Origin of the sequence: Sporosarcina sp. ACRSL, from assembly GCF_022346605.1 — a bacterium.
Lineage (GTDB): Bacteria > Bacillota > Bacilli > Bacillales_A > Planococcaceae > Sporosarcina.
The window spans coordinates 1-115,343 of the sequence record NZ_JAKRNT010000009.1; the positions used below are offsets into that span (position 1 = coordinate 1).

A 115,343-nucleotide genomic window follows, 5' to 3' on the forward strand; every position below is an offset into this window, starting at 1 on the left:
GGAATCCATCGCACATCGAATGCGCATGTGATTCAAATTGTCGAAGAATACATTACTTATTATAACAATATCCGCATTCAAACGAAATTAAACAGCCAATCGCCGGTACAATTCCGACAACCGGCTGCATAATAAGGTGTTTTTTGACTGTCTCAAAAAAGATAGTCAGTGCCCCTCCTGATTTAGGAGGTTTTTTTGTGTCACGTCCGCTTTTGTTATTCAAATAAATGTTCGTACGGTGTAATGTCAATTTCCATCGAATCTAATTTCCTTCGTAAAAATTTATGATCGCGCTTCGGGGTAGCGAGTATATAACCGCGGATAATATGATCGAAGCTAATCGTTTTAGCACGATCCTCTAACGCAATCTGACCGATTTTAGCGCCGATTTTCTGTTTGGCGACGTCACGGAATAATTCCGGAACGGGGCTGACAAGTTCATTCAATAGATCTTTCGCTTCCTCATTCCAGAGATGAAGGGATTCATTCACATAATGTTCTTCCCAATCAAGCGTCGATTTGCCGTCTGCCTTCGGAAAGACTTTCAGGAATTTGCGGAACATGAAAAATCCCCCGACTCCGAAAAGCCCGATCAAGACGACACACCAAAAAATGATGAACCACATAAACAAGTCTTGCAACTGACTTCACCTCTTCCATTCTACTCCCCATTATAAGAGTATTTGTAAAAAAATTCACGGACAAAGTATCCTTTTTCCTTTTTACAGTCTATATAACGTGTGAAAGGAGGGGAAAGCAATGGCGACAATCGAATTTAGACATGCAGTTGGAAGAGTGTATTTCGACGGCGGTATGACAGAAGATGGGAAAATGATTCGCAAAACAAAAACCTATCGCAATCTAGCAGAAGGGGCAACTGCAGAAAATCTGTACAACGCCCTTTCACAATTGGCACAGCTCTCTGAATATCCGTTTATCGGAGCAGAGAAAGTGGAAACTGCAGACATTATGAATTAATGGAAAAGGGGGAGTAACAAATGGCAAAAACATTACAATTGAGCTTTACAACAGCCGAAGGGAAGCAGACATCACTGACGGTGGATGAACCGAAGGATGGATTGACACCTGTTGAAGTGGAAGCGGCTATGCAGCAGATCATCAGTTCAGGTGTATTTGAAGTGGATGGTTCACCGCTTGAAACAGTGAAAGGCGCCAGAATCATCGAGCGGACTGTCACTGAACTTGTAAACGAATAATTTGCACTATACTCCCAGTCCCGCGCTGGGAGTCTTTTTAAATTCAAATTCAAGAGAGGGGGTTTCAAAATGGATCAATGGCTGGAACTTATACAACAGATCGGATTCCCGATTTTTGTATCATTTTATCTATTGCACCGGCTTGAAACGAAGCTCGAAGCAATTCATAAAGCGCTCATTTCGTTAAATGTGAAGTGAACTTCATCAAAACGTCAATGAATTGACAAGATCGTTTGACCCGCTAGGTTGTTTGAAAATGCACTATCCACTATGATAAACTAAGAATGAAAGTGGAGGAGTCTGCATATGCGTAAAAGAATTTTTTTATCATCCGTCCTCATACTCATGCTATTAGTAAGTGCATGTTCGATGGGCGGATTCAAAGCGGATCATTCTTACAAGATCGAACCGTTTGAATTCACGAATCAAAATCATGAGCAAGTCTCGCTCGACGATTTGAAGGGGACCGTCTGGATCGCCCAATTCGTCTTTACGAACTGTGAAACCGTCTGCCTACCGATGATGGCAAATATGGCAGACCTGCAACAACAGCTGCATGACGAAGGTGTCGAAGATTATAAAATTGTATCATTCACTGTAGATCCAAAAAATGATACGCCCGAAGCGATGCAAGAATACTTGGATGCATTCGATCCTGTCGATCCAAGCAAATGGGAAATGTTGACCGGCTATAGCCAAGAAACGATTGAAAACTTGGCCATCGGATCTTTCAAGACATTCGTTAGTAAAACACCAGGGGTGGACCAAGTCACACACGGTGTTGCATTCAGCTTGGTCAACAAAGACGGTGTATCGGTGAAATCGTATAATGGTGTAGAAAATGTTCCTTACGAGGACATTGTAAAAGATATGAAAGCGCTCATTAAAGAAGAGCCTAAATCCTAACGAGTTATGAAATGAAAAGGGTGGTGCAGTGAAGAAGAAGAAAAAGGGATTATCGATCAAAACCAAAGTTTTCATGATCGTTTTGCTTATCCCCGTGGCTGTAACCACCTTCACTTTATCAACGATCATTTGGACAGGCATCCAGAATCCAGAACTCATCAAGAAATCGGCAAACACAATACTGGAATTTCAAGATCGACATACGGCATTGGTTATTCCGGAAGAGTATATCCCGATTTATAAAGCGGCAGCAGAAGAGTATAGTATTCCTTGGACGCTTCTCGCCGCACACCATCGGATTGAAACCCGCTTTTCAACGATGAATCCGCTATTGTCCCCTGCAGGTGCGGAAGGGCATATGCAATTCATGCCTTGCACATTTGTAGGTTGGGGGTATCCTGGGTGCGAAGGGCTAGGGAAAGGGAATATACCAGATAGGGATAAGACCGATCCTGCAGTCATTCAAAAATATGGTGGATATGGCGTTGACGCCAACGGAGATGGAATTGCAGATCCATTTGATATTGAAGATGCGATCTTCAGCGCTGCACATTATTTATCCAAAAGTGGAGCAGCCGACGGGGAAATTGAAAAGGCAATATTCCATTATAACCACAGCGACAAGTATGTCGAAGATGTCTTATGGTTCTTCAACGAATTTGAGTCCCAAAGACTCGAAAGTGAACAATAAAAAGCGTCAAGAGAAAATCTCTTGACGCTCTTTTTTCGTCTAGACTTCGGGCAGCTAAACGAGCTTCCTTCGCTTTTGTGCTAATTATGATGCTCTACGCATCGATTTCATAATCAAGCTCACAATAAACACGAGGATGATTGCACCGAGTAACGCAGGAAGGATGTAGAAATCCGATACTCTTGGACCCCAATCACCAAGCAGCATGCCTCCGATCCAAGCACCGATGATACCTGCAATAATATTCCCGATGATTCCTCCAGGGATGTCTTTTCCTAAAATAAGGCCCGCAAGCCAACCGATTACTCCACCGATAATTAAAAACCAAATAAAGCTCATCTGATCCATCTCCTTTTTAGTGATTTCATAATTGCTTATGTAGTATTTGAATATCCGTAAATTACATACATTAAACATCTACGCAATTGAAATCACTAAAAAATCATCAATGGATAACTTTTGCTCCTAACGATTTCTCAAAATGACGAAGCGCCCATTCATGTCCAGCAGAATCAAAGCTGGCAACGCCTTTTTCATGAATCACAAGGTCAAATCCGCGATTATACGCATCAACGGAAGTGTGAAGGATACAGATGTCCGTACAAACACCAACTAAATGTAGTTCCGTAATGCCACGGGCACGCAGCTGCAATTCAAGATCAGTTCCAGCAAACGCACTGTAACGTGTTTTATCCATCCAAATGATCCGATCCTTGTTTTCCTCATACAAATTGTGAAGCGCACCATATGGATTACGTCCTGAAGTACCTTTTAAATTATGAGGTGGAAACAACTTTGTTTCTGGATGATACGGGTCATTTTGTTCGTGAAGATCGACAGGCATAATGACAAGTTCGCCTTCATTCAAAAACCCTTTCGTCAAATCAACGATATACGTCTCCAATTCGATGCCGGGTTGACCACATGTCAACGCTCCATCTTCGGCAACGAAATCATATGTGTAATCGACTACTAACAATGCTCTTTTCAACGTTTCCACTCCCTTTTCATATCTTACTTTTCATCATGCCACATATATAGAAAAAATTCAGTAGAATTCTATCATATGAATCTAAAACTTTGCATAAACAAGTTTTTCAGAATATACTTGACAGTGAGCTGTTTCTTTATGCCCTCATACATATGGTCATTATATTTTCTTATGTAAGACTATAATTTTTATGTATTTTACTTATGAGTTTAGCTGTACTATGATGGAGTAGAGAAACGCTTACACAACCTTTTCAATAGATAAAGGAGGAATACCAATGGCAAAAAGCAATTTGCATAACAGCCGCCAATCTTTCGAATTGAATGGCAAGACGTATAACTATTATCGTCTAAAAGCCCTCGAAGAAGCAGGCATTGCGAACATTACAAGACTGCCTTACTCTGTAAAAGTACTACTAGAGTCCGTTTTGCGCCAACATGACGGGTATGTGATCAAAGACGAACACGTTGAAAACTTGGCAAAATGGGGCAAGGATGCAGATAAGGACGCAGAAGTTCCTTTCAAACCTTCCCGTGTAATTCTACAAGACTTCACTGGAGTTCCAGTTGTCGTTGACCTTGCATCCCTTCGTTCAGCTATGGCTGAAATGGGCGGAGATCCGAACAAAATCAATCCGGAAATCCCGGTTGACCTTGTCATCGACCACTCCGTACAAGTTGACCGCTACGGTTCTGCGGACGCACTCCGTCTTAACATGGAACTTGAATTCGAACGAAACGCTGAGCGTTATCAATTCCTAAGCTGGGCTCAAAAAGCATACGACAACTATCGTGCTGTGCCTCCTGCAACAGGTATCGTTCACCAAGTGAACCTTGAGTACCTTGCAAGCGTTGTCCATGAAGTGGAAAACGAAGATGGCACTTTCGAAACATATCCGGATACACTAGTCGGTACAGACTCCCATACGACGATGATCAACGGGATCGGTGTCCTCGGGTGGGGCGTTGGTGGTATCGAAGCTGAAGCGGGAATGCTTGGACAACCTTCGTACTTCCCAATTCCAGAAGTAATCGGTGTAAAACTAGTTGGCGAACTTCCGAATGGTACAACTGCTACTGACCTTGCACTTAAAGTGACACAAACACTTCGTGCTCATGGCGTAGTAGGTAAATTCGTAGAGTTCTTCGGTCCTGGTGTCTCCAAACTACCACTAGCAGACCGCGCAACTATTGCAAACATGGCACCTGAATACGGTGCAACTTGCGGATTCTTCCCAGTCGATGAAGAATCACTAGATTACATGCGTTTGACAGGCCGTGAAGAAGAGCATATCCAAGTCGTCAAGAAATATCTTGAAGTAAACGACATGTTCTTCACTCCGGATAAAGAAGACCCAACCTATACAGAAGTAATTGAAATCGACCTAACAAAAATCGAAGCGAACCTTGCAGGACCAAAACGTCCACAAGACTTAATTCCGCTTTCCGGATTACAACGTTCTTTCAGGGACTCCGTAGTAGCTCCAGAAGGGAACCAAGGATTCGGTTTAACACCAAAAGAATTCGAAAAGCAAGCAACTGTCGAGTTCGAAGATGGCCGCACAGTCGGAATGAAAACAGGTGACCTTGCGATTGCTGCAATCACTTCTTGTACAAACACTTCCAACCCTTACGTTATGTTAGGTGCTGGTCTTGTTGCGAAGAAGGCTGTTGAAAAAGGTCTTACACCTCCTGCATATGTGAAAACTTCACTAGCGCCAGGTTCAAAAGTTGTTACAGGCTATCTAGAAGACTCTGGTCTTTCAAAGTACTTAGATCAAATCGGATTCAATACAGTCGGTTACGGATGTACGACATGTATCGGAAACTCAGGTCCACTACTTCCTGAAATCGAAAAAACGATTACAGAAAACGATCTATTAGTTTCTTCCGTACTTTCCGGTAACCGTAACTTCGAAGGACGTATCCATCCACTCGTCAAAGCAAACTACTTGGCTTCACCACCACTAGTTGTTGCTTACGCATTAGCAGGAACAGTCGATATTGACTTTGAAAAAGATCCGATCGGTAAAGCGAAAGATGGAACAGATGTATACTTCAAAGATATTTGGCCAACATCGGAAGAAGTGAAGGAAGTTGTAAAAGCGACAGTAACACCTGATCTATTCCGTAAAGAATATGCTCGAGTCTTCACTGAAAACGAAGCTTGGAACGCTATCGAGACGACTGATGATTCCTTGTACGATTTCGATGAAAAATCGACATATATCCAAAACCCGCCATTCTTCGAAGGTCTATCCAAAGAGCCTGCTGATATCCAAGCTCTTTCCGGACTTCGTGTTATCGGTAAATTTGGTGATTCCATCACAACGGACCATATTTCACCTGCAGGTGCAATCGGTAAAGATACACCAGCTGGTAAATACTTGCGTGAGCGCGGCGTAGAGCCACGTTACTTCAACTCATACGGTTCCCGCCGTGGTAACCATGAAGTTATGATGCGTGGTACATTCGCGAATATCCGTATCCGTAACCAAATTGCAAAAGGTACAGAAGGCGGCTTCACAACTTACTGGCCAACAAAAGAAATCTGCCCGATCTATGACGCTGCTATGCGTTATCAGGAAGATGGAACTGGCCTTGTGATCCTAGCTGGTAAAGATTACGGTATGGGCTCTTCACGTGACTGGGCTGCTAAAGGTACTTCACTACTAGGCATCAAAACAGTCATCGCTGAAAGCTATGAGCGTATCCACCGTTCAAACCTTGTCATGATGGGTGTTCTTCCTCTTCAATTTATGAATGGGGAAAGCGCTGAAACTCTTGGCCTTACGGGCGAAGAAGAAATTAGCGTAAATATCGCGGAAGGCGTAAAACCACGCGATATCCTGAAAGTGACAGCAACTGCAAAAGACGGCTCCGTTAAAGAGTTCGATGTGTTAGCACGTTTCGACTCAGACGTAGAAGTAGACTACTACCGTCACGGCGGAATCCTTCAAATGGTTCTTCGTGATAAAATGAAAAACAACTAATAAGTGTTATTGCAAAGGCGCCCGTTAAATCGGGCGCCTTTTCTGTGTTTCATTCCATCTTAAAAAAAATGGACTGAAGATGCATCTTCTCCAAAAGTCAATCATATAATATAAGGTTGCTAACAAACGCACATAGAAATGTAACTTAGGAGGGTTATTTTGGCGAAAGTTAAAAAACTAGGTATGATTGTCACCTCTTCTGTTTTGTCCTTCAGTATGTTTTCGTCGATTGCTAATGCTACAACTTCAGATAATGGACAACCAGAAAAAGTCCGGATTCAAGTCGCTGCCACTGATACTGTTATTACGAAAGAGGAATTGATCAAGAAATTTCGGAAGATGTTCCCCAATCAGTTTGACTTCTTGACGAATAGTGACTTTCAAGTGAGCAGCTCGCATATTTTTCCGGATGATGAAACGATTCGGCATGATCTATATTTCACCAAAACCATCAATGGGAAACGGGTGTATGGGAATATAGGTTTTGTCGGGGAGGATCTGGATATCGAATACTTTTCTTATCAGCCTTCTACTATCACGGATGCTCTATTCCCTGCGAAAGTATCAAAAGAACAAGCAAGAAAAATAGCAGAAGAATTCATGACAAGATTTCTCGATGGAAAAGAGTATCGATTCGAAACGGATACATTCAACTATTATCCGCAGCAAATTTTAACAGAGCCGATACGATACTCATTTTCATTCGCTCGTACCAAAAATCAGGTTTCCATTGCTGACCAAAGAATGGAAGTATCCGTTCTAGGAAATGGGGAAATCGTTGGTTTTTATAAGATGTTTCCAGGTACAACATCATCCACCTTTGATGACGTCACTCAAATAAAAGATAAGAATGCGATGTTAGAAAAAGTTAAAGAAAATCTTTCTGTCGACATAAATTATCAAATTAACTACGACTACCAAACGAGTGACCGCAGTGTGGAGCTCGTCTATCGTCCAACAGCTAAATTGCAAGGAATTGAAGCGGCAACAGGGAAATGGATGACTGCAAAAGGCTACACATCAGAACTCCCCGGTAAGGCAAAAATTGAAAAAATAACGGCAAATCCGCTACCGGTAAAACAGAATCAAATTACTGTAGAAGAAGCGAAAAAGATAGCCGAACAATTTCTTGCGATTAATTCTGATAAAATTACATTAAAGATTGAATCCATTCATGAAATGGAGAACTATAATGGAGTGCCCGTCATATATGTCCAATATATGTATCAGCATAAAACTGGCGGATCAGGATCAAGTCTAGAAATTAATAAAAATACAGGTGAAATTATTCACTACTACAATATGAAAGACCATCTACTGACAGAAATCGGGGAGAATCCTAAAACAGAGAAAGCATTGTCCGAACAGGAAGCACTCGCTAAAGCTGTGAAGTATATAAAAGAATGGATCCCTTCCTATCTTCACAACTATGCAATGCCTGTTGAGGAAGCTTTTTATGATGATAGATTAGGCTCTTATTTCTTCACATTCCCAAGAATTATGAACGATATTGTCGTGATGGGAGATCAAATCAGTGTAGGGATAGCAGCTGACGGTTCGTTAAACAGTTTAAATGTCAACTTTCAGGAAATTGAAAACTGGCCATCAAGCGACAATGTAATTTCGGAACAAGAGGCAAAAACGATTTTGGAACAGGCGCTTACATTAAAGCTCACATATATGAAACATGTAAAAAATGAGAAGGAAAATCATTATGATCTCGTCTATTTGCCTATATTTAACGGGGAACCGTATAGTTATATAGATGCTTATACAGGTGAATGGAATAACTTGTTTAATGGCAAAGATTCGATAACCGTTTCGCATCCTTGGGCAGAACAAGAGCTCAATTATCTCATTAACGCCAAGGTGTTGGATGTGAAAGATGCCACTTCTTTTAACGGGGATGCTTCAATTACAAAAGGAGAAGCATTGAAAGTGCTCATGAATTCAATTACCTATTTCTATTACGGCGGTTATTATCCAGGACAGGAAGACCCGAACCAAACGTTCGATAACATCGACCCTAAACATCCTTTATATCGGGAGATTGAACGTGCTGTAGAAGCGGGCATCATCATAGCGGACAGCCGAAACTTCGATGTAGATTCACCGATTACAAGAGAAGAACTTTCCGTTTGGATGATCCGCGTATTAGGACTCGAGCAGGCAGCAAAGGATAGCAGTATTTATAAACTTGACTTTGCTGATGCCGGTAAAGTGCATTCTGCGAACGCAGGTTATGTAGCGATGGCAAACTCGATAGGATTAATAAAAGCAGAGCAAAACCGCTTCAACCCTGATCGTGAAGTTACGTATGCTGAGTTGGCAGCATCGACAATTCGCCTGGCGCATGCCATTGCTGAAAGCGGAAGAGGGCTGAGGTAATAATCAATAGCTATCAGAATTAGGTTGGCAGCACTGTCGCATACTTCCCTACATTAGGGAGGCATGCGGCTTTTTTATTGTCTTCATAAAATACAAAATTTTACTTTACTTACTAGAACTAAACATATACAATATACATAATTATTAAATATTTAATATTTTTGTAATTAAAAGAACAACTTAGACATCACAAATAGAGGAAATGAGGGGGACACTACTAAATTTTAGGAGGGGTATTTTGTCGAGATACAAAAAAGCAGGATTACTTTTTACTTCATCTATTTTGTCTTTGAGCATGTTTTCATCGATTGCGAGTGCTTCAACTATGGTAAATGGACAACCTGAAAAAGTACGAATCCAAGTTGCTTCCACTGACATTGTTGTCACGAAAGAAGAATTGATCAAGAAATTCCGGGAGATGTTCCCTAATCAGTTTGACTTTTTAACGAATAGTGATTTTCATGTGAGAAGTCCACATATGTATCCGGAAGATGAAACAATACGGCATGATCTATCTTTTACAAAGACGATTAATGGGAATCAGATATACGGGAATGTAGGTTTTGTTGGAGAAGAACTCGAAATTGGGTATTTTTCCTATCAACCACATAGTGTGCCTGATGCTTTGTTCCCCCCAAAAGTTTCAAAAGAAGAAGCAAAGAAAATAGCAGTTGATTTCATGAAGAATTTTCTTGACGAAAAAGACTATCAATTAGAAACGAACACTTTCAACTATTATCCTCAACAGATCTTAACAGAGCCAATTCGTTATTCATTTACTTTTGCTCGTACAGAAAATCAGGTCCCGATTGCAGACCAAATAGTACAAGTATCTGTTCTAGGGAATGGGGATGTCGTAGGTTTTAACAAGATGTCTCAATCGTCTACATCTTCCACCTTTGACGATATCACACAAATAAAAGATAAAAATGAGTTGTTAAAGGAAGTAAAAGAAAATCTTTCTGTAGACTTGAATTATCAAATTAACTACGATTATCAAACGAGCGACCGCACTGTAGAGCTTGTCTACCGACCTGCAGCAAAATTGCAAGGTATTGAAGCGACAACAGGGAAGTGGATGACTGCAAACGGCTATACATCAGAATTTCCAGGCAAGACAAAAATTGAAAAGATTTCAGCAAATCAACTCCCATCAAAACAGGATGGAATAACAGTAGAAGAAGCGAAGAAGTTTGCCGAACAATTTCTTGCCATTGAATCTGATCAAATAAAACTAAATATCGATTCGATTCAGGAAATGGACAACTATAATGGAGTGCCAGTTATTTCTGTCCACTATATGTATATGCATAGAAATGGCGGAAGTGGATCAAGTTTAGAATTCAATAAAAATACAGGTGAAATTATCCGCTATCACAATATGAAGGATCACCTCTTGTTTGATCTTACGGAGAAAGCTAAAAAAGAGAATCACCTGTCCCAACAGGAGGCACTTAGCCAAGCTGTAAAATTTATAAAAGAATGGGTTCCTTCCTATTTGAATAACTATGCAATGCCTGTAGAAGAACCTTATGTTGACGAACGACTAGGTTCGTACCACTTCACATTCCCAAGAATCGTAAATGGGATTCTCGTCAATGGTGATCAGATCGGTGTAGGGATATCGGCTGACGGTTCTTTAAACAGCTTGAATGTCGATTATCAAGAAATCGAAAACTGGTCGTCGAGCGATGAGGTGATATCCGAACAAGAGGCAAAAACAATTTTGGAAGAGGCGCTTAGCCTAAAGCTTACGTATATGAAGCATGCTAAAAATGTAAAGGAAAATCATTATGATCTCGTCTATTTACCTGTATTTAACGAGGAATCACATAGTTATGTGAATGCTCGTACAGGAGAATGGAATAACTTGTTTACTGGCAAAGATTCAATAACCGTTTCACATCCTTGGGCGGAAGAGGAGCTCAATTATCTTATTAACGCCAAGGTGTTGAACTTGAAAGGTGATAAGAGCTTTAACCCTGATGCTGCCATTTCAAAGGGTGAAGCATTGAAAGTGCTTATAAACTCAATCACCTATTTCTATCGTGGCGGTTATTTCGGACAGGAAAACATGAACCAAACGTTCGAAAATATAGATACAAAACACCCGTTATATCAGCAAATCGAGCGTGCGGTTGAATTGGGCATCATTAAAGCGGATAATCCTAACTTTGATGTCGATTCGCCGATTACAAGAGAAGAGCTATCGATTTGGATGATTCGAGTATTAGGCCTAGAGCAGGCTGCGAAGGATAGCAGTATCTTTACATTAGGCTTTGATGATGCTGATAAGGTGCAATCTGCGAATGCAGGTTATATAGCGATAGCAAATTCATTGGGCTTGGTAAAAGCGGAGCAAAACCAGTTCAATCCTTCTCGTGAAGTCACGTATGCGGAATTGGCAGTGTCAACGATTCGCCTGGCCCATGCAATCGCTGAAAGCGGAAGAGGGCTGAGGTATTAATTATTCCCTATTGACACAGTCAAAATGGTCACATATAATACAATTAATTATCTATAAATAAGCGTTGAGAAGGACATGATTCATTTCGGAAACTTTACCAGAGAATAGGGCCATGGCTGGAAGTCCTGTAGCGGAAGAAATGATTTACCGCCTTTGAGCTATCGTAGAGGATTGCATGAAGCAAAAAACTATGATCGGGAGACCGTTATCGATTGAGCACCACGTTTTTTAAACATGGTGAAATCAGGGTGGCACCACGACCGCATTCGTCCCTTTATTGGGGAAGAATGCGGTCTTTTTGTTTTTGTCTAAACGTGTTTCATTAGATTTCAATTAAATATTTAGCGTTGAGAAGGACATGAATCATTTCGAAAGCTTCGCCAGAGAACAGGATCTTGGCTGGAAGTCCTGTAGCGGAAGAAATGATTTACCGCCTTTGAGCTAAAGTAGAGGACTGCATTTTGCAGGAAACTATGATCGGGAGACCGTTATCATTTGAGCGCCTTGTTTTTATGCATGGCGGAATCAGGGTGGCACCACGACCGCATTCGTCCCTTTACTAGGGAGGAATGCGGTTTTTTATTTATAAATCACTAGGAGGAATTGAAATGTCAGTACAAATGGATATTGAAAAAAGGAATCATCGAAAATTAGGGCAGGAACTTGAACTGTTCATGTCGTCTGAGGAAGCGCCGGGCATGCCGTTTTATTTGCCAAAAGGGATGATTGTACGCAATGAGTTGGAGCAGTTTTGGAAGCAAAAGCATCAGGAGGCAGGCTATGAGGAGATCAAGACACCGATTATGATGAAACAGGAGCTTTGGGAGCAATCCGGCCATTGGGATCACTATCACGAAAATATGTATTTTTCCGATGTGGATGAACAACATTATGCTTTGAAACCGATGAATTGCCCGGGGGCCATGCTCATTTTCAATCATAAACGGAGAAGTTACCGCGAATTGCCAATCCGTTATGCGGAATTAGGATTGGTTCATCGCCATGAATTATCTGGCTCGTTGAACGGGCTCTTGCGGGTTAGGGCATTTACACAGGATGATGCGCATCTATTCGTTCGAAAGGATCAAATTGAACAAGAAATTGATCGCGTGTTGGATTTAATCGATGATATCTATTCAGAATTTGGTTTCAGTTATGAAGTTGAATTATCGACAAGGCCAGAGAATTACATGGGGTCCATCGACTTATGGAACGAGGCAGAACAATCATTGGAGGCAGTATTGAAACAACGGGGAATGGCTTATCGGATCAATGAAGGAGATGGAGCTTTTTACGGACCAAAAATTGATTTTCACATTTTGGATTCGTTAGAACGGAGCTGGCAATGCGGAACTGTCCAATTGGATTTCCAAATGCCAGAGAAGTTTAATTGCCGCTATATTAATGAACAAAATGAACTCGAATTCCCGATCATCATCCATCGAGCCATTTTTGGTTCTGTCGAAAGATTCCTTGCCATTCTTGTTGAGCACTATGCAGGGGAATTTCCGTTATGGCTAGCGCCTGAACAAGTAAGAATCATCCCGATAGCCGATAAGCATCTGACTTATGCAAATGAAGTGAAAAAACAGCTTGCTTCAAATGGGTTCCGTGTGGAAGTAGATCACCGTTCTGAGAAAATGGGGTTGAAAATTAGGGAGTCTGTGAAGCAGAAAGTCCCTTATATGCTCGTTGTAGGTGATCAGGAAGTTGAAAATCAAAAGGTTTCCGTACGGAAGCGGAAAGAAGGAGACATCGGACAATTAAGTTTTGAGGAATTGTTATCTGTACTGAACTCTTCAAAGCGTTTGACTGTATCCAGCAAGGGCTAAGCTAAGCGCTTAGTCCTAACGATGTTTCTTTTCAAAATTAATGGAGCTATAATTGACTATAGCTAGAAAATTTTGAAATGTGGGGGGCTTTGATATGTGGGTACAACGTTTTGTTGATACGGCGCGAGGGACTTTCGAGGTTTTTGAAAAAGGGGAGGGCGATCCATTAGCCGTTACTCATCTATACAGCGAATACGACGAACGAGGAAATGCGTTCGCAAATCCGTTTACGGAGCATTATCATGTCTATCTTATCAACTTACGTGGAGCAGGGAAATCGGAAGTTGCGCAATCCGAAGAGCAATATAGCATGAAAGAATCCGTATTGGATTTGGAAGCGATCCGGGAAGCGCTTCATCTACCGAAATGGGGATTTGCAGGCCATTCGACGGGAGGTATGTTAGCTCTTATGTATGCTGTGATGAGGGAAGATTCATTAACAAAAATTGTCGCTGGTGGCGCTGCGGCAAGCATCGAGTATAGTGCAGATCCAGGTAGTATTTATTGCAGGGAGAACCCGAATTTCGAACGTATTGTAGAAATCATGAATCGAATGGATACACCAGATGTGTCATTGGAGGAAAGGCGAGCTTTAGGCAGAGAATGGAATTTGATGTCTTTTCATTATGAGGAGAAAATGGACGTGGCTTTTCAAAAGCCGAATAGCGGTAAGACCGTAGGAGATCGGTTGACATATTTCAGAAAAGTGGACTGCAAGACGTATGACGTCAGGGATGAGTTGAAGCGGGTTGACTTACCTGCATATATATACGCAGGTAAATACGATGCACAATGCCCGCATAAATTCGGTATAGAAATTGCGGAATGCCTACCTAACGCCAAATTCACTTCCTTCACACATAGCAACCATTATCCTTTTTTTGAGGAAGAGGAAGAATTTGATATGTTTGTACGGAGTACATTGAATAGTGAGGGAGTTACTGCATCCAGGCAGACAGGGGTTATATATGAAAAATAATGAACTAGTTGCCTACCATATCGTCACGAATAAAAAAATGCAAATTGGACAGATCATCAACTTTGACGACGAGCAACCTAATACGTTATATCGCTTCTTCTTTGAGAAGGAACAATTGAATTCTAAAGGAGAAGACTCTATACAGATTTTACATGGCCAGTATACTAGTGATGGCTTGAATTTGAATAAGGAAGATGCCGAAGTGGTAAGCAGGTATATGGGGCAAACCATTAGAGCTATTAGAGAAGTCATAACAGAAATGGTGAGATTACAAGAGTACCCTGATTATCCTTCCAGATTGTCGTGCTTATACGCTGCAAAAACATATGATGACGCATTAAAGTGGAAAGAGTTGTTTGATTCCTATAATCGAAAGGTTTTACAGATTGTGAAATTACGAGTAAATGGTCGTTGTTTTGAGGGAGATGCTAACCTTCTGCCAAAAGAAGATGGTATCTCTTTTGCAGCAAAAATTAACCAAGCTAAAGAATACTGGAAGGGTAATGTGAAAAATGAGCTACCTGAGCTATTAATTAATGGGGAAATCGAGGTTGTTGAAATCATTGATGAATTTTCATAAGTAACCTTGGAATCTATCATGATTTTTTTCATTTTATAAAATGCACGCTTGGTAATTAAGCATACTCTAGGAATGATTAGAATGGACGTGAAAACTAGATGAAGAAAATGGGCTGCCCAATTTTGATATTGATATTTCTTTTCATCTTAACTGCCTGCAATGCAAATGATCTGATTGATATGGATGGGGCCCACGCAACAAGTGAGGATATTATCAAACCGTCTGTGAAGTATGTAAAAGACGTTGACGTCGTAAATACCCACGGAAGTATTAAAGGGTTAGAGAGTATGCAGAACTTCTACGATAATTTGCAGAATGGTATTTCATCTGACTTGCGAATTGTCCATTACACAATTGAAGGGGATCCAATCGTTACAGATCTGAAGTATAAGGAAGATACTGTAAAAGTTACCTATGATTCAACACGTGACAAATTCGGAAATGGTGAAATAAAGACATTTACTTGCACTGATTTGTTGGAGGAAATTAACCCAACGAATACGAACTATATTGCAACCGGTTGCTCAGATGGACTTTCGGGAATGGTACAGATTTTAGCTATTGAGTATGATTTGCAACGACAGGATCTTTTCGAAATCGAATTGAAATACGGTAAAAACCTAGAAAATGAAGTGAATACAAAAACAAAAGAAGCTACAGAAGTCATTAACTCAAAAGAAGCTAGGTCAACTAGTGATTTTCAACTGTCTTCAAAAGTAAAACAAGAAGTCTATAAACTGTTAATTACTGCAAATTATTTAGGTGATATCGAATTAAATAGCAACTGCCATTCAGAAGAGTTCAAGGAATATTATCTAAAGGTCTATATTAACGGCGGCGAGCGTGAATTTCACTGGTCCAGCTGTGATCAAAGCTCGGACAGTGCGAAGTTTACTGAGATTGCTGAATATATTATTACGCAATCTGAAATGAAGCAAGATGAAAATCCTGAAACTGTCATCCAAGGGTATATACTTCAAGTAAACGATGAAACGTTGTTAATCGGAGTGGATTTGAATATTATTCAATACGAATGGCTCAAAGATGAAATACAGAATATAGATTTTGGCTCATACGTATTTGACTTTATTAGCTTGGAAGGTGCTAATACCAATGAGTTCAAGATTGGAGATAAAGTAGAAGCAATTATAAAGGGAACTATAACAGGTTCAACCCCAGGAAGAGCGTACGTGAAAGATATTAAGAAAATTTATATAACAAAATAATGAAAAAGTCATTTGATTGAAAATAATTACAAGTAGTTAGAAGCACCGTTGATTGAAGCGAAGGCGGCGACTCCTGCGAAAGCCGTCACGAAGAACGGCTTTTGCGAGCACAAGCGCAGCGTTGCGAGCAGGATATGGAAGGCTGCCTTAATTTCTGCAAAGAACGCAGAAATTAAGGCAAATCGAACCCTTCGCCGTTCGATTGGAAAGCGTCCGCCTGGAGCGGAAATCAACATTATTCTCATACGTATTCTAAACAAGTTACACAAACAGCAATATGCCGATCTCTTTTGTATAATAGACAAGAGAGGTGATGACAGTAGTGTTTGTCAGTGAAAAAGAAGTGGAAATCCGCTATGCGGAAACGGATCAGATGGGGGTCGTCTACCATGCCAATTATTTGGTATGGATGGAAATTGGCCGAACGAGCCTTATTAAGGACCTGGGATTTACATATGCCGGTCTTGAAGCAGAAGGGTATTTGTCGCCTGTTATCGATTTATCCATTCAATATAAAGCTGCGATGAGATACGGACAGACTGCTACTGTACGTACATGGGTCGAATCTCATCATAAACTTCGTACAGTGTATGGATACGAAATCCTTCATGAAGATGGGACAGTTGCGGCAACCGCCACTTCTGAACATATTTTAGTGAAACGGGACAACTTCCGACCGGTTGCATTACGGAAAATCGATCCGGAATGGGATGCGAAGTATATGGAAATTAGAAGGGTGACCGACTGATGGCGTTTGGCATTAATCGGGAGGAATTAAAAGCTTGGAAAGAAAAGGTTCGCGCGGGAGAAGTCGCTTTTTTGACCCACTATTGGCTGGACGATCGTTTTCCTGATTGTAAAACTGTTACGAAAGCTGGATGCGCGGACATCGATAAATTGATTGAGTGGGGTAAGAAGTACGGTTTACAACCCGAATGGATTGATTATCGTGAGGATTATCCTCATTTCGACCTTTTTGGTAAAGCTGAAGTACAAGCGTTATTGGACGCCGGTTTGGAAGATCAAGTAAATCGATTTAATCTACTAAATAAGCATGAGGGATAACTCTTCATGCTTATTTATTTTGCCTAAGCTTGCAAGGCGTATCCGCATACAATTGAGAGAGAGGAATTGTCTTCATGGAAGGATGGAGAGATGAGGGCAATTGTGTTTATTGGATCGGCAACGACAGGTTCAAGTAGGGAGGCAATGGATGCTGCAGCGCGGCTAGGTTACACAGTCATACTACTGACGAATCGGAAGGCTTTTTTGCAAAGGATTCCTCAAGACGCTCTTATCAAATATATGGAATACATGGACGAAGTAAGCGTTAGAAAAAAAATCATTCAATTGCTACAAATAGACTATGATATCCGGGCGGTCATCAGTTTTATCGATCCGTACGTCTCCATGGCTGCAAGACTTTCAAATGAATTTTGTAGTACCACCATTTCATACGAAGCATTGAAATTAATGGAAAATAAAATAAAGACACGAATGGCACTGCGTCACAATGAGGCAACTTGCGAATTTGAAATAATAACTTCAGATAAACCCCAGTCTTCTACCATCAACTATCCCTTCATTCTTAAAAATCCCAATTCGAACGGTTCGAAGGATGTCTATTTCATTGAAGATGAAACGGAATTTGAAATCGCAAAAAAGAAAATTACGAAACAAAATTCTGGAAAGCAGATTCTCATAGAAGAATTCATCGATGGACCCCAATACGTAATTGAGGTTATTGTCAATGAGTCAATCCCGATTATTGTAGCAATCATTCAGCAGGAGATTACTCAAGATTATACATTTATTGTCACTGCTTACGATGCTGTTTTGAAGATGGATGAATCAGTTTACCTAAGCCTATGGCATGCAGTCACATCCATCATTCAGAAAATTGGCCTTCATCATGGCTCTTGCCATTTTGAAATGCGCCATACCTCAAATGGATGGAAACTGATCGAACTGAATCCTCGCATTTCTGGAGGAACGATGAACCGAATGATTGAAGAAGCTTTCGGCATCAATCTTGTCCAGGAAACAATCAAGCTTTACGTTGGGGAAGAACCTGATTTAATTCGTAAGAAACACCTGGCAGTGCATACTTCCTATATTACAGTCAATAGCACTGGATATTTACTGGCGATTGATGGGCTTGACCAAGCTGCAGCATGCACGGGAGTAGTTGACGTAAAAGTCAAACCGTCTATCGGTAGGACAATGATGCCACCGTTATCGATGGGACATCGATATGGTTATGTCATGGCTGTCGGTGAGTCTTCGGATGAGGCAAGGGAGCGAGCTGAAGATGCCATCAAGTTGATTAAATTCTACTTGGAACCACTATAAAAAATCATTACTAAAAGCTGAAGGGACGTGGGGAAAATGAAAATGTACAGCCTATGCGAAGAGATTAAAGAATTATGGAAGGAGCAGCAATTGCTTGCGGAATTCGGAAAAGGATTTCGTTTCATACATGTGCCTCAGCAAGACACCATCCCCTTCATGCTGCTGACCGCAGATCACCTAACCCCTTTCACCGCAATTATCGAAGGAGATTCTACTCCTTACTTCAGAGTGGAACATGTCTACGAGGGAAGCTATTTTGTACAATTGTCACTTCTTAAGCCTATCGACTTAAAAGGGCAGCATGCTCATTCAGAGCGAGATCTTTTTTCTCTCAAAAAGACGACCCAAAATATCGTCATCAACATTAGCAAATTTAGCACAATCAATCCTCTATCCCACGATCTCGTTGGCCGCCCGTTACCGATCATAGAGTCAAAAACATAGAAATAGAAAACGATATCTTTCGTTTGATAAACTCTTGTCATTATCATTTCGAATGAACATGAATGAACTAGAGAGAATCGTTAAATTGAGTAAAGGAGAATGTTCATGACTATCATAGGCATGTTGCATCATCGCAAAGATCCGGAAACGGTCATGAAAGCATATGCATTTGCAGCGGTAGCCCAAGCGGAAGGAGCAAAGTTTTTCTACTTTTCACCCGGTGAAGTGAACTTTTTAAATCGTACGATCAAGGGACAAGTGTATGAAAAAGGCAAATGGCAGACGAAAATTATGCCATTTCCTAATGTCATCTATAATGCCGGCAGCCCGGAGAAACTGTCGAAGTCGAAAGAGACGATCGATAAGTTGAAAAAAGAAATTCCTTTTACAACCTATTCAATCGGCAATAAATGGAGTGTGAGCCGCCGACTGAAAGAAGCGAAGGAATTCGCGAGTTATATAATTCCTACAGAAGTTGTCAAAAATGCAGATCATTTCTTCAAATTCCTTTCAGCTTTTGAAAAAGTGGTCTTCAAACCGATTGATGGACGAAAAGGGAAAGGGATATATTTCATTGTGCAGGAAGGCGAGAACTTTTTGCTCAAAGGAGAAGGGATGAACAAAACATTTGGAACTTCTCAATTGAATGGATTTATTCAACAGAAATTGTCGAAAGAGACGTTCATCGTCCAGCCGTATATCCAATCTGTCACGAAAACAGGGCAAGTATTTGATTTCAGGCTTCATGTGCAAAAAAATGGGGAGGGCAAGTGGGTCATTACGACGATTTATCCAAGGATTGCCCCACAGGGATCAATCATTGCCAATATTAATAGTGGTGGCTATACGAACTATTTAGATCCTTTTTTGGAACAGGAATTCAAAGATGAAGCATTTAATATTCGAAAAAAATTAGAGTTCTTTTCATTATCACTTGCCAACCATTTGGATGAACTGCAAATGGAAAAATTCGGTGAAGTGATCGATGAAATTGGCATTGATATCGGAATGGATGAACAACGAAAACTATGGATCTATGAAGTGAATTGGCGTCCAGGTTGCCCGCCGGCATTCTATCTTGAATTGGATGTCGTCAAAAATACGATTCAATATGCCATGTATATTGCGAAAAACCAAAAAGCGATCCAATCAAAAATCCAGGAAATTAAGCGTAAAAGATCGAGAGAAAAGCAAGCGACACCGATTATCGCCATTACTGGCAGCGCGGGAAAAACAACGACGAAAGCTTTTCTCTCATCCATTCTCTCAAAAAAATGGAATGTGTTTGAATCGAAGGATTACTGGAATACAACGGAACATACGAAAAAACATGCCGCGGATATCAATTCATCTCACCAAGCCGTTGTCCTCGAATATGGAATGGCCTATCCTGGAGTCATCACCGAGCATTGCCGAATTATCCAGCCCAATATGTCAATCGTGACGAATGTCGGACTCGCGCATGTAGGCAACTTTGCCGGTGATCCGAGGGGGGTGGCGAAAGCCAAGTCCGAATTGATTCACGGGATGGATCAATATGGAGTGCTTTGTTTAAATAAAGATAACGACAATTCGCGATTTTTGGAAACACAAGATTTCAAAGGGAAGATCATTACGGTAGGGATTCATAACCCTGCGGATTATCGTGCATATGACGTCCAATACAGTGATCAAGGAATGAATTTTAAAATGAAGCTTGAAAACGAAGAAATCGATTTGTTTATACCGATCTTCGGCGAGCATCATGTGTATAACGCATTGTCCGCGATTGCGATTGCTGATCAGCTTGGTTTTTCTCCGATGGAAATCAAGGCGGGCCTCCTATTTAAGAAGCCGCCAAGGCGACTGACAATCTATAATTGCAAAGACAACATTACATTGATCGATGATACGGTCCATTCACATCCGGAAGGCGTCCGAGCGGCAATCGATGTGCTTGTTAATTTGGCAAAGCACCGTAAAATCGCGATTATCGGACAAATGAGGGAACTTGGGGATCTGCGTGAAATAGAATATCGAAAAGTAGGAGACTATGTTCAGGAGCAAGGGATTGACCTGTTGATTACTTACGGATTTAGGACCGAGGAAATTGGGGCTCAGGCGATGAAAAGAGGGATGGCAGCGGACAAAATCTACCATTTTACAGATCGAGAGAAATTGCATACATTACTGGCGAAGTTGATTGAAAAGGACGACACAATCCTTATTAAAGGTGCAAGCAAAACGAATATGTTTGAAACTGTTAAATTTATCGATGAAAATTATAGTTGATTAAAAGAGAGGACTCCTAAAAATTGGAGCCCTCTCTTTTATTCTTTCAAGTGAAATTGAATTTCTTGGGCGCCCTTTTTAGCTAATCCTTTTGCTGTCTCAAGCGTCTCTCCTTGGGCGATGACATACGCATACCGGTGACCCATTGATAGTGGCGGCATTAGCTGCGTTCCTTTTTTCGGCTTGACATACACTTCAACGACACCTGGTGATTTCCTAGCCCTATTCTTACCGGTCACTTTTTCTAGAATTCCTTTTTTATCGACAATGACATATTGGGTGTAGACGTAATTTTGATGTTTTGGGGTTAAGGTTGGTTTTTTACCTAAGTATAATTTCAATGTTTCTTCGACTAAGTCAAAGCCAAATGCAGCTTTCAGCATATTATTCATTGCACCGCCTGATATCCTTGGATTGATTTCAATAAGTTTCCATCCATGATCCGTCAATCGCATTTCGACATGCAATGCTCCGTTACGGATATCAAATTTCTCGACGATCGATTCAAGCACTTTCATGATACTGTCATTTAATTGTCTTGGTACAAATCCGAGCACTCCGTATCCAGTAATGATAAACCGCTTGCCATATGTGATTTCTTGTTCGACGACACCTGCGATTTGAATTTGTTTGTCATGGACAATCGCTTCCACCAAATATTGTTCCCCTTCGATGAACTCTTCAATAATGATGGATTCATCCGGATTTTTTTCGTTCAATTTCAGAATATGACGATTCAACTGCTCCAAATCAGTTGCGCGCAACACATCCTTTGATCCGGTGGATGAAGCAGATTTGACAATAAGGGGGAATTTGGGCAATGCATCTACTGTAGTTGACGTAAGCAATGCATTCGAGGGGACGGTTATATATTTCGGGGAAAAAGGAAGACCATCTAATAATGACCTTGTCCCTGCTTTGTTTTCCATAATATCTACGGCATATGATGATGTGCCGTTTGGGCAGAATTCCTCACATAGTCGTAATGCCCGCCCAACATTAGAGTCGACAAAACTTGTAATCGTCATAATTTCATTTCCCTTTGAAATTAATGAACGGATCTCTCTCTGCATTGCTGGAAGATCTGTCGTGTCGACGAACAACATTTCGTGGACATCTACATATTCTTTCCGCTGTTTGATCTGCTTTTCATTATTTGTAAATAACACAGTGAAATACCCGAGTCTTTCCGCAGCTCTTATAGCTTCCCGACTTGAGCCCGATTTATTTGTTCCGATGAAAATGATCGTTTTCAACAAGTCCACTCCTTCATTTCAGACCACATTTCTGACAACTCTATATAGGTTATGAAGGATTCAATTTTCGACATGGTTATACATCATAGAGGACAATAACTATCACTCATTTCCTCAATACGGGATTTTCGTACAGGCTAGTCGGAAAGGCGGGGCATACGATAAGAAAGGGGGAAGGGAGTGAACGAATGAAACCTCTAACGACAGGATATATCCGGAAAATCATATGCGGAAAACTGGTTCACGGAACTGACAATTTACTTATACAACATGGCGCTTATCGACTTAAACAAGTAAGGCAACCGAATACCATATTATTTTTACAGAGGAAAATTATCAAATGGGAACGGCTAAAGCCTTATTTTCCATTAGCGATCGTAACAGATCGGGAATTGACAATAAATGAACAAAGCGAGAACTTAACAGTAATCAAAGTTGATGATTTACAGGAGTCTTACTGGAAATTTATTAACAACTATCGATCATCGTTCAATATCCCTGTAATCGCTGTCACTGGCACTTCCGGTAAAACAACGACAAAAGAGATGATTCGTCATCTTTTATCGGTCAATTGGAAAGTCGCGTATACGAACAGTACAAATAATTCAAGAACTGCACATTTGACATATTTGCTCGCGATCGATGAAGCGACGGATGTAGCGGTGTTTGAAACAGCAGTGGGAGCGCCTGGAGATATTTCAAAAGCAGCTGCCTACTTGAAACCGACAATCGGTATTATCACGAATATCGGTGAACATCATCTTAATTATTGCAAGTCACTGGAAGGTTATATCGCTGCGAAAGGGGAAATGCGTGACGCTCTTCAACCGGATGGTGTATTGATTATCAATATAGATGATCAGAACACGAGAAAATTAGATTTAACAGATTTTTCCGGAACGATTATAACAATAGGCATCCATTCGAACTGTGATTACAGAGCAAGCGACATCGATTATTCAACCGAAGGAATGTATATGACTGTCGAACATCGACAAAAGAAATACCGAATACTCGTTCCGGGTATCGGAGAACATCAAGTATACAATGGATTGGCGGCAATTGCTGCAGTACATCATCTCGGCATGTCACTAGCCGATATTGCTGTCCATTTCAGGACTTTTAAACCGCTTAATAAGCAACTACAAAAAGTAATCGGGGTAAATGGTTCAACAGTTATTGATGATACTTGGAGTATAACGACGACTTCACTCCGTGCAGCATTGAAAGTACTTGAGCGAATCGGCGAAAATCAAAAAAAAATTGCGGTCATTGGGACGATAACCGATCTAGGTTCTTGGGGTTATACAATTCATGAAATGGCAGGCGACATCATTGCAGAAAGTAATATCCATGTTCTCCTCACAATTGGAAAGCATGCAAAAATAATGGCGGACACTGTTTCTAACAAAGGGGCACCTATTGAAGTGCATTCATTCAATAATCATATATTAGCGTTTGAATTGCTGAAAAAAATTACAACAGAGGATTCTGTCGTTCTCATCAAGGGGGATATGTTCAGCGAGGCAATTAAAAAACTAGCAACCTTATTGAGGAAAACGGAGAAAGACTGAAAGGACGCCGAACATGTTTTGGCCAGAATAATTATCTTAGAAATTTTTAAAAGTGCAAGATTAGGACAAACACCAAGCCGCTCCCTGATCTTTACCAATATAGTAGAGTAGTTTAAAAAGAAAGGAGGGGTTCATTATGGGTATGGAATGTCCTTGTGGTGTATTAGTCAATGCGGTATCTAGAAGAAACAATGTCCGCTTTTCTGGACAAATGGGAACCGTTAGAGGTGACTTGAGGTACATGGCAAATGTATGTGCCACGACTTTGGATGCATCATCATTATCTCTGCAATTTACAGATACGGAGACAACTGGTGCTGAAAACAGTTTTGTATTCGTGGCAAATTCGATCACTTCAGTAGTTTGTAGGAGAGAAGGTCAAAATTGTGAAGTGACTGTCAGAGGCACCGGTCTTGTAAACGGTGTTCAGTTTCCATTCGAAGCGGTCTTCAGAGACCAGATCGAATCGGCAAATGTGGATATTGTACAAAGCTTTGTTATTACTGGTTTCTTCAACCAAACTGGTGCAGCGCCGGTTGCACAAGGTGCTATCACTGCACTCGGCTGTAACGGTGATTGACGGTTGATGACTCCCGGCCTCTGGTCGGGGGTTCTAGTTAACAATTGAAGGAGGGTAGTCTGTGAAGGCCATCAGGGGGCGATTTGGACAATATAAGATTTTGGAGAAGGATCCCAGCTTATCCAAGCATCTATTGGAGACAAAACTTTTCTCAGAAACATCGTTCTTTAGTTTTCTGGAAAAATACAATTGTATGATCATCAAACCGTTAGTGGGCCCTAAAGAAGTACGTATTACAGTTAATGATGAGGCATTTGAATTGGCCACCGAAATTCAAGTCCTTCATTTTACAAGCAAAGAAGAAACATACAAGTATTTGATAGAGCAAGTTTGCACGAGAAAGTCTTATGTCATACAAGCTGTCCCAACAAATCTAGCTAATCGCCATTATCTTTTTACCCTTCACAGAAAATCCCCTAAAGCAATCTGGAAGATCGTCCATTGCACATCTATAGATAAAAACAACATTCGAAGTAAGAATCGATTCCACGGGTGGAAGTTGAATAATTTCTTGATAACAGTAGCAAAGAGGCTTGGTTCTGCTTTTCCGGAATGTCATACAGTCGTCATGGACATTGCCAAAGTTGGAGCCAGGAAGTTTTGGCTCACCGACACGGTTTTACATGAACGGAATAGTAAATGGAGCCAATACCATTCACTTCATCAGAAAAGGTCGTTGCGACAATTCTTGCCGACTACAGATTTATGTACAAAAGAGACATTGTTTGCATTTTTGAACACCTATCCAGAGGTGATCATCAAGCCATGCGTAGGGCAGCAAGGAAGGGGAATTGTAAAAATATCGATGACAAGTGAAGTGAATTTCGAGATCCATGAAAAACAATCTAAAACGGATAAAAACGACTTTGAAGAATTATACAACTATATCTTTGAAAAATATTTATCAACTAAAGACTATATTGTTCAACAGCGCATTTCACTTCTCGAAATTAATAAGAGTCCATTTGATGCCCGAGTGATCACTCAGCTCGATGAAGATCGGTGGATTAGTACCGGGATGGTCGTAAAAGTTGCCGCGAAAAATTACTTTGTTTCAAACCGGGCAAGTAAGCTACTTACGCTGGATGATGCACTGTTGCATACGGAAAATGGGATGTCCAATGAGAATTGTGCGAAGACGTTTGAAGTTGTTTGCCAGAAAGCTGCAAAAAGACTCCAAAAAAACGTCAGGAACATTTCGATTATAGGATTTGACATAGGAATAGATCGAAACGGAGCGGTATGGATAATTGAAGGGAATTATGCACCATCCCTCTCCATGTTTTACATGTTTAGAGATAACGAAATTCATGAACGGATTACTTACTATTTGGTGAAAAACAAAAAGAGGGACTGATCGAAGTTCGATGGAAGGGAGGAAATGCAAGTGAAACCGATAGCTGTCAATGAGATTAGGAAAGTGGTTGGAGGAACAATCATCGCCGGACCGGTCAATTGGAAAGTGGCTGATGCCATCTATTACACACGACATGATCATACAAAACGTAATACCCTTTTATTTGTAAATAGGGGGGATACGATTAATTGGGTAGCCATCGATAAAAAAGGCCCTTCGCTTGTCATCACCGATAAGCCCTCGATTGATAAAAATGAAATTTTGCCGAATACAACAGTCTTGCAAGTGACGAGCCTTGTCCAAAGCTATTGGAAGTTCATTAATTACTACCGGAATTTGTTTCAGATACCCGTCGTAACCATTACAGGGACTTGTGGGAAGACGACAACGAAAGATATGATCAAACATATGCTTTCTGCCATTTGGAATGTTCATGCATCCATTAGTAGTAAAAATGAACCTAGACGTTCATTTCCATATTTGATGGGAATCAATGAGCAGACGAAAGCGGCTGTATTTGAACATGGGCTTGGCAATTCGGGAAATATTAAACACCAGTGTATGATTTACCAGCCTACAATTGGTATTATCACGAATATCGGGGTCCACCATTTGGACGGGTGTGTAAATTTAGAAGGATATATAAGAGCGAAAGAGGAAATCATCGGCGGTATAAGGGAAGGCGGCACTCTCATTTTAAATGCCGATGACAAGAACAGTAAAAAACTGAGGACCCATGGATTCAAAGGGAAGATCATTTATTTCGGAATGGGTGAAAGAGCGGATTTCAGAGCTTCCCAAATCACTTTTGGTGAGGGCGGAATGGATTTTATCCTCCATATCGATCATAAAGAATATAATGCTTTTGTTCCTGGTTACGGTGAGCACCAAGTAAGCAATGCACTTGCAGCATTTGCTGCAATACACGAGATGGGAATGGATATACAATCAGCGATTCAACGTTTGAAAACGTATCAAAATATGGACCGCCATTTGGAATTCTCGAAAGGTAAAAACGGCAGCACGATTATTGATGATACGTGGACGAACAACCCGACATCAGTCGAAGCTGCCTTAAACGTACTCGATACGGTGGGCAAAGGAAAAAAAGTCATCCTTATTTTAGGTGATATTAATAGGCTAGGGGATTTTGAAAAAAAATATCATCGGGAAATCGGGAGCATGGTAGCCGAACGAGATATCCATGCACTTATTACAATTGGAAAAAAGGCAGAAGAAATTGCGAGGCAAGCGATTCGCGACGGAAGCAACGCAACTATACGGATATTCGAAAAAGTACATGAAATCGGTAATGAATTGGATTATTTATTTGATGATCAGGCTCTAGTACTTATTAAAGGGCCAATGTCCAGTCGGGGTATGATAGATTTTGCAAAATCATTAAAGCGGTAATTGAAAAAGAAGCACCTAACGTCATGACGTTAAGATGCTTCTTTTCATTTGTTAAAGGACACGTTGTGCTTTAACAAAGTTTTGAGTTGCCCATTTCGAGGATAGGCTTTGTTTCACGACTTTTCCAGAAGTTGAAAGGCTTATAAATTGATTGTCGCCGATATAAATACCTGTCTGTTTAATAAGTGTCGCTTTATTATCCAATGAGAAGAAGAGGAGATCCCCTTTTTTCAGATTGGATTTTGAAACAGTAGAACCAATTTCGGATTGCTGGCTAGCCAGCTTGCTTTTCAAATCGATTCCGTTCTCTTTATATACATAATAAGTGAAACCTGCACCTGTGAACGTCAATGTATTTACATTATACTCATAACCGAATTTCGCTTTGTCCATCAGGCTGTTTGCGAAATTGACAAGCTTGTCCGCAGATGTAGCATCATTTGAGTTGGACGGCTTAGATTCAGAAGTAGCAGTCTTTGTGTTAGAAGACTCGGACTTAGATGATGCAGTGGCTGTGCTAGTCGGCTTTGACTCGGATGGTTCAGTCTTTGTAGTAGAAGGCTTGGAAACTGTCGTTGTTCCCTTAACGTCTTTGATAACCCTCTTTGCCGTAATATAATTGTCGTTGTAGTAATCTACTAGCAGGACCCTTGTTTTGACACCGCCAGAAAGCGGGAGGATCAATCGATGATCTCCACCATAAATGGCTACTAGGCTCGGAGTTTTAGACCCTTTCTTACTGCTGAAGAAAACAAGGTCACCTTTTTTCAAGTCGGAGCGGGAAACTGTTGTACCCTTGCTTTGGAGCTCTTTTAGGTTAGAAGCATCTAATGTAACTCCATTTTTTTTGTACACATGTTTGACGAAGCCTGTGCTCGTAAACTTTTTAGAACTTTCATTGTTGACAGAGCCAATCGTCGCTTCATCTTTTAAATCATAAGCAAGGCTGACGATATTGTCACCTTTCGTTGCAGGATCGGATGACATCAAACTAGGAAGAACACGAGTTGCACCGACATATTTTTCCGTATAATACGGTTTGCTATTCAAGTCGGAAATGACGATATTCTGTTTTGGATCTGCCATATGGATGACTTTGTTATCACCGATATACATTGCGACATGATCTGGATCTGTCCCTGTCGTTTTACTTTTGAAGAAGAGAAGGTCGCCCTTTTGCCACTTACCTTTAGCGACAGGTGTTCCTTGTTGCATCATAAAGTTTTCATTGTATGTTGCAAGGTCTACGCCATGTTTCTCGAAAATGTACATGAGGAACGTGGCACAAGAGAACTTATATGGATATGTAGGCTTGTATTCTGCCGTACTGTATGTTGATTTTCCTATCAAGCTTTTCGCTGTTTGAATCAACTGATCCGCCTTAGCTTCGACAGCCTGTTGCGATGCTAGTGAAGAGACCGTAGCGGCAGAGACTGTTTGAGTTTGATCGAAAGTAGGAACAGCCAATGAACTGACACTGACACAAGTGATTAATGCTGCTGAAAGAATTTTACGTTTCATAATTTGCCTCCTGAAAATAGTATTGTCTTACCTGAGACCGATAGTAGCATGGAATAAGGGCTTGATTTACAGGGAATATTCACCAGAGAAAATGATGAAATGCGAAATTGCATGATATGAAAAGACTTGTCGGACTTTTTTACAAATACATTACAGACTGTAATAGGAATGATATGGAACAAAAGCGCCCGGAGTCCAGACGACAAAAAAACGTGAGGCTAGAAGCCATCACGCTTTTTCATACGAATAAACAAGTTCATTCATTTTTGGATTAACATTTACATGGAGGTCATGTTCATCAAAAAACCAGTAATCTCTTTGTTCAATATAATAGTGTATACCGGCCATTACTGTCTCGACAGCCAATTTGTCAGGCTGTTCTTTCATAATTCCAAGTGAAAATCCATCATGTAATGGACTGGAGCCACCATACCGGGCAAAAAACTTAATATAATCTCCTGTTGCAGCTTCCATCTCTTCTGTAAACCATTGCAGTGCATCATCCGATAAAACGATTTTCATTATATCCCGCCTTTCGGTTGCTTCTTCAATTGTATTATAACCATTTCACTTTTGGCTCGGTTCCGGCTTTAATTCTAGAGATATTCGCCCGGTGTCGATAAAAGATGAACGCTCCCATGAGCCCAACGATGATCATTAAATAGATGTCTCCAGACCATACATAATAGAAAATACAATAAATGAAGCCGACAATCGATACGATCATAGATGAAAGAGATACCATTTTCGTGAGTTTCAATGCAAGAAGGAACACGAGCATGACAATGATGAAAATCGGCCAGTTATATCCAAGCAATACACCGCCAGACGTGGCAACCGCTTTGCCACCTTTAAATTTCGCAAAGACAGGGAAGATATGTCCGATTACAGCGCAAACGCCGAGGAAAAGTGGATGAATCCCTGCGGAATTGAAAAAAGGCAAAAGGGGAAGCAACACTGCAGCGGTCCCTTTCAAAATATCAAGAATAGTGACGATCAAGCCCGCCGTTTTTCCTAGGACTCTGAAAGTATTCGTCGCACCAAGATTTCCACTGCCATGCTGTCGGACATCCGTACCATAAAACAATTTGCCGATCCATAATGCCGATGGGATGGAGCCGAGTACATACGCGATAAGTATAAGAATGATAATTTCCATAACGTTCCCCTTTAATGATTAATGTGTATGTGATTCAAGTTTAGCAGAACAGATGAATACCGACAATGGAATGTGTCAAGTAATAGGACAAGTTGATTGTATAGATTTTCCTCATCTCATTGCAATCCATCAGTTTCTTCTATACAATTAATTGAGCAAGCTTCCTGAAACGTTGATTTGACAAGCTTTACAGGAAGCGATACGATAGTATACAAAGACAAAGAGAACATTCGTTTGATGGGGGTTGCGATTTGACGAAGAAGGAAGAAATTTACACATATGATGATGATTCGATTCAAGTACTAGAAGGCCTCGATGCAGTCCGGAAACGCCCAGGCATGTATATTGGGTCCACGGATTCACGAGGACTTCATCATCTTGTTTACGAAATCGTTGATAACGCAGTTGACGAAGCGCTTGCAGGATACGGTTCTGAAATTGACGTTACGATACACAAAGACGGCAGTATTGGTGTACGCGATTACGGCCGAGGAATGCCCACTGGAATGCATAAGACAGGTAAACCGACAACGGAAGTCATTTTGACCGTCCTTCACGCCGGGGGAAAGTTTGGACAAGGGGGTTATAAGACAAGTGGAGGACTGCATGGTGTAGGTGCATCAGTCGTCAATGCCCTTTCCGAGTGGTTGGAAGTGACGATTTTTCGTGATGGAAAGAAATTCAGACAGCGGTTTGAAAATGGCGGTAAACCGGTCACTACTTTAGAAGAAATCGGAACGACACGTGAAAAAGGGACATTGATCCATTTCAAGCCAGATCCTGCGATATTTTCAACAATTAAATATCAATATGAATTACTGTCAGAGCGTTTGCGTGAATCGGCATTCCTCCTAAAAGGCTTAAAAATAGACTTGAAAGAAGAAGGAACTGAAAAGCATGACGTTTTCCATTACGAAACCGGCATCGAAGCATTCATTTCCTATTTGAATGAAGAGAAGGATGTCCTTCACGATGTAGCCTACCTTGAAGGGGTGGCGGAAGGGATTGAAGTCGAATTCGCGTTCCAATTCAGCGATGGCTATTCCGAAACAATTCTTTCCTTCGTGAACAATGTGAGGACGAAAGATGGAGGCACACATGAAACCGGTGCCAAAACAGCCATGACACGCGTATTCAATGAGTATGCTAGGAAAACCGGCATCTTGAAGGAGAAAGATAAAAACCTCGATGGCTCCGATATCCGAGAAGGTATTTCTGCAATCGTCTCGGTCCGTATTCCTGAAGAAATTCTTCAATTCGAAGGACAAACAAAAGGGAAATTAGGGACGAGTGAAGCGAGGACGGCAACTGATGCCATCATTTCTCAACAGCTTCTTTACTTTTTAGAGGAAAATGCAGAGCTAAGCGGAAACTTGATCAGAAAAGCAATCCGTGCGCAACAAGCGAGGGAAGCAGCTCGCAAGGCGCGAGAAGATGCACGTTCCGGGAAAAAACGACGCCGTTCGGATACGCTACTAACCGGAAAACTGACACCTGCACAGTCAAGGAATGCTGCAAAAAATGAATTATACCTTGTCGAAGGGGATTCTGCCGGTGGTTCTGCTAAACAAGGTCGAGATAGGACATTCCAAGCGATCTTGCCTCTACGCGGTAAAGTGATCAATACCGAAAAGGCTAAATTAGAAGATATTATGAAAAATGAGGAGATCAATACGATCATCCACGCGATTGGCGGAGGGGTCGGTGCCGATTTTCAAATCGAAGATATCGCTTACGACAAAGTGATTATTATGACTGACGCGGATACTGACGGAGCGCATATCCAAGTGCTTCTCCTGACGTTCTTTTATCGATATATGAAACCATTGATCGAGGCGGGAAAGGTATTTATTGCACTCCCTCCACTGTATAAAGTTTCTAAAGGAACAGGCAAGAACGAAAAAGTCGAATATGCTTGGACGGAAGCCAATCTGGATGAGGCAATAAAAAAAATCGGTCGCGGCTATATGCTGCAGCGGTATAAAGGTCTCGGTGAAATGAATGCCGATCAATTATGGGAAACGACGATGAATCCAGAGACTCGGACACTCATCCGTGTGACGATTGAAGATGGTGCGCAATCGGAACGACGTGTTACGACACTTATGGGGGATAAAGTCGAGCCCCGTAGGAAATGGATTGAAACAAACGTCGATTTCGGCACTGAGGACCATAATATTTTGGAAAATGAATTTTTGCATGTTGAGGGGGACTTTGAATGACTTCAACTGAGCGATACCAAGACTTGCCATTAGAAGAAGTGATTGGCGACCGTTTCGGACGTTATAGTAAATATATCATTCAGGACAGGGCTCTTCCGGACGCTAGAGATGGATTGAAACCCGTTCAAAGAAGAATTCTGTACGCAATGTTCCATGAGGGGAATACCCATGATAAAGCATTTAGAAAATCCGCGAAAACAGTAGGGAATGTCATTGGGAACTATCATCCCCATGGAGATACATCTGTATATGATGCCATGGTACGGATGAGCCAAGAATGGAAACTTCGTCACCTTATGATTGAAATGCACGGAAACAATGGTTCTGTCGATGGAGATCCAGCAGCCGCAATGCGGTACACAGAAGCGAGACTATCCGCTATTGCTGCGGAAATGCTCCGTGATATCGGAAAAAACACGGTCGAGTTCATTCCGAACTTCGATGATACGGAGCCGGAACCAACTGTCTTACCTTCACGTTTTCCTAATTTGCTCGTAAATGGCTCAACTGGAATCTCTGCCGGCTATGCGACAGATATCCCACCACACGCATTACATGAAGTGATTGACGCAGTACTCATGAGAATGGACAACCCCAACGTGTCAGTAGACGAATTGATGACTGTCATAAAGGGGCCAGATTTTCCTACCGGCGCGATCATTCAAGGGGCGGAAGGGATTAAGACAGCATATGAGACGGGAAGAGGCCGTATTGTCATCCGTGCAAAATCGGATATTGAGCCGTTGAAAGCCGGAAAATCTCAAATTGTTATTACTGAAATTCCGTATGATGTGAACAAGGCGAATTTGGTTAAGAAAATCGATGAACTTCGGTTGGATCGAAAGCTCGATGGAATTGCGGATGTCCGAGATGAATCAGATCGTTCGGGCCTTCGAATTGTGGTCGAACTGAAGAAGGATATAGATGGCAATGCGATTTTGCAATATTTGTTGAAAAACACCGATCTTCAAGTGACGTATAATTTTAATATGGTGGCAATATCCAATAGAAGACCGACGCTAATGTCACTGTCGATGTTATTGGATGCTTATATCGAACACCAAAAAGACGTCGTAACGAGACGTTCCGAATACGATATCCAAAAAGCGAAAGATCGACTGCATATCGTTGAAGGCTTGATGAAAGCATTATCTATCTTGGATGAAGTAATCAAAACGATCAGGGCATCGAAAGATAAGCGTGATGCGAAAAATAATATCATTGCAAAATTCGGATTTACTGAAGTTCAAGCAGAGGCAATTGTATCTCTCCAACTATACAGATTGACGAATACAGATATAACCGAACTGAAAAAAGAAGATACAGAGCTTAGAAAGTTAATTGATACGCTGGATGCTATTTTAAAAAGCGATAAAAAACTTTCAGCTGTTATCAAAAAGGAATTGCTCGAAATCCGTAAACAGTTCGCAGAACAGAGAAGGTCTGTTATTGAAGAAAAGATCGAAAATATTAAAGTGGATCTTGATATTCTAGTACCGAGTGAGGATGTTGTCGTCTCTGTTACAAAAGATGGCTACGTGAAGCGGACGAGCATACGTTCGTTTAGTGCCTCTAACGGTACGGGACAAGAAATGAAGGAATCCGACTACAGTCTGCTGGAAGCTGTCATGAATACGCAACATCATCTACTTTTGTTCACATCACACGGCAATTATTTGTATCAGCCTGTGCATGAATTGCCAGATATTCGTTGGAAAGATCTTGGCCAACATATATCAAGCATCGTGTCTTTGGAACCGAATGAGCAAGTGATTGCTGCGATCGGCATTGAAAGCTTCGATGACGAAACGTCTGTTTTAACGGTTGCAGATAACGGAAACATCAAAATTTCTAAGCTTGCAGACTTCCAAGTACAGCGCTATTCTCGTACATTCAAGGCGATGAACTTGAAAAAAGGGGATTTGATGGTAGATGCGCAGCTTGTAACGGGTGAGGAAGACGTCATTCTCTTCACCGAACAAGCTTATGCTTTACGATTTTCTCTCACCGAGTTGTCGGTAACAGGTGTAAGAACAGCAGGAGTACGGGGCATTAATGTCAAGTCAGATGACAAGCTTGCTTCCATACTAGTCGTACGAGACGAAACGGAATCGATATTGATCGCGACACACCGAGGTTCGGTTAAGAGGATGGCATTGAAGGAACTGGACGTCGCTTCAAGAGCACAACGTGGTGTTGTTGTATTGAAAGAGTTGAAAACGAATCCTCATCGTATTGTGGGGACGCAGTTTGTAAAACCTAGTGACACTGTCACCTTGACGACGAGCAAAGATAGTAAAGTGTCAATAGACGCCGGATCATTACGACTCGTTGATCGCTATTCGAATGGAAGTTCGTTAGTGGATGAAAGTAAAGAGGGCAAAGTGACTGCTGTTTACAAAGAAGTTAAAGCCGAAACGAAAGCATAATTCAAAGAGCATGTCAACAACATAGTAACGTGTTGACATGCTCTTTATATGTTGTTTTATCGAGTCGAAAAGATTTTAGTGACATAAAATTAAAGTTGACGTATAATAATTCGAAAGTCGAAATAAATTCAGGGGAATGATGAACGGTATGTGGAAAAACCGTAATGTTTGGATTATCCTATCCGGCGAAATGATTGCCGGGCTTGGGTTATGGACGGGGATTATCGGAAATCTTGAGTTTATGCAGGAAAAAATCCCATCCGATTTCGTGAAGGCACTGATCATGTCTATCGGTTTGTTGGCTGGTATCATTGCCGGTCCGACAGCAGGGCGGATTATTGATCAATCAAGGAAAAAGACCGTATTGTTAGTAGCAGGGCTCGGAAGGCTAGTCAGTGTTGTCTTTATGTTACTCGCCATATCGACGGGCTCGGTATGGTGGATGGTTGCATTTATTATTTCAATCCAATTGTCGGCAACCTTCTATTTCCCGGCACTGCAATCGGCTATTCCTCTAGTCGTGAAAGATGACGATCTGTTGACGATGAACGGTATGCATATGAATGTCGCTACGATCGCCCGTGTCGTCGGAACTGCTCTGGCGGGTGTCATGCTTGTCTACTGGTCGTTGGCATCGTTATATTGGGTTTCCATGCTTGCATATGCCGCTCTATTAGGCTTTACGATGATGCTAAAAATTGATGAAGAGAAGGGGAGTGCGCGCTCTAGCAGAAAGGATAGCGACAGAGGAGGCTTCATGGAAGTTTTTCCTGTCTTAAAAGCATATCCTGCAGTTGGCATGACGTTAGTCATGACGATGATCCCTTTATTGTTTCTCGGTTCATTCAATCTAATTGTCATTAATATAAGTGAAATACAGGACGTAGCGTCGATTAAAGGGTTGATTTATACCGCAGAAGGGATTGCATTCATGGTTGGTTCATTTGCGGTAAAATTCATTACTCGAAAATGGAAGACAACGGTCATTTTATTTTTCTTTGCAACGATGGTAGCAGTTGCCGAATTCATGCTGTATTTTGCGCATCATATCGTTTTGACACTTAGTGCGTTTGCTGTATTGGGCTTTGCGTTAGGTTGTTTTTTTCCAACAGCAATGGTTGTTTTTCAGAAACAAATGCCAAAAGCATACCACGGACGTTTTTTCTCGTTCCGCAACATGTTGGAGCGTGTCATGTTCCAGGTCGTTTTATTAAGCGCTGGGGCATTCTTGGATATTGTAGGTCTACAAACGATGGTTATTATTTTCGGGATGATCAGCTTAGGTATGACATTGCTGTTTTTCATTCAAATGAAACGAAGAAATATCATTTTGGAACAGCCAAAAACAGAACCAGCAGCGGAAGTCATTTTATGATTTCGCTGCTGGTTTTTTATTTACTGTGAAAATCGATTTTGTCTCACTGTTTCAAGTATACTTTAAAGTGATATTTAACTACCGCTAATATATATTATGACGGGGGCGTTTTACGAAGAATAAATTGTTTACTTCTCTATTCGATATCTATAGCTCCTGCTCTTACTTTCCTCTACATTTATGAACTGCACGCTATATTCAATAAGATCGTTGATGAATATATTGTGTTTCTTTGCCATCTTCTTTATTTCGGCCAATAGCTCTTTGTCATATGTTGTTTTGTATTGCACACGATCTTTTGGTCGTAAGTCTTTATTGTACGAAATTACGTCTTGTTTCATTACATTCAGTAAACCATTTTCCAATAAATAATTCGTATGAGTATCATTTTCCTCAGCCAGCTTATTTAAATCGTTTAAAATCGTTTTACTAATATTTGTTCTAAACTTTACTCGATCTGTATCCGAAGTTTGTTGCAGCTTACCATTAATTAATTTCCACATGTTATTCACTCCAATTCTAAAATCATCTGTTCCGGTTTAACGGCGTGCTGAACCATTCTGTTCTTTTTATTCTCGTTGAACAGTTTGCCAGCTCCATCGTATATGATATTAGCCAGTTTTGGAAGGTCTCGTTTTCCCTTGACCCAAATACGATAGATTTTTTTCTCCGATTGTGTAAGTTCGGTAGTTATTTCGGTTCTCAAATCCCACTTTTGAAATACAGCAAATAGTCCATTTGCAAATTGCTCGCTTGCTGTAGTGACATTCATAACATAGCCGCGATCTTGTACCCATCCATCTCCATCAATAACCCCTCTAATAAATGACGGTAAATATTCTTCCGGTACTTCCGGAAAAGGAACCGAATAAGATTTGTTCGGCGTAATGCCCAGCAGTTCTAGGTCCTGTTTTATGATTTTCGAGTTAATGATCAGCATTGGTGTTACTCTTGTACCAATTCCAGTTTTAATAGTTGGACTTGCACCCATTAAATGGGCAACTTTTCTCAAAATCGATTCATCTTTTTGTGATAAATAAACAGCGTGGACTCTTTTATTCACATGACCATCTGTTATGAATAATCCCAATACCCAAGCCATTTCGTGAGACCACGTTTTAAAGAAGTTTTCGTTTACTTGATGAATACGCGGACGCCCTAATGGATTCAACTCGATTCCGTGCTTATATAGTACATTCCGTATTGCTCGATTGGATAAACCGATTATGCTGCAAAGTTTATCGTATGATAACCCGCTCTTATACAATTCTATAATCTTTTCGTCAGTCATTCCCGGATTTCGTGCCAACTCCCCCATCCCCCTTCAAATCAATCCTTTCCTAAATCAATTATACAAACAAGTGTTCTATTTCGCAACTAATTAACTGAAAATACTTACTTCCATAAAAAATGGACCACTTGCCATAGCTAAAGTGGTCCACTCCTTATCTTTTTACATAACGCACTCTGTCACTCGCTTGCAGTTCGGCCAATGTTGATGCACCGACACCGAACATAGCCATGCGGAGCTCAAGTTCTTTCGTTTCCATGACTCTCATGACGTCTTCTGGAGACTGTGTAGCTTCTTTTAAGATGGATCTGCCAAAGCCGACAATGTCAGCGCCTAATGCTATCGTTTTCGCAGCATCTAGCCCTGTAGACATGCCGCCACTAGCAACAATTGATTGTTCACCGATCTTTTCACGTACCGAAACGACACAATCGACTGTCGGAATTCCCCAAACGCTGAACGTTTCGGCGGCAGCTTGTTTCACTGGATCAGTCGAACGGTATTTTTCCACTTGGCTCCACGATGTCCCTCCTGCACCCGCTACGTCGATAAATGTTATACCGATATCACATAGCTTTTTGGCCGTATCACCGTCGATTCCCCAACCGACTTCTTTTACTCCGATTGGAATTTCCAAAACGTTCGTCAGTTCTTCGATTTTTACTAATAAATCCTTGAAGTTCAAATCTCCGTTCGGTTGAATGACTTCCTGCAAACTGTTCAAATGAAGCACCAATGCATCAGCATTCGTCATTTCAATTATTTGCCGGCATTGATCAACACCAAATCCGTAATTCAATTGCACAGCACCTAAATTCGCAATGATTGGAACTGTTGGGGCGTACTGTCTTACTTGGAAGGATGCACGGTGTTCCTCGCTTTCAATTAGTGCACGCATTGACCCTAAAGCTAAGATCCAACCTTTTTCCTCTGCGGCCAGTGCCAAGTTACGGTTAATCGTTTCGGCGAAAGCAGCGCCTCCTGTCATGGAGCTGATCATGAAAGGTGTTGGACGCGATTGGCCGACAAAATTGCTTTCGATAGAGATTTCATTAAAGTCGATTTCGGGTAAGGCGTTATGAATGAAGTGAACCCTTTCGAGTCCAGTTGTTATCTGGTTACCCGTCACTTTTTCGTTTAATGTGATTTCAATATGCTCTGCTTTTCGTTGATGAATTGAACCAGTCATTTGCCAACATCTCTCTTCCCTAGCACGAGATACCATTCGCCGAGTCGGCTAGATCCAATGGTTAGATTCTTGCTCAATCCTCATTTCGCGCTTTCTTTCCATTTCATTATAGGTTACCTAAACTATAATTTCAGCAATTTCATTTTTATTTCATGACAAAGCACCAAATAATGCTAATTATGCACCGCTCTTTTAGGTTATAGTGCAGGAATATGGCAACTGTTGCTGAAATGTGTTAAATTTGAGTCGGTCAATTCAAAACGACTCTTCGGGGCAAGGTGAAATTCCTTACCGGCGGTGATCAAGCGCAATGCTTGTCAGTCCGTGACCCGTTCTTCCTTGTGAAGACGGTGGAGCTGGTGAAACTCCGGCACCGACAGTGAAAGTCTGGATGGGAGAAGTTGCTCGTGTTTGAAGACTATGCCCAATACTATCCGCCCTTTCCAAAAAAGAAAGGGGGAAATCGATGGATCACGCCGATCAGTTAGCTGTACATATTGAAAATTCGTTCGTTTGCACAGATACAACGATTGCTATCGGCATTCTCCGTGTTTTCAACGTGTCCAAAGAACCGAATCCTTCCGTATATGGAGTAAAGATTGGGCTTCTTTCAGATGCCGAATTTGAAGTGTTGCCTAGTTTATGTAAAAAAGAGGCGGATGTTAGCAACCTGGGCGTTTACTCAATACTTAATAACCTACGTTATCATCTTCAAAATAACCCTTTCCTCACCACCCGTTTGCCCCATGGTGGAAAGAACCCAATACAAATTACGTTGCATAGGCATCCTAGGACGCCGCTCAAAACTGAATCAGTCATACCGTATCCAGCTGTGGAAACAAGCAACAACTTCATCATTAAATTGCAAACCTTCCCTTCTATCGATCAGACAGATTCGATTCCTAAAATGATCGGAGGTGTATGCTAATTGTTTACAGGAATTGTAGAAGAAATAGGAACCATTCACTCGATAAAGCAAGGTTCTTCATCGTTGCAGTTATACATTACATGCAGTCATGTACTCTCTGATGTAAAAAAGGGAGATAGCATTTCTGTCAACGGAGTATGTTTAACTGTAGCGGATTATTCAAAAACGCATTTTACAGCTGACGTCATGCCTGAAACCTTCAAAGCAACGACGCTATTCATGTTGAAACATGGCAGCCCTGTGAATCTGGAACGTGCCATGGCAGCGAACGGACGTTTCGGGGGCCATTTTGTGTCAGGTCATGTCGATTGTGTCGGAGAAATTATTGCAATGCGCCCCGTAGAAAATGCGATTTATGTTGACATTAAAATAGACCCGGCATTCCACTCGCACATCGTTCAGAAAGGTTCAATAACAGTAGACGGCACCTCCTTGACGGTTTTCGGCATTTTTGAGCAAGGGTTTACCATATCCCTTATTCCAGTCACACAAGCTGACTCCATTATCGCTCGAAAACGTGTCAGGGACTTTGTGAATGTGGAGTGCGACATCCTTGCAAAATACTTGGAGCGAATTGTCTCCAAGAAAGAAACTGGACCGATCGGCGGGTTAACAATGGACACACTTGCCAAGAGCGGATTTTTGGATTGAGAGGTAGTCATACATGTTTAATACGGTAGAAAACGCGATTAAGGAATTGAAAAAAGGTAGACCCATCATTGTTGTAGATGATGAAAGCCGTGAAAATGAAGGTGATTTTGTCTCACTAGCTGAATTTGCAACACCGGAGATGATCAATTTCATGGCAACGGAAGGTCGTGGCTTGATTTGTGTCCCAATTGAACAACAACTTGCGGACAACCTTGACTTGCCGCCAATGACAACTACAAATACAGATGCTCATGGGACTGCTTTTACAGTTAGTATTGATCATGCATCAACCCATACAGGGATTTCCGCATTTGAACGTTCCGAAACAATCTTGAAGATGATCGATGCCAAATCGAAGCCTTCGGATTTTAAAAGACCTGGACATATATTCCCTTTGGTCTCAAAACCTGGCGGCGTCTTGGAACGACCAGGGCACACTGAAGCAGCAGTTGATCTGGCACGTCTAGCAGGATCTACTCCAGCTGGCGTCATTTGCGAGATTATGAATCAAGATGGAACGATGGCTCGGGTAAAAGAGCTTATAGAAATTGCAAAGCGGCACGACCTTATTATCTTGACAATTGAGGAATTGATTGATTATCGGAAGAGAACAGAACAACGTTAAAAATCTACTTCCATATTAGAAACGATCAAATAGAAGTTATTTTATTGAAAATCTGAGGAGGAAAAATAATGAGTTTGACATATGAAGGACATTTAATTGGCACAGGACTTAAAATCGGCATCGTTGTATCCCGATTCAATGAATTTATATCAGGTAAGCTTCTAAGTGGTGCTGAAGATGCTTTGCGCCGCCACGGAGTTGACGCAAACGACGTCGAAATTGCTTGGGTCCCAGGTGCTTTTGAAATCCCGGTCATCGCAAAACGGATGGCAACTTCAAAGAAATATGATGCTGTTATTACGTTAGGCACCGTCATCAGAGGGTCGACTCCCCACTTCGACTTTGTATGTAATGAAGTGGCTAAAGGTGTTTCCTCTATCAATTTGACAGAAGGAATTCCAGTTATTTTTGGTGTATTGACGACCGACTCAATCGAACAAGCGATTGAACGCGCCGGGACGAAAGCAGGAAATAAAGGATGGGACGTAGCCATCTCCGCGATTGAAATGGCAAATCTCATGAAACAATTATAAGAAAAGCAAAAAGCAAGTCCCTTCTAATCGGGGCTTGCTTTTTGCTGTTAAAAATATGATTATATACCCATTTTCCGACTCGATTGTGTTACTTTCTTAGATTGTTGGCTCTTCATTTTTGGCGTTTGTTGGATTGGATTTCCCTTCACTTTAGTTGCGTGTGTCTTATTCTTTTTAGCCTCAAGCTGTTGCTTGACTACATCTTTCAAACTGACTTTTGCTTTCTCCCCGTTTGGTTTGTTCGGTTCCATTGCCGTCCTCTCCCTCCCGTTGTTGTCGGTTAGTAAATTTTAGCACTCTCCATGACCGGTGTCTATATAGAAAATATTCTGACTAGGTATATTTAGCGTACTCTATTTCTCCCCTTATTACGTAATAAAAGCCAAATGACCGTAAATATAAGGAATGCCACCATTTCGAGTGATAGTAAATACCATGGATAAGGACCGAGGAAGTCTAGTATGCTGCCATTCTCTGGTTTCATCCGTAAAAACATATAATTCCCATCAAAGAGCCAGTTTACAACTAAAATAAACGGTAAGATTGCATTGAGGATCAGCATCGTTTTTAATACACCTTTGAACGTTGGTTCATATCCTTTCACCCATACGTAGTAAAGCCCCGTCAAAATAATCCCCGCATGTGTATAGAAAAAATGAAAGAAGCGGAAATGAGGGTAATCCATATCGAGAACAGGTGTTGCCAATGCTTGAAGAGCGCCGCCAATACCGGCGAAGATGACAAAATCGACTAAATAACGATTCCCCGTCAATAGCAGTACGATGGAGACGAGTAGAGAGATGCTGCATAATTCGAGCGGCAATGCGTCTTCCAACCTCCACCGGTCCGAAACAATGAGCCAAATATGATACGCAATGTCCATTGCTAATAATGAGATCGCAAATAAACGCTCCGCCACTTTCAGACTTGCGACATTCTCTCGCATTCTCTTCCGATTAGTAAAAAGAAGCACAATGATGAGAGCGATGATAAAAAGAACAAAAAAATGAGTAAAAGAGAACATAACAAACCAATGATTCGCCCCATTTCCACTGCCCATATTCATCCCCTCTTCCCCACTCCCCATTTAGTGATTACCCAAATTATAGCATCTTCTTCAAGTATAAAAAGGGCAGTTTGTTTAACCTATTTTCAATACACACATACTATGACCAATTAGACGAAAGGGGAATAACAGGATGTCCAGCTCCGCCAACTTTAAATGCCTTGCATTCATCATGAGAATGCAAGGCATTGATAATTATTTTGTACGTTCTTCTATGATCTTTCCTTGCTCAAGAAATAAAATACGATCTCCTAGCTTTTCAGCTTCTTCCATGTCATGCGTCACGATAATGAACGGAATCTTCCATATTACATGCAAGCGGAGCAGTTCATTTTGACATTCGATACGCGTTTGTTTATCCAAAGCAGATAGTGGCTCATCCAATAAGAGGATTGAAGGCTCTACTGCCAATGCACGCGCTAGGGCTGTACGCTGTTTCTCCCCACCGGATATTTGATGGGGGTATTTGGACAACAGCTGTTGGATCCCGAGAACTTGAAGTAGCTGTTCAACGACAATTGAACGTTCTCCCGTTTTCCGTTTCATGCCGTATCGGATATTCTGCTCGACAGTTTTATGCGGAAACAAAGCATAGTCTTGGAACACTACACCAACATTCCGGTCTTGTACAGATACGGAACTGCCTTGACCTGTGAAAAAAGGTTTATCCCTAAGTTTGATGAATCCTTCGTCCGGCTGTGTCAAACCAGCAATGGTATGCAATATGGTTGTTTTTCCCGACCCGGATGGACCGAACAGAACGAGAATCTCATCTCCCATGCTGAAATTGACTTCCAAGTCATAATGGGCTAACTGTTTTTTAATATTCACTTCAAGCATGGAATCACCTACTTCGATTTTGATCGGTAAAGCGTCTCATATTCCGACGGCTCCACCAATTAAGCCACATGATTGTGCTAAAACCTAGAGCCACTATAATGACGACCCAAAACGTTGCTTTCTCCATTTGACCAGATTCAACTGCGAAGTAGATGGCCATCGGAATTGTATCGGTCTTTCCCGGTATATAGCCTGCAATCATGAGCGTGGCGCCAAACTCTCCAAGTCCCCTTGCAAATGATAGAACGAGACCGGCAAGCAGGCCTGGCCAAGCAAGTGGAAAGGCAATCGTCCAAAACACACGCCATTCTGATGCTCCTAACGTTCGGGCGGCATTTTCAAGCCGATCGTCGAGGCTGTCAAATGCGGCAGCCGCACTTTGATACATCAAAGGGAATGAAACGACAATGGATGCGATGACAGCACCAATCCAATTAAAAACGATTTGGACACCGAACCACTCCATCAGCCAACTGCCTATCCAGCCATTTTTCCCAAACAATATGAGAAGAGCAAAGCCGACTACGGTCGGTGGTAAGACGAGGGGCAGCATGAAAACAGACTCGATGACCGTTTTGCCGAAAAACTGCCTCCTGGCAAAGAGCCGCGCAAAATAAACGCCGGAGATGAATACGATAGTTGTGGAAATAGCAGCAACTTTTAAAGATAGTAATAAAGGTGAATAATCAATGCCAACCATGCCTCGTCCTCCTATTACTCCTCATTTGAAACCATGCTTCTTCAGAACAGCTCTTCCTTCTTCACTCGCCACAAATTTCAAGAAATTCTCTGCTTCCTGTGGATGTTCAGTATCTTTCACAACCGCTCCCGGATAGACGATCGGAGAATGCATAGCAGAATCTGCTTCTGTCACGACAGTTACCTTGTCCGACACGAAGGCATCACTCGCATAAACGATTCCGTAATCGGCATTTCCCATTTCAACATGTGTCAACACTTGCCGTACGTCAGATCCCATGACAAGTTTGCTTTGCAAAGGCATCCACATTTGCAGATTCTCCAATACTTCTTTCGTATATCTTCCTGCAGGCACAGTTTCAGGCTCCCCGATGGAAAGGTGATCGAACCCATTAGCATCAAGCTGTTCGAAAGAGGATACAGGTTCCGGATATGATTTGTTGGTGATTAATACAAGGGAATTCCCCGTGAAATTCACGATGGAGGACTCGATCACAAGACCATTCTCCTTCATTCTTGTCATATCTTCCGTGCTTGCTGACAGAAAAACATCCGCAGGAGCACCTTGTTCAATTTGAGTTGCAAGCTTTCTGGAACTTCCAAAATTCAAATTGATGAATACGCCATCATTTTCCTTTTCATATGTATATTTCAATTCGGTCAATGCATCGGTTAAACTGGCGGCAGCTGCAATCGCCAACTCCGTCCCTGCCCCATCCTCTTTGTTGTTTGAACAGCCGAAAAATAAGATCGTAACTAGGAGAAGGAAACTCCATTGCAAGAACCGTTTCATCATGATTCCACCTTCTTATCTTTTAGTTCTTATTATAAGTATATATATCATATTACATCTAAACATATCTAGTTATAACCAAGTATAACTTCATAGTATTATTTATAATTTGTTATATCTGAATATATTGCATTTACTTTCCTAGTAAGCGAGAATAGAAGTAGGACAGAAACAGGAGGTTACTTATGACTAATCATCAGGCAGCTTCGTATACGACAGAAGAGATTGCAGATCTGTTGAAAGTGTCCAAACTAACGGTCTATGATCTCATTAAAAAAGGAGAGCTCCGTGCATACAGGGTCGGACGACAGATGCGTGTCGATGCAGAGGATCTTGAAGCTTATAAGGACAAATCAAAAAGCGGCGGCATGATTGTTAAAAGCGAAAAAATGATTTCTGAAACGCCCGAGCAGCCGATTACTAGGACCGACACGCCCCCTCCTCCCTATCATTACCAGCCTGCATCATCGGAGAAGCTTATCATAAGTGGACAGGATATCAGCCTCGATTTACTAGCAAATGCCATTGCAAAAAGTGGTGCGGTCAATCGTCCGTTGCGGTCATATACCGGTAGTCTGAACAGCTTGATTGCAATGTATGAAGGTGAAGCTGACATTGTCAGCACACATTTGTTTGATGGAGACACAGGAACATATAATATCCCATATATAAAAAGGATTCTTTCAGGTCGTGAATACATCGTGGTCAATCTATTGTCGAGGCCAGCTGGGTTGTTCGTCCAAAAGAACAATCCGAAAAATATCCGGACTTGGGCAGATTTGAACAATTCCTCTGTAAAAATGGTCAATCGAGAAATAGGGTCAGGAGCGAGGGTGCTGCTCGATGAGAAATTACGGCTGGAAGGCATAAACCCCCGTACTATCGATGGCTATCATTTTGAGGAAATGAATCATATCGCCGTTGCTAGTAAAGTGGCATCCGGTGCTGCGGATGTCGGAGTCGGTATCGAGAAAGCTGCTGCATTGGTAGGGGTAGATTTTATTCCTCTCATTCATGAGCGTTATGACCTTGTCATGTATAAGACACCTGAGAATAAATTTCTACGCGACTCTATTTTATCCATCCTTCGCTCCAAGGCGTTTCAAAATGAAATCGGTGCAATAGGTGGATACGACCTCTCATTAACAGGAACGATTATGTACGAGACGGAATAGGAAAAGGGCTTCGATATTGAATCGCAGCCCTTTTTTACATTTGTTGTTTCATGTTTCATAACATTAGTACTTAACCAAATGAAGTTTACATAATAAAATTATGAGATCGAATATAAAAAAACGTCCGTGTAGGACGTTTATTTATGTGGTTCTTTTACGTCTTCATAATGATACATCTGATTCGGCTCATAATTGTTGTACCGGATCTTCAGCAGTTTAAACAAATGTGTGAATAACACTTTTAGAAGCGCATAACCAGGGATTCCAAGGACAACACCGGCTACACCGAATAAAGAACCCGATGTCAACAGGACGAAAATGATGGTGATTGGATGAATCTTCAATGATTTCCCCATAATTTGCGGGGATATGAATTTTCCATCAATCAATTGAACAATCGTCCAAACGACAGCCAGTTTCACGAGCATGAATGGTGAACTGACAATGGCAATTATAACTGCAGGCGTTATTGCAATGAGCGGTCCCAAATATGGGACGACGCTTGTGACCATCGCTAATGCACCTAATAGCGGTGCGTATTCCATTCCGATAATATAGAATCCGATCGTGACCATAATACCAATGCTAATGGCAACAAGAATTTGACCTTGGATATAAGCCCCTATTTGGCGATCGGCATCTTTGAGAATGGAATCGGCTTCATTTCGAAGACGTGGCGGCAACATTTTTTTGATCATCTGCGGAAGCTTTTCCCCATCCTTCAATAAATAAAAGAGGATAAAAGGAACAGTAACGATTGCGAGAATCAAACCGGTCAACGCAGAAATGAAAGATGTAATTCCTGAAGCGATACCACCTACAGTATCTGTAAATAGTTTACCAATGTTCCCCAATCCGCTATCCAAAATACTCGTAATATTAATATCCATTTCCTTGTAATACGTGGAAACGATTGATGTCCTCAAGAACGTGTCAATGTTAATGAGCATTTGTTTAAAATATGTAGGAAACTCTTCAATTAAGTTGGCAAATTGACCTTTCAAGAATGGATACACAAGAAAAACCAAAGATGTGATTACACCGATCAGCCCGACGAAGATGATGAGTATCCCCCATATTCTCGGGATTCTTAAGCTTTCCAAACCGCGGAGAATGGGGCGCAGTAAATAATAGGCGATTGTTGCCAAAATAATCGGCAACACGACAGTTGAAAAGAAGACTTTAATTGGATAAAAAACGAATGAAACTTTGCTGAACACTAAGATAATCAAGCCGATCAACAGAATGGAGAGGAGCACGAACATCGTTGCTCGTCCTCCTAAAAAACGAATGATCCGCGGTGTCCCGTCATTCCATTCACTTTTACTCTCTGTTGATTGCATCCCTTTATTTTCCATCGACTCCCCTACTTCCCCTACTCAAGTTTCATGTCTAGAAAGGCAGCAAGCGCCTCTTTATTTTTTTCAATATCAAGCTCAATGACCGATCCTGCATGTGAATACGAGTTGAACCGGTATGTTCCTTCAACAGGGATTGTCATCGTTTCGAGATTCGCCATGCCATTCATCAAAAGAGTGATCGCTTTTGTAATTTCGTCTTTGGATGTTAAGTCGGTCTCAATGAATCCCGATAAGGCACCCGCTAATTTAGGAACATTTAAAAGCATTCCTGGTCTCGTTGCTTCCTCTTTGACAGCGCTCATAACCTCCTGCTGCCGGGCTACTCTGCCAAAATCTCCTTCCGCATCAGCTCGATACCGTGCGTACCCGAGTAGTTCCTTTCCGTTCAGGCGCTGTTCGCCCGGCATGAGCGTTACACCTATTTTTTCAGACATTTCTTTCTTGACGTCAATAGTGATGCCTTCTGGAAATGCGATATCAATAATTGACTCGAAATTTTCAAAGTCCACGATCGCATAATGGTGAATCGGGATGTCGAACATGCCGGTAATTGTATCCTTGGCAGTTTGAACCCCGTTCAAATAATACGCAGTGTTCAGTTTATATGACTTGTAACCCGGAATATCTGCATAAATATCCCGCATGAAGGAAACGAGTCGTAACGATCCTTCTTTTTTATTCCAAGAAAGAACCATCATCGTGTCGGTGCGTGACCTGCCACCGTCGTCATTATCAATACCTAAAAGTAAATAGTTTTCAACGGACGGATTTAGGGGATCAATCATATCGCCTTGGAAAAGACCGGGATCAATTTCATTCCCTTTGGCCAATGATTTACCTTCTTTATATTGAAAATATGAAAAGAGGCCCGCTAAAATGAAAACGATGAACAGAAACGTAAAGAATAATCTGCCGACCCGCAGTTTTCTTTTCCTTCTTCTTCTTGGCACCGGGCCCTCGTACTGATCTCCGTTCAAAGTCGATTCCTCCAAATTGTAATGTCATCATTAGGACGATTGATGAATGCTGTTGGTTCCAATATGTATATGGATAGTATATCATGCCAGAAGCCATTACATAATGACCCGAAACTGGACGATTTCCCCATGCACCGATCGACACGATGCATAATCTATAATTAAAGGTGGTGGTATAAATGGGAGGCGTATACGGGAAAGGATACGGCTTTTCCTTTGCTTTATTAGTTGTGCTATTCATCCTGTTAATTATTATTGGTGCTAGCTTTATCTATTAATTGAAAAAAAATAAGCACAACCACTCATTGACACTTCGGGGGAAAGGTTGCACTTCGGTCTAAGACTAGGCCGTAGGCAACCTTTCTTTCGTGTGCTACAATTTGTATGATGAAATGGAGAGGAGTTGTTGAAGATGACCAATGGAAGAATTGAAAAAGCTGCCTTTGCCGGTGGGTGCTTCTGGTGCATGGTAAAGCCTTTTAAAGAATGGGATGGAATTGTCGATGTCGTGTCTGGTTATATGGGTGGTCATGTTGACAATCCGACATATGAAGATGTAAAAAAAGGAGATTCAGGACATTTGGAAGTTGTCGAAATTACATTTGATCCTTCCGTCTTTACATATGAGCAATTACTCGAGGTATATTGGCAGCAAATTGATCCGACTGACGCGGGTGGACAGTTCCATGATCGCGGCCATTCGTATTCGACCGCCATCTTTTATTATAATGATGAACAACGTGTGGCTGCAGAACGCTCGAAAGAGGAACTTGCAAAGAGCGGGAAATTTTCAAAGCCTATTGTAACTGTCATTCGGCCTTCTGAAACGTTTTACCGCGCCGAAGAATATCACCAGGACTATTACTTAAAAGAGCAAGCGCATTACGAAGAAGACCGCGCCAAATCAGGACGCGACGAGTTCATAAAAGATTATTGGAAATAAATTTATAGTAAATCTATAAATAAAGACCGGCATTGGAAGTATCCATAACCGGTCTTTAAATTATTTATTAGTATTTTACTCTTGCGTTTCCCGCTCCCCAATCATAAACGTTAGAACAATCATTGCAACGAACAATCCCATAAAAATCAACAATGTGTAATGATGATCACCCGTCCAGTCGTATATCAATGCAATTACTAACGGCAAAAATCCAGCCATCAGATAGCCGCCAGTCTGCATCATAGCTGTCCAAGCATTCGTGTCTTCAGGGGTTTCCGTTGCGTCCAATGGAAATAACAATGAAATCGGAAATAAGCCAGCAAGCGGTATCGCCAATAAAACTGAGCTTGCCCACATAAGTGTACTCTCCCCTGTCCAAAGCATGCTGAATCCAATCAATCCCATTATTAAAAACAGGAGCAACCAGAACCTCCGTCTCGGAAAACGTTCATATAGAAGCGGAAATATAAGATTTAATACAATCTGTAGCGTCATCATCAAAGATAAGAGCATACTCGCTTGCACAAGAGACATTCCCGCGTCTGTTACGACCGGTACAATCCAAGTTATGACACAAAAGAAACTAGCTGCCTGGAAACCGAAAAAGAGTAAGTACAGCCAAGCTTTCTTCTTGCGCCAAGGAGACACTGTATCGGCCTTTCTCTTATCAATGATGTCACTTCCCTCTTGCTGAACTCTCATATCCCCTTTGACCGAAATCATCCAAAGGATTATGCCCGCAACGGCTAAAACAGCCCATATGCCGAGTGCAAATGGATAGGAACCTGTCGACTCGAATAATATAGCTGTAAGGCCTGCCCCTAATGAGGAACCTACCCCCATCCCAAATGAATAGACACCGATGACACTGGTCGACCGTTCAGGAAAACTTTGTTTAATCATTGCAGATAGAAGTGGTCCCATGACAGCTATCGCAATTCCTATAATAATCGCCGAAATGAGTAAAGAAGTATAGTTCGCATAAAACCCTCGCAGCATCGTCATGAAGCCGATCAAAATAAGCATAAGATACATGGAGCGAGTCAATCCTAATTTACGATTCAAATAGGGAGATAAAGATGCGAAGAGTCCCATGCAAAACACTGGCAATGCTGTCAGCAGGCTCACTTGTGCATTCGTCAGTGATAGATCGTGTCTTATAATATCAAGCATCGGTCCGATTGATGTGATGGCTGGTCTCATATTTACAGACACGGCAAAAATTGTAATGATGAGTAAAGTGGCGTTTTGTTTTGAAATACGTTGTGACATTCATAATCTCCTTTTATATATATCGGGAACTTGTGTTCTTTCCCAATTTCAATTATACTAATCTTGAAAGGAAAGATTAGTATGAAGCTCCTCCATTGGGAATATACACGGAAGTACCAAGTAAAATGTATATTTGATGAGTTCCCCAAGACGGTTTTTCTTTTCCGGAAAGTGAAGGACTATTATTTTTTGTTTTCCATGTCCGGATTGGATAAGCATGCGATTCCGACTAAAAAAGATTATGTACGGATGGAATATTTGCTAAACAAAGAATTATGCTTATTGGACGCCTACCGGCAACGGAGCGTTTTCAAATGTTGATCCCCCAAAAGGGGATTTTTTTGTGGAAACAAATTGGAAGAGTGAATAGAAATAACAATATGCGAAGTTTCCTTTACAATCATACACGAGATGAGCGAAAAAGTGCTGAAATTGAATCGAACGCGTACCACTCATTATGGAATCCATGTTATAATAGGAGCATTGTGAATTTAGGAGGATTTTTTATGATAGCAGTCAGTAATGTAAGTCTTCAATTCGGTGACCGCAAACTGTTTGAAGATGTGAATATACAGTTCAACCCAGGCCATTGCTATGGTTTGATCGGTGCAAATGGTGCCGGAAAATCGACATTCCTTAAAATTTTATCCGGTGAATTAGAACCTCAAACAGGACACGTCATCATGAACAAAGATGAACGATTGGCAGTCTTGAAACAGAACCACTTCGAATATGAAGAAAACGAAGTGCTCGATACGGTCATTCGAGGGCACCAACGGCTCTATGATATTATGACCGAAAAAAATGCCATCTATATGAAAGAGGATTTCTCGGATGAAGATGGTATGCGAGCAGCGGAACTCGAAGGCGAATTCGCTGAATTGAATGGATGGGAAGCAGAATCAGAAGCTGCGATCCTCCTTCAAGGATTGGGAATTCCAGAAAGTTTACACCATGTGAAAATGTCCGAGTTAAGCGGATCTGAAAAAGTAAAAGTGCTCCTTGCACAGGCACTATTCGGAAAACCCGACGTCTTGCTTCTAGATGAGCCGACGAACCACTTAGACTTAAAAGCGATTCAATGGCTGGAAGAATTCCTTATCGAGTTCGAAAATACAGTTATCGTCGTATCACATGACCGTCACTTCTTAAACAAGGTTTGTACACAAATCGCGGATCTTGACTTCTCGAAGATTCAGCTCTACCCAGGAAACTATGATTTCTGGTACGAATCTAGCCAATTGGCACTGAAGATGGCGCAAGACCAAAACAAGAAAAAAGAAGAGAAAATCAAAGAATTGCAAGCTTTCGTTGCCCGTTTCAGCGCAAATGCTTCGAAATCAAAACAAGCGACATCTCGTAAAAAAGCACTTGAAAAGATTGAATTGGATGATATTAAGCCTTCTTCCCGCCGCTATCCGTTCGTTAACTTCCAAATCGGCCGCGAAATCGGGAATGACGTGCTAAGCGTAAAAGATCTTTCCAAAACTCAAGATGGAAAAGTGATGCTGAAAGATGTTACATTCACGATGAATAAGGAAGATAAAATTATTCTATTAGGTAATCCACTTGCAAAAACGGCGCTTTTGGAAATCCTTGCTGAAGAGGCACAACCTGATGCAGGAACATTCAAATGGGGCGTCACGACTACCCGTTCCTATTTCCCTCTTGATAATAGCGAGTATTTTGAGGGGTCTGAAACATCATTGGTTGAATGGCTTCGCCAATATTCACCAGAAGATCAAACCGAAACGTTTTTACGTGGCTTCCTAGGTCGTATGCTCTTCTCCGGCGAAGAAGTTAAAAAGAAACCTTCTGTGCTATCTGGTGGAGAAAAGGTTCGTTGCATGCTTTCTAAAATGATGTTGACGAATGCCAACGTCCTCTTGCTTGACGAACCGATGAACCACTTGGATTTGGAGTCAATTCAAGCACTGAACAATGGATTGATCGCGTTCAAAGGTGCAATGATTTTCACTTCACATGACCAACAGTTCATTCAGACAGTCGCCAACAGGATCATTGAAATCCGTGAAGACGGTACTATCTTCGACAAAATGATGCAATATGACGAATATCTCGAATGGAAAGAGCAACAAGCCATTTCCAACTAATGAGTTTCAACCGTTTCCTTTAAGTAGGGAACGGTTTTTATTTGGCAAAATAGTTATGGAAATCAAGAAGGATAGTCTTCACCTTATCGGCAATACTATAAGAAAGGAGTGTGTTTATAAATGAGAGGGAAAATCATATTCATACAAGTCTTATTTATCGCCTTGATCGCTTCCGGTTGTACAAACAAAACAACGAGCTTGAACAATTCAGGTAATAGCGGTGAAACGACAAATCCAAAAGGACAAACAGAAAATAATGAAGTACAGACCGAAAAAGCGAATCCAAATGATCGAACATTAGTTGACTTCTTCCTTCCTGCAGGGTCGACTGCCCGTTTTAGAGGGGAAGGAAATGAATTTGCGAAATTGGATATAGATTTTGCCCATCCCTACGAGAATTATGTAATTCTTCATGAAAATAATGGTGGCACAGTCATAAGGAAAATTTATAAAATTGAACCGAATCAAATTACTACATTGGAACAACGGCCTGTTGATTTACATGAAGACTTCCCTTCCCTTGAGGAAATCGAAAAAATGGAGCCGATCGGCATCTATTTAAAAAAACCCTTTGAAGTTGGTACAACATTTGACGATTGGGAAATTATCGAGACAGATGTGAAAGTCGATACACCATTTCAGAAATTCGATCATGCATTGATCATTGAACAAAAGGGTGAAGGGTTCGTAAATCGAACCTATTTGGTCGAAGGATTTGGCGAAGTAAAGCGGGAGTCCATTATGGACACGGTCGATCCAGACGAAAAATACATCGTTACGTCAACTTTAGAGTCCGTCACAAAACCGGAATAGGTGCGGTTGGCAAGCGACTTCCACTTTTGTATCGTCTAACTTCCTCCACATTTGTATAAAAAAAGAGGCACCTGTTAAGGAGCCTCTTTTGTCTGACGAATTATAGTTTCACTACGTTAGCAGCTTGAAGACCACGGTTGCCTTCTACAACTTCGAACTCAACTTGTTGACCTTCGTCCAAAGTTTTAAATCCGTCTCCTTGGATTGCGGAGAAGTGTACGAATACGTCGTCTTCCCCTTCAACTTCGATAAATCCGAAGCCTTTTTCAGAGTTGAACCATTTTACAGTACCTTGTTTCATGTGTGACTACCTCCAAATAATTTACTTACTAATACATGAAAAAATTCACATATTACAAAAAGCACCGACAACGCCGATCACCTTTTGTAATACGTGAATACGTTTGTTTCGGTAAATCGATTTAATATTACTGCTACTATACCATACCCAAGAGAATTGTCAATATAACAATATCAAATATTCGAATTATTTATTAATGTAAAGGCATAAGGTTTACCGTCCATAAATGTAATAATCCCATGAAATATTTGCAGATCTTCATCGCAGCCTTCACAAAAAATACGCTCACGATCTGTCCAGTAGGCGAAAAAACAGTCTTTTCGCTCCTCATAGTAATTATATTTTGTACCGAATTCCTTTTTCAATTCATAGAGGTAATGTAATGCCTCTTTTTCCGAATCAAAAGCCTTTCGTGATTGAATCATTTTTTCCCAGTCTTCGAACATCCACCAAGGCTCATAATCCGCTTTCATATAGATTACTTCATATTTCATTTTCCATTCCTCCCTATCCGAAAGACGGTGAGTGGATTCATTCTAACAAATCTCCCTGAACTATCCAAGTAAATGGATTCATATTTCGATAACAATGTATTTCCATTGCAAATCAGGTATAATTGGACTAAGCAGATGAAACTTTTAATCGATTCAAACGTAGTAAAGGTTAGAGAAAACAAGGAGGCCTGTAGATCATGCAAGAAGTTAAACAATTTTTCCAGAGGCACTTAATAGCGGCGCCAATCAGCTTCGGTTCTTGGCTGGCGATGATCCTTGCTGCAGGCATGAATCCACTCGCCGCAACGGGCCTGATGATTGCAATATACTTAGGTGGCAATTTTACGATAAAACAAATACAAATTTCGTCAAATGTCAAAGAGTTTGGCATGTCGAGGTCCGAATACAAGCATATTAAAAACCAGATTAACGAAGCAAAATTAAAAATCAAGAAGTTGAACGGTTTATACGGTCAAGTTCGTTCAGTACAGGCATTTAAACAAGTATATGAGATGAATAACTTGGCAAAGAGGATTCTCACCATAGTACGCAAGAACCCGAAAAAATTCTATCATGTCGAGAAATTTTTCTATTCACATCTCGATTCAGCTGTTGAGCTGACTTCTAAATACGCAATGCTCGTCAATCAACCATTGAAAGATCATGAAATTAGGGTTGCCCTTCAACATACAAGGGAAACACTAACAGATGTGAATAAACAATTGGAGCAGGATTTAAGAGGCGCATTGGCGACTGATATTGAACAGTTGCAGCTTGAACTGGATTATGTGGATGTCACGATAAAAAAGAATAAACCATTGCTTGAGATGAAAGGAGAAATGCAGAATGACAGAAAATAACTTATCACATACAGAGGTAAAAACGATGGATGACCTATTGGACAATCCATTTAACGTACATGAACCGCTACTGCCAAAGGAGATGCAAACGGAACAAAGTAAAGGCCAAGTAGCTGTAAAGCTGATGGATCGCTTAACACCCGAAGAACAGGCAAAAGCGAAGCAACTCGCAGAACAAATTCCCGTTGGAAATTATGAAGCAATCATAACGTACGGTGCCAATGCGCAAAATGAATTATCACGCTTCTCCCATAAGATGCTCGATCATGTGCAAAGCAAAGATATCGGTCCTGTCGGTGATGTGTTAAGCGACTTAATGAGCAAGCTTTCTGAAATAGACCCTGAAGACTTATCTGAAAAGAAAAAAACGGGATTAGGCCGCCTATTCAACAGAGCGAAAAAATCAATCCAAGAAATGATGACGAAATACCAAAAGCTTAGTACGCAAATCGATCGTATCGGCGTTCAATTAGAGCATTCGAAGCGCGGCTTGCTTGAAGATGTCCAAATGCTCGATAGCCTTTACGAACAAAACAAGACCTATTTCCAAGCATTAAATGTCTATATCGCTGCTGCCGAGTTGAAACGCGATGAAATTGCGAATGTCATTATTCCAGAAATGCAAAGAAAAGCGGAGCTGTCAAATGATCAAATGGCTTTCCAAGAAGTGAATGATATGGGGCAATTCCTTGATCGATTGGAAAAACGTTTATATGATCTCCAACTTTCGAGACAAATCACAATTCAAAGTGCTCCGCAAATTCGGATGATACAACAGACGAACCAGACGCTTGCCGAGAAGATTCAATCGTCTATTATGACATCTATTCCACTTTGGAAAAACCAGATCGCGATCGCGCTTACTTTGAACAGACAACGAAAAGCAGTCGAGTCACAGCGTCTCGTGACGAAGACGACAAATGACCTTCTCTTGAAAAACTCAGAGATGTTGAAGGTAAACTCAATCGAAACTGCAAAAGAAAACGAACGGGGTATTATTGAAATTGATACGCTAAAGAAAACTCAGGAAAACTTGATCCAGACAATCGAGGAAACATTAGTCATTCAAGCAGACGGACGCGCGAAGCGAAAAGCCGCGGAAGTGGAAATCGCCCGTATGGAAGAAGAGTTGAAGCAACGCCTTCTTGCTGTACACGAAAAAACACAAACCCCAAATCGTCCATTATAACATCAAAAAAACCGCCCTTGGCGGTTTTTTCATTATCCTAGCGCAATCGCTAACAGCTTTCTCAATATCCTTAACGTCTGATCAGTGAAATGTTCAACTGATTCGGATGCTGCGGATTTATTGCCGAACATCATCGAGAACAATGCCCGTTGATCATCCGTAGGCTCTTCCGAAGCTAAAAATAAATGAATGACAGAGACTCCCTTTTTTTCAGCTTCTAATACCGATTCCCTCGTATCCAAAATGCCGTTTCGATCATAACCAAAAGCCGAAGGTTCACCATCCGAAAAAACGAGAAGGAATTTATGCTTTTCAGGTCTGACCAATAGTCTCCGAGTCATCCATCTAATCGCGAAACCGTCCCGATTATCTTCATTCGTTTCAAATGATAGAATGGTCAGCCCGTCATCATTGTTTCGGTCGTCGAATGTATGCATCATCCCAAAAACATTCGGCTGAAGATTTTTAGAGACTTCATTCGCATCCTCGTAATAGGAAGAGATTTCATGTTGTACGTTCAATTGCCTTAAGACATCATGGAATAACAAAACCGCTTTTTTCGTTTCCTCTAACTTATCCATCATGGAAGCCGAACCATCGACGAGCAAGCCAAAGACAGCATTCAATTTATCAGATGGCGTATTTTTTCGGTAAAAGGGTCGCGGCCGTTCATCCACTAACAATGTCGTCAGCTTTGATGATAATCTTCCTTTCATCAGTCGGTTTCTTCTTGCATCCTCTTTCAATTCAATCCGCTTTTTCATTTCCGTAACAAAAGAACGGACATGTGGCTTTTGTTCTTCTCTCCATTGGGATAGCTTGGCGATATTGCCATCATCACGGATAGTTTTTACAACCTGTTCTTCGTACACGACGTTAACATGCTCTTTTCCGAAATCTAGCCCAGCTTTTTTCCACTTTGATTTCTTTTCGGACTGCTCGCGTTCTTCATCAGACCACTTATCGCTTTCATCCCCCTCTGAGCGACCGAATCCCGTTTCTTGTATTTCAGCAGTTTCATTACCCTCTGCTATATTACTGCCATCCCCCCTACCAGCCCTGCCGTGTTCAAGCTCGTATTCAAGGTGAACACCTGACTCGCTTTCACTTTCTCTGTGCCATGTGCGGAAGATTTCCTCAATCGTTTCTTTTGGGTCTTGTTCTCCTGTTTCTGCGTCTGTCATTCCTTCATGATAATGAAAAACAGCTGTATCATCAGAAAGTGCATCTCCAACAGCATAATACTGGAGGACAAGGTCATTTTCGACTGCTTCCTCAATCATAAAAATGATCCGTTCTACAAGAGCAGCCATATCGGAAGTAGATTTCGCGTCAGTCGCATAAGTAGCAATCGTGTTAATCTTCCCGATCGGCAATTGCCAATCGATTTGAGAACTAGTAACTACTCCTTCATGTAATGTGATAAACAGTTGGTTCAGTAATGCATCAGCGATGAAGCCCTTATTCAAATTGGATAAGAGCCGGTCCCGATGGAATTCCAGCATTAGCAGTCGTCTGACTGTAAACGCCTTGGAGGTCCCTGGTCTCTCCTTTTCAACTACGTCCATCAGACGGAATTCCTCCATCAATAGCAACAATTCTTCAGCGAATCTCCGTAAAGGATGGTCCGTATACTTTCTTCTGAATCGGATCCAATTCGTTACAGAAAAATGCTTCCAGAAACCTATAGTCAATAAATAAACATCCGATAATCGACCTAAATGCATGACTTCCGTGGAACGATGCCTCCAAAATACACTAAGCGAGATGATGCCCTCTTTCGGCTGGAACTCAAATAGTTTGCGCTCAGTCAATTCCAAAAATTGTGCTTCTGCAAGTGCTCTGCCTAGCCGCTCATAAAGTAACAGCAAATTGGCATCGATCGTCTCATCATTAAACTGAATGAACCGATTTAACTTGACCATTTCATTCGCCTCACTTCACCCACGTTTCCACTAATTCCATCACTAGTTCCCTTTCCATCCGATCATCCATCTTTTCAGCAATCGCATACTGGATTGCACGCTTCACGGGCATATGTCCCGCGAGTGCAATTGCATCCAACAAACTTCTAACAGATGCGGCTTCTTCTGCTAGAAGACCGTTCAACACTTGCTTTTTCAAATCTTCATTAATGTTCATCATTGTATCGACTAAAGCCGTTTCAGCTTGAGGAAATAGTGTCTGAATGATTTCCCGCAATTGCTCACCAGACAAATAGGGAATTGCAAAAGAAATGAATCGGTTTTTCAAAGCTTCGTTCATCGGTGAAGTTCCGACGTATCCTTCATTTATAGCTGCCACGACTGTGAAATCAGGATGCGCATGGATAACCTCGCCCGTAAAAGGGTTCGTCAACATACGTCTATGATCGAGGACGCTATGTAAAATCGGTAGTGTTTCAGGCTTCGCCATATTGATCTCATCAATATAAAGAATATGGCCTTCTTTCATCGCTTGGACAACAGGTCCTTCTACAAATTCGATGATGGATTGTCCATCTGTAGTATTGATCGTTTTGAATCCTAACAGTGATTCGGCATCTAAATCGACAGAACAGTTCACGCTATGCATCGGCTGGTTAAAAAAGTGTGAAATACTTTGTGCGAGTTTTGTCTTTCCGGATCCGGAAGGACCTTTTAAAAGGATAGGCTTTTTTAAGACAGCACTGATTAATACGTCCTCCCACAGATGACGCACCGGAGAAATATAGCCGCCTTCCTGTACTAAATCCTCTTTATGCTTATCATATACTCTCGCAAGCCTCTTCGTTCTTTCGTTCAATATTATAGGGTCCATAACATGTACATCCTCCTAAAATAAAAATGCCCAATGCCGAAATCGTCGGCATCGGGCGAAAAATCATTCGAAATACGTTTTATAAAATCCGCCGACTTTACCGGTATTATCTACGATGAAAATGAATTCGTCTGTCTCATTCTTCACATCATATTCTTTGCCCGGAGTTAAACAATCATTTACGACGTACTTTTCCGCATTCGCATGTTTACATACGACTTTCCGAAGTGTCGGTGCTGTATTCCATTCTTTGAAAGTCATGAGATCACCATCCAATTAGAAGTATTTGAAAAAGCCCGAGAATCTCGGGCTTTTTCAGTTATTAGTTACATCTAGACTCCGGGCAGGCGCCCTTCGCTTTTGTTATGATCCAAGTAGAAGATCTTCAGGGTTTTCAATCAATTCTTTAACCATTTTCAAGAAGCCGACTGAGTCTTTACCATCAATGACACGGTGGTCATAAGATAATGCCACATACATCATTGGACGGATTTCAACTTTATCACCAACAGCTACAGGACGTTTTTGAATTGTGTGCATTCCTAGTATACCCACTTGAGTACCGTTTAAGATCGGTGTTGAGAACAATGATCCGAATACACCACCGTTAGTGATAGTGAAAGAACCGCCAGACATATCTGCAATTGTCAATTTATTGTCTCTCGCCTTCCCAGCAAGCTCTCCGATTGTAGATTCGATTTCAGCAAAATTCTTACGGTCTGCATCGCGTACAATTGGAACGACCAGTCCACCTTCAGTCGATACTGCGATACCAATGTCGTAATAATGCTTCAAGATGATGTCGTCACCATCGATTTCTGAGTTGACGTATGGATATTTCTTAAGTGCTGCTACAACTGCTTTCGTAAAGAAAGACATGAAACCAAGGCGAACATCATTTTTGTCATAGAATTCGTCTTTTTTACGCGAACGAAGTTCCATGACCGCTGTCATATCGATTTCATTGAAAGTAGTCAACATAGCTGTAGATTGTCTAACTTCCAATAGACGTTTTGCAATTGTTTGACGGCGACGTGTCATTCTTTCACGTGTTTCGCGCCCGTCTTCTACAGGTGCTGCCGCAGCTTTTGCTGGTGCTGCAGGTGCTGCAGATGCTTTTGGAGCTGTTCCGTGCGCTTCAACGTCTTGTACGCGGACACGTCCCATAGGATCGACAGGTGAAACAGCGGCTAAATCAATTCCTTTTTCACGAGCCAATTTCCTTGCAGCCGGGCTCGCAATTGTTCGATCAGAAGAAGTAGTCTCTTCTTTCGATTGAGCTGGCGCCGCTTGTTGTGGTGCAGAAGCTGCTGGTGCCTCTTCCGCTTTTGGTGCAGCCTGTTCAGATTGGGCAGCAGGTGCTCCAGAACCTTCACCTACAACTGCAATCACTTGACCGACTTCAACTGTATCGCCTTCGGCAGCAAGAAGTTCTTGGATAACCCCTGCTTCCTCAGAAATGACTTCAACGTTAACTTTATCGGTCTCCAATTCTACGATAAACTCACCTTTATCAACACTCTCGCCAGGTTGTTTCAACCATTTCGCAATCGTTCCTTCAGTAATCGATTCTGCAAGTTCAGGTACTTTGATTTCAGCCACAATAAATTCCTCCTCTGTTCTACCGTTCAACGGTGCATAACAAAATTCTTTATATGTGTACTTATTTTTTCAACGCTTCTTCGATGATACGTTGTTGCTCAACTTTATGTGCTTCCCCACTACCTTCTGAAGGGCTTGCACGGTGAATACGACCTACGTAGGAAACCGATTGTTTTCCACCTGCGATTTCTTGCATATATTCTAAAGCGAATGACCAAGACCCCATGTTCTTAGGTTCTTCTTGAACCCAAACGAGTTCTTTCGCTTTTGGATAACGAGCTACGATCGCGGCAATTTTTTCGGACGGGAATGGATACAATTGCTCTACTCGCACGATATGCAAGTGGTCAAAACCTTCGCCGTCTTTTACTTTTTCTGCTAGATCAATCGCCATTTTACCGCTAGCGAATAGGATTTTCTTCACTTTATCTGGATTTTGGCCTGTTCCTGGCTGTTCAAGAACAGTTTGGAAGTGGCCGTCCGATAGATCACTTACATCAGCGCCAACGAGCGGATGACGAAGAAGTGATTTTGGTGACACGATGACAAGTGGACGTTCCACATCAGTTCCTAGCATCATTGCCTGTCTGCGCAAGACGTGGAAATAGTTAGCCGCACTTGAAATGTTAGCTACCGTCCAGTTGTTTTCAGCACAAAGCTGCAAATATCTTTCAAGTCGAGCACTGGAGTGTTCTGGTCCCTGTCCCTCATAGGCATGAGGCAAAAGGATGACCATGCCCGATTGCTGACCCCATTTCGAATGGCTGGATGAAATGAATTGGTCAAACATCACTTGGGCCATATTTGCAAAGTCTCCATATTGGGCTTCCCAAATCGTTAACGCTCGGTCTTTTTCCAAGTTATATCCGAACTCGTAACCGACAACCGCAAATTCGGTTAATGGACTGTTATAAGCGACAAACGATGCGCTGGAACCGCTAATATGATGAAGCGGCACAAATTCTTCACCGGTCTTTTCATCATGTAATACAAGATGGCGATGTGCGAAAGTTCCTCGTTGGACGTCCTGACCTGTAACACGGATCGGCTTGCCATCTTGGAGAATGGAACCGAACGCTAATTGTTCAGCATGAGCCCAATCCACTTTTCCTTTTCCTTTGAACGGCTCTTCACGACGCTTCAAAATTCGATCTAACTTACTGAATACCGTAAAGTCCTCTGGGTAAGAAAGAAGCTCTTCGTTCATGCGCTGTAATCTTTCCTCGCTAACACCCGTTTCAAGATCTCTTGGATATCCTGCCAGGACATTTTCAGGTGTCGCATTGGAGCTTTTTGTGGCAACGGAAGCCGTCTCCTTCACTTTGTCGTATGCAGCTTGCATCATTGCAAATACGTCAGCATCCAGCTTTTCAACATCTTTTTCATTCAAAATGTTCTCTTTTACGAGTTCTGAACCGTAAAGTTGGCGTGCTGTTGGATGTTTATGGATCTTATGGTACATCATTGGGTTCGTTACTAATGGCTCATCCATTTCGTTGTGGCCATAACGGCGATACCCAATCAAGTCTATCAATATATCTTTTCCAAATTTTTGGCGATATTCAAATGCAAACGCAGCGACTGCAATTACATCCTCAGGACTGTCCGCATTGACATGTAATACCGGAACTTCGAATCCTTTTGCAGGGTCCGATGAATAATGAGTCGATCTCGAATCGTAATATTCAGTAGTGAATCCAATCGTATTGTTCGCGATAATATGGATCGAACCGCCCGTTTTATATCCGCGGACACGGCTATAGTTGAATGTTTCAGGGACAATTCCTTGACCCGGGAAAGCTGCGTCTCCATGGATCATGATTGCATAAGCGGCTTTCATATCTTGCTCGGGTAGACCTTCTTTGTCTGTATATTCCTGCGCAGCACGTGTCTGGCCAGCAATAACTGGATTAACGACTTCCAAGTGGGAAGGGTTATAAGCCAAGAATCGTTCAGTGCCTGAAGGAGCTTTATAAAGTGCTCCCATATGATATTTAACGTCACCGAACCAACCATGGGTCGTTTCGAGAGATCCATCTTCCGGGAGGAATGGCGTAGAAGGGACTCCTGCAAATTCAGCGAACATCATTTCATATGGTTTATTCAAAATATGTGTCAATACATTCAAGCGGCCACGATGTGCCATACCGATTAATAACTTCTTCACTTTGTCAGCTTCAGAACGGCGAACCAATTCATCAAGAAGGATAACTAAAGAATCAAGTCCTTCAATGGAAAAACGTTTCGCTCCAACAAAAGTACGGTGGATGAACTTCTCAAAACCTTCTATTTTAGTCAATCTTTCTAGCAATGCTTTTTTATCATCAGAAGAAAGCTGAACGGAGATCTCCCCGTTTTCAATTTTTGATTGGATCCATTCACGTTCTTCTTCATCAATGACGTGAGAAAATTCATAAGCAATTTTCCCTGTGTACAATGATTTTAAATAGTTTACCGCATCCAATCCGTTTTCTACATTGGATGGCGGATTTTTTAAAAACAAGGAGGCTGGCATCGACTGCAGATCGTTTTCGGATAATCCATAATACGAAAGCTCCAGTCGGGTAGCGTCTTTTGGTCTGTCTTCAAGCGGATATATATCCGAGGCAAGATGCCCGTATGCACGTATAGCGTCTACTAGTGTATAGGCAGCTAGTACTTTTCCAAAATCACTTGCTGGAACAGCTGACATTGTCGCTGTTTGGTCAATTCCTTCAATAGAAGGTGCCCCGTAACTTCTGAACATTTCAGCAAGTTCGGGATCGACAGATTCGGGTGACACTTTGAACTGTTCATACATTTCCATTACATACCCAAGGTTCGGACCAGTAAATACCGAATAAGGGGAACGTTGGGTACCAACATTGTTCGACATGTAAAATGACCTCCACATTTTGCCTATTGGCCTGTTGTGTTACTATTTAATATCCGTATCCATATTACCACGCAAATACTAGAACGGGAAGGGATTAGTTCTATTTTATTGACAATTATGTGTGTTGAAAATAGAGATTCATTGTTAATTGTTTGTATATTTTTCTTCTCTTCAAAGACTATTCCAGCTAATTCTTGTATGATAGTATCATTTCCGCCATTTTTTCAGGGGATTTTGTATTTGAAACTTTTTTCATATTTGTTAGAAGACTGTCTTTATCCTCAATAAGCGATTTGAAAAGCTCTGGCATAGAATGTTCCTTAAGCTTCTCTTCCTGAATCACTTTGGCAATGCCAAGTGATTCGAATAATGAGGCATTTAATAGCTGATCGCCTCTGCTTTGAGAAGCAGATAACGGAATGAGTAACATGGGTTTTAATACAGATAATAATTCAAATATGGCATTCGATCCTGCGCGTGATACGGAAAAATCGGACGCCGCCAATAAATGAGGCAGCCCTTCTGTTACGTATTCAAATTGCGTATAGCCTTTTGTATGTTCCAAAGTTTCATCAATATTACCTTTACCGCAAAGGTGTATGATTTCAAACTCCTCTAGTAGAACGTCCAAATCCTTTCTTAATTCATCGTTGAGCAGAGCGGATCCTTGGCTGCCGCCCATTACGATGAACACAGGCTTCTCCCCGGATAAACCAGCGATGCGCAGACCTTCCTTCCTGTCACCATGAAAGATTTCCGGTCTGATGACTGCACCCGTAAATGTCGCTTTTCCGGCTGGCACATAGTCGAGTGTTTGTTCGAAGACCGTAAAGATATGTTTGGAAAGAGGCAGTGCGAGTTTGTTCGCAAGTCCCGGAGTGACGTCAGATTCGTGGACAACTACAGGAATTTTAGCAAGCTTTGCCGCCAAAACGACCGGAACCGAAACAAATCCGCCTTTTGAAAAAATAATTTCAGGTTTCAATTTTCGCAATATCGAATATGCTTGTAAGACTCCTGCTCCGACACGGAACGGGTCCGAAAAGTTCTTCATCGAGAAATAACGTCTGAGTTTGCCGCTTTGAATGGCATGATATGTCACTTCACGATGGCCTTCCTTTATCAATTGTTTCTCAATTCCGTCATGGGAACCGATATAATGGACTTCATATCCTTTGTCAATGAATACTGGTATTAACGCTTCGTTGACGGAAACATGCCCTGCAGTCCCGCCCCCTGTCAATACAATTACCGGCCGTTTCATTTGGCCATTCACCTCATCTGATTTTTTAGTAAGCAATATATCCTGAACAACAGCTTCAATGAAATATGAATAATCTTCAGTTCAACATTTATCCATATACACTTCTTTGTTATTATAGCAAATAAATCACTATACAATATCAATAGATTTACATTCAAAGTTATTTTCTCGGATACTATTTAAGCATATGCCACCTTATGGATCAGTTAGGATAGTTACATAGGAATAATTGTATGGAATTAGAGTCTGGACTTTATATATGAAAAATAAAACTCGGACTGATATAGCTAACGGGTTCGGTTGATGGGGAGAAAAGTGCAATTAACAACGCAAATAACAGGCTAATCAGCATACATTTCAACAGTAAAATTGCTATATAATTAACAAGTAAAAACGCTCAGAAAAATCTGAGCATTTTTGTCGAAGTATTTTATTATCCTAATTGAACTAAAGCACCCGTTAATGAAATAAGGAAATTTATATAATCTTACCAGTGTACTTGAAGTTTATTACCATTTGGATCGTAAAAGTGGAAAAAGGCATGACCATTATCTTCTTGTATATCCTCCACCTTAACTTGATTATTAATTAGATGTTGATGAAATTCAGATAATTCCGGGCTTGTAAAGCCGATACTGAAAGCTGATTCATTATTAACTGTAAAATGTGCAAATGTGTCATCGACAGTTGGAACTAAGATAAGTAAAAAAGGTCCCTCATTTACTTTAATAATCGCAAATGGATCATCAGTAATGCTTAATAACTGAAACCCTAATACATCTCTATACCATTGTGCAGACTGTTCTAAATCTTTTACAGGAATTCTAATATAATGTACTTGTTCAATGAATGATTTACTCATATTTACCTCTCCTAAAATTAATCTGGTATATCAAGTTAGTCCCTATTTATACTCCTATCCCTTTCCAATTTAATAATTTTACCTCCCTCTATAAACATTGAAGTATCAACGGTTAAATCACTTCGTGATGTGAGGAAAATTATTTTGCTTCTTACCTAAGGGGATTTTGTTGGCAAGTCGTGTAGTATTCATGAAACCGTTTAAACGCTTCGTTGGGCCTGACCAGTGGAACGACTTTAAATAGAACGTTCCTTAACCTCTTCCGGCCTCGCTTTGAGATCTGTTTCACCCCTGATGTTGGCCAGATGAATATGTCAATCCCGCTAGTTTGTTGAGTTGGTGTGGATCCTCATAATGTGAAAAACAACCTACTTCCGAGAGCAGATCAACGATACTGCATCTCCCATTCCATAGAATTCATAGAGTAGTCCTCCTGTTTGATGATGGGTCAATATCCACGTTGACACTATGCATCATACAAGAGGGCTCTTTTTCTTTCGAGATGGTGTTAATCCTACCTGGATAAACACTTTTACTGCTTTACATTCATCTTAATTTATAGTATCAAACAGCTCTACATCTATATTTTTTATATCTGTCCAGCTATAAAACTTTTCAAGATGCCATTTATTTGTTAATCGTAGATAGTTAGTTTCTTCAATCCATTTATGCAAGTCCTCATAGGCGTCCCTAATTTCATCATTTGGTCCTTTATGTCTCACAACGGCATATCTTTGTGAGGGTATTGTCAAGGTAATCATTTCATCAGGAATATTCTCGTATTCATTTACTTCTACGCAGATCCAATAGCCATCTTCATTGTCCGTTTCATTTTCTACAACAAATGCCCCAATTTGTTGCAACGGATTAATAACGTTACTAATTTCACCTATCCGCTCGCTTAACTGTGACGATGCTTTCGGTATTTCATTTACATACTGGTCACCTGGGCACAATACTCGAAAACCGACTAACTTTAATTCAGATAACTCTATTACAGACTTGTTCTGTAATGTTGATTTAGACACATAATTCACTCCTTTGAATATAATAACTACATATTTCTACAAATAAATAAATATTCCTGCTACTTTAATCATATTGCTCCTTTATTCAATATATAAAAAAAATAGGCGTTGATCTTTCAAGAGCAACACTCCATTATTTGAAGAGTCAAGAAGGATTCAAAAGTGGAATCATGTACCTAAAAGTACTTTCATCTGGTGACTCAAACTTTTCTAACTTTACACCTTTTGTTCTAAAACCAAATCGGTGGACTAGCCTCATAAAATTAAAACACATAAAGGGATCGTACACATTACACTCCATCGTAGCGTAAAGCGTTGGCTCTTGTTGCTCTATATACATATTAATCGCCTTGTCACTCAAGTTGGATGGATACTCTTTATTCAGGATGAATCCAACCTCGCCAACCATTGAATTCCCTTTAGATTCTAATGTCCTTATAAAAATACCTGGTCTAACTCCTAGTCCCAATTTTTTAACCTTCTCTAATTCTGAGGTCATCACAGACTGAAAAGGGTTTATTTCTCTTGGCACTTCATGTCTAAACCATATAAATAGTATGGGTTCGTCCCATTTAACTAAATTGATATGTTGCTCTTTAGCAGTCACACCACTTAAATATTGTTTTGCGATTTTTAATGTAGATATCTTTGAATCTACCTCATGCTTCCAATTTGAAATTAATCGTTCCTTCTCTTCCTCGCTTGAATGCATATACTGATAAATGTCTTCAATGCTAATGCCAGACAAACGAAGTGAATGAATAATCAATGCGTGTGATACTTGATCGTCTGTATAAATCCTATAGCCGTTCTCTAAACGTTGTTTGGGCTCCAACAATTTTTTTTGATCATAGAAACGAAGAGTACTTGGTGGCAGGCCAGTTCGCTCAGAAAATTCATTGATTTTCATCCCCATTTCTCTTCACTCCCTTTTGCTGTTATGCAGGATAAGACCAAACGTTTATGCGGTTTCCATCTAAATCAAAGAAATGAAAACCCGCCCAGCCATTATGGGGATTACCAGCAACTTCGGATGGATTCAAACCATTTTCCTTAAGTTGATTGTAGGTTTCATGAAATAACTCTGGTCTGACGTCAAAGTAATTCCGAACAGAAGGGTTTGCTTTTTCGAAAGTTATATCTTCAATCTTTTCCAACCATATATTGTCGTAAAACACTTGAGACAGCTGCATCCAGTCATATGCATCCTCTACTTGTAAGTGTGCATAATTGTCATTTTGTTCTACTACTTTAACACCAAGGTTCTCTTGATACCAAGCGACAGCTTTATTGATATCTTTTACACCTATTCTTACATTAACATCGCCAAAACCTGTTACTCTAGCTTCAGGGAATTGCCCTTCCAAAGATTTATTGTGGACCGCTGTAATCCTTGCGTTATCAAAAGCATGGATATCAAAGCTAACTTGTCCAGTAGGTAAGGTAACCATATTGGAAACCTTGATTCCCTCCTTTTCAAAATAGGAAAGGGTATCCTCAAGATTCGTCACCTCAAATCCTACTCTTGTATGTCCTTCAAAATCACCTTCAAATTTAAAATGTTCAAATTCGCCTTCAAAGGACTTCAATGTCACCACACCTAATCTAGGCATTTTGAGAAAAGCCTTTTTTCCGACAGGTGTAACAACACTGTCTAAACAAGTCCATCCCATATGCTTGCTATACCATTCAATCCCCTCTTCAAATTTGTCCCATGATACCATGATAAATCCGCCGTCCCAACGGAAAGTCATCTGCTCCATCCCTTTCTTGTTAATGTATTCGGTATGTTCTACCAATTTCATTCTAAAGGTTCGAGTAAGTCGAAGGTCAAGTACAATTTCACATGTTTCTTTAAAATAGGTAATAAACTTGATTAAGTCACCAATTCATTCAACTGCCTTCTCTATAGTGAAATATTTCAACAAAAAGAGCGTTAATTCCATAAGAACTAACGCTGTACACCAGTTTTCTTATTGATTTATTCCACGCCAGGTCCTTTAAGGATGGACTTAGTTCGCTCCATACGTTAAATAAATTTCCATCAAGATCATAAAAAACAAAGTTGTTCCCTGCATGTCCACAACCGACACGGACTCCCTGCACTTCAAGGAAATTATGGAATTCGATTAAACGTTTAAATCCATCCACTTCGGATGTCATTGTAAAATGTTCATCCTTCAACAGGAATGTTGCTCCGTTAGTTGAATAACATTATTTCACAATCCTTATTATATTTTAGCATATATTTCTCGCCTTCCTTCTTTATTTTTCCGTCCAATATCCAATTAGCATGCGTTTTAACAATGGAATTGACAAAGGCACATAAAATTATGCGCTGCTGCTAATTCCCGTGCTTATTGTGGTGCCAGTTCCTCTATATAATGCATCTAAATGTTGATATAACAACAAAAATGGGGACACTAATTCATATGCGAATTGTGCCTCCAAATGCTGTGTTTTTTACTGTTTTCTCCCCATCAACCGAACCCGTTACGATATAGCCCGGGATTTATTTCAGTCAAGTATACTCGTTCTCTTCAAATTCACTTTCACATCAATCTCAATAGACAAAGTAGAGTATGTTTCCCGCCAATCTCCCTTTTTCCATAAATCTTGATGGAATGCATGAACTTTCCGCCCAACACCGAAAACATCACTTTTTGCTTCTTGGGTTGTTGTTAGGACTTTTTCAAAATCCTTCTTTATTTCGGCAGACAGAAATTTTTCTGCCTCCCTTCGTGTTTGCTTTTTGTACAAGTCATTTTTAGGGAATTCATCAACACTAATATCGATATCAAATTTCATCTTGACCCGCTCATCAGAAATCTTTAGCTTTCTATTTACTTTTATTACTTGAACCGTAATAGGACTATCTTTTTCTTTCCACTCATAACTAAGGCGTGTATACTTACCAAGTTTGTTTTTCATCATGCCTGCCAAAATCGCTTCTTGTTTCCTTAAAGTTTGTCCTGTGAAATGATTGTTGCTGAACAGCGCGATTCCATCTAAAGCCGGAAGTCCGTTTTCATCAATGATCAAATACGGTAAAGTTAAGTCAATCGTTTCGTCAAACAGTAATTTTGCTGCATTTTCCATTGTGCTTACCGTAATGTATGTATACAGCACGCCCGTACGCAATAATTCAGGATAATAATTTGCAACCTCACTTTTAAAGTCTCCAGGAGGATTGAAATATTGTTTCATATCTCCTTCCACTACAGCAACGTAGCTTGTAATGCGATTCCGTGGCGTTCTGAAAAACATATCAATTTCGGGGTAGACGTTTTTTTTCGCCATATCACTTGATATCATGAGTACTTCGAGATGGGATACATCGAGTGCTTCCATTGTATGGTGGCTAGCATCTTCGCGAGCAGCCCGTGTCGAGACACCCGTACCTTCAGACTGTGCGTATTTGATTGTTTCTTCTTCAAAAGTTGGATAGGAAAAGTAAGCTTTCACTTCCCCTTCCTTATCCCCGTTCGTCAATCCCATAACTGGAACGATTGTAATGTCTTTATATTGCGCTTCATCCCAACATCCTCCAAGCAGAAGCAGTCCAAGCAAGAATGCCGGCAACAACCTTTTACTCATTTTTTGTTCCTCCTATTCATCAAAATGACGATTAAGGGAATTACTATTGTAAAAAGCAATTGAGGATAGACAATGATTTCCCGCAGAAAATTAGATCGATCTTTCGTCGCAAAAAAAGAAGAAATGATAATAAGCAAAAAATGAGACAAGATTGTAAGGAACTTACTTTCATTGTTGAAATAGATACGACGGGCTTGGACGCACATAAAAAAGTACAGTGTTATTGCCACGACGCTCCAGATTACCCATATGAATAAGAAAAACAAATCGAGTCGTTCAACAAACGTCACTTTTTGCGACTTCAAAATATTAAGAAGCGGTTCTGGTAGGAAGTCGATTGCGTTGATCGGATAAAAAAGAAGAATAAAAACTAAAATCGTAAAGAAAAAAAAGAACCAAGCCGACTGATAAATAAATAGTGGCATCCCTTTAACCTTCTGGATGACGTACTTCCTGAAAAACAAGTAGAACTCTATACCAAGGAACGTAGCCTGTGCCATGAATAAGCCTTTCAAAAGAGGTATGATATCAGTCAAATCCAAAGGAAACAAACGAGTCCAAACGAGATCCGGTATTGCCATGAATAAGAAGAGTATGAAAATCGGAAATAAGGGTAAGATTGTTGCCGGTAAATTGATTACTGTTTCAATTCTTGTCATATTTGCATATAGCGACACGCCTACGATGATTACCATCGTTACAATTTGAGGAGTGTTTGGGAATATCCAAACAGAAAGTGTGTAATTGAGATAAGCAAGAAAAGTAACGATTGTCAAAGACCAGTACGCAATGTATAGCCCTGCAACGAGTCGTCCTGGTTTGAACCTTTCATAATACTTTTCGTAAAGCAATATTTGAATATAATGAAATATGCCTGCAATGATGAAGACGACCCACGAATTCGTTTTTGCCTCAATGATTAACCGATGCTGAAAAGATACGAAAACCGTCCCTGTCTGTACAACAAATAAGAGCAAAAAAAACTGGATTCTCGATAATGTTAACATTACGATTTCCGGCCTTTCTTCTTTTTCATGAATGAGAAAGTCTTTTGTTGTTTATGAAACTTGGAATAAGGAACACGGAAAAACACATCCATGAACCTGGACGTATCCAAAGGAACAAAAGGAGCAAAATATGGCTGTTTAAGAGAAGATAATGATAAAAGGTGAATAACTAAAACAATCGTCCCGATTGCCATTCCGAAAAAACCGAATAGCGCTGCTGCAAGCATAAATGGGAACCTTAAAATCCGAAGGGCCATATTCATTTCAACTGAAGGGACGACAAAACTTGAAATGGCTGTCAATGCTACTACAATTACCATTAAATTTGATACGAGGCCAGCACTGACAATTGCATCACCTATGATCAAGCCGCCAACAACACCGATTGTCTGTCCAATCGGCTTCGGAAGCCTAATACTTGCCTCCCTTATCAATTCAATGAACAATTCCATTATCATTGCTTCTATAATCGGGCGATATGGTATTTCGTTAATCGCTAATTTCACTTTTTTACTTATTTCTATAGGCAATATTTCCGAATGGAAGCTCACGACAGCGATATAAAATGCAGGTAAATATAAAGCCATCACTAAACTCATAATTCGTAGCAACCTATAAAAAGAACCAATCATTACGCGTTTATTAAAATCATCGGAAGATTGGTAAAATGTAAAAAAACTAACTGGTGCAATCAATGCGGTCGGTGAATTATTGATAAAGTTTGCGATCTTTCCTTCCATCAAGTTGAAGACGACACGATCAGGCCTTTCTGTATTTAAGAACTGTGGAAAAGGTGTTAATACGGATTCATCAAAATAATCTTGGATTTCTCCAGAATTCATGATGTTTTCTTTTTGTATTTCTTGTAAACGGGATTCAAATAATTGGACTACTTCTTTATTTGCAATGGAATCAATATAAAGGTAAGTTAGATTTATACTCGTCCCCTTGCCGATAGTTATTGATTTGATAACAAGATCATTTCTGGCAAGTTTTTGGCGGATAAGTGTAATGTTTTGTTGTGTATTTTCAACAAATCCATCATGTGTACCACGGATTGCTTGCTCATTTCCCGGTTCTTCTGGAGATCTGCAAAAACTACTTTGAACGGAAATAGTCAACATCACTTTGGAGTCTAGAAAAATGATGACTGTCTGGCCGCTGCAAACGGCTTTTACAAGCTCATCTTCGGAATACGGTAATACATTAGAAACTGGAGTTTTCCCCCAGTTGCTCATTTTCTCCGATGCCCGTTGCCGAATGATAGTAATCTGTTTGTTTACTTCCGTTACGTCGGCCAATGATGAATAATAGCATAAAATCCCTTTGCCTGTTGGCCAATCGACATCTACGGAGACGAAATCTTCTGAATTTAAGAAGAGTTGTTTTACACTTTTCTTATCGATTACCTGATTGCTTGTATTGCCCAATTTCATCACCTCACGGATAAAGTATCGCCGCGGGCCTTCCGTTTTATGCAAAAAAAGAACATGGCTGGGAAACTTCCCAAGCCATGTTCTTTTCATTTCTATTATTTTTGGATGAACTGTTGTGTCCAATATTTACCATTTGCATCATAACCGATACCGATATGAGTAAAGTTAGGTGTTAAGATGTTTTCTTTGTGACCTGGAGACTCCATCCAAGCTTTTACAACTTCTTCAGCAGACTGCTGACCCATTGCAATATTTTCAGCAGCTGAGCGGTAAGAGACGCCGTTTGCTTTCATTTGATCGAATGGTGAGCCGTATGTTGGGCTCTCATGTGAAAAGTAGTTATTCGTTGCCATATCTGTTGATTTTTGACGAGCTGAATTCATCAAGTTCTTATCGATTTGCAAAGGTTGCAATCCTGCTTTTTGTCTTTCAGCATTTGTCAAATCTAACACTGCTTGTTCAATAGCAGAAATATTTTCATTTTGAGCTGGTTTTTCAACCGGTTTTGCCTGTTCTACAGGTTTAGCTTGTTGAACGGGTTTAGCTTGTTCAACTGGTTTTGGTTGTTCTACTGGTTTAGCCTTTTCCACAGGTTTTGCTTGTTCTGCGGGTTTAGCCTTTTCCACAGGTTTTGCCTGTTCTGCGGGTTTAGCCTTTTCCACAGGTTTTGCCTGTTCTGCGGGTTTAGCCTTTTCCACAGGTTTTGCTTGCTCCACTGGCTTTGGTTGTTCAACCGGTTTCGCAGATGGTTGAAGAGTAACCTCTATATTTTTACCAAAATATTTTTCAAGTTCGTTCACGTACTTATTAATGTATTGGTTAACTTCTACGGGATTGTAAGAAGAAAATTTCCCCTCATATACAAAATACTGTACGTTTTGCACCGCTTTTTCGTTAGTAAATTCGTTATTCTGATATGAAGCTTCTACACTGTTGTTTGTCGACATTAAAAGTGTCGAGCCGAGTAAGATGACTGCCATCGATTTTTTCATCTTGTAACTCCTCCCTTCGCAAACTATCATAACGTATGTGAGAAGAGGAGAATCCCCATGATTTGCCTATAGGACCAAACAAATTATAAATCCTATGAGAAAGGCAATTCAAACCTATTAAATTGGATGGTTTTGGTCAAATCAACTATTATTTCATATGATATGGGGTTGACAGTCATCTCTCAGACTTACTTTTCGAAGTATTCTATCTGACTAATTCCTTCTCCGATTATTACAAGTCTTGGTTCCATTTTTACATATTCGGGCAGCCAATTAACCATCCCATAAGCAAATTGAAAAAGATAAGGGTTCTTTACCCCTTTCACTGGTACATAGCCTTTCATTCGATAGACTGTATCCGGCAAAGACTTCACCCAGTCTTCGAATTCATCCTGATCGACAGGCTCCTCGAAAGTGATCAATTTGGATGATAAAGGGAGATTCCGCCCTGAAACAATCGATTTACGTGTCGGATTTATAACGTCCTCTAACGTTGATTCAATAACAGAGAAGGAAATATGAGCATTGGTCGTCTGAATGATCGGAGCCGTACTATTAAAGTTCGCAAGCTCCATTGAGACAGTCGCCAATTCCGACTCCGTCAATAAATCAGTTTTATTCACCAATAAAATATGGGCATGGCGAATTTGTTCCATGAATAGTGAACGAACTTGCGGAGACATTTTGTCCCTTTCAAGCCATCTTCTAGCATCTGCAACTGTTACGATTCCTTTTATCTTTAATCTTTCTGCAAAAAGAGGAGAATAGACAGCATCCAATGCCTCGACAGGATGAGCCGCACCGGTCGTCTCAATTAAAATGACGTCGATGTCGTCATTCTCTTCGAGTAAACCTTGCAACTGCGACTCTGTTTTCTCCGAGCCGGAACAGCAGATACATCCATTCAGCAACTCTTTTAGAGGAATGTTCTCTTCTTTACCGACGGTGTCGGAATCAATCGAAATGGATCCGAATTCGTTCATGAGGATGGCAGGCTTTTTCCCGTTCTCTTTCAGTTGAGAAATCAAGTTCAGTAATAATGATGTTTTTCCACTCCCTAAAAATCCGCTTAACAAATAGACGTCAATCATAAGTAATCTCCTTTACTAAAAGAAAAGCGTCCATCCGCACGGGAGTGGACGCTTTCCATTATTATTTGATTTGCTCCAATAATAGTTCTTTCGCTTTCAGCAATTGAGGATCTTCTTCACGGATTTTATTTCTTAGTTCGTTCATCAATCCATAAGTCGTGTCCCCTACGAGGATACCATCCTCGTTTAAAGATAATGCTTTTTGAAGCCCAACTACGGCAGCTTCCGTCGTTTGATCGAACAACCCATCAATTTCACCCGGATCGTACCCTATAGCATTTAGCATCTCCTCCGCAGTTTTGATTGCAGGTGATACCATTCCCTCTTTTAACTCCATGGAAGGATCAAGGAAAGGGAGCGTTGCGTAAGGAGGATAAGGAACTTCAATATCCGGTTCAATTCCAGTTTCATGGATCCAATTACCATCTGGCGTCAACCATTTTGCAGTCGTCAATTTCAAATTGGAACCGTCAGGCAATTCTTTTGGAGTTTGCACAGTCCCTTTGCCATATGTCTTAATTCCAACGAGCGGTACGTTTGCAGATTCTTTCAATGCACCTGCCAGAATTTCAGATGCGGAGGCACTACCATCGTCAATAACCAATGTTACAGGCACTTTTACTTTTCTACCGTCAGATGCTACATACACTTCAGGGTTATTCCCTTTGCCTTCGTATTGGAAAAGGTTTTTACCCCTCTCAACGAATAGGTCTGAAATGTCAATTGCTGTATTCAGCATGCCTCCTGGATTTTGACGTACGTCCATGATAAGGCCTTCCATGCCCTGTTCTTCCATTTCATCAAGAGCGTTTAATAATTCTTCATACGTATGTTCTGAAAAACTTGTTATATGGATATGGGCAATATTGTTATCAAGCATTTTGGCATAAACCGTTTCGATAGGAATGACGTCCCGTTCAATTTTTACGTCAAACGGCTCTCCCATTTCTCCTCTGCGGATGGATAGTGTAACCGTCGTCCCTTTTTTACCACGGATTAGAAGGACAGCTTCTGAAGAGGACATTCCTTGGATGCTTTTGCCGTCGACTGCAATAATCAAATCATTCGGCAAAAGACCGGCACGTTCAGCGGGTGAATTTTTAATCGGTGAAACGATATTAATATACCCGTTCAACTCTTGGATTTCCGCACCGATTCCTTCAAAACTCGATGAAATACTCTCACTTAATTGGCGTGCTTCCTTTTCATTCAAATAGTCTGAAAAGGGATCACCAAGCGCTTCTATCATTCCATTGATGGCCCCGTCTATCACTACAGTTTCATCAATATCGTTATAATAGGTTTTTTTCATTTCGTCATAAGCATCAAATAGCTTTTTAAATTCCTTACGATCGTTAGTCGGGCTCTGTGGACTGACCACTTCGACAACCTTATCCTCACCCGTCGTCAACGCAAAAAATGTCACGGCTGCCGTTGCAAGAACGAGTCCGAAAATAAGCATCACTAACGAAAACGGTTTCATGCGTATATAACGTTTTGCTGGCGGTTCAAAGTTTGTTTCAGTTTCATGGCCGCCATTTTTCTCTTTTTCGTCCATCCCATTCCCCACTTTCCTTCCCGTTTTACCGGTTTATTCAAAAAAGACCGCCGTTAATGCAGCGAGCGGTCCTCCGATGCACGATTATTGAATTGCAGCTTCCAATGCTACAACAATCATGTCATTAAATGTCGTTTGTCGTTCTTCAGCAGTCGTCACTTCGCCTGTTAAGATGTGATCGCTTACTGTTAACACTGATAATGCCTGTCTTCCATATTTCGCAGCTAATGTATACAATGCCGCCGTTTCCATTTCCACTGCTAACACACCGTATTGCGCAAGCTTTTCATGCTCAGCATGTTCATTGTAGAAGAAGTCTTCCGTATAAACATTCCCTACTTGCAGCTTAAGCCCTTTTTCCAAGCCCGCATGATAAGCTTTTAACAGTAAATCGAAGGTAGCGGTCGGTGCATAATCGACTCCATTGAAAAATGTACGGTTGATTGGTGAATTCGTCGTCGCGCTCTGTGCCAAAATGACATCACGAACTTTCACGTCTTTTTGGATAGCTCCACAAGTACCTACACGAATCAGTTTCTGTACTTCATATTCTTGCATAAGCTCATTAATGTAAATGGAAATGGATGGAACGCCCATGCCTGTTCCTTGAACAGAAATGCGCTTCCCTTTATATGTTCCAGTGTAACCGAACATATTCCTTACTTCGTTGTATTGTGTCACATCTTCAAGGAACGTTTCCGCGATGTATTTTGCGCGCAACGGGTCCCCTGGGAGAAGAATCGTATCCGCAATGTCACCTTTTTTTGCATTAATATGTATGCTCATTTTATATGCCTCACTTTCAAATTTCTTTCCTAATCATACAGTTTTTCCTCAGTTTATGCAATGAAGATGGCGAGTTAGCCCTATTGGAAACGTTCTTTATACATTTCAAATAATTCATCAAAGACAACGCTTGGCATTTCAGGATCCGCTTTCTCCTCCAAGTATCGAGAAAGTGGATCAAAATTTTTTTCGTCTTTCGGAAAACTATGGTCATTAAAAACCGCCTCAGCAAAGACGGATTTAACGTCACCTTTCTTACCGCCACGAAAAGATAAGACAAACTGATAAAAAGAACGATCCATCATATGCCTCCTTTTATTCGTTGAATAGGCGGGAATATTCCCCGTACCCTTCTTCCTCAAGCTTGTCTACAGGAATGAACCTAAGAGCAGCTGAATTTATGCAGTAACGAAGTTCGTTCGGTCCCGGACCATCGGGGAACACATGCCCTAAATGGGAATCTGCCGTTCTGCTGCGCACTTCTGTTCTTCGCATTCCATGGCTTGCGTCAAAATGCTCCGTTACTTCTTCGCTCTCGATCGGCTTTGTGAAACTCGGCCAGCCACACCCTGCATCGTATTTATCCTTGGAACTGAAAAGTGGCTTTCCTGAAACAATGTCCACATATATTCCCTCTTCAAAATGGTTGTCATATTCATTGTTGAATGGTGGTTCAGTTCCATTTTCCTGTGTCACATAGTATTGCATATCCGTCAATTTCTGTTTAAGATTTTCCTTCATGATTGATCACCCCAATGGTTAAATTTAAATTGTTCCCGTCCAGATCCAATTGCATACCTTTCGTAATGAGAAGGGTTTTTCATATAATAATTTTGATGTCCTTCTTCCGCAGGGTAAAACGGTTTCGCAGGCAAGATATCGGTTTGAATTGGTTTACTGAATTTCCTAGATGAGGCTAGCTCTTGTTTTGACTTTCTGGCAAGCTCATCCTGTTCTTCGGAGTGTGTGTAGATTGCTGTACGATACGATTCTCCGCGATCGAAGAATTGTCCTCCTGCATCCGTTGGGTCAATTTGCCTCCAAAAAATAGATAGTAACTCTTCATAGCTAATAAGAGTATCATCGAAGGTTATTTGAACTGCTTCCCGATGTCCCGTCGTATTCGTGCAGACAAGTTCATATGACGGATTTTCGACATCTCCTCCCGTATATCCAGAAATGACGGATATGACTCCATCATATCGATCGAACGGCTTCACCATACACCAAAAACACCCTCCAGCAAATGTCGCTTTTTGAATTGCCATTAGTACCCCTCCTCAATCTACTGGAATCGTTACAATAAGTTCTATATCATCGTTTACAAGATCGACCGATTTAGCTCTCACTAGCAGGTCCCCTGCTATTTCAAGCTCTGTTAAGTGGATGAATATTTCCTCCTCTTTCGGTCTGACAATCATCCAAGGCGGCAGCTTAACGGAGTCACGCAGTACCGATAGGATTGTTGAAGGTGGAAGTTCCAAATCAGCGATTTCCATCGATGTCTGCTTTAGCATTAAGTTGCCATCTTCAAGAACGACAGGGTCAAAATGCATCTTTAAAGGAAACGTCATTCCGAAGGCAGTCAATTCCGAATGTAGCCTTACATCATCCTTCACTTCCATCGTAACGGGAACAGTTCCTCCCTTCATCGCTTTCCGTATATAATTATTTGCAAGTGCCTCCAAATCATTACGTGTCGCTTTAACACTTAACACGCTGCCTTTCGGCGAATATTCATTTGGCGGTGGTAAGGGAACCGATTCCTTCGGGCCTTCGAGAAAAAGAACGATTGCAATTATACCGGTCGCAATCAGGCCTGCTAGTACAAAGAATGCTATTTTCCACAAATTCACAAACGATCACCTCTACATATCCAATTTCCCATCCGATAATTCCGACAAACCGCATTGATCGATCTTCTCGATAAACCGATTTGCCATCGATTCATATCCTTTAGCATTCGGATGAAAGAAGTCGGAGTGGTATACCATGTTTTCATTGCTAAAGAATAAGTCGACCACAGGAACGAAACACGCTTTTCCATCCATGATCGTCTGTATTTCGATCGCCTCATTCCAATCATCGATGATCGTTTCGAATTCATTCGCTTCATCAGTGACTATCGATAACGGGTTGTACAAGCCTGATATAACGATAACCGTATCACCATTCAAACCGCGAATCATCTTGAATATTTCATCTAACCGATTTTCAAACTTGCCTAATTCGACATAAAAAGGTTTTGCCGTCAAATTGAAGAGATTCTCCTTGACGATTTTCATCATGTCATTTCCGCCGATGGTTATATAGATAATATCAGCTTTTTTTATCTCTTCTTGGATATCCTTATTTTCTAGCTGATCGATCAGTTGGTCGCTTCGTCTTCCTCTTTTGGCCAAGTTCATCGAATCAATTTCTTGTACGCCTTTCCAATCATTCATTGCAAGTGCAACACGCCCGAAATAGCCACCCCTCTTCAGCTCATCACCGACTCCTTGGGTCAATGAATCGCCAAGACCGATGACAGTGATCTCATCAGGTATGAAATAATCCGGGACATCATAGTCCGATAGTGCCGAATATTCCCGTTCCGAAAAAGACGAGGTTTCGGATACGATATTTTCCTGACACCCGGATAAAACGAATGAGAAGACGATCAATAAGAAAATTCTTCTCATACACACAATTCCCCTTTTTCAACATATTGAACCGTCTTAACGGCGATCAGTCCGTGTAATACATAAAGCCGATTGCCCCTTCGCCCGTATGGGTGCTAATGATCGGCGAAGTGAAGGAGAATTTTATATCCTTACAACCATATTCCTCTAGTAATTTTAACAGTGGTTCAGCCATCGTCATCCCATTAGCATGTGAAATGCCGACTGAACGTATTATTTTGCCAGCCGTTTCTTCTTTGAAAGCATTATATAGATGGGAGACAACCTGTTTATGGCTACGCGCTTTCGCAACTGGCGAATAAACACCATCTTGTAACATTGCGATCGGCTTAATTTTCAATAAGGAACCGATTAACGCTTTCCCTTTGCCGATACGCCCTCCCTTAACTAAATTGTCCAACATATCTACAACAACGTAAAGTGTCGTATTTTTTCGCACTTCATCCAATCTATCCAAAATCTCTGCAACGCTCTTCCCAACGCTTGCCATTTTGGAAGCTTCAACGACTTGAAACGTCAATGCATGGGAAATATACATCGAGTCAATAACAGTCACATTTGAATCTGTCATCTCAGCAGCTGCTTCGGCTGATTTTACTGTACCACTCATTCCGCCGGTCATATGAATAGAAATGATTTCACTTCCGTCCCTGCCAAGTCGGTCATACAATTCTTTGAAAGCTCCAACTGCAGGTTGTGAACTTTTCGGCAACTCTTTGCTTTCTCTCATTTTCTCCATAAATGATTGTGGTTGTAAGTCAACCCCATCCAAATAGGTCTCACCATTAATTTGGATCGATAAGGGAACAACATGGATATCATATTGATCGGTATATTGTTCAATTAAATCTGCTGTCGAGTCCGTGACGATATGAATTTTTTTCAAATAGAGCACTTCCTTTAAAATAATTGGCGGCTGTCATAGTATGTTACAATCCTAACAACAAGGAGGTTTGCATATGTCTGAAGCATTTGATTATAAAAACCCGCGGGAGGAACTATGGAATGCAATTACCCATGGTATCGGGTTTGCACTAAGCATCCCAGGTCTTGTCATGCTAATAGTTGTGAGCATAGATCGTGGCAATGCAACTGCAGTTGTTAGTTTCACCATCTTTGGGAGCTCCATGATTCTGTTGTTCCTAATGAGCACACTATTACACAGCATGCCTGTAAAACTGAAGAAATTGTTTTCTATATTCGATCATTCGGCAATCTACATATTAATAGCTGGAACATATACGCCATTTGTATTAGTAACGATCAAAGGAGCCCTCGGTTGGTCACTCTTTGGAGTAATTTGGGGACTTGCCATTGCAGGTATACTATTCAAAGTGTTTTTTATCCATAAATACGAAGCCGTTTCACTAGTTTTCTATATTGCGATGGGATGGTTAATTGTTTTTGCAATAAAACCGTTATATATCAACTTGGCTATTGAAGGCTTCGTACTGCTCGTTGCGGGTGGAATACTTTACACAGTTGGCTCCATTTTTTACGCATGGAGAAAGTTCCCTTACAACCATGCTATTTGGCATGTCTTTGTAATAGCCGGTTGTGCATCCATGTATTTCAGCGTCCTTCTCTACGTTTGAGGACGCTGCTTTATCAATTTTATAAGTCTGACATGTTAGTTCGTTCTTTCAAATATCAAATAAGAATATGGGATTCCATCTTGAGTAAATTGATCTTCCGATTCGGATACGAGCTGCCAACTATCATCATGTTCAGGGAAAAAAGTATCTCCTTCATATTCTTTCCTTATGATCGTTATGTATAGACGATCGGCGATATCCATCGATAAATTGAAGATTTCTGCGCCCCCGATAATGACAACTTCCTCTGAAAAATCTTTCCCTCGTTCTATTGCCTTTTGGAGATCATGGTAAACTTCGGCTCCTTCAGCTTCATATTCTTTATTTCGGGTTACGATGATATTCAATCTACCAGGTAATGGCCTACCAATTGATTCGAACGTTTTTCTACCCATGACAATCGCTTTACCCATCGTGATTTTTTTAAAGTATTTCAACTCTTCGGGGATATGCCAAGGCATTTTGTTGCCGATTCCGATAACCCGATTCAAATCATACGCTACTAGTAAAGATATCATTTAACCATCCTCCTGAATTCTGTTACGTCTAGACTCCGGTAGCCCTCTACAAATTACACAGCTATAGGTGCTTTGATTTTAGGGTATGGGTCATACCCTTTCACTTCAATATCCTCGTAAGTCAATTCAAAGATGGATTTATCACCGGTGTTCAATTTCAGTGTTGGCAGTTTTTTCGGTGTCCTTGATAACTGCTCTTTTACTTGCTCTATATGGTTCAAATAAATATGCGCATCACCTAATGTGTGCACGAATTCACCGACTTTCAAATTGCACTCTTGTGCTATCAAATGGACAAGCAATGCGTAAGAAGCAATATTGAAAGGCACGCCTAGGAATACATCTGCACTTCTTTGGTAGAGTTGGCAGGAGAGTTTGCCATCTGCTACGTAAAATTGGAACATTGCATGGCAAGGCGGCAATGCCATATCATTTACTTCAGATGGATTCCAAGCAGTGACAAGATGTCTACGCGAGTCAGGATTTTGCTTAAGCCCTTCAATCAACTGTTGAATCTGGTCAATAACCCCGTCCCCTGTACTCCAAGATCTCCATTGTTTCCCGTATATTGGGCCTAGATCGCCGTATTTTGCTGCAAACTCATCGTCTTCTAGAACACGTTGTTTATATGTAGCCATATGAGTTTTATAGATGTTTGCAAATTCCTCGTCTTGGAGCACACGTCTGCCAAAATCCTTCATGTCTGGCCCATCATATTCTGGGCTTTCCACCCATTTTTCGAAGCCCCATTCATCCCAGATCGGATTTCGATCATTTATTAAAGTGCGAAGTGACGTGTCGCCCTTTAAAAACCATAACAATTCTGAAGCAATTAATCGAAATGCCGTTTTTTTCGTCGTCATTAATGGAAAACCTTCCTGAAGGTCAAATCGCATCTGATAACCAAAAACACTGATTGTTCCAGTACCAGTTCTATCTTTCTTAACAGTTCCATTTTCAAGAATGTATGAGCATAACTCCAAATATTGTTTCATGTTTAGAACCTCCTTATGCTTACTTGACAGTATATCAAAAATAACTATTAATCGATACTTATCCATGTGAGGGATTAAGTTCAGTAATTTGAAATAATTCGTACATGCATTGCATATATTAAATTTGAATTTGATCAGGGGATGTGATTACCATTATAGAGAGGGCACTGCTTTTCATCATAATGTTAAGAGTAATATCAGGAAGTATAGAAATAACAGCTGCCGCATTAATGTTTAAGTTCAATGATTTAGAAAAAGCCTTTTATATTAATTCGCTACTTGCCTTAGTAGGTCCCTTCATTTTAATTGTTACGACTGGAATCGCCTTACATGGTCTGACTGATAAAATCTCATTAACAAGAATCATTTGCCTTTTTGCCGGAATTTGCCTCATTTTTTATAGTTTGAAATCAAACTAAAAACTTCATTATTTACATATATGCATTATGAAAAGGACCCATACAGCTTGCAATTGCTGTTAGGTCCTTATTTTTATCACGCAGTAACGGATGTAAAATCTCCTCTGATTGAAGTATCGCTTTATTTTGCTTCATTCGATCCTTCAATTTCATTTACGTTAATGAACTTAAAAACAATGAACGCCAGGATAGCTCCCAGTACACCTGCAATAATGTAACTACCTTTGAGAAAATCTTTCATGACTAGTGACATAATTGGAGGACCTGCTGCAACACCGATAAACCTTGCTGCACTATAAAAAGAGGTAACGGTGCCTCTTAACTCCTTTTTGATATTTTCTGTAATGATTGCGTCAAGTGCAGGCAATAAAGCGCCAATTGCGAGGCCCACTGCACTAGTTACAACTAGCAGAAGGATCAGTTTTTTGCTTGTAAAACCAACGAAAACGATGCTAGCGGACATTACGATTAAGCAAGCAATCATTACTTTTTTAATGGTCGGTAGATTCCCTTTAATTTTTCGACCGGAAACAAAAGATGCAATACAAAAAAACAAAAGCGGAATTGCCAGGACGAAACCTTTCTTAACACCCTTTATATCATGTACTTTTTCAAGATTTTCCGATAAGAAAAATAACATGCTGAATAAAAACAGCATCACCAGAACCCCATTTAGAAATACGGTATACAACCATTTCCCTTCTGTTTTAAATACTTTTTTTGTTTTACTTAAAAACTTCTTAAATTTTACTGGCTCATTTTTTTCTTTTGGAGCTTTAACAAAGAAAAAGATGAGGACAATTGAAATTAAACTGAGTGCAGAAATGGCGAAGAACGGCAGGAACCATAATATTGCTGCAAAAACTGAACCTAAGATGGGGGCTAACACTTTTCCAAACGCGTTCGACGTTTCAATAATACCTAAACTAGAACTCATTTTTTCGCTGTCATCTTTATAGAGGTCTCCTACGAGTGGCATTACAATTGGCATGGCTCCAGCCACCCCTATCCCCTGTAAAACTCGGCCAATAATAATAACCCAGTAAGGGTCTTCCATCTTCCATGAAGCAAAGCCAGCTACCAGACCTCCGATTAAAGCGATGACTAAACTAGGTAAGATCACCATTTTCCGCCCAAAGCGGTCTGATAAATAACCCGCTACTGGTATAAGGAAAATAGCCGCAACTGAATAGCTCGTAATGATCATACTCGATTGAAATGATGTAATTCCGACCTTGTCTTCCAAGATAGGAAGAACGGGAATAAGCATGGAATTTCCTAGCGTCATGATGAGAGGAATTGAAGCCAAACTTACAATACACCACACACTCACTTTATCAACACTTTTTTCCAATACTACACCTCGCCCAATCGAAAATTTTGCTGACTATATGTATGGTTTCCTTACGTGTTCATTTTATGCGATAAATGTACAGTTTAAAAAAGGGGTTATTTTATGAATTCAATCCTAAACAAATATAGCCTTTGAAAACTCCTATCAGAGTTTCCAAAGGCTAAAAAATTATTAGCTTTATTCCTAATCCCTTCCCCAAATCAAATCAATGATCACTCTTTTTCTTGGCACTCGTACATTGTATAACCATTTAACAATTGTCGTAGATACCCATTGGCAAATCAACGCTTGAATAATGATTTCCCATACAATCACGTAACCAGTAATTACAAAGATGACGCCATTGATCCAAAATAGGGACTTTCCTGGATTGATTTTCTTATACTTGGCAATTATCAAAGCGATGACTCCTACGCCACCGTTTGATACGCCCTGTCTAAGAAGAACAGCAATTCCAGTGCCCAAAAAAATAGATCCGAATAATAAGTCGAGCAAAACAGTTGAGAATGGGGAATTCAAAGACACTTCAAATAGATTAACGGAGATTGAGGTGATGGTAATCCCAAAGAGGGTGCCAATTGTACTTTTGCCGCCAAGATAATGAAAGGCAAATAATAACATCGAAGCATTCATGATCCAAAGAGCCAGACTTAACGGAATTCCGAACCAATAGTTCAACAATACTGTTAAGCCGCCTGCTCCACCAGACGGGATATAGTTTGGAAATAAAAACACCCCCATAGCAAAGCCTTGGATAACGGCCCCTATTGCCACAAGAATATATTTTCTTAAGAAGCTGCTAATGTTTTTTGCGGGTTGTCTACGATTTTTTCTTTTCACTTGGCATCATCCTAATTTGATATAGCACAATGGTTTGTACTATACAATCTATGCTTTGAAAAAAGAATAGATTCCATCATTTTGCCGGGACAATTCATTTAGTCGACTGCCCCGGCAACTTCTTATAGGACCGCTTTAGGTACTGGTTTGAGCTGATAACTAATCTCTTCCGATCTGTCTGGTTTGCTATGTTGCGGCTCATTAAGGATCCGCTTCAAGATTCGGTTCACAGTAGAAGTGAAGGCGGCGTGATCTCGTTGTCTTGGCCTCGGAAGTGGGATTGCTAAATCCTGGGCAATCATTCCATCTTGGAGGAGGATCACTCGATCTGCCAAAGATACCGCTTCTTCCACATCATGTGTAACAAGTAACGCCGTAAACCCGTGTTTCTGCCATATGTTTTCGATTAAGCTCTGCATCTCGAGACGGGTGAACGCATCGAGTGCTCCGAGGGGTTCATCAAGCAGCAATAGACTCGGCTTATGGATGAGGGCCCTTGCTAATGCAACCCGCTGTTTCTGACCTCCAGATAGTTTGGCAGGCCATTCATGGATTCGATGTTCGAGACCAACATTTTTCAATACAGTCATAGCCTCTTCCCGGTGAGATCCTTTCAATCCTAACGATACATTCTCCAAAACCCTCTTCCATGGTAGTAGGCGCCCATCTTGGAACATCATGCACGATTGTCGATTGATTGTCATTAATTGTTCGTGCTCAATTAGGATCTGTCCGTCCGAGGGTTTCTCCAAACCTGAAAGCAGCCGAAGCAACGTGCTTTTCCCACAGCCGCTCTTTCCGACAATCGCAACAAATTCCCCTTTACGTATGTTTAGGGATAATTGATCAAGTACTTTTGTGCCGTTATATGATTTCTTCAAATCCCTAAGCTGTATATGAAATTGTTCTTCTTTCATGCTGATCCTCCATCGCTAAGTTGTTTCGCGTAGCCTGGATGCCATTTTAGCCATCGTTGTTCAAGAAAGCGTGCAATGATATCAGATAATTTACCGAGGAAGGCATACAGTAAGATACTCAGTATAATGACATCCATTTGCATGAATTCCCGGGCATTCATCGCCATATAGCCAATTCCGGATGTGGAGGAGATGGTTTCAGCAACAATGAGAGTAATCCACATAATTCCGAGAGAAAAGCGGATTCCGACTAATATGGAGGAGAGGGCTCCCGGGAAGATCACATTGAAAAATAGGGAGAATTTATTCAAGCCATATATCCTTCCCATCTCGATTAACCCCAAGTCGACAGACTTTATGCCGTGGTACGTATTAATATAGATTGGGAAGAGTACCCCTGACGCAACGAGGAAGATTTTCGCTTCTTCCCCGATTCCGAACCATAGAATGACGAGTGGAATGAGCGCCAGATGTGGAATATTTCGTAGCATCTGTACGGATGTATCAATTAACAGTTCAGATGTACGGAATAATCCGTTCACGAGTCCTAAAATAAACCCGATACTTCCTCCAATCAAGAAACCGATTAAAGCCCTCCCAAGGCTCACCCAAACGTGATGGAACAGCTCTCCTGATTGAGTTAGCTTAACTGCTGCCATCAGAACATCCGATGGCGCAGATAGAGTTTTAGCTGACAGGATTCCTGTCATACTTGTTAATTGCCAAATGACTAAAAGCAGAAAGGGTACGACCCAAGGGAGTGTTTTGGAAAGGGTATTCGTAACAGCGGGTCTCATTTCCCCCCATCCTTTTCAAATGAAAATACCTGTTCCTTTACGTTAATTTTTTTGGGGATGATTCCTAATTCATAGAAAGTGTCAGCAATTGCCTGCTGTTCAGTTATGATTTCTTCGGAAATCTCTTTCTCTACTCCATGTACCCGTCTTTCTACCGCTAACTTCATGGAAGCTTCATCGATTCCTAAAATTTCTGAGAGCATCTTCGTAAGTTCTTCAGGATTTTCATTTGCCCAGTTACTGGAGTTCTCGATTTCGTCGATTACCTCCTTCAAAATATCGCTATGTTTAGCTGCAAAGTCTGACGATGAGAGAAAGAAATCACGGTCTGTAGTTAACCCTTCACCGTTTACTAAAAGTCGTGCACCTGTTGATACTTCTGTGTCGGCCGTATATGGATCCCATACGACCCAAGCATCGATGTCCCCTTGTTCGAACGCAACGCGTGCATCCCCCGGCGAGAGAAATGCCGGTGTAATATCCTCATACTTCAAGCTTGCTTTCTCCAAAGCTTTCACAAGTAAAAAATGGGAGCTTGAACCCTTAGCAAATCCAATTGTTTTTCCTTTCAAATCCTCAAGTTCTTGGATGGGTGAGTCATCCTTCACCAAAATTCCCGAACCTTTAAACTTCGAGAATCCGACAGCTACATATTGCAGTGAAGAACCCGAGGCCTGTGCAAAGACCGGTGGAGAATTACCCGTTCTTCCGAAATCGACACTCCCCACATTTAAAGCTTCAAGAAGCGCTGGACCTGCTTGAAATTCATGCCACTCAACTTTATATCCGAGCGGTTCTAACCTATTCTCTAACGTTCCTAAGTTCTTTAAGATGAACAAAGGACCATTTTTTTGATAACCGATCCGAATTTTTTGGTCTGCAGTGGTTTGTGGTTTTGCAGCTTCAGTGGGGCCACAAGCACTTAAGACCAATCCCATAACTAAAAGCAGGCTACCCAATAATGCTAACTTATGTTTGAGTCTCTTTACTATCAACAGTAGTACACATCCCCTCAATATTTCAGCCATTTGATGGTAGTTGGGCAAATAGCTGATACATACAAAGTATGCATTAGGTAAATAAGGGCTTAGGCGTGGTACCCGAGAATGTAACCAGATAGTAAATAATCATACGGAACAATTTTAATATTGAGAACAACAGCATCTATTTTCCAAAAGAAAAAACACTCGTTATTTCGACGAGTGTTTTAGCATTTTTAAGATAACCATTTTGGCGGTGTGTTCTTCGACCAATAAATATCCCCAAGGGAATGATGGGCTGTGAATCCGTCTTCTGCAGAATGATAATGAAAGTTGTAGAAATAACCGTCAAGCGGCCTTTTCTCTGTGCGCACATGGAAGCGGATCAGGTCTTTATTTACCTCCGTGTCGGTAATATGAAACATTTTTTCAGCGTAATGCCCAGAAGGATATTCAGTAATTGAAAGCATTCTATTTTCAAGTCCTCCGGAAGAGGCAACAGTATCTTGGATAACCTCTTCAATTTTCGGGAAAATGACTTCATCAAACTCATTTTGAATGACAGGACCAATTTTTGAACCGAATTTCAAGTAAGCTAGTTCCTTAGCTGGCTGTAATAGAGAATCCTCAATCGAAATCGACTGTTCAATAGGTTCACGTTCAAAAATAGAATCCTCTAGACCTAATTGTAAATCATGTTTAGACGAAGTGGGAAAGTCAGTTGCCCTCGTGTCGTCTTTCGGTTGACGGGTTGTCCAAATTTCATGGTTTGGTGAAATGACGCCAAGTGTTAGAACTGCAACGAGTGCGATAATAAAGTTCTGGAAGTACTTTTTCATTGGAACACCTTCTTTATCTCTTTTTCGCGAATCTCAATCCATTTATACACCTATTCGCTCAATGAGCGGTTAGACTCTTACTTAACATTACGAAAAGGTTTTGAAAAGGTTTCATATTTCTTAAATTCATTGTACAATAAAATTGAAGATAATTGTGAGGTTTTATGAAGGAGGTTATTATAAATGAACGTAGAACTACTTATGGGAATCGGTTTGCTCGTACTCGTCCTTTATTTAAGCTCATTAAACTTTACAAATTGATACAAAAAGTCGTCCACCCACGAATGGAATGGACGACTTTTTTATTTGGACAAGAAGCCAAAATGGAATTTAGTATTTGGTCTAATTTTACGTTGCATGTCAAATTGATCGAAGATGTTTGAATCAAAACGCTCTTTCACAACGACACGGCGCCGGCACACCCGAAACGCTTCCTCTACCCACTTCGCAGATAACGATGTATGTACGCCCGCTTGACGTAAAGGCTTGAAGTTGGATGATTCTTCAATCGGTGCATGAAACATCGGGTCGATATATACAACATCAAAAGAGCAATCGGGCTGCACTATTAGAAATTCGACCGCTTCAGATTGAATCACTTCAATTCGGTGCATTGAGGCCTTTAATGCCACAGAAGACGTAGGAAATTTTTGAAGTCCTGTTTTTGTCAAAAAAGCGACAATTGGGTCTGCTTCTAATCCTACGCATTTTCCTCTTTCTCCCATTATATAGGAAGCGATAATACTATCAGAAGCGAGACCAAGCGTGCAGTCGAGAAACGAATCTCCATCCTTCAACTCGCACGCCTCGATCAGTGGATCGGTTTCACCTTTTACTATGCGTTTTAGTCGGAAAGCGGCCGAATTTGGATGGAAAAAGAGCGGTTGTTCCATGCCTTCACGGAAAAGCTCAAAGCGGTCTTTACCGGCTACAAGTACATCCGCTTCAAATTCACGCTGCATTCGTAAAACGGACCTCTTTTTCCTTTCCACAATCGGAAATCCGAGCGCCTCGCTAGCGAAAGCTGCCATTTGATACGTAATCGAGTCCGGCCTGCCAGCTGTTGTTATGACCGTCTGATTAGCCACAAACTTGTTCAAGAACACCAGATAAATGATCTTTGATTTGTTCCATTTCAAAATTCTCGATCTGCTCCCTTGGGATGAAGTACGCAAGCGCTCCATCTTTCCAGACAGCGATTGACGGAGAACTTGGAGGCACTTCCGGGAAGTAGCTTCTCATCATTTCAGTCGCTTCTTTATCTTGACCAGCAAACACCGTGAATAAATGATCCGGTTTTACCCCGGTTTCTTGCAATGCTTCCCTCACAGCGGGACGAGCAAGTCCTGCTGCACATCCACAAACTGAATTGATCACGATCAATGCTGTCCCATCGAGCGATTTCATCGTCTCTTCGACCTCTTCTGCTGTCGTAAGCTCCGTAAAACCGTTTTGGACAAGTTCTTCACGCATCGGTTTCACGATGCCTTTCATATATTCGTCATATGCATTCATCTTTCATTCCCCTTTCGACAAATCATTTACTATCGGTTTCATTCTACAATGAATGCGAAGCGATTTCATGTTTTGGATATTAATCGATATGGAATCAGTGTTGTTGTTTACATAATATAATTATGTTAATCAATCCTTATTATTTTGAATGACTGTTGACTTCAGTCATCTGTTTCCAAATAGATCCTTTTGCTTCCTCGCCTTCCGTGATTCTCGCAATCGCCATTCGAACTTGTAGCTTCACTTCGAATTCTGGATCGTTTTCAGCTTCATGCAAGGCTGGCAATGCTTGTTCCGTCCCCGTTTCATACAGGAACATAGCCGCACGCCACCTAACTAGCTTGTTCTTATCTTTCAACGCCTCGATTGCTGCGCTTTCAAAACCAGCAAAGCCTAAATCACTCATACAATCGCCCGCTGTTCTTCTGACAGCCCAGCTTTTATCCTTCAATGCTTTCTCAACGTATGGAATGACTGATTCGTCCTCAATCATCCCGAGGTATACCGTTGCAAGCCGGCGAATTGACATTTTTTCGTCTTCTAACGCCAGGTCAAGTAATGGGAGATCCGTAACATCTGGATCCGGCATTTGATCAATCAACTGAAAACGTTTTTCCCATTCTTTCACTTTGAAATCTTCAACCGTTACTTTACGTTTTTTCTCATTTGCATTACTTGTCCCTTTGTTCGATTGACTAATAATTTCCTGTAACCGATCATCGGGATAAGCGGCTTCGACTTCTTGAACGACCGTCTCACCGATTTCTTGCTTATCGCCATATCGGATACCATAATCAGCCCATTTCCTGAGGAGAATATAGTTTTCCACTTCCGCACTATGCACTTTTTCCATTGCCTCTTGAAAGCGTTCACTCAAGCCGAATCTAAGTTCTGAATCATTGTCGAATACCTTTACTTGAAGCGGGATGTCTTTATACGTTTGGACATGTACATATACTTCTCCATAATGTTCATCAGCAGTTTTCTCAGATTCCTTTTCTACTTCAACTGATTCCTCATTGAATATACCTTTCACATCTGAAAGGATTTCTTCCCACGGAACATTTCCTACACGTTCAACAGCCATGAAATTCATGACATGGTAAATCCCTTTCACGCCTTTTATCGCAAGCATTTCCGATAATGGGTGTGGAGCTTTTTCCGCGTCTTCTTTCCTGTAATTATGACTGACTCCCGTAGGGAGCTCCTCATCCACAATAATTTTCATTGAATTCGGACTTGGTGTCGGTTCAATCGTTACAATTTTCATTTCGAACACTCCTTCATATCATTCGGATATTTCCTGTAAATATGCCCAACGCTCGATCAATCGCTCATATTCAGCGTTTAGTTCATCCAATTCTTTCGTCAATTGACTCAGTTCGTCGTAATTTGAGCCAGAAGCGACCATTTGAGCTTCCGTCGATTCGATCTTTGCCTCAAGATTTTCAATCGTCGCTTCAATTGATTCCCATTCTTTTTTCTCTGAATACGTCATTCGCTTTTTACTTTTCATCGGTTCAGGAGGACGATCTTCTTTCACAGTTTTCTTTGATGTGACATCAGTTGTTTTGATGCTTTCCGCTTCCAAGTAATCCGAGTAAACACCAAATAGTATTCCGATCGTACCGAAGCCATCCAGCACCCATAACTTTGTTGAAGTTCTGTCTAAGAAAAAGCGGTCGTGTGAAATGGTCAACACGACACCCGGAAATGTATCGATGAAATCTTCGAGCACCGACAATGTCTCGATATCAAGATCATTTGTCGGCTCATCTAGCAATAGAACATTCGGCTGTTCCATAAGCAGTTTCAATAAATAAAGCCGCTTTCGTTCGCCTCCGGATAGCTTTCCGATTGGGGTTCCATGGGAAGAGGACGGAAAGAGAAAACGTTCTAGCATTTGTGTTGCGGAAATACGTGCACCGCTACCATCTTCAATGTCGTTTGACGTTTCACGAATATATTCGATAATCCGCTTATGTTCGTCCATTTGTGGCAAGTGTTGATGGAAATGAGCTATTTTCACTGTCGATCCCATTTCAATAGAGCCGCTATCAGGTTCAAGTTCCTGAGCAATCATTTTCATAAGGGTCGATTTTCCCGCTCCGTTCGGACCGACGATAGCGATACGGTCCCCCGATTGCAAAATGCTGCTGAAGCGATCGATGACTTTTCGATCCCCGAAAACTTTTGAAATTTGTTGTAGCTCGATTACTTTCTTACCAAGACGGGATGTTTTCATCGATACATCCAAGTCAACGGTAGGCCCTTCCTTCTTTAAATTTTCCTGCAGTTCCTCAAAACGGCCGATTCTAGCTTTCTGCTTTGTCGATCTGGCTTTCGCTCCACGTCTGATCCACTTCAATTCCGTTCGGTATCGATTTCGCATTTTTGCGTCGGTTGCTTCTGCCATCTCTTCACGTAGAGCTTTCGCTTCCAAGTATTCCGCAAAATTACCTGTATGTGTATAAAGTTTACGGTCTGCCAACTCATAAATATGAGTGGAAACAGCGTCCAAGAAATACCGGTCATGGGTAATGAACATGACTGCCCCTTGTTCATTTTTCAAATATTCCTGCAGCCAAGTGATCGATTGAACGTCGAGATGGTTTGTCGGCTCATCCAACAACAACAAATCAGTCGGTTCAATAATCACTTTCGCCAATGCTACACGTTTCTGTTGTCCCCCTGAAAGCTCTCCCATTTTTCTATCGAATGAGTCAATTCCTAATTTTGACAGAACCATCCTTGCTTTTGTATTTAAATCCCAAGCAGATTTTGCGTCCATTTCGTTTTGCATACGTGCGAATCGTTCTTGGTTTTCAGATGAAGCGGGATCAGCTGTTAGTGCGGCGAGTGCATTTTCGTAAGCTAAATTCAATTCAACAACTGGGGCATCGGACATGAAAACGGTTTCCATGACAGTTTTATCCGGATCAACAATAGGTGTTTGAGGTAAGTAGGAAATACTATATCGGTTTGGATGCTCTTTCTTTATCGAATCGGCTTCCTCTATCCCTGCGATAATTGAAAGAAGTGTCGACTTGCCGGTACCATTGATGCCAATCAGACCGACTTTTTCTCCTTTCACGATTGTGAAAGCCACATCACGGAACAATGTTTTCTCCCCAACCGTTTTTGTTAAGTTTTCGACAATCAATTGATTCATAACAACACTTCCATTTCTACTAACTACATATCTTCATGATAGCTCATAACTACTCAATTTTGAACGATGACGTATTGTTTCCTCAAAATTATGGGTATAGAGATAAACAACATAACCAATATGGATTCTATCTACGTATTTGCTTCATCGTTATGGGCATCATAACTATGTCTCACGGGTGATACCAACATTTCAAGGAATGTAATATAAATATAATTTTAATAACAAATTCGACATCTAAATATAGCGTATTATCGTTATATAAAAACATCTTCATGCTTCTATTTTTATTTTGACAATATAATTATTTTACCTTTATAATGGTGAAATCCTAAAGGAGGCAATTATTAAAATGTCACAACTAACGAAAAAGGAAATTGTAGAAAGTGTTCCCCAAAAAGGGTTCTTTGGACATCCAAAAGGCCTTTTCACTTTATTTTTCACAGAATTCTGGGAACGTTTTTCATATTACGGGATGAGGGCAATCCTTGTCTTCTATATGTATTATGAAGTGACCAAAGGTGGACTTGGTTTCAGTGAGACGACCGCACTTTCCATTATGTCCATTTACGGTTCACTCGTATATATGTCTGGGATTATTGGGGGCTGGCTGGCAGACCGGATATTCGGAACATCCAAAGCGGTATTCTATGGCGGAATATTAATTATGCTTGGACATATTGTTCTTGCGTTGCCAGGGGGTGCGACAGCGCTCTTTATCTCGATGGGATTGATTGTTCTAGGAACTGGACTTTTGAAACCTAACGTTTCAAGCATGGTCGGAGATATTTATTCGAGAGACGATATTCGACGTGACTCCGGTTTTAGTATTTTCTACATGGGCATTAATATGGGGGGCTTCCTTGCGCCTCTGACTGTAGGGACAATAGGAACGGAATATAACTTCCACCTCGGTTTCGGACTTGCTGCGGTCGGAATGTTTTTCGGATTAGTTTTGTTTGTTCTTACAAAGAAAAAGAACTTAGGTTTAGCGGGCACGCAAATCCCGAATCCATTGACTCGAGACGAACGGAAACGTTTCATCTTGATTACTTTGGTTGTCATTGCTGTTCTTGGAGCGCTTGTTTTTATATCGATTCCTCAAGGATGGCTGACGTTTGACTCATTTATCGGCCTTATAGGAATACTCGGCTTCTTAATACCGATCTCTTATTTCGTTGGCATGTACCGAAGCAAGAAGACAACTCCGGATGAAAAATCGAGGATTCTCGCTTATATTCCATTATTCTTAGCTTCAGTCATGTTTTGGGCGATTGCTGAACAAGGATCGACTATTTTGGCGCTCTACGCAGATAAGCGTACAAATTTGGATGCTTTCGGATTCCATATATCACCCGCATGGTTCCAATCATTAAATCCGTTATTCATCATTACGTTAGCACCGGTATTTGCTTGGCTTTGGATAAAATTAGGAAAACGACAACCGTCGATTCCTCAAAAATTCTCATTTGGTATCCTATTTGCAGGAATTTCATTCATCGTCATTTTGTTGCCTGGTTATTTCGGCGGAACGGATGCACTTGTCAATCCGCTTTGGCTCGTCTTAAGTATTTTCATCGCGGTATTAGGTGAACTTTTCCTTTCTCCTGTCGGATTGTCAGCAACGACAAAACTGGCACCTGCAGCATTTTCTGCACAGATGATGAGCTTATGGTTCCTTTCCAATGCAGCCGCACAAGCGTTGAATGCACAGCTTGTAAAGTTTTACTCTGTAGAAAATGAAATGATGTACTTCGGAATTATAGGAGGAGTAGCGATCGTATTAAGTTTGATCCTATTCGCCTTCTCCCCTTTCATCTCAAGATTTATGAAGGGTGTTCATTAATTTATTTTAAACAAAGCAATACCGATTCCGGTATTACTCAGACTGTAGACAAGCACAAGGAATTTTCGGTGTTTGCCTACAGTCTTTTTCCTTTTAAATAGTAGTAATACTGGAAATTGTTTATTTCCACTGCGGACGGACACTTTTTTTACCTCTAGTCCATTCTTTTCAATGTTTTTGAAAAAAGTGATAGAGGGTTATCCTAAATACCGAAAATAGCCAGAACGGCTCCCTTTCCGCGGGCGTCGCCTCAGCCTCCTCACTGCGCTTCGCTCCATTGCGGGGTCTTCACCTGACGCTTTTCCCGCAGGAGTGTCGCCTTTTCTGGCTATTTTCTAGAGATACCATAAATATAGCTTGTGATATCTTCCAAATATGCTATGAAGATAAGCAAACGCCTATAACGATATGACAAATAGACACGAATATAACCTTGCGAAAAAACAATATTCGTCAGGGCTATTTGGCATATTCTTTTTTAACTATTTAGGGGTACCTGTTGCTTGGAGTGCAGGTGCTCGACTCCTGTGAACGGCGTTACGAAGGACGGCGTTTGCGAGCACAAGCGTAGCGTTGCGAGCAGGATGCCTTAATTTCTGCAAAGATCGCAGAAATTAAGGCAAATCGAACTCTTCGTGGTTCGATTGGCTCAAGCCATGCCCGCGGAAAGCGAGCGCCGGAACGGAAAGTAACAGCTTGTTGACAGGGCTATGCATCTTTAACTGACCCAAAGCAGGAAAGATTAGTAAAACACTTGACTACAAGTAAGAAAGCGTCCACCTGAAGCGGAAATTAACAGTACATTTTTACACTCTGAGCAATACCATTCGCGGTATTGCTTTTTTAATATTGGAGTTTTTAGAGTTATCTTTTCCGAAATTAGTATTTCAATAGGAGATTATAAAGTGATATGATAGAATAGCAAGTAAATTTAAAAAAGAAAAGGGGAAAAAATATGATTGTGGGATTGTCCATCATCTTAATTTTAGTGTTATTTCTGCCATTTACAGTCCCGATCGTCGAGCGAAATTTAGAAATCTTCCTCTTCATTATGGGGGTAGCTGCGGTCCTCGTTAGCGGTGTGCTGGATAAGGGATTAGTACTAAAAGCATTGGAAGATCCAATACATATTACGATTGCAGTCATTGTAGCTGGGCTCATATTCAAATGGCTGCAAAAGCCGTTTGAAAATGGAATTCAAGGAGTTAGCCGGGTCATTCCACTTAAACTTTTCATGGCGTTAATTATCATTATCGTCGGACTTGTCTCAAGTATCATTACGGCTATTATTGCGGCTCTTGTGTTAGTTGCAATCGCGAGTGTTTTGGAGCTAGATCGTAAATCTGAGATCCGTTTTGTCATTCTTGCTTGTTATTCGATCGGTATGGGTGCTGTTTTAACGCCAATCGGCGAACCTCTATCAACAATTACAACAAGTAAACTTAATGAAGATTTCTTTTACCTTCTCCGACTCATCGGGCCGGAAGTCATTCTTGGAGTCATCGCGTTCGGTTTATTGGCCTTCTTACTCATTAATCCGATAAAAGATTCTGCTGGTTTAAAGGCAAAACAAGGTAAAGAATCTTACTTGGAAATTTTGATACGCGGATTAAAAATTTACTTATTTGTCATGGCTCTAACGTTGCTAGGTGCCGGATTTGAACCGTTCATTGAAAGATTCTTGCTTGACCTTCATCCGTACTTCCTCTATTGGATCAATATGATCTCGGCTGTTCTTGATAATGCTACGCTTGCAGCCGCTGAGATTAGTATATCCATGGACGAGCCTACAATTAGAGCGATATTACTCGGTTTAATCATTAGTGGCGGTATGCTCATTCCCGGTAATATCCCTAATATTATCGCCGCTGGAAAATTGAATATTAAAAGCGGAGAGTGGGCACGATTTGGAGTGCCAGTCGGATTGATCGCTATGATTATCTATTTTGTAGTTATTATTGTTTTCTAATTAACAACAGGCCAGTCACTAGCATTTCCTAGTGACTGGCCTGTTTCAATTCCCTTACTTCTTTTTCGTCAGACGTCCAAGGATGAATGCGCCTGCTGCTAACCCGATCATCGTATTCGTTTTTTTCGTAAACACCTGTTTCACTACCAGGTTCATGTTTTGCGGTCTTTCGGCGAGACGACGCATGAAATAGCCGTACCAATCTTGGCCAAACGGAACGTATGTGCAGAAGTTGTATCCTTCTTTCGCAAGCTCCAATTGCATATCTTTCCTAAATCCGTAAAGCATTTGAAATTCAAATTTATCATTTTGGATATTATGATCTTTAACAAATTGTTTGACGTGGTTGATAACATTATGGTCATGTGTGGCAATCGATGTGAATTTTCCATTCAGTAAATGCCATTCGATCAATTTAATATAATTCCTGTCAATATCCTGTTTGTCTTGGTAGGCATAATCAGCAGGTTCCTTGTATGCTCCTTTGACAATCCTGAGACGAAAATCCTTATACTTATGTAAATCTTCCTCTGCCCGGAAAAAGTACGCTTGGATTACCGTACCGATGTTGTCATACCGAGCCGATAGGTCGTCCAATAGATTGAATGAAGGTTGGAGACGGGCATGGTCTTCCATGTCAAAATTGACAAATAGCTCGTATTTTTTTGCTGCGGCAACAATTTCCTCAATGTTTTCCTTACAGAAATCATAATCGATGTCGAGACCCAATTGAGAAGGTTTCAATGAAATATGCGCATCTACCTCATGTTCGTGTATTGCTTCGATGACTGCAAGTATTTGTTCTTTTGCAGCAAGCGCTTCTTCTCTCTCATAGACGAACTCCCCTAAATTGTCTACCGTGCAAGAGATACCATGTTTGTTTAATTCCTTGATGCTTTCAATAGTTTCGGCAATATTCGTACCTGCGACGACATTTTGTGCACCTAATTTCAACCCATACTTTTTAGCAGCGCTATTTAAAAATTGATTTTGGGAAAGGCCGATAAAGAAGTCTTTTAACATTTCCATTCTCCTTAAAAGTTAGTATTTTCAACAAGAATTATAACATAGTGTCTTCATATTATTTGCAAAATAAGCAATAAAAACATGGAAGGAAGTTTACTATCTTTGAATGGACATGATATTTATAACTTAAACTGCCCGACAATTGTCTCAAGTTGTCCCGCCATGCCTTTTGTTTGTAACGAACGATTTGAAACTTCGTTGATTGAAGCAGTGGTCTGTTCTGTAGCAGCTGATATATTATTCGTCTTATTTTCTATTTCTTGCATGGACTCGGTCAAATGGGTGATCAATGTCACAATCGAATCCGATTTTTCGACTTCTTTACTCATCAATTCTGAAATTTGATTGATTTCATGGACTGTATTGGAGACAGCGTTCGCAATATTACTTAGAGACTCGGAAGTTAGTTCTGCTGTTCGGCTGCCAGTTTCGACGACTTTCGTACTCTCCGAGGCAGAAACTTCGACTTGTCCAATGATTTCTGTTATTCCATTGACGATATTTTCAACTTGCTGTACTTCTCGATTGGACTGTTCTGCTAACTTTCTCACTTCTTCTGCAACGACTGCAAACCCTCTTCCGTGTTCGCCTGCTCGTGCAGCTTCAATGGATGCATTTAACGCTAACAAATTCGTTTGGGCCGCAATGCCTGCAATCGAATTCGTAATTTCTTGAATTTTACTAGTCGACTGGATGAGTTGTTGGATAGTGAAAGCCACATCTGTTGACGATTGACGGATCTTTTCCATATCCCCACTTATTTCGTTCGCAAGCTGTTGACCGTCTTGCGCAATTTGCATCGTCAATTGAGAGTTAACAGCAACTTCATCTGCACGCACTTTTGAGCTATGTAGACCGTGTGCAAGTGAGTTGAGGATTGATGAAGCATGCTGCGTGTTATTCGTACCTTCTGTAACGTTCATCGCAACTTCATTCATATTTTCTGCTACCATTTCAATTGCGCCATTCATTTCACTTAAAGTTGAGGCAGTAGTTGAGGAATTCAACATGAGCTGTCTAGAAGTATCCTTCATCGTTCCAATCAACGTACGCAAATTTAACGTCATCGTATTCAATGTGTTCGCAAGATCTCCAACTTCATCGCGGGAGTTCACTTTTAGACTTTCTACATTCAAATTACCGTCAGCAATTTCTTTTGCTTGTGCAATTAATTGGGAAATCGGCTTCGTCTTCCGGCGTAATAATCCGATTGTTATAAATGCAGCAATGATAACCGGAATGATGCTGATCAGTATGCCATCACGAACGACTTCCCATGTACGCTCAGCAACGATGTTCGTATCAAAATCTATTACACTAATGGCGATAATCTCTTTCGTAGGATCATGGTCTTTGAAAATTGGCGCATACCCGGACAACCTTTTCATACCCGCAAATTCATATGGCTCAGAATAGGTTGGATGCTTCATTTCTAATAGCATTGTAATAGCTTTATCGTCGACCGGAATGTGATCTCCTACTTGCACCCCTTTCCCCGCCAAATTATCATCAAGTGCAATGAGCTTTCCATTCAGATCAACAATATATTGTGTCTCAAAAATATTTTTATGTTGAACCGTCCAATTTAAATCTTTACCCACTTTTTCAATTGTTGTAACATCGCCTGCAAGTGCGCGTTCAATTTCATCAGATTGGAGTAATCCAGTTGTAATGTTTGCACATCCGTAAGCCTCAATGCCAGCCGCATCGTATAGTTTATCGTATGCGGTCTTGTAAGTTGCGACAGATGTGATGGCTAGCATAGCGACAAGTATGCCGACAATAATGGTTCCCAATTGAAAAGTGAGGCTATTTTTCTTTTTCATCTTTCTCTTCCTTCCTATTACCTATCTACCATTTTCGGAGATAGACCTAACTATCTAAATCATACATGATTTCAATAGAATTTCATATTCATATTCTTTCTCTTTTTTCTTAAACAAAAAAAGATAAAGGAAAATGGCTTCCCTTCATCTAATGCTTTGCATGATCTAGTTTTACACTGCCCGTGAATACCCACCGAAATGTTTTTCAAGAAAAGAGCCGAGTGAAAAGATGGCATCCTCATTACCATTTTTCCCGATTATTTGCAGACCGATCGGCATTCCCTCTTTATCTTTACCGATAGGGACTGTCAAAGCTGGAAGGCCCCATGTATTGGCATAAGCAACAAAAGGCATGTATTTCATGAATGTTTTTCGTATTGAAAATATTTCCTTATAGACAACACCGTGCAGCGGAGCAGCTTTATGGTATACAGGCATAATAATTAATCGCTTTTCTAAATACTCATCCAACTGTTTATCTCCTTCATCCAAACGATCCGAAATCTCATCTATCCGTTTAGCAGATGGCTTGAATAATGAAGTGCCTATTAACGCCCATGATAAATAGCGGTGAATATCCGCGGTACCCTTTGTCTTTTCGTTTATATAGGAAATAACAGGATTGCCCTTTGCATTACCATATGCGATCTCTCGGATAGACTCTCCCCCATCAATCGACATAATTTCTTGCCATAGAAGAGCTGATTCGTCTAGAAGTGGAAGAGGTTCCCTTTCTGTCATGTATGAATTCTTTACAGCAAGGTAGACATCATTCAATAGTTTTACCGACTCGTCGGAAAGTGGAAACGCGGTCGTCCGGAATACATTTATAATAAAATCACTGACCTCTTTCTTTTCCATTGGATTGTCAGCAATTATGGAATATACTAGCTTCGCGTCTCTTACTGATTTTGCAATGGGACCAATCCCTAGCATCCTTTCCTGCCAGGCATTATCCACATATGGAAAACTTCCAACTTGGGAGACTTGCCTATTTCCGGATTTAAAACCGATAACACCATTAAAATGACTTGGAAAACGGATGGAACCGCCTATATCTGATCCTAGTCCAACAGCAACTGCTCCAAGGGCAATTGCAGCCCCTTCGCCACCGCTCGAACCGCCTGCCGTTCGATGCAAATTCCATGGATTATTCGTTCTGCCATGTAGCTTATTGTCAGTCTCTTGGCAAAAGCACAATTCAGGTGTGTTCGTTTTACCAACAATAATAGCTCCTTCTGCTTTCAACTTCCTAACTACTTCAGCATCATCATCTTGAATGTCATTTTTCCTACGGATCAATCCACCAGTTGTCTTCATTCCAGCCACGTGAAATGACTCTTTCATGCTTATTGGAACGCCAAATAGGACCCCTCTTGCAACTCCCTCAGCTATTGCAATATCCGCCTGTTCCGCCTCTTCCATAGCGGTTGCAAAACATTCTTCTACAAGAAAATTGACTGAAGGATTCTTTTCCTTTATTTGTTCGATATACAAGGATGTAATTTGAGAAGAGGTCATCTCCCCGTTTACAATCATCTCCCTGATTGTCCAAGCATCAGCGTCTAAAACAGAACTGACATTTTTCATCCCTATCCCCCTCTTTCGCCCTAATAATTCACGATTATTCTCTCTATTCATTATATACAGAAAACCATTTTCATACAAATGAATAAAGCTTCTTCCTTTTACAGGAAAGAAGCTTCACAGGATTACATGAGATTTACGAAGATGATAATGAATATGATGAGGGTTGATACCCCTAATGCGGCCCATTGACCAGGATCTGGATTCTCTAGTCGGCTGTCCCATTTTTGCATGTCATCACTCCTTTTCTTCGTGCATCATTTCAAGGATTCCCCTACCTTAGAACGTTCTATTCTGATGCTTCATCTTTCGATCATTTTACAATTTGAATATGCTAAACTATTTGTTAGAAATGGGGTCATTCGATGTATATCTTTATTATAAATCCTACGTCTGGAAAAGAAAGGGCATTCACGATTTGGCAAGAAATCGAGGAAATGCTACTTGCGAGAAACGTCGAATACGAAACGCATATATGCGTCTCCTCCGATTTAACTCGTAAATATATGAAGGAAAAAATGGAAACAACATTCATAAAAGCTTTTGTCGTTATTGGAGGAGACGGAACGATCAATTCTGTTATTCAACAGTTAGCCCATACCCCTATTCCGTTAGCTGTCCTCCCGGCGGGGTCTGGCAATGATGTCGCAAGAAATTTTAATCTGGTTACGGATCCAGATTGCTTTGTCAAAAAACTGCTAGTCGGTAAATGTGTATCTATTGATCTTTTAAAAGTGAATGGATTGTATGGACTGACAATTGCAGGTGTCGGCATAGATGCAAAAATCGGTAATAGAGCAGACAAGTCCATTTATAAAAAGTGGCTCAATAAAATAAACCGTGGATCTGTCGCTTATACAATTGCGGCAATTATTGAATTGCTCACTTTCACGCCGTTTAGGGCCAAGCTTTTTGTCGATGGACAACTCGTTATGGAATCGAATTTATGGCTTGCTGCAAGTGGCAATGTGAAAATGTACGGCGGGGGTCTTGTCATCTGTCCGAATGCGTGCCCGACCGACGGAATGATGAATGTGACCGTTTTGCATGAAGCAAAACGGTTGAATGTCTTATTACGACTATTCCCTCTCCTTCTGAAAGGAAAACCTATCATTGCCAAAGAAGTATCCTATTTGGAAGGAAAAGAAATAGTAATTGAGGGAGAGCGGATGTTGCCTTCGATTATCGACGGGGAATTCTTCCACTCTAAAAAAATCAAAATAGCTATCCAACGCAAAGCTTTGAATCTTATTTTAACGTCCTGACATTTGATTTTCCTGTAAAGAAAACGCTTACATATTTAATGGAATTGTTCTTCTTGATTAATTCATTTAAATTCATCATCAATTAAGAACAATCTTATGTTCTTCTTTCGTGATTCGTGTTAATATAATTAAATATTCATTACAAATTACGGAGGGAAAGAGCGTATGACAAAGATAGCTGCAAGTGAAACGAAACATGTTCAAGTGGAAGATATCCTCATTGCCAACCAATTGCTCAAGGATGTGGTGAAACATACACCTTTGCAAAAGAACAAGAGGCTTTCCGAACAATATGGTTGCAATGTCTATATTAAACGTGAAGATTTGCAATACGTCCGCTCTTTCAAATTACGAGGAGCCTATTACAAAATCAAACGGATTGAAAAAGAAGCTCGTGAAAAAGGAATCGTCTGTGTAAGTGCTGGAAATCATGCCCAAGGAGTGGCATATGCCTGTTCACAATTGAGGATTGCAGGCAAAATCTATATGCCACAAACTACGCCGAAACAAAAAGTCAACCAAGTGAAAATGTTCGGAAAGAACTTTGTTGAAATTGTCCTTGTTGGCGATACATTCGATGACTCTTCTGCCCATGCGATAGAATGTGCAGAACAGGAAGATCGGATTTTCATCCACCCATTCGATGACAAAGATATTATCGCTGGTCAAGGGACGGTCGCTGTCGAAGTGATGAATGATATTGATGAGCCGATTGATTTTGTTTTCGCGAGCATTGGTGGCGGTGGTCTTATGTCAGGGGTTAGTACGTATATTAAAAACCTATCCCCCGCAACTTCGATGATTGGAGTTGAGCCAGAAGGAGCAAGCAGTATGAAAGCTTCTATTCAAAATGGCGCGGTTACCCCTTTAGATAGTATTGATAAATTCGTTGATGGCGCTGCCGTTAAATGCGTAGGTTCTTACACGTATGAAATTTGCAGTGAATATGTTGACGATATTGTGAGTGTTCCGGAAGGTAAAGTTTGCACGTCTATACTAAATTTATATAACGAACATGCAATTATCGCCGAGCCTGCAGGAGCATTGACGATTGCAGCCCTCGATTTTTATAAAGATCAAATCAAAGGAAAATCTGTCGTCTGCATTATTAGCGGTGGGAACAATGATATTGGACGAATGCAAGAAATTAAGGAAAAATCCCTTCTACATGAAGGGCTACTCTATTATTTCATCATCAATTTCCCCCAACGCGCAGGAGCATTACGGCAATTTCTCGACTCCGTCTTAGGACCGGATGATGACATTACGACATTTGAATACACGAAGAAGCATAATAAAGAAAATGGGCCAGGTCTTGTCGGCATTGAATTGAAAAGGAAGGAAGATTATGCTGACCTTTTGATCCGCATGAAACAGAGCGGCTTCCCATTCACTGAAGTGAATAAAGATAGCACGTTATTCGAACTTCTTATCTAACGAGGAAAAACCCGCAGAGGCGATAATTCGCCTTTTGCGGGTTTTAATTTTTCGGTGTTGTTGCGATGACTGTTGCTATTCTATCAATCGCAGGGAGCGCTTTCTGCCTTTGTCCTTGAGTAAGAACACTGAAGATTAACGTTTCCCCATTTGTTGTTTCTACATAACCTGCCAATGAATTGACGCCGTTCAGGCTTCCTGTCTTCGCAATGACTTTCCCTTTTACCGAATTGTCTTTCAATCTGTTTTTCAATGTCCCGCCTACGAAGCGGTCATTCATCCCGGAAACGGGCAAGCCTTGCACGAAACTTCTATACCAAGGCGCATTGCGGACGAGGTAAAGTAATTCGGTCAATTGAGCAGATGTCACTTTATTTTTATGTGACATGCCAGAAGCATCTTCAAAGCTCCATTCATTCGGATTTAACCCGATGGATTGTCCAAACTCACGCATGACCCGTAAGCCTGCATTCCAGCTTCCTACTCCATAAACTTGTTTACCCATCGTCTTCGCAAGAATTTCGGCATGTGTATTGTTACTTAATTTCATGAAAGGTCTCATCAAATTTTTCAAAGGCATCGATTGCTTTGACGTTATGACTACGGCATTTTGTGGAGCCTGTCTTCTCGTCACATTCGATGTTTTATCAAATTTGATCCCTTTTGAAGCAAGTGATTTTTTGAACACATCAAGCGTGTATGCTGTCGGATTGGAGACTGTAACCCACTCTTTCTTTCCAGAACTTCCGAGAGGGGCATTTCCTGAAATAACAATGGTATTCGTTCCATATTGCCGCTTGATGGTTAAAGTATTTTTATAGCCTTTCGGGACTGTTTTACTTTTATTGACGATTGTAATGATCCCCGTGTCAGGTGTCATTGACACTTTCGCTTTATACCCTTTTTTTGTAGGAGTTGCGCTGACGATAACAGTTCCCGCATCATAATCAGTATTCGGTGATAACGTCAATCCGGATATTTGTGCAGCATAGTAATATGTTTCATCACTTCTGTCGATACCTGGCGATAGACGTGCAGAATCGAACCAACTATCATCTCCAATTAGATTCCCAGTAATTCTTTTAACACCTTGTTTTGAAAGAGATGTAGCAAATTGATCTAGGTCATTTTTCAAAAGTGTTGGATCCCCTTGCCCCCGCAAATATAGATTGCCGTGTAGTACCCCTTTCGATATGTACCCATCTGTCAGCAAATCTGTTGTGAATCGATACTCTTCACCGAGCGTTTCCAATGCAGCTGCAGAAGTTAATAGCTTCATTGTCGAAGCAGGTGTCAATTTCCGATCTGCATTAGACTCGTAGACGATTTCTCCAGTTGATGCTTTCCGGACCGTAACACTGCTGACGACAGACTTCTTCGAGGCATCCGCCATAATCTCATTAATATTTCTTTCCAACTTCTCGTAAGGGCTAGAGGCCTGTACAACTTGTTGACTAGGAGCAATTGTGAACACGGCAGCAAACGACATGACAACAGCCATAAAAACGATGGCAGCTTTTCTGAAAACCAAACTTTTTCCCCCTTCTTCTTATGTTGTGTTTTCAGTCTACCATTTTAATTTAGGCAAATAAATAGATTTTGAGATAAAAAGTATTTTATTAATAAAATTTTTTAACCAAAATATATTCTATTATTACTAACAACCTTATAGATTTGACAAAAAAAGACATCCATTTAAATGGATGTCTTTTTTCGTCATAAACCAACTGAAATGTATTTTATTTCAATATATTCCTCTAATCCCTGATGTCCTCCTTCTCTGCCGAGTCCGCTCTGCTTAAACCCACCGAAAGGAGCTTGTGGAGTTGAAGGTAGTCCGTCGTTTAATCCGACAATCCCGTACTCCAGCCGTTCACTCATACGAATGCCCCTCGAAATGTTTTCAGTAAATACATAGGCTGCCAAACCGTAAATCGAGTCATTCGCCCTTCTAAGAACCTCATCTTCAGAAGAAAAGGTCGTAATGGGTGCGACCGGACCGAATGTCTCTTCCTGCATGCAAATCATATCGTCGCTCACGCCATATAATACGGTCGGTTCGTAAAATAGATGATCCTTTCTTGATCCACCAATTAATATCTTTGCACCTTTTGACTGTGCATCATCGACATGGGACTGGACTTTTCTGATGGCAGCTTCGTCAATAAGCGGACCGATTGTCACGCCTTCGTCCATGCCGTTTCCGACTTTTAATTGTTTTATACGCTCAACAAACTTTCGTGAGAAGTCTTCTGCAATTGATTCATGAACGTATATCCGATTTGCGCAAACGCATGTTTGTCCGGCATTCCTAAACTTGGTGGCAATAACTCCATCAACTGCTTTATCAATATTACAGTCTTCCATGACGATGGCAGGAGCATGACCGCCTAGTTCCAATGAAATTTTCTTCACTGTATCTGCAGCGCCTTTCATGAGCAACTTCCCGACTTCAGTTGAACCGGTGAATGTCAGTTTACGGACACGAGTATCCTGCAGCCACGCGTCACCTATTGTACTTGCCTCTCCCGTAACGACATTGACGACGCCAGCGGGAATACCTGCCTCCAACGCTAACTGGGCCAACCTTATCGCGGTGAGCGGAGTCTGTTCCGCGGGTTTGATAACAACTGTACAACCTGCAGCAAGGGCTGGTCCAACTTTTCTAGTAATCATTGCTGCGGGAAAATTCCAAGGTGTGATAACAGCTGTCACACCAACCGGTTGTTTATGGATGAAAATCCGTTTTTCTTTATGGCTCGACGGAATCATTTCACCATAGATTCGTTTAGCTTCCTCCGCATACCAGGAGATAAATCCATTCGCATACTTTATTTCGCCTTTAGCCTCTGCAAATGGCTTGCCCTGCTCTTCTGTCATTGTCTGCGCTAAGTCTTCCGTATGCTTGTCAATCAGCTCTTGCCATTTGTTCAATAATGAACTCCGATCATAGGCTGATAGAGCCGACCAGTCTTGGAACGCATCATATGCTGCATTAACAGCTAAGACCGCTTCTTTTGCGCCTCCATTTGGCACGGTTGCAATCGGTTCTCCCGTCGCCGGGTTAATAACTTCAATCGTAGTAAGGTCATTTCCAACTTCTTTACCGTTGATGATCATCGAATAAAGCTTCATCTCGTAACCTCCTCAATTATCTTTATTCAAATGTACCATTATTATTTCTTAAAATCCCATTATATAGAATCAAAATATAGAAGGCTGTCCATAGCTTGTTAAGTGATGGACAGCCTTTCTCTTATGTTAGTATGTAGTTCAACTCTAGTTGGCTGGAATCAGCTTGGCTGTTGTCCATCCAACTCTACAGTGTCATCAAATCCTTTTATAAAGAATCCATCAGTCTCTGACCATTCGCAATAAAGGATTTCCTCTATATATTGATACCCTTTCTCGTTGACCCCTTGCAACAGCCATTCTTTGGACTTACCGATTGCTTTCAACACTTCAGGCTTTATTTCACCCTCATCAATTAGCAACACACTCGGTTCTTCTTCCTTCTTTTCGATTCCCAAATCTTCTACTGCAACAGAATTATATTTCGCGAAAGGATTGATAGAAATTTGCCCTCCCGGTTCGATATACATATCACGTACTTCCTTTAATGAAAAAATCCCTTGTTGACGAAGCATCGATCGGACCTGCTCCATTTCCAATTGATTTTTCTCAAACGCTTTCCGATTGATCTTTCCATTTGATAGTAACTGATCGGCTTCACCTTTTACTAAAATACGCAACGGATTAAATTTAGCAACCAATTTCTCAACCGCCAATATAGCTATTGCCCATACTGCCAATGAAAAAAGGAACATCCAAATTGTTACTTTCTTGTCATAAATACTTTCTTCAAGGATTCCGCCAAACACTATTAAATAGATGATGTCATACGGAGTCATCTCAGCTAAAGGTTTCTTGCCTAAAAGCCTAGTGATGGTCATAAGAGCAATTAACCCAATAATAAGCTTCATCCCAATTAGTAGATAATCCATAGCTATTCCTCCTATTCATCATTTAGTTACCCGAATCGCATTATTTAAATCTAGTAGAATCTGTCATGTTTCAAAATGGAAGGTTCGGGTATTTCCTAGAGTAGCAATTACCTAGAACAAAAACTTTGATCAGGAGGCGTTTTAAATGGTACAACGACATGTAGTAGGTTACTATGATACTGAATCTGAAGCTGTGGCTGCAATTGAAGACTTAAAACAACAAGGATACAGTTCAAGTGAAATTTCCATCATTAGCAAGGATCGAGATCATGTAGATCATATAGAGGAAGAAACTGGAACCCACGCTGCGGATGGAGCGGCTACCGGTGCAGCAACAGGAGGAGTTCTAGGCGGGCTGGGCGGCGTGCTAGCTGGAATCGGAGCACTTGCAATTCCAGGCGTCGGTCCAATTATCGCAGCAGGTCCGATCGTAGCAGGACTGACCGGCGCTGCCGCAGGAGCTGGGGTTGGCGGACTCGCTGGCGCATTGATCGGAATGGGGATTCCAGAAGATGAAGCAAATCGTTATAATGATTATTTCAATGAAGGAAAGATTCTTGTTTTAGTGGATGGAGAATACCGGAATACGCGTCTAGATTATCCTGACCGTCCGATTGTTTAAAATAAAGAAAGGCTGTTCCCGATCGAAGGGAGCAGCCTTTTCATTTTAATAATATGGTGATATTAATATGTAGACAAGTACACCAGTAAGGCTGACGTATAACCAAATCGGCATCGTCCAACGTGCGATTTTACGGTGACGCTCATGTTCCCTGTTCCAAGCCCTTGCTACACTTGTCAATGCTAGAGGAACGATAGCTGCAGCGAGTAGTATATGAGTGATGAGCACAAAATAGTAAATACCCGCTAAAATCCCATCCCCACCATACGAAGTGGATGGAGCCAAATAGTGAAATGTTACATAGGTCACTAGGAATAAGGCTGTTGTACAAAAAGCAGCATAGATAAATTTACGATGAACATTTATATTCCTTTTTTTAATTGCGATGAGGGCTGCAACTAAGAAAACAAATGTGAAGCTATTAAAAATCGCATTCAAAAGAGGAAGTATTGTAACATCGAATGCATCAAAATCTTCCACTCCTCCTCGCCTGCCTGACAATAAGCCGATCACGCCGAGTAAAACAATCGTTAAAATAATGATGGCTGGCCGATAATTTCTTTTTTTAAATAACTTTTCTTGCTTTATTTCTGCAGATTGATTCATGTAAACAACTCCTTAAACGCTACAAGTCTTCTCGTAGTGTAACATAATTTCGGCTCCATAAGACCGACTTCACATTGTTGTCAAAATGAAAAAACAGCCGGGCAAACTACCCCGACTGCACTATTTTTTGGATAAGGTCCGGTACAAGAATGCCTTTGTCCGTTCCATTTTAGGGTTATTCAATAATTCTACAGGATTTCCGGATTCAACAATTTCCCCTTTATCCATAAAAATCGCTTTGTTTGCGACATCCTTCGCAAATTCCATTTCATGTGTGACAACAACCATAGTCATATCCTCAAAAGCTAGGTCCTTCATGACCTGTAGCACTTCCCCTGTTAATTCCGGATCCAGTGCTGATGTAGGTTCATCGAACAAAAGAATTTCAGGGTTCCTCATCAAGGCACGTGCAATTGCCACCCTTTGTTTTTGACCACCCGAAAGCTTTGAGGGCAACACATCAGCTTTATCGGAGAGACCGACCTTTCTTAACAATTCCATACTCAACTCACGGTTTTCCTGTGGACTTCCCTGTTTTAAAAGCTTCGGTGCAAGTTCAAGATTTTCCACTACTGTCAAATGAGGGAATAGATTAAAATGCTGAAAAACCATTCCCATTTTAGATGTAATCTGTTTTACTTGTTGAGGTTTTGAGTAGATTCCGTCTTTTACAATGTATTTACCGTTGACCGAAATGCTTCCTCCATCCAATTCCTCTAGGTGAACTAAGCTCCTAAGCATCGTGCTTTTCCCAGATCCGGAAGGACCGATGACGGCAATGACGTCATTTTTATTCACTTCAAAACTAATCTGCTTCAACACTTCAAGCGGACCATATGATTTTTTAATATTTTTCACTTCAAGAATCGGCATATCTTTCACTCCTTACATTACTTTTACTATGCCATTCAATCAAATCGCAATCGTCTTTCCAACCATTTGAAGAACAATGTCAAACAGATCGTAATCAGTAGATAGATGACGCCTGCCAACAAGAATGGGATAATTGTGAAATCGCGGTTGACGGCTGTTTGTGCAAAATGAAGCAATTCAGGAACTGCCACTGCATATAGCAATGCTGTATCCTTCACCAAAGTGACGGATTCATTTGCAACTGAAGGCAATGCAATACGGAACATTTGAGGCAATACGACCTTTCTCATCGTCTGCCATCTATTCAAACCAAGCACTTGAGCTGCTTCATATTGGCCTTTGTCAATCGCAAGCAATCCACCGCGGAAAATCTCAGCGAAATATGCGGCATAATTTAAAATGAACCCTATACAAGCTGCAACAAATCGATCCAGCACCAAATATTCTCCTACAACCGGAATAAGCGGCAGACCGAAAACGATGAATAGTAATTGTAATAAGAGAGGTGTTCCCCGCAATAAATAAATATATGCGTTAGCCAAATACGCTAACGTTTTAATGGAACTTCTTGCAATTAATGTTAAGATAAACCCGAGTGGAATGGAGACTGCAATCGCAATTAAGAATAGGAGAACTGTTGCTTGTGCTCCTTCCAACATCGGCTTTAATATCGATAATAAATAGTCGATAGACATACGCGATAACCCCTTCTAAAAAGCAAAACAGGTTTTCTTATCGAAAACCCTTCCTGCCCGTACTATTATTTAAGTATTTTATCTTCCCCGAACCATTTCTCGGAGATTTTTGCTGCAGTACCGTCTTCATTCATTTTATCCAAAGCGTCCTGTAGTTTAGCAAGCAACTCTTCATTCCCTTTTTTCACACCGACGCCATACTGTTCAGGAGCTAATGACTCGTCCAACACCTTAAAAGTACCTTCTTCTTTTGACATATAATAATCGATGACGACTTCATCAATGACAACTGCGTCAACACGGCCCGATTTCAAGTCGGAAAGTGCAAGTACATTATCCGAGTATTCGGAGACGGACTTGAGTTCCGATTGAATTGAATTGCTGTTCAAAGCATCTGCAGCTGACGATAGTGCTTGCAAACCAATTGCTTTACTAGACAGGTCGTTTAAGCTGGTAATTTCTGAATCAGCTAAAGTTGCTACAACCTGTGCGTTTTCCAAATACGGCTTTGTAAAGAGTACTTTTTCTTTGCGCTCATCCGTAATCGTATACCCGTTCCAGATCAAATCAATTCTTCCGCTGCTTAATTCGGTTTCTTTTGTTTTCCAGTCGATCGGCTGGAACTTCACTTCCATACCCATATATTCTGCTGCAGCCTTCGCATAATCGATATCAAAACCTGTTAGTTCATTGTTCTCATCGCGGAAACCCATTGGAGCGAATTTATCATCAACTCCGATAACGAGCGTATTATCACCACTGGCATTTCCGTTTGTATTTGAACTGCCACAGCCTGTAACGATGAGCAATGCGGCTATTGAAATGATAGCTAATGTCATAAGTTTTTTCATTGTTGTCTCCCCTTATCATAATCTCGCTTTAACACTTTAGTCTGTTAACGTACTGATATAGTATCATGCTTTACACATAATGAAAACCCCCATAGTAATTTACGGAATTTTCGTTATTAGACAATCGTCCTTAGTATATGAAGCGGATAACGTTTTGATTCTAATGAAAAGGGAAAATGTACAGTAGTAGCTCGTAGAATGAATGACGGAAAACAGATAAAAAGGAGGATGTAAAATGGTGAGAGATTTTCCGGAAGATAAGGATCGTAAGCCAAATGAGGATAAGGAATTCAAAAATGAATATGTAGAAAACAGTATCGAAAATGAAACGATACAATCCGAGCAGCCTCCTTCCCCTGTCGCGGAAAGTTATGAATTGGGCAGAGAACCAAATGGAATCGACCCGGTTTCGATTTTTGAAAAAGGGCAGTCGTTTCAGGAATTCCCCGAAGAATTTCATTCACAAAGGATGAATCGACTCGGCAAAGAACCGAACGGCATGGACCCTGAAGATTGATAACCTGAAAAGCAAAAAGCCAGCTGCTCTTTCCGCAGCTGGCTTTTCGATGTCGTCCCGGCAGACTTCAATAATCCCGTACAAACATTGATTAACAGCATTCATGCGTGCCAATGTGTAAAATTCGTGTGAAATAATTTTACGTTCTACTTCTCACATGATTTATTGACTTAAATTAATGTTCTTGAACGCTTACCTTTTGTTCGGAATTGTTTCATTCGTCATGAGTTCAATCCACTTATTTAACCAATCTATTTCCTCTTGAGATATTTCTTGTTCTATTTCCTTATGACTTGCTTTCAGATGGGATTATAGCCTGTTTTTATGAAACCATAACAGGTATGGTTCTCATTTCATAGATTTTTTGGAGAGTATTTACATACTTCGACTTCTCGTCATCAGCCTCTGTGTATAGATACCCCTCGATAAGCCTGTATCCGAATACGATGTGTCCCAATCAATGAGCGCGATTTTCCCGTCGGCATAGATCAGGTTGGTCACCCAGAAGTCCCGGTGGCATAGCACGAGGGGCAGTCTTTCGATGCGGGCGAGTATCTCGTCTGCGTGCTTATCGATGTCGATGAGCATTTGCCGCACGTGCTGCGGCAATTCGCAGTCTTCCGATCGTATATAATCGTAGACGACCGGCCATGACCGGTAATGCAGATACGTATTTTTCATGAAATCAGCATGGCTCAGGTTGTTCAGGCTCTGCAGCACAGCGGGCTGCTCCGTATACAGTTTGCCTTGGTAGCGTCCTAACTCCAGCGCGGCCTGTTCATACATGTCACCGGTCAAGTCTAAACCGGTTATGCCATCGATATATTCCAACCACAGCTGGAATTCATTTTCTTCGGCATTGATCTCGGCGTGATAACATGTTGGCCAGCAGAAGGCATCCGAGAACGTCGCTCCCAAGTCGGACATATATAGATCATATTCCCGGCGCCATGAACCTGGATCTCCGTAACGCTCCCATTTTTTCTGGATTTTCAACACAATACGGTACGGCATTTTTTCACCATCTGCAGTTTCGGCGATTCCAGTTACTAGGTAAACATTCCCCACAGTTCCACCTTGTAATGGTGTTGTTTGGTACTCTGTAGAAATAATATTTGTTTTAAAGTGTTGGTTTAAAGTATAAATTAGCTTTTCAAGTTCGATATTCATTTTAGTCCCCCATGAATATTTAATTAAAGCATCAGATCGTCAAATAATATAGTGACGTTTATTAACTAGATACTAAGCTACTGTCGACATAAGGCAGTAGATAGTCCTTAAAATAATATATAGGTCTTGATGAATCATCTTTAATACTGCTTGTCATGACTACTACCAATTGATAGTTAGGTACAAGCATAATATATTGGCCCTCGTATCCTTTCGCCAGAACGATCCTATCTTTTTGATTATCAAATTGTTTATTCCACCAGTGGTATGCGTATGAAGTACCATCACCAACTTTGACTTTTGGACTTGTAGATTCCTCAATCCACTGAAGGGGCAAGATTTGTTTGGATTTCCATCGTCCTTTATTTACATAAAGCGTTCCTATTTTTAACATATCAACCGTTTTCATCGTTAATCCGAATCCACCAATGGCTATATCTTGAGCATCGCGGTTCCACTTATAATCTGTTATTCCTAGTGGTGTAAATAAATGCTTTTTAGCGAATTTTTCTGTGTCCAACCCAGTTGTCTTTTGTAAGATTGCACTTAACAAGTGTGAAGAACCACAACTGTAGACCATTTCTTTTCCAGGAGGATGATCAACGTCCTGATTAAGTACAAAATTGACCCAATTTTTGCTGGGTATCATACTACTATTACCCGGATAGTGTAACCCTGAAGTCATTGTCAGAAGGTGCTTGATTGTAATTCTTTGATCCTCTTTATCTTTATTAAATTCCGGAAAGTAATTAATTATTGGTGTGTTGACATTTTCGATGTACCCTTTGTCTATCGCAATTCCAATCAGTGCTGATAAGATGCTTTTTGTAACAGAATATATTTTATGTTGTTTTTCTTTCATTTTGTTGTTTCGAAAATATTCAAATATCACAGTACTATTCCTTTGTACGAGGACGCTATCAATTTTGTCCTTTTTTATTGCCTTTTCAAACTCCGTTAAAGATTTCACTCTTCTGTGGATCCCCCTTATATATTAATCCAATATCTTTGTTCTTCTTTCTTAATTTCAAATCCAAGAGATTTATAGAAATATCCGTCCACCCTTTCCCCTCCTAAAACAAATTATTAAAATCCTGAACATAAGCCATAGCCACTGTGTCTGTGTTTATCAATATACCCTCACCATAGTAACATAACATTTTGAATATTCAAGTCGAAGAATGAAAGAATATT

111 protein-coding genes, 3 pseudogenes and 1 riboswitch are annotated in these 115,343 nt (G+C 40.9%); of the genes and pseudogenes, 44 read left to right on the forward strand and 70 right to left on the reverse strand.

The genetic code is table 11. From position 1 onward, the window contains the following. Positions 1-132 (forward strand): IS3 family transposase (locus MHZ92_RS13715; RefSeq protein ID WP_239432519.1); only part of this gene is annotated, 132 nt, incomplete at its 5' end. Positions 133-215: 83 nt separating this feature from the next. On the opposite strand, the gene MHZ92_RS13720 is transcribed toward MHZ92_RS13715, so the two are convergent. After that, positions 216-626 carry a DUF2621 domain-containing protein gene (locus tag MHZ92_RS13720; RefSeq protein ID WP_239432520.1) on the reverse strand — a complete coding sequence of 137 codons (411 nt, stop codon included), beginning with the start codon at positions 624-626 and terminating at the stop codon, positions 216-218. A 133-nt stretch (positions 627-759) separates the two neighbouring features. Here MHZ92_RS13720 and MHZ92_RS13725 point away from each other — a divergent pair, with 133 nt between their 5' ends. The 5 genes from MHZ92_RS13725 to MHZ92_RS13745 all read left to right on the forward strand — a co-directional run bounded on the left by MHZ92_RS13725 (position 760) and on the right by MHZ92_RS13745 (position 2,814). Further along, positions 760-978 carry a DUF1659 domain-containing protein gene (locus tag MHZ92_RS13725; RefSeq protein WP_239432290.1) on the forward strand — a complete coding sequence of 73 codons (219 nt, stop codon included), beginning with the start codon at positions 760-762 and terminating at the stop codon, positions 976-978. 20 nt (positions 979-998) lie between these two features. Further along, the gene (locus tag MHZ92_RS13730; protein WP_239432291.1) at positions 999-1,217 is read left to right on the forward strand and encodes a DUF2922 domain-containing protein; all 219 of its coding nucleotides are present in this window, start codon (positions 999-1,001) and stop codon (positions 1,215-1,217) included. 69 nt (positions 1,218-1,286) lie between these two features. Further along, positions 1,287-1,415: a YvrJ family protein gene (locus tag MHZ92_RS13735; RefSeq protein WP_239432292.1), complete on the forward strand. Its 129-nt coding sequence runs from the start codon at positions 1,287-1,289 to the stop codon at positions 1,413-1,415. Positions 1,416-1,523: 108 nt separating this feature from the next. Next, entirely contained in the window at positions 1,524-2,123 is a 600-nt protein-coding gene (locus MHZ92_RS13740; RefSeq protein WP_239432293.1) for an SCO family protein, read from the forward strand. A 28-nt stretch (positions 2,124-2,151) separates the two neighbouring features. After that, positions 2,152-2,814, forward strand: a complete 663-nt coding sequence (locus tag MHZ92_RS13745; protein WP_239432294.1) for a lytic transglycosylase domain-containing protein — start codon at positions 2,152-2,154, stop codon at positions 2,812-2,814. An 84-nt stretch (positions 2,815-2,898) separates the two neighbouring features. Here the strand turns inward: MHZ92_RS13745 and MHZ92_RS13750 are convergent, their stop codons facing one another. After that, positions 2,899-3,153 (reverse strand): GlsB/YeaQ/YmgE family stress response membrane protein, encoded by a 255-nt coding sequence (locus MHZ92_RS13750; RefSeq protein WP_239432295.1) that lies wholly within the window; start codon positions 3,151-3,153, stop codon positions 2,899-2,901. Between the two features lie 106 nt (positions 3,154-3,259). Beyond that, positions 3,260-3,805, reverse strand: a complete 546-nt coding sequence (locus MHZ92_RS13755; RefSeq protein WP_239432296.1) for a cysteine hydrolase family protein — start codon at positions 3,803-3,805, stop codon at positions 3,260-3,262. A gap of 277 nt (positions 3,806-4,082) precedes the next feature. On the opposite strand from MHZ92_RS13755, the gene acnA reads away from it, so the two are divergent. The 7 genes from acnA (at position 4,083) to MHZ92_RS13790 (ending at position 16,269) form a co-directional block, all read left to right on the forward strand. Then, positions 4,083-6,797 (forward strand): aconitate hydratase AcnA, encoded by a 2,715-nt coding sequence (gene acnA / locus MHZ92_RS13760; protein ID WP_239432297.1) that lies wholly within the window; start codon positions 4,083-4,085, stop codon positions 6,795-6,797. Positions 6,798-6,956: 159 nt separating this feature from the next. Next, positions 6,957-9,185 carry a PepSY1/2 domain-containing protein gene (locus MHZ92_RS13765; RefSeq protein ID WP_239432298.1) on the forward strand — a complete coding sequence of 743 codons (2,229 nt, stop codon included), beginning with the start codon at positions 6,957-6,959 and terminating at the stop codon, positions 9,183-9,185. 238 nt (positions 9,186-9,423) lie between these two features. Beyond that, positions 9,424-11,652: an S-layer homology domain-containing protein gene (locus MHZ92_RS13770; protein ID WP_239432299.1), complete on the forward strand. Its 2,229-nt coding sequence runs from the start codon at positions 9,424-9,426 to the stop codon at positions 11,650-11,652. Positions 11,653-12,260: 608 nt separating this feature from the next. Further along, the gene (gene thrS / locus MHZ92_RS13775; protein WP_239432300.1) at positions 12,261-13,484 is read left to right on the forward strand and encodes a threonine--tRNA ligase; all 1,224 of its coding nucleotides are present in this window, start codon (positions 12,261-12,263) and stop codon (positions 13,482-13,484) included. A gap of 94 nt (positions 13,485-13,578) precedes the next feature. Then, entirely contained in the window at positions 13,579-14,463 is an 885-nt protein-coding gene (locus MHZ92_RS13780) for an alpha/beta fold hydrolase (protein ID WP_239432301.1), read from the forward strand. Further along, on the forward strand, positions 14,453-15,043 hold the full coding sequence (locus MHZ92_RS13785) for a DUF2441 domain-containing protein (RefSeq protein WP_239432302.1): 591 nt from the start codon (positions 14,453-14,455) through the stop codon (positions 15,041-15,043). Before MHZ92_RS13780 ends, MHZ92_RS13785 begins: the two co-directional genes overlap by 11 nt. 122 nt (positions 15,044-15,165) lie before the next feature. Next, entirely contained in the window at positions 15,166-16,269 is a 1,104-nt protein-coding gene (locus MHZ92_RS13790) for a DUF4362 domain-containing protein (RefSeq protein WP_239432303.1), read from the forward strand. Positions 16,270-16,295: 26 nt separating this feature from the next. Here the strand turns inward: MHZ92_RS13790 and MHZ92_RS13795 are convergent, their stop codons facing one another. Beyond that, positions 16,296-16,514 carry a hypothetical protein gene (locus MHZ92_RS13795; RefSeq protein ID WP_239432304.1) on the reverse strand — a complete coding sequence of 73 codons (219 nt, stop codon included), beginning with the start codon at positions 16,512-16,514 and terminating at the stop codon, positions 16,296-16,298. A 77-nt stretch (positions 16,515-16,591) separates the two neighbouring features. Between MHZ92_RS13795 and MHZ92_RS13800 the strand changes: the two genes are divergently transcribed. The 5 genes from MHZ92_RS13800 to MHZ92_RS13820 all read left to right on the forward strand — a co-directional run bounded on the left by MHZ92_RS13800 (position 16,592) and on the right by MHZ92_RS13820 (position 21,336). Beyond that, positions 16,592-17,017 (forward strand): acyl-CoA thioesterase, encoded by a 426-nt coding sequence (locus MHZ92_RS13800; RefSeq protein WP_239432521.1) that lies wholly within the window; start codon positions 16,592-16,594, stop codon positions 17,015-17,017. Then, the gene (locus MHZ92_RS13805) at positions 17,017-17,334 is read left to right on the forward strand and encodes a hypothetical protein (RefSeq protein WP_239432305.1); all 318 of its coding nucleotides are present in this window, start codon (positions 17,017-17,019) and stop codon (positions 17,332-17,334) included. Before MHZ92_RS13800 ends, MHZ92_RS13805 begins: the two co-directional genes overlap by 1 nt. A 66-nt stretch (positions 17,335-17,400) precedes the next feature. Next, positions 17,401-18,621, forward strand: a complete 1,221-nt coding sequence (locus tag MHZ92_RS13810) for an ATP-grasp domain-containing protein (protein ID WP_239432306.1) — start codon at positions 17,401-17,403, stop codon at positions 18,619-18,621. A gap of 36 nt (positions 18,622-18,657) precedes the next feature. Next, complete coding sequence (locus tag MHZ92_RS13815) at positions 18,658-19,065, forward strand: hypothetical protein (RefSeq protein WP_239432307.1); 408 nt, start codon at positions 18,658-18,660, stop codon at positions 19,063-19,065. 105 nt (positions 19,066-19,170) lie between these two features. Further along, positions 19,171-21,336 (forward strand): YheC/YheD family protein, encoded by a 2,166-nt coding sequence (locus tag MHZ92_RS13820; protein ID WP_239432308.1) that lies wholly within the window; start codon positions 19,171-19,173, stop codon positions 21,334-21,336. A 38-nt stretch (positions 21,337-21,374) separates the two neighbouring features. On the opposite strand, the gene MHZ92_RS13825 is transcribed toward MHZ92_RS13820, so the two are convergent. Continuing rightward, positions 21,375-22,601, reverse strand: coding sequence for an ATP-grasp domain-containing protein (locus MHZ92_RS13825; protein ID WP_239432309.1), 1,227 nt, complete (start codon positions 22,599-22,601; stop codon positions 21,375-21,377). A gap of 179 nt (positions 22,602-22,780) precedes the next feature. Here MHZ92_RS13825 and MHZ92_RS13830 point away from each other — a divergent pair, with 179 nt between their 5' ends. The 4 genes from MHZ92_RS13830 to MHZ92_RS13845 all read left to right on the forward strand — a co-directional run bounded on the left by MHZ92_RS13830 (position 22,781) and on the right by MHZ92_RS13845 (position 27,516). Beyond that, a complete protein-coding gene (locus MHZ92_RS13830; RefSeq protein ID WP_239432310.1) occupies positions 22,781-24,166 on the forward strand; it encodes a Mur ligase family protein in 1,386 nt (461 codons plus the stop codon). Positions 24,167-24,377: 211 nt separating this feature from the next. After that, positions 24,378-24,746, forward strand: a complete 369-nt coding sequence (locus MHZ92_RS13835; RefSeq protein ID WP_239432311.1) for a hypothetical protein — start codon at positions 24,378-24,380, stop codon at positions 24,744-24,746. Between the two features lie 61 nt (positions 24,747-24,807). Then, positions 24,808-26,103 (forward strand): YheC/YheD family protein, encoded by a 1,296-nt coding sequence (locus MHZ92_RS21620; protein WP_239432312.1) that lies wholly within the window; start codon positions 24,808-24,810, stop codon positions 26,101-26,103. 30 nt (positions 26,104-26,133) lie between these two features. After that, entirely contained in the window at positions 26,134-27,516 is a 1,383-nt protein-coding gene (locus MHZ92_RS13845; RefSeq protein ID WP_239432313.1) for a UDP-N-acetylmuramoyl-tripeptide--D-alanyl-D-alanine ligase, read from the forward strand. A 51-nt stretch (positions 27,517-27,567) separates the two neighbouring features. Here the strand turns inward: MHZ92_RS13845 and MHZ92_RS13850 are convergent, their stop codons facing one another. The 3 genes from MHZ92_RS13850 to plsY all read right to left on the reverse strand — a co-directional run bounded on the left by MHZ92_RS13850 (position 27,568) and on the right by plsY (position 30,196). Continuing rightward, the gene (locus MHZ92_RS13850) at positions 27,568-29,037 is read right to left on the reverse strand and encodes a C40 family peptidase (RefSeq protein WP_239432314.1); all 1,470 of its coding nucleotides are present in this window, start codon (positions 29,035-29,037) and stop codon (positions 27,568-27,570) included. A 228-nt stretch (positions 29,038-29,265) separates the two neighbouring features. Next, positions 29,266-29,559 carry a HesB/YadR/YfhF family protein gene (locus MHZ92_RS13855; RefSeq protein ID WP_239432315.1) on the reverse strand — a complete coding sequence of 98 codons (294 nt, stop codon included), beginning with the start codon at positions 29,557-29,559 and terminating at the stop codon, positions 29,266-29,268. Between the two features lie 34 nt (positions 29,560-29,593). Continuing rightward, positions 29,594-30,196, reverse strand: a complete 603-nt coding sequence (plsY, locus tag MHZ92_RS13860) for a glycerol-3-phosphate 1-O-acyltransferase PlsY (RefSeq protein ID WP_239432316.1) — start codon at positions 30,194-30,196, stop codon at positions 29,594-29,596. A 251-nt stretch (positions 30,197-30,447) separates the two neighbouring features. On the opposite strand from plsY, the gene parE reads away from it, so the two are divergent. The 3 genes from parE (at position 30,448) to MHZ92_RS13875 (ending at position 36,222) form a co-directional block, all read left to right on the forward strand. Then, on the forward strand, positions 30,448-32,418 hold the full coding sequence (gene parE, locus MHZ92_RS13865; protein WP_239432317.1) for a DNA topoisomerase IV subunit B: 1,971 nt from the start codon (positions 30,448-30,450) through the stop codon (positions 32,416-32,418). Continuing rightward, positions 32,415-34,847 (forward strand): DNA topoisomerase IV subunit A, encoded by a 2,433-nt coding sequence (gene parC, locus MHZ92_RS13870; RefSeq protein ID WP_239432318.1) that lies wholly within the window; start codon positions 32,415-32,417, stop codon positions 34,845-34,847. Before parE ends, parC begins: the two co-directional genes overlap by 4 nt. Before the next feature lie 148 nt (positions 34,848-34,995). Continuing rightward, positions 34,996-36,222: an MFS transporter gene (locus MHZ92_RS13875; protein ID WP_239432522.1), complete on the forward strand. Its 1,227-nt coding sequence runs from the start codon at positions 34,996-34,998 to the stop codon at positions 36,220-36,222. A 128-nt stretch (positions 36,223-36,350) separates the two neighbouring features. Here the strand turns inward: MHZ92_RS13875 and MHZ92_RS13880 are convergent, their stop codons facing one another. From MHZ92_RS13880 to fni, 3 genes are all read right to left on the reverse strand, one after another. After that, entirely contained in the window at positions 36,351-36,725 is a 375-nt protein-coding gene (locus MHZ92_RS13880) for an rRNA methyltransferase (RefSeq protein WP_239432319.1), read from the reverse strand. A 5-nt stretch (positions 36,726-36,730) separates the two neighbouring features. Beyond that, positions 36,731-37,531, reverse strand: a complete 801-nt coding sequence (locus tag MHZ92_RS13885) for a helix-turn-helix domain-containing protein (RefSeq protein WP_239432320.1) — start codon at positions 37,529-37,531, stop codon at positions 36,731-36,733. A gap of 136 nt (positions 37,532-37,667) precedes the next feature. Next, positions 37,668-38,702 carry a type 2 isopentenyl-diphosphate Delta-isomerase gene (fni, locus tag MHZ92_RS13890; protein ID WP_239432321.1) on the reverse strand — a complete coding sequence of 345 codons (1,035 nt, stop codon included), beginning with the start codon at positions 38,700-38,702 and terminating at the stop codon, positions 37,668-37,670. Between the two features lie 260 nt (positions 38,703-38,962). Further along, positions 38,963-39,109: riboswitch (FMN riboswitch) on the forward strand. A gap of 59 nt (positions 39,110-39,168) precedes the next feature. On the opposite strand from fni, the gene MHZ92_RS13895 reads away from it, so the two are divergent. From MHZ92_RS13895 to ribH, 4 genes and pseudogenes are all read left to right on the forward strand, one after another. Continuing rightward, positions 39,169-39,630, forward strand: coding sequence for a hypothetical protein (locus MHZ92_RS13895; protein WP_239432322.1), 462 nt, complete (start codon positions 39,169-39,171; stop codon positions 39,628-39,630). Continuing rightward, entirely contained in the window at positions 39,631-40,281 is a 651-nt protein-coding gene (gene ribE, locus MHZ92_RS13900) for a riboflavin synthase (RefSeq protein WP_239432323.1), read from the forward strand. Positions 40,282-40,294: 13 nt separating this feature from the next. Beyond that, positions 40,295-40,900 (forward strand): annotated as a pseudogene (ribB, locus tag MHZ92_RS13905) (3,4-dihydroxy-2-butanone-4-phosphate synthase); the annotation flags it as partial. Positions 40,901-40,974: 74 nt separating this feature from the next. Then, entirely contained in the window at positions 40,975-41,439 is a 465-nt protein-coding gene (ribH, locus tag MHZ92_RS13910) for a 6,7-dimethyl-8-ribityllumazine synthase (RefSeq protein ID WP_239432324.1), read from the forward strand. A gap of 59 nt (positions 41,440-41,498) precedes the next feature. On the opposite strand, the gene MHZ92_RS13915 is transcribed toward ribH, so the two are convergent. From MHZ92_RS13915 to modA, 5 genes are all read right to left on the reverse strand, one after another. After that, positions 41,499-41,690 (reverse strand): hypothetical protein, encoded by a 192-nt coding sequence (locus MHZ92_RS13915; RefSeq protein WP_239432325.1) that lies wholly within the window; start codon positions 41,688-41,690, stop codon positions 41,499-41,501. A 92-nt stretch (positions 41,691-41,782) separates the two neighbouring features. Then, the gene (locus MHZ92_RS13920) at positions 41,783-42,499 is read right to left on the reverse strand and encodes a YwaF family protein (protein WP_239432326.1); all 717 of its coding nucleotides are present in this window, start codon (positions 42,497-42,499) and stop codon (positions 41,783-41,785) included. Between the two features lie 201 nt (positions 42,500-42,700). Then, on the reverse strand, positions 42,701-43,345 hold the full coding sequence (locus tag MHZ92_RS13925) for an ATP-binding cassette domain-containing protein (protein ID WP_239432327.1): 645 nt from the start codon (positions 43,343-43,345) through the stop codon (positions 42,701-42,703). 4 nt (positions 43,346-43,349) lie between these two features. Then, entirely contained in the window at positions 43,350-44,045 is a 696-nt protein-coding gene (gene modB / locus MHZ92_RS13930; protein WP_239432328.1) for a molybdate ABC transporter permease subunit, read from the reverse strand. Between the two features lie 21 nt (positions 44,046-44,066). Continuing rightward, on the reverse strand, positions 44,067-44,837 hold the full coding sequence (gene modA, locus MHZ92_RS13935) for a molybdate ABC transporter substrate-binding protein (protein WP_239432329.1): 771 nt from the start codon (positions 44,835-44,837) through the stop codon (positions 44,067-44,069). Between the two features lie 185 nt (positions 44,838-45,022). Between modA and MHZ92_RS13940 the strand changes: the two genes are divergently transcribed. After that, positions 45,023-46,012: a helix-turn-helix transcriptional regulator gene (locus tag MHZ92_RS13940; RefSeq protein ID WP_239432330.1), complete on the forward strand. Its 990-nt coding sequence runs from the start codon at positions 45,023-45,025 to the stop codon at positions 46,010-46,012. 137 nt (positions 46,013-46,149) lie between these two features. Here MHZ92_RS13940 and MHZ92_RS13945 read toward each other — a convergent pair whose 3' ends face one another. Continuing rightward, positions 46,150-47,355, reverse strand: a complete 1,206-nt coding sequence (locus MHZ92_RS13945) for an AI-2E family transporter (protein ID WP_370644755.1) — start codon at positions 47,353-47,355, stop codon at positions 46,150-46,152. Between the two features lie 32 nt (positions 47,356-47,387). Next, on the reverse strand, positions 47,388-48,350 hold the full coding sequence (locus tag MHZ92_RS13950; protein ID WP_239432332.1) for an LCP family protein: 963 nt from the start codon (positions 48,348-48,350) through the stop codon (positions 47,388-47,390). Between the two features lie 179 nt (positions 48,351-48,529). Here MHZ92_RS13950 and MHZ92_RS13955 point away from each other — a divergent pair, with 179 nt between their 5' ends. Then, entirely contained in the window at positions 48,530-48,628 is a 99-nt protein-coding gene (locus MHZ92_RS13955; RefSeq protein WP_239432333.1) for a YjcZ family sporulation protein, read from the forward strand. Positions 48,629-48,762: 134 nt separating this feature from the next. Further along, complete coding sequence (msrA, locus tag MHZ92_RS13960; protein WP_239432334.1) at positions 48,763-49,293, forward strand: peptide-methionine (S)-S-oxide reductase MsrA; 531 nt, start codon at positions 48,763-48,765, stop codon at positions 49,291-49,293. Between the two features lie 75 nt (positions 49,294-49,368). Here msrA (MHZ92_RS13960) and MHZ92_RS13965 read toward each other — a convergent pair whose 3' ends face one another. Further along, entirely contained in the window at positions 49,369-50,565 is a 1,197-nt protein-coding gene (locus tag MHZ92_RS13965) for an MFS transporter (protein WP_239432335.1), read from the reverse strand. Positions 50,566-51,071: 506 nt separating this feature from the next. Here MHZ92_RS13965 and MHZ92_RS13970 point away from each other — a divergent pair. Next, positions 51,072-52,679: an ABC-F family ATP-binding cassette domain-containing protein gene (locus MHZ92_RS13970; protein ID WP_239432336.1), complete on the forward strand. Its 1,608-nt coding sequence runs from the start codon at positions 51,072-51,074 to the stop codon at positions 52,677-52,679. 120 nt (positions 52,680-52,799) lie between these two features. Beyond that, a complete protein-coding gene (locus MHZ92_RS13975) occupies positions 52,800-53,492 on the forward strand; it encodes a hypothetical protein (protein WP_239432337.1) in 693 nt (230 codons plus the stop codon). Positions 53,493-53,592: 100 nt separating this feature from the next. Here MHZ92_RS13975 and MHZ92_RS13980 read toward each other — a convergent pair whose 3' ends face one another. Next, on the reverse strand, positions 53,593-53,793 hold the full coding sequence (locus MHZ92_RS13980) for a cold-shock protein (protein ID WP_060210432.1): 201 nt from the start codon (positions 53,791-53,793) through the stop codon (positions 53,593-53,595). A 173-nt stretch (positions 53,794-53,966) separates the two neighbouring features. After that, complete coding sequence (locus tag MHZ92_RS13985; protein ID WP_239432338.1) at positions 53,967-54,287, reverse strand: DUF1033 family protein; 321 nt, start codon at positions 54,285-54,287, stop codon at positions 53,967-53,969. Positions 54,288-54,484: 197 nt separating this feature from the next. Here MHZ92_RS13985 and MHZ92_RS13990 point away from each other — a divergent pair, with 197 nt between their 5' ends. Beyond that, on the forward strand, positions 54,485-55,147 hold the full coding sequence (locus tag MHZ92_RS13990) for a 5-bromo-4-chloroindolyl phosphate hydrolysis family protein (RefSeq protein WP_239432339.1): 663 nt from the start codon (positions 54,485-54,487) through the stop codon (positions 55,145-55,147). After that, positions 55,134-56,336: a toxic anion resistance protein gene (locus MHZ92_RS13995; protein WP_239432340.1), complete on the forward strand. Its 1,203-nt coding sequence runs from the start codon at positions 55,134-55,136 to the stop codon at positions 56,334-56,336. Before MHZ92_RS13990 ends, MHZ92_RS13995 begins: the two co-directional genes overlap by 14 nt. 32 nt (positions 56,337-56,368) lie before the next feature. On the opposite strand, the gene MHZ92_RS14000 is transcribed toward MHZ92_RS13995, so the two are convergent. The 25 genes and pseudogenes from MHZ92_RS14000 to MHZ92_RS14125 form a co-directional block, all read right to left on the reverse strand. Next, positions 56,369-58,261 (reverse strand): vWA domain-containing protein, encoded by a 1,893-nt coding sequence (locus MHZ92_RS14000; RefSeq protein WP_239432341.1) that lies wholly within the window; start codon positions 58,259-58,261, stop codon positions 56,369-56,371. 10 nt (positions 58,262-58,271) lie between these two features. Continuing rightward, positions 58,272-59,135 (reverse strand): ATP-binding protein, encoded by an 864-nt coding sequence (locus MHZ92_RS14005; protein ID WP_239432342.1) that lies wholly within the window; start codon positions 59,133-59,135, stop codon positions 58,272-58,274. A gap of 63 nt (positions 59,136-59,198) precedes the next feature. Beyond that, the gene (locus MHZ92_RS14010) at positions 59,199-59,396 is read right to left on the reverse strand and encodes a DUF6501 family protein (RefSeq protein ID WP_239432343.1); all 198 of its coding nucleotides are present in this window, start codon (positions 59,394-59,396) and stop codon (positions 59,199-59,201) included. 102 nt (positions 59,397-59,498) lie between these two features. Further along, positions 59,499-60,737 (reverse strand): 2-oxoglutarate dehydrogenase complex dihydrolipoyllysine-residue succinyltransferase, encoded by a 1,239-nt coding sequence (gene odhB, locus MHZ92_RS14015; RefSeq protein WP_239432344.1) that lies wholly within the window; start codon positions 60,735-60,737, stop codon positions 59,499-59,501. A gap of 61 nt (positions 60,738-60,798) precedes the next feature. Then, complete coding sequence (locus MHZ92_RS14020) at positions 60,799-63,612, reverse strand: 2-oxoglutarate dehydrogenase E1 component (RefSeq protein WP_239432345.1); 2,814 nt, start codon at positions 63,610-63,612, stop codon at positions 60,799-60,801. 187 nt (positions 63,613-63,799) lie between these two features. Next, positions 63,800-64,876, reverse strand: coding sequence for an undecaprenyldiphospho-muramoylpentapeptide beta-N-acetylglucosaminyltransferase (locus MHZ92_RS14025; RefSeq protein ID WP_239432346.1), 1,077 nt, complete (start codon positions 64,874-64,876; stop codon positions 63,800-63,802). A 487-nt stretch (positions 64,877-65,363) separates the two neighbouring features. Then, positions 65,364-65,738 carry a VOC family protein gene (locus MHZ92_RS14030; RefSeq protein WP_239432347.1) on the reverse strand — a complete coding sequence of 125 codons (375 nt, stop codon included), beginning with the start codon at positions 65,736-65,738 and terminating at the stop codon, positions 65,364-65,366. Between the two features lie 154 nt (positions 65,739-65,892). Next, positions 65,893-66,143 (reverse strand): annotated as a pseudogene (locus tag MHZ92_RS14035) (IS110 family transposase); the annotation flags it as partial. A 146-nt stretch (positions 66,144-66,289) separates the two neighbouring features. Continuing rightward, the gene (locus tag MHZ92_RS14040; RefSeq protein WP_239432348.1) at positions 66,290-66,766 is read right to left on the reverse strand and encodes a GyrI-like domain-containing protein; all 477 of its coding nucleotides are present in this window, start codon (positions 66,764-66,766) and stop codon (positions 66,290-66,292) included. A 145-nt stretch (positions 66,767-66,911) separates the two neighbouring features. Then, positions 66,912-67,682, reverse strand: coding sequence for a helix-turn-helix domain-containing protein (locus tag MHZ92_RS14045; protein ID WP_239432349.1), 771 nt, complete (start codon positions 67,680-67,682; stop codon positions 66,912-66,914). 22 nt (positions 67,683-67,704) lie between these two features. After that, positions 67,705-68,571, reverse strand: a complete 867-nt coding sequence (locus tag MHZ92_RS14050) for a VOC family protein (RefSeq protein ID WP_239432350.1) — start codon at positions 68,569-68,571, stop codon at positions 67,705-67,707. 88 nt (positions 68,572-68,659) lie between these two features. Further along, positions 68,660-68,929 (reverse strand): hypothetical protein, encoded by a 270-nt coding sequence (locus MHZ92_RS21625; protein ID WP_370644734.1) that lies wholly within the window; start codon positions 68,927-68,929, stop codon positions 68,660-68,662. 354 nt (positions 68,930-69,283) lie between these two features. Further along, positions 69,284-70,363, reverse strand: a complete 1,080-nt coding sequence (locus MHZ92_RS14060) for a Ger(x)C family spore germination protein (protein ID WP_239432351.1) — start codon at positions 70,361-70,363, stop codon at positions 69,284-69,286. Continuing rightward, entirely contained in the window at positions 70,360-71,340 is a 981-nt protein-coding gene (locus MHZ92_RS14065) for a GerAB/ArcD/ProY family transporter (protein ID WP_239432352.1), read from the reverse strand. The genes MHZ92_RS14060 and MHZ92_RS14065 overlap by 4 nt, the downstream gene beginning before the upstream one ends. 29 nt (positions 71,341-71,369) lie before the next feature. Beyond that, positions 71,370-72,806, reverse strand: a complete 1,437-nt coding sequence (locus tag MHZ92_RS14070; RefSeq protein WP_239432353.1) for a spore germination protein — start codon at positions 72,804-72,806, stop codon at positions 71,370-71,372. A gap of 95 nt (positions 72,807-72,901) precedes the next feature. Beyond that, positions 72,902-73,798 carry a CAP domain-containing protein gene (locus tag MHZ92_RS21510; protein ID WP_304649628.1) on the reverse strand — a complete coding sequence of 299 codons (897 nt, stop codon included), beginning with the start codon at positions 73,796-73,798 and terminating at the stop codon, positions 72,902-72,904. 188 nt (positions 73,799-73,986) lie between these two features. Beyond that, the gene (locus MHZ92_RS14085) at positions 73,987-74,889 is read right to left on the reverse strand and encodes a CobW family GTP-binding protein (protein ID WP_239432354.1); all 903 of its coding nucleotides are present in this window, start codon (positions 74,887-74,889) and stop codon (positions 73,987-73,989) included. Positions 74,890-74,950: 61 nt separating this feature from the next. Beyond that, positions 74,951-76,447 (reverse strand): S41 family peptidase, encoded by a 1,497-nt coding sequence (locus MHZ92_RS14090; protein ID WP_239432524.1) that lies wholly within the window; start codon positions 76,445-76,447, stop codon positions 74,951-74,953. Positions 76,448-76,531: 84 nt separating this feature from the next. After that, entirely contained in the window at positions 76,532-77,233 is a 702-nt protein-coding gene (gene deoD, locus MHZ92_RS14095; RefSeq protein ID WP_239432355.1) for a purine-nucleoside phosphorylase, read from the reverse strand. An 80-nt stretch (positions 77,234-77,313) separates the two neighbouring features. Further along, positions 77,314-77,535, reverse strand: coding sequence for a YozE family protein (locus MHZ92_RS14100; RefSeq protein ID WP_239432356.1), 222 nt, complete (start codon positions 77,533-77,535; stop codon positions 77,314-77,316). A gap of 13 nt (positions 77,536-77,548) precedes the next feature. Further along, positions 77,549-77,974 carry a peptide-methionine (R)-S-oxide reductase MsrB gene (gene msrB / locus MHZ92_RS14105; RefSeq protein WP_239432357.1) on the reverse strand — a complete coding sequence of 142 codons (426 nt, stop codon included), beginning with the start codon at positions 77,972-77,974 and terminating at the stop codon, positions 77,549-77,551. Beyond that, positions 77,971-78,501, reverse strand: coding sequence for a peptide-methionine (S)-S-oxide reductase MsrA (gene msrA / locus MHZ92_RS14110; RefSeq protein WP_239432358.1), 531 nt, complete (start codon positions 78,499-78,501; stop codon positions 77,971-77,973). The genes msrB and msrA (MHZ92_RS14110) overlap by 4 nt, the downstream gene beginning before the upstream one ends. 12 nt (positions 78,502-78,513) lie before the next feature. Further along, complete coding sequence (locus MHZ92_RS14115) at positions 78,514-79,089, reverse strand: YpmS family protein (RefSeq protein ID WP_239432359.1); 576 nt, start codon at positions 79,087-79,089, stop codon at positions 78,514-78,516. A 12-nt stretch (positions 79,090-79,101) separates the two neighbouring features. After that, positions 79,102-79,914 (reverse strand): GDSL-type esterase/lipase family protein, encoded by an 813-nt coding sequence (locus tag MHZ92_RS14120; protein WP_239432360.1) that lies wholly within the window; start codon positions 79,912-79,914, stop codon positions 79,102-79,104. 46 nt (positions 79,915-79,960) lie between these two features. Continuing rightward, positions 79,961-80,800: a DegV family protein gene (locus MHZ92_RS14125; RefSeq protein ID WP_239432361.1), complete on the reverse strand. Its 840-nt coding sequence runs from the start codon at positions 80,798-80,800 to the stop codon at positions 79,961-79,963. A 73-nt stretch (positions 80,801-80,873) separates the two neighbouring features. Here MHZ92_RS14125 and trhA point away from each other — a divergent pair, with 73 nt between their 5' ends. Further along, entirely contained in the window at positions 80,874-81,509 is a 636-nt protein-coding gene (gene trhA, locus MHZ92_RS14130) for a PAQR family membrane homeostasis protein TrhA (RefSeq protein ID WP_239432362.1), read from the forward strand. A 35-nt stretch (positions 81,510-81,544) separates the two neighbouring features. Here trhA and MHZ92_RS14135 read toward each other — a convergent pair whose 3' ends face one another. Next, positions 81,545-82,027, reverse strand: coding sequence for a dihydrofolate reductase (locus MHZ92_RS14135; protein WP_239432363.1), 483 nt, complete (start codon positions 82,025-82,027; stop codon positions 81,545-81,547). 53 nt (positions 82,028-82,080) lie between these two features. Further along, on the reverse strand, positions 82,081-83,022 hold the full coding sequence (locus MHZ92_RS14140) for a thymidylate synthase (protein WP_239432364.1): 942 nt from the start codon (positions 83,020-83,022) through the stop codon (positions 82,081-82,083). A 143-nt stretch (positions 83,023-83,165) separates the two neighbouring features. Here MHZ92_RS14140 and MHZ92_RS14145 point away from each other — a divergent pair, with 143 nt between their 5' ends. Then, a complete protein-coding gene (locus MHZ92_RS14145; RefSeq protein WP_441347712.1) occupies positions 83,166-83,441 on the forward strand; it encodes a YqhV family protein in 276 nt (91 codons plus the stop codon). Between the two features lie 121 nt (positions 83,442-83,562). Here the strand turns inward: MHZ92_RS14145 and MHZ92_RS14150 are convergent, their stop codons facing one another. The 10 genes from MHZ92_RS14150 to MHZ92_RS14195 all read right to left on the reverse strand — a co-directional run bounded on the left by MHZ92_RS14150 (position 83,563) and on the right by MHZ92_RS14195 (position 93,855). Beyond that, positions 83,563-84,795 (reverse strand): MFS transporter, encoded by a 1,233-nt coding sequence (locus MHZ92_RS14150; protein WP_239432366.1) that lies wholly within the window; start codon positions 84,793-84,795, stop codon positions 83,563-83,565. Positions 84,796-84,978: 183 nt separating this feature from the next. After that, a complete protein-coding gene (locus tag MHZ92_RS14155; RefSeq protein ID WP_239432367.1) occupies positions 84,979-85,635 on the reverse strand; it encodes a YitT family protein in 657 nt (218 codons plus the stop codon). Between the two features lie 122 nt (positions 85,636-85,757). Continuing rightward, the gene (locus tag MHZ92_RS14160) at positions 85,758-86,552 is read right to left on the reverse strand and encodes an ATP-binding cassette domain-containing protein (protein ID WP_239432368.1); all 795 of its coding nucleotides are present in this window, start codon (positions 86,550-86,552) and stop codon (positions 85,758-85,760) included. Further along, positions 86,549-87,349, reverse strand: coding sequence for an aliphatic sulfonate ABC transporter permease SsuC (gene ssuC, locus MHZ92_RS14165; RefSeq protein WP_239432369.1), 801 nt, complete (start codon positions 87,347-87,349; stop codon positions 86,549-86,551). Before ssuC ends, MHZ92_RS14160 begins: the two co-directional genes overlap by 4 nt. Further along, entirely contained in the window at positions 87,346-88,287 is a 942-nt protein-coding gene (locus MHZ92_RS14170; RefSeq protein ID WP_239432370.1) for a sulfonate ABC transporter substrate-binding protein, read from the reverse strand. The genes ssuC and MHZ92_RS14170 overlap by 4 nt, the downstream gene beginning before the upstream one ends. 278 nt (positions 88,288-88,565) lie before the next feature. After that, positions 88,566-89,168 carry a YpjP family protein gene (locus MHZ92_RS14175; RefSeq protein WP_239432371.1) on the reverse strand — a complete coding sequence of 201 codons (603 nt, stop codon included), beginning with the start codon at positions 89,166-89,168 and terminating at the stop codon, positions 88,566-88,568. 302 nt (positions 89,169-89,470) lie between these two features. Then, on the reverse strand, positions 89,471-90,256 hold the full coding sequence (locus MHZ92_RS14180) for a class I SAM-dependent methyltransferase (protein WP_239432372.1): 786 nt from the start codon (positions 90,254-90,256) through the stop codon (positions 89,471-89,473). Next, a complete protein-coding gene (locus MHZ92_RS14185; protein ID WP_239432373.1) occupies positions 90,249-90,683 on the reverse strand; it encodes a BrxA/BrxB family bacilliredoxin in 435 nt (144 codons plus the stop codon). The genes MHZ92_RS14180 and MHZ92_RS14185 overlap by 8 nt, the downstream gene beginning before the upstream one ends. Before the next feature lie 139 nt (positions 90,684-90,822). After that, positions 90,823-91,953: a conserved virulence factor C family protein gene (locus tag MHZ92_RS14190; protein ID WP_239432374.1), complete on the reverse strand. Its 1,131-nt coding sequence runs from the start codon at positions 91,951-91,953 to the stop codon at positions 90,823-90,825. 18 nt (positions 91,954-91,971) lie between these two features. Next, positions 91,972-93,855: an ABC-F family ATP-binding cassette domain-containing protein gene (locus tag MHZ92_RS14195; protein WP_239432375.1), complete on the reverse strand. Its 1,884-nt coding sequence runs from the start codon at positions 93,853-93,855 to the stop codon at positions 91,972-91,974. Positions 93,856-94,207: 352 nt separating this feature from the next. On the opposite strand from MHZ92_RS14195, the gene MHZ92_RS14200 reads away from it, so the two are divergent. After that, positions 94,208-95,701 (forward strand): peptide MFS transporter, encoded by a 1,494-nt coding sequence (locus MHZ92_RS14200; RefSeq protein ID WP_239432376.1) that lies wholly within the window; start codon positions 94,208-94,210, stop codon positions 95,699-95,701. A gap of 955 nt (positions 95,702-96,656) precedes the next feature. Further along, complete coding sequence (locus MHZ92_RS14205; RefSeq protein ID WP_239432377.1) at positions 96,657-97,670, forward strand: DUF1646 family protein; 1,014 nt, start codon at positions 96,657-96,659, stop codon at positions 97,668-97,670. Positions 97,671-97,724: 54 nt separating this feature from the next. Here MHZ92_RS14205 and MHZ92_RS14210 read toward each other — a convergent pair whose 3' ends face one another. The 3 genes from MHZ92_RS14210 to MHZ92_RS14220 all read right to left on the reverse strand — a co-directional run bounded on the left by MHZ92_RS14210 (position 97,725) and on the right by MHZ92_RS14220 (position 102,112). Next, complete coding sequence (locus MHZ92_RS14210) at positions 97,725-98,693, reverse strand: proline dehydrogenase family protein (protein ID WP_239432526.1); 969 nt, start codon at positions 98,691-98,693, stop codon at positions 97,725-97,727. Positions 98,694-98,815: 122 nt separating this feature from the next. Next, positions 98,816-100,522: a methyl-accepting chemotaxis protein gene (locus tag MHZ92_RS14215; protein WP_239432378.1), complete on the reverse strand. Its 1,707-nt coding sequence runs from the start codon at positions 100,520-100,522 to the stop codon at positions 98,816-98,818. A gap of 171 nt (positions 100,523-100,693) precedes the next feature. After that, the gene (locus MHZ92_RS14220; protein ID WP_239432379.1) at positions 100,694-102,112 is read right to left on the reverse strand and encodes an amidase; all 1,419 of its coding nucleotides are present in this window, start codon (positions 102,110-102,112) and stop codon (positions 100,694-100,696) included. 362 nt (positions 102,113-102,474) lie between these two features. Between MHZ92_RS14220 and MHZ92_RS14225 the strand changes: the two genes are divergently transcribed. Together MHZ92_RS14225 and ilvA are read left to right on the forward strand one after the other, a co-directional pair. After that, positions 102,475-103,374, forward strand: a complete 900-nt coding sequence (locus MHZ92_RS14225; protein WP_239432380.1) for a diacylglycerol/lipid kinase family protein — start codon at positions 102,475-102,477, stop codon at positions 103,372-103,374. A 165-nt stretch (positions 103,375-103,539) separates the two neighbouring features. After that, positions 103,540-104,811: a threonine ammonia-lyase IlvA gene (gene ilvA, locus MHZ92_RS14230; protein WP_239432381.1), complete on the forward strand. Its 1,272-nt coding sequence runs from the start codon at positions 103,540-103,542 to the stop codon at positions 104,809-104,811. A gap of 43 nt (positions 104,812-104,854) precedes the next feature. Here ilvA and dacB read toward each other — a convergent pair whose 3' ends face one another. From dacB to MHZ92_RS14245, 3 genes are all read right to left on the reverse strand, one after another. Next, on the reverse strand, positions 104,855-106,342 hold the full coding sequence (gene dacB / locus MHZ92_RS14235) for a D-alanyl-D-alanine carboxypeptidase/D-alanyl-D-alanine endopeptidase (protein ID WP_239432382.1): 1,488 nt from the start codon (positions 106,340-106,342) through the stop codon (positions 104,855-104,857). A 185-nt stretch (positions 106,343-106,527) separates the two neighbouring features. After that, positions 106,528-107,946 carry an NAD-dependent succinate-semialdehyde dehydrogenase gene (locus MHZ92_RS14240; protein WP_304649633.1) on the reverse strand — a complete coding sequence of 473 codons (1,419 nt, stop codon included), beginning with the start codon at positions 107,944-107,946 and terminating at the stop codon, positions 106,528-106,530. A 158-nt stretch (positions 107,947-108,104) separates the two neighbouring features. Then, entirely contained in the window at positions 108,105-108,815 is a 711-nt protein-coding gene (locus MHZ92_RS14245) for a DUF421 domain-containing protein (RefSeq protein WP_239432383.1), read from the reverse strand. 145 nt (positions 108,816-108,960) lie between these two features. Here MHZ92_RS14245 and MHZ92_RS14250 point away from each other — a divergent pair, with 145 nt between their 5' ends. Continuing rightward, a complete protein-coding gene (locus tag MHZ92_RS14250; RefSeq protein WP_239432384.1) occupies positions 108,961-109,437 on the forward strand; it encodes a general stress protein in 477 nt (158 codons plus the stop codon). Positions 109,438-109,482: 45 nt separating this feature from the next. Here MHZ92_RS14250 and MHZ92_RS14255 read toward each other — a convergent pair whose 3' ends face one another. From MHZ92_RS14255 to MHZ92_RS14270, 4 genes are all read right to left on the reverse strand, one after another. After that, positions 109,483-110,043 carry a DUF420 domain-containing protein gene (locus MHZ92_RS14255; protein WP_239432385.1) on the reverse strand — a complete coding sequence of 187 codons (561 nt, stop codon included), beginning with the start codon at positions 110,041-110,043 and terminating at the stop codon, positions 109,483-109,485. Between the two features lie 120 nt (positions 110,044-110,163). Further along, entirely contained in the window at positions 110,164-110,916 is a 753-nt protein-coding gene (locus MHZ92_RS14260) for an amino acid ABC transporter ATP-binding protein (protein ID WP_255723562.1), read from the reverse strand. A 35-nt stretch (positions 110,917-110,951) separates the two neighbouring features. Further along, the gene (locus MHZ92_RS14265; protein WP_239432386.1) at positions 110,952-111,611 is read right to left on the reverse strand and encodes an amino acid ABC transporter permease; all 660 of its coding nucleotides are present in this window, start codon (positions 111,609-111,611) and stop codon (positions 110,952-110,954) included. Positions 111,612-111,676: 65 nt separating this feature from the next. Continuing rightward, positions 111,677-112,462: an amino acid ABC transporter substrate-binding protein gene (locus MHZ92_RS14270; RefSeq protein ID WP_239432387.1), complete on the reverse strand. Its 786-nt coding sequence runs from the start codon at positions 112,460-112,462 to the stop codon at positions 111,677-111,679. A 235-nt stretch (positions 112,463-112,697) separates the two neighbouring features. On the opposite strand from MHZ92_RS14270, the gene MHZ92_RS14275 reads away from it, so the two are divergent. Further along, the gene (locus MHZ92_RS14275) at positions 112,698-112,979 is read left to right on the forward strand and encodes a hypothetical protein (RefSeq protein ID WP_239432388.1); all 282 of its coding nucleotides are present in this window, start codon (positions 112,698-112,700) and stop codon (positions 112,977-112,979) included. 322 nt (positions 112,980-113,301) lie between these two features. On the opposite strand, the pseudogene MHZ92_RS14280 reads toward MHZ92_RS14275, so the two are convergent. Continuing rightward, positions 113,302-114,149: pseudogene (locus MHZ92_RS14280) on the reverse strand (phosphotransferase). A 61-nt stretch (positions 114,150-114,210) separates the two neighbouring features. Beyond that, positions 114,211-115,119: a serine hydrolase domain-containing protein gene (locus MHZ92_RS14285; protein ID WP_239432389.1), complete on the reverse strand. Its 909-nt coding sequence runs from the start codon at positions 115,117-115,119 to the stop codon at positions 114,211-114,213. Positions 115,120-115,343 lie beyond the last annotated feature (224 nt).

Excerpts from the sequence above, each read along its gene's own strand:
- MHZ92_RS13720 (WP_239432520.1), bottom strand. The coding sequence starts at position 626 with ATGTGGTTCATCATTTTTTGGTGTGTCGTCTTGATCGGGCTTTTCGGA.
- MHZ92_RS13725 (WP_239432290.1), top strand. The coding sequence starts at position 760 with ATGGCGACAATCGAATTTAGACATGCAGTTGGAAGAGTGTATTTCGAC.
- MHZ92_RS13730 (WP_239432291.1), top strand. The coding sequence starts at position 999 with ATGGCAAAAACATTACAATTGAGCTTTACAACAGCCGAAGGGAAGCAG.
- MHZ92_RS13735 (WP_239432292.1), top strand. The coding sequence starts at position 1,287 with ATGGATCAATGGCTGGAACTTATACAACAGATCGGATTCCCGATTTTT.
- MHZ92_RS13740 (WP_239432293.1), top strand. The coding sequence starts at position 1,524 with ATGCGTAAAAGAATTTTTTTATCATCCGTCCTCATACTCATGCTATTA.
- MHZ92_RS13750 (WP_239432295.1), bottom strand. The coding sequence starts at position 3,153 with ATGAGCTTTATTTGGTTTTTAATTATCGGTGGAGTAATCGGTTGGCTT.
- acnA (WP_239432297.1), top strand. The coding sequence starts at position 4,083 with ATGGCAAAAAGCAATTTGCATAACAGCCGCCAATCTTTCGAATTGAAT.
- thrS (WP_239432300.1), top strand. The coding sequence starts at position 12,261 with ATGTCAGTACAAATGGATATTGAAAAAAGGAATCATCGAAAATTAGGG.
- MHZ92_RS13780 (WP_239432301.1), top strand. The coding sequence starts at position 13,579 with ATGTGGGTACAACGTTTTGTTGATACGGCGCGAGGGACTTTCGAGGTT.
- MHZ92_RS13785 (WP_239432302.1), top strand. The coding sequence starts at position 14,453 with ATGAAAAATAATGAACTAGTTGCCTACCATATCGTCACGAATAAAAAA.
- MHZ92_RS13795 (WP_239432304.1), bottom strand. The coding sequence starts at position 16,514 with ATGAGAATAATGTTGATTTCCGCTCCAGGCGGACGCTTTCCAATCGAA.
- MHZ92_RS13805 (WP_239432305.1), top strand. The coding sequence starts at position 17,017 with ATGGCGTTTGGCATTAATCGGGAGGAATTAAAAGCTTGGAAAGAAAAG.
- MHZ92_RS13815 (WP_239432307.1), top strand. The coding sequence starts at position 18,658 with ATGAAAATGTACAGCCTATGCGAAGAGATTAAAGAATTATGGAAGGAG.
- MHZ92_RS13820 (WP_239432308.1), top strand. The coding sequence starts at position 19,171 with ATGACTATCATAGGCATGTTGCATCATCGCAAAGATCCGGAAACGGTC.
- MHZ92_RS13830 (WP_239432310.1), top strand. The coding sequence starts at position 22,781 with ATGAAACCTCTAACGACAGGATATATCCGGAAAATCATATGCGGAAAA.
- MHZ92_RS13835 (WP_239432311.1), top strand. The coding sequence starts at position 24,378 with ATGGGAACCGTTAGAGGTGACTTGAGGTACATGGCAAATGTATGTGCC.
- MHZ92_RS13850 (WP_239432314.1), bottom strand. The coding sequence starts at position 29,037 with ATGAAACGTAAAATTCTTTCAGCAGCATTAATCACTTGTGTCAGTGTC.
- MHZ92_RS13855 (WP_239432315.1), bottom strand. The coding sequence starts at position 29,559 with ATGAAAATCGTTTTATCGGATGATGCACTGCAATGGTTTACAGAAGAG.
- plsY (WP_239432316.1), bottom strand. The coding sequence starts at position 30,196 with ATGGAAATTATCATTCTTATACTTATCGCGTATGTACTCGGCTCCATC.
- parC (WP_239432318.1), top strand. The coding sequence starts at position 32,415 with ATGACTTCAACTGAGCGATACCAAGACTTGCCATTAGAAGAAGTGATT.
- MHZ92_RS13875 (WP_239432522.1), top strand. The coding sequence starts at position 34,996 with ATGTGGAAAAACCGTAATGTTTGGATTATCCTATCCGGCGAAATGATT.
- MHZ92_RS13880 (WP_239432319.1), bottom strand. The coding sequence starts at position 36,725 with ATGTGGAAATTAATTAATGGTAAGCTGCAACAAACTTCGGATACAGAT.
- fni (WP_239432321.1), bottom strand. The coding sequence starts at position 38,702 with ATGACTGGTTCAATTCATCAACGAAAAGCAGAGCATATTGAAATCACA.
- MHZ92_RS13895 (WP_239432322.1), top strand. The coding sequence starts at position 39,169 with ATGGATCACGCCGATCAGTTAGCTGTACATATTGAAAATTCGTTCGTT.
- ribH (WP_239432324.1), top strand. The coding sequence starts at position 40,975 with ATGAGTTTGACATATGAAGGACATTTAATTGGCACAGGACTTAAAATC.
- MHZ92_RS13915 (WP_239432325.1), bottom strand. The coding sequence starts at position 41,690 with ATGGAACCGAACAAACCAAACGGGGAGAAAGCAAAAGTCAGTTTGAAA.
- MHZ92_RS13920 (WP_239432326.1), bottom strand. The coding sequence starts at position 42,499 with ATGGGCAGTGGAAATGGGGCGAATCATTGGTTTGTTATGTTCTCTTTT.
- MHZ92_RS13925 (WP_239432327.1), bottom strand. The coding sequence starts at position 43,345 with ATGCTTGAAGTGAATATTAAAAAACAGTTAGCCCATTATGACTTGGAA.
- modB (WP_239432328.1), bottom strand. The coding sequence starts at position 44,045 with ATGGTTGGCATTGATTATTCACCTTTATTACTATCTTTAAAAGTTGCT.
- modA (WP_239432329.1), bottom strand. The coding sequence starts at position 44,837 with ATGAAACGGTTCTTGCAATGGAGTTTCCTTCTCCTAGTTACGATCTTA.
- MHZ92_RS13940 (WP_239432330.1), top strand. The coding sequence starts at position 45,023 with ATGACTAATCATCAGGCAGCTTCGTATACGACAGAAGAGATTGCAGAT.
- MHZ92_RS13945 (WP_370644755.1), bottom strand. The coding sequence starts at position 47,355 with ATGCAATCAACAGAGAGTAAAAGTGAATGGAATGACGGGACACCGCGG.
- MHZ92_RS13955 (WP_239432333.1), top strand. The coding sequence starts at position 48,530 with ATGGGAGGCGTATACGGGAAAGGATACGGCTTTTCCTTTGCTTTATTA.
- msrA (WP_239432334.1), top strand. The coding sequence starts at position 48,763 with ATGACCAATGGAAGAATTGAAAAAGCTGCCTTTGCCGGTGGGTGCTTC.
- MHZ92_RS13965 (WP_239432335.1), bottom strand. The coding sequence starts at position 50,565 with ATGTCACAACGTATTTCAAAACAAAACGCCACTTTACTCATCATTACA.
- MHZ92_RS13970 (WP_239432336.1), top strand. The coding sequence starts at position 51,072 with ATGATAGCAGTCAGTAATGTAAGTCTTCAATTCGGTGACCGCAAACTG.
- MHZ92_RS13975 (WP_239432337.1), top strand. The coding sequence starts at position 52,800 with ATGAGAGGGAAAATCATATTCATACAAGTCTTATTTATCGCCTTGATC.
- MHZ92_RS13980 (WP_060210432.1), bottom strand. The coding sequence starts at position 53,793 with ATGAAACAAGGTACTGTAAAATGGTTCAACTCTGAAAAAGGCTTCGGA.
- MHZ92_RS13985 (WP_239432338.1), bottom strand. The coding sequence starts at position 54,287 with ATGAAATATGAAGTAATCTATATGAAAGCGGATTATGAGCCTTGGTGG.
- MHZ92_RS13990 (WP_239432339.1), top strand. The coding sequence starts at position 54,485 with ATGCAAGAAGTTAAACAATTTTTCCAGAGGCACTTAATAGCGGCGCCA.
- MHZ92_RS13995 (WP_239432340.1), top strand. The coding sequence starts at position 55,134 with ATGACAGAAAATAACTTATCACATACAGAGGTAAAAACGATGGATGAC.
- MHZ92_RS14000 (WP_239432341.1), bottom strand. The coding sequence starts at position 58,261 with ATGGTCAAGTTAAATCGGTTCATTCAGTTTAATGATGAGACGATCGAT.
- MHZ92_RS14005 (WP_239432342.1), bottom strand. The coding sequence starts at position 59,135 with ATGGACCCTATAATATTGAACGAAAGAACGAAGAGGCTTGCGAGAGTA.
- MHZ92_RS14010 (WP_239432343.1), bottom strand. The coding sequence starts at position 59,396 with ATGACTTTCAAAGAATGGAATACAGCACCGACACTTCGGAAAGTCGTA.
- MHZ92_RS14020 (WP_239432345.1), bottom strand. The coding sequence starts at position 63,612 with ATGTCGAACAATGTTGGTACCCAACGTTCCCCTTATTCGGTATTTACT.
- MHZ92_RS14025 (WP_239432346.1), bottom strand. The coding sequence starts at position 64,876 with ATGAAACGGCCGGTAATTGTATTGACAGGGGGCGGGACTGCAGGGCAT.
- MHZ92_RS14030 (WP_239432347.1), bottom strand. The coding sequence starts at position 65,738 with ATGAGTAAATCATTCATTGAACAAGTACATTATATTAGAATTCCTGTA.
- MHZ92_RS14045 (WP_239432349.1), bottom strand. The coding sequence starts at position 67,682 with ATGGGGATGAAAATCAATGAATTTTCTGAGCGAACTGGCCTGCCACCA.
- MHZ92_RS14050 (WP_239432350.1), bottom strand. The coding sequence starts at position 68,571 with ATGAAATTGGTAGAACATACCGAATACATTAACAAGAAAGGGATGGAG.
- MHZ92_RS21625 (WP_370644734.1), bottom strand. The coding sequence starts at position 68,929 with ATGACATCCGAAGTGGATGGATTTAAACGTTTAATCGAATTCCATAAT.
- MHZ92_RS14060 (WP_239432351.1), bottom strand. The coding sequence starts at position 70,363 with ATGAGTAAAAGGTTGTTGCCGGCATTCTTGCTTGGACTGCTTCTGCTT.
- MHZ92_RS14070 (WP_239432353.1), bottom strand. The coding sequence starts at position 72,806 with ATGAAATTGGGCAATACAAGCAATCAGGTAATCGATAAGAAAAGTGTA.
- MHZ92_RS21510 (WP_304649628.1), bottom strand. The coding sequence starts at position 73,798 with ATGAAAAAATCGATGGCAGTCATCTTACTCGGCTCGACACTTTTAATG.
- MHZ92_RS14085 (WP_239432354.1), bottom strand. The coding sequence starts at position 74,889 with ATGATTGACGTCTATTTGTTAAGCGGATTTTTAGGGAGTGGAAAAACA.
- MHZ92_RS14090 (WP_239432524.1), bottom strand. The coding sequence starts at position 76,447 with ATGGACGAAAAAGAGAAAAATGGCGGCCATGAAACTGAAACAAACTTT.
- deoD (WP_239432355.1), bottom strand. The coding sequence starts at position 77,233 with ATGAGCATACATATTAATGCAAAAAAAGGTGACATTGCGGATACGATT.
- MHZ92_RS14100 (WP_239432356.1), bottom strand. The coding sequence starts at position 77,535 with ATGGATCGTTCTTTTTATCAGTTTGTCTTATCTTTTCGTGGCGGTAAG.
- msrB (WP_239432357.1), bottom strand. The coding sequence starts at position 77,974 with ATGAAGGAAAATCTTAAACAGAAATTGACGGATATGCAATACTATGTG.
- msrA (WP_239432358.1), bottom strand. The coding sequence starts at position 78,501 with ATGGCAATTCAAAAAGCGACATTTGCTGGAGGGTGTTTTTGGTGTATG.
- MHZ92_RS14120 (WP_239432360.1), bottom strand. The coding sequence starts at position 79,914 with ATGAGAAGAATTTTCTTATTGATCGTCTTCTCATTCGTTTTATCCGGG.
- trhA (WP_239432362.1), top strand. The coding sequence starts at position 80,874 with ATGTCTGAAGCATTTGATTATAAAAACCCGCGGGAGGAACTATGGAAT.
- MHZ92_RS14135 (WP_239432363.1), bottom strand. The coding sequence starts at position 82,027 with ATGATATCTTTACTAGTAGCGTATGATTTGAATCGGGTTATCGGAATC.
- MHZ92_RS14140 (WP_239432364.1), bottom strand. The coding sequence starts at position 83,022 with ATGAAACAATATTTGGAGTTATGCTCATACATTCTTGAAAATGGAACT.
- MHZ92_RS14160 (WP_239432368.1), bottom strand. The coding sequence starts at position 86,552 with ATGAAAGAAGAACAATTTCATATACAGCTTAGGGATTTGAAGAAATCA.
- ssuC (WP_239432369.1), bottom strand. The coding sequence starts at position 87,349 with ATGAGACCCGCTGTTACGAATACCCTTTCCAAAACACTCCCTTGGGTC.
- MHZ92_RS14170 (WP_239432370.1), bottom strand. The coding sequence starts at position 88,287 with ATGGGATTGGTCTTAAGTGCTTGTGGCCCCACTGAAGCTGCAAAACCA.
- MHZ92_RS14175 (WP_239432371.1), bottom strand. The coding sequence starts at position 89,168 with ATGAAAAAGTACTTCCAGAACTTTATTATCGCACTCGTTGCAGTTCTA.
- MHZ92_RS14185 (WP_239432373.1), bottom strand. The coding sequence starts at position 90,683 with ATGAATGCATATGACGAATATATGAAAGGCATCGTGAAACCGATGCGT.
- MHZ92_RS14190 (WP_239432374.1), bottom strand. The coding sequence starts at position 91,953 with ATGAAAATTGTAACGATTGAACCGACACCAAGTCCGAATTCAATGAAA.
- MHZ92_RS14195 (WP_239432375.1), bottom strand. The coding sequence starts at position 93,855 with ATGAATCAATTGATTGTCGAAAACTTAACAAAAACGGTTGGGGAGAAA.
- MHZ92_RS14200 (WP_239432376.1), top strand. The coding sequence starts at position 94,208 with ATGTCACAACTAACGAAAAAGGAAATTGTAGAAAGTGTTCCCCAAAAA.
- MHZ92_RS14205 (WP_239432377.1), top strand. The coding sequence starts at position 96,657 with ATGATTGTGGGATTGTCCATCATCTTAATTTTAGTGTTATTTCTGCCA.
- MHZ92_RS14210 (WP_239432526.1), bottom strand. The coding sequence starts at position 98,693 with ATGTTAAAAGACTTCTTTATCGGCCTTTCCCAAAATCAATTTTTAAAT.
- MHZ92_RS14215 (WP_239432378.1), bottom strand. The coding sequence starts at position 100,522 with ATGAAAAAGAAAAATAGCCTCACTTTTCAATTGGGAACCATTATTGTC.
- MHZ92_RS14220 (WP_239432379.1), bottom strand. The coding sequence starts at position 102,112 with ATGAAAAATGTCAGTTCTGTTTTAGACGCTGATGCTTGGACAATCAGG.
- MHZ92_RS14225 (WP_239432380.1), top strand. The coding sequence starts at position 102,475 with ATGTATATCTTTATTATAAATCCTACGTCTGGAAAAGAAAGGGCATTC.
- ilvA (WP_239432381.1), top strand. The coding sequence starts at position 103,540 with ATGACAAAGATAGCTGCAAGTGAAACGAAACATGTTCAAGTGGAAGAT.
- MHZ92_RS14240 (WP_304649633.1), bottom strand. The coding sequence starts at position 107,946 with ATGAAGCTTTATTCGATGATCATCAACGGTAAAGAAGTTGGAAATGAC.
- MHZ92_RS14245 (WP_239432383.1), bottom strand. The coding sequence starts at position 108,815 with ATGGATTATCTACTAATTGGGATGAAGCTTATTATTGGGTTAATTGCT.
- MHZ92_RS14250 (WP_239432384.1), top strand. The coding sequence starts at position 108,961 with ATGGTACAACGACATGTAGTAGGTTACTATGATACTGAATCTGAAGCT.
- MHZ92_RS14255 (WP_239432385.1), bottom strand. The coding sequence starts at position 110,043 with ATGAATCAATCTGCAGAAATAAAGCAAGAAAAGTTATTTAAAAAAAGA.
- MHZ92_RS14260 (WP_255723562.1), bottom strand. The coding sequence starts at position 110,916 with ATGCCGATTCTTGAAGTGAAAAATATTAAAAAATCATATGGTCCGCTT.
- MHZ92_RS14265 (WP_239432386.1), bottom strand. The coding sequence starts at position 111,611 with ATGTCTATCGACTATTTATTATCGATATTAAAGCCGATGTTGGAAGGA.
- MHZ92_RS14270 (WP_239432387.1), bottom strand. The coding sequence starts at position 112,462 with ATGAAAAAACTTATGACATTAGCTATCATTTCAATAGCCGCATTGCTC.
- MHZ92_RS14275 (WP_239432388.1), top strand. The coding sequence starts at position 112,698 with ATGGTGAGAGATTTTCCGGAAGATAAGGATCGTAAGCCAAATGAGGAT.